78 protein-coding genes and 1 pseudogene (1 of these 79 running past the window's edge) are annotated in these 84,718 nt (G+C 74.1%); 20 read left to right on the top strand and 59 right to left on the bottom strand.

Going from position 1 to position 84,718, the window contains the following annotated elements; translation table 11 throughout:
* Positions 1-149, top strand: the 3' end of a protein-coding gene (locus NHG27_RS05140; protein WP_227748238.1) for a lysylphosphatidylglycerol synthase transmembrane domain-containing protein. It extends 2,728 nt beyond the left edge of the window; only the last 149 of its 2,877 coding nucleotides appear in the window; its start codon lies beyond the left edge, outside the window; it ends in the stop codon at positions 147-149.
* Between the two features lie 91 nt (positions 150-240).
* Here the strand turns inward: NHG27_RS05140 and NHG27_RS05145 are convergent, their stop codons facing one another.
* From NHG27_RS05145 to pdhA, 11 genes and pseudogenes are all read right to left on the bottom strand, one after another.
* Positions 241-1,401, bottom strand: coding sequence for an acetyl-CoA C-acyltransferase (locus NHG27_RS05145; RefSeq protein ID WP_497014977.1), 1,161 nt, complete (start codon positions 1,399-1,401; stop codon positions 241-243).
* Positions 1,398-2,102 carry a 3-oxoacid CoA-transferase subunit B gene (locus NHG27_RS05150; RefSeq protein ID WP_497014978.1) on the bottom strand — a complete coding sequence of 235 codons (705 nt, stop codon included), beginning with the start codon at positions 2,100-2,102 and terminating at the stop codon, positions 1,398-1,400. Before NHG27_RS05150 ends, NHG27_RS05145 begins: the two co-directional genes overlap by 4 nt.
* Before the next feature lies 1 nt (position 2,103).
* On the bottom strand, positions 2,104-2,781 hold the full coding sequence (locus NHG27_RS05155; protein WP_497015028.1) for a CoA transferase subunit A: 678 nt from the start codon (positions 2,779-2,781) through the stop codon (positions 2,104-2,106).
* A 119-nt stretch (positions 2,782-2,900) separates the two neighbouring features.
* Positions 2,901-3,773 carry an HpcH/HpaI aldolase/citrate lyase family protein gene (locus NHG27_RS05160; protein ID WP_497014979.1) on the bottom strand — a complete coding sequence of 291 codons (873 nt, stop codon included), beginning with the start codon at positions 3,771-3,773 and terminating at the stop codon, positions 2,901-2,903.
* 260 nt (positions 3,774-4,033) lie between these two features.
* A pseudogene (locus tag NHG27_RS05165) lies at positions 4,034-4,516 on the bottom strand (MaoC family dehydratase); the annotation flags it as partial.
* 120 nt (positions 4,517-4,636) lie between these two features.
* Positions 4,637-5,818, bottom strand: coding sequence for an acyl-CoA dehydrogenase family protein (locus NHG27_RS05170; RefSeq protein WP_193719112.1), 1,182 nt, complete (start codon positions 5,816-5,818; stop codon positions 4,637-4,639).
* Positions 5,815-8,121 (bottom strand): acetyl/propionyl/methylcrotonyl-CoA carboxylase subunit alpha, encoded by a 2,307-nt coding sequence (locus NHG27_RS05175; protein ID WP_497014980.1) that lies wholly within the window; start codon positions 8,119-8,121, stop codon positions 5,815-5,817. The genes NHG27_RS05170 and NHG27_RS05175 overlap by 4 nt, the downstream gene beginning before the upstream one ends.
* A 5-nt stretch (positions 8,122-8,126) precedes the next feature.
* Complete coding sequence (locus NHG27_RS05180) at positions 8,127-9,755, bottom strand: carboxyl transferase domain-containing protein (protein ID WP_497015029.1); 1,629 nt, start codon at positions 9,753-9,755, stop codon at positions 8,127-8,129.
* Between the two features lie 44 nt (positions 9,756-9,799).
* Entirely contained in the window at positions 9,800-11,608 is a 1,809-nt protein-coding gene (locus NHG27_RS05185) for a dihydrolipoamide acetyltransferase family protein (RefSeq protein WP_497014981.1), read from the bottom strand.
* Entirely contained in the window at positions 11,608-12,639 is a 1,032-nt protein-coding gene (locus NHG27_RS05190; protein WP_193719115.1) for an alpha-ketoacid dehydrogenase subunit beta, read from the bottom strand. Before NHG27_RS05190 ends, NHG27_RS05185 begins: the two co-directional genes overlap by 1 nt.
* On the bottom strand, positions 12,636-13,844 hold the full coding sequence (gene pdhA / locus NHG27_RS05195) for a pyruvate dehydrogenase (acetyl-transferring) E1 component subunit alpha (RefSeq protein WP_497014982.1): 1,209 nt from the start codon (positions 13,842-13,844) through the stop codon (positions 12,636-12,638). The genes NHG27_RS05190 and pdhA overlap by 4 nt, the downstream gene beginning before the upstream one ends.
* Positions 13,845-14,003: 159 nt before the next feature.
* Here pdhA and NHG27_RS05200 point away from each other — a divergent pair, with 159 nt between their 5' ends.
* Positions 14,004-14,477: an Lrp/AsnC family transcriptional regulator gene (locus NHG27_RS05200; RefSeq protein ID WP_205307478.1), complete on the top strand. Its 474-nt coding sequence runs from the start codon at positions 14,004-14,006 to the stop codon at positions 14,475-14,477.
* 142 nt (positions 14,478-14,619) lie between these two features.
* Here NHG27_RS05200 and NHG27_RS05205 read toward each other — a convergent pair whose 3' ends face one another.
* The 10 genes from NHG27_RS05205 to NHG27_RS05250 form a co-directional block, all read right to left on the bottom strand.
* Complete coding sequence (locus tag NHG27_RS05205) at positions 14,620-18,612, bottom strand: SCO7613 C-terminal domain-containing membrane protein (protein WP_497014983.1); 3,993 nt, start codon at positions 18,610-18,612, stop codon at positions 14,620-14,622.
* 63 nt (positions 18,613-18,675) lie between these two features.
* A complete protein-coding gene (locus tag NHG27_RS05210) occupies positions 18,676-20,139 on the bottom strand; it encodes a YibE/F family protein (RefSeq protein WP_497014984.1) in 1,464 nt (487 codons plus the stop codon).
* 206 nt (positions 20,140-20,345) lie between these two features.
* Positions 20,346-20,627 (bottom strand): HU family DNA-binding protein, encoded by a 282-nt coding sequence (locus NHG27_RS05215; RefSeq protein ID WP_030150363.1) that lies wholly within the window; start codon positions 20,625-20,627, stop codon positions 20,346-20,348.
* Between the two features lie 320 nt (positions 20,628-20,947).
* On the bottom strand, positions 20,948-21,247 hold the full coding sequence (locus NHG27_RS05220) for a type B 50S ribosomal protein L31 (RefSeq protein WP_193719120.1): 300 nt from the start codon (positions 21,245-21,247) through the stop codon (positions 20,948-20,950).
* A 23-nt stretch (positions 21,248-21,270) separates the two neighbouring features.
* A complete protein-coding gene (gene rpsN, locus NHG27_RS05225; RefSeq protein WP_497014985.1) occupies positions 21,271-21,576 on the bottom strand; it encodes a 30S ribosomal protein S14 in 306 nt (101 codons plus the stop codon).
* A 9-nt stretch (positions 21,577-21,585) separates the two neighbouring features.
* Positions 21,586-21,753: a 50S ribosomal protein L33 gene (rpmG, locus tag NHG27_RS05230; RefSeq protein ID WP_056761099.1), complete on the bottom strand. Its 168-nt coding sequence runs from the start codon at positions 21,751-21,753 to the stop codon at positions 21,586-21,588.
* A 385-nt stretch (positions 21,754-22,138) separates the two neighbouring features.
* Positions 22,139-23,959: a glycoside hydrolase family 35 protein gene (locus NHG27_RS05235; RefSeq protein ID WP_497014986.1), complete on the bottom strand. Its 1,821-nt coding sequence runs from the start codon at positions 23,957-23,959 to the stop codon at positions 22,139-22,141.
* Between the two features lie 56 nt (positions 23,960-24,015).
* Complete coding sequence (locus NHG27_RS05240) at positions 24,016-25,020, bottom strand: carbohydrate ABC transporter permease (RefSeq protein WP_497014987.1); 1,005 nt, start codon at positions 25,018-25,020, stop codon at positions 24,016-24,018.
* Positions 25,017-25,970 carry a carbohydrate ABC transporter permease gene (locus NHG27_RS05245; RefSeq protein WP_193719122.1) on the bottom strand — a complete coding sequence of 318 codons (954 nt, stop codon included), beginning with the start codon at positions 25,968-25,970 and terminating at the stop codon, positions 25,017-25,019. The genes NHG27_RS05240 and NHG27_RS05245 overlap by 4 nt, the downstream gene beginning before the upstream one ends.
* Before the next feature lie 226 nt (positions 25,971-26,196).
* Positions 26,197-27,507: an ABC transporter substrate-binding protein gene (locus tag NHG27_RS05250; RefSeq protein ID WP_497014988.1), complete on the bottom strand. Its 1,311-nt coding sequence runs from the start codon at positions 27,505-27,507 to the stop codon at positions 26,197-26,199.
* Positions 27,508-27,823: 316 nt separating this feature from the next.
* Between NHG27_RS05250 and NHG27_RS05255 the strand changes: the two genes are divergently transcribed.
* Positions 27,824-28,897: a LacI family DNA-binding transcriptional regulator gene (locus tag NHG27_RS05255; RefSeq protein WP_321575301.1), complete on the top strand. Its 1,074-nt coding sequence runs from the start codon at positions 27,824-27,826 to the stop codon at positions 28,895-28,897.
* 355 nt (positions 28,898-29,252) lie between these two features.
* Here the strand turns inward: NHG27_RS05255 and NHG27_RS05260 are convergent, their stop codons facing one another.
* The 3 genes from NHG27_RS05260 to NHG27_RS05270 all read right to left on the bottom strand — a co-directional run bounded on the left by NHG27_RS05260 (position 29,253) and on the right by NHG27_RS05270 (position 31,355).
* Positions 29,253-29,993: a copper resistance CopC family protein gene (locus NHG27_RS05260; RefSeq protein WP_497014989.1), complete on the bottom strand. Its 741-nt coding sequence runs from the start codon at positions 29,991-29,993 to the stop codon at positions 29,253-29,255.
* 95 nt (positions 29,994-30,088) lie between these two features.
* Positions 30,089-30,730, bottom strand: coding sequence for a hypothetical protein (locus tag NHG27_RS05265; RefSeq protein WP_497014990.1), 642 nt, complete (start codon positions 30,728-30,730; stop codon positions 30,089-30,091).
* Between the two features lie 10 nt (positions 30,731-30,740).
* Positions 30,741-31,355 carry a hypothetical protein gene (locus NHG27_RS05270; RefSeq protein ID WP_497014991.1) on the bottom strand — a complete coding sequence of 205 codons (615 nt, stop codon included), beginning with the start codon at positions 31,353-31,355 and terminating at the stop codon, positions 30,741-30,743.
* A 48-nt stretch (positions 31,356-31,403) separates the two neighbouring features.
* On the opposite strand from NHG27_RS05270, the gene NHG27_RS05275 reads away from it, so the two are divergent.
* The gene (locus NHG27_RS05275) at positions 31,404-32,642 is read left to right on the top strand and encodes an amidohydrolase (protein WP_497014992.1); all 1,239 of its coding nucleotides are present in this window, start codon (positions 31,404-31,406) and stop codon (positions 32,640-32,642) included.
* 112 nt (positions 32,643-32,754) lie between these two features.
* Here NHG27_RS05275 and gad read toward each other — a convergent pair whose 3' ends face one another.
* Positions 32,755-34,155 (bottom strand): glutamate decarboxylase, encoded by a 1,401-nt coding sequence (gene gad / locus NHG27_RS05280; protein ID WP_497014993.1) that lies wholly within the window; start codon positions 34,153-34,155, stop codon positions 32,755-32,757.
* Positions 34,156-34,407: 252 nt separating this feature from the next.
* Between gad and NHG27_RS05285 the strand changes: the two genes are divergently transcribed.
* Entirely contained in the window at positions 34,408-35,043 is a 636-nt protein-coding gene (locus tag NHG27_RS05285; protein ID WP_193719127.1) for a TetR/AcrR family transcriptional regulator, read from the top strand.
* 108 nt (positions 35,044-35,151) lie between these two features.
* On the top strand, positions 35,152-35,886 hold the full coding sequence (locus tag NHG27_RS05290; RefSeq protein WP_193719128.1) for a glucose 1-dehydrogenase: 735 nt from the start codon (positions 35,152-35,154) through the stop codon (positions 35,884-35,886).
* 51 nt (positions 35,887-35,937) lie between these two features.
* On the opposite strand, the gene NHG27_RS05295 is transcribed toward NHG27_RS05290, so the two are convergent.
* The 3 genes from NHG27_RS05295 to NHG27_RS05305 form a co-directional block, all read right to left on the bottom strand.
* Positions 35,938-36,306: a TraR/DksA family transcriptional regulator gene (locus NHG27_RS05295; protein WP_497014994.1), complete on the bottom strand. Its 369-nt coding sequence runs from the start codon at positions 36,304-36,306 to the stop codon at positions 35,938-35,940.
* Positions 36,303-37,160 (bottom strand): DUF3626 domain-containing protein, encoded by an 858-nt coding sequence (locus tag NHG27_RS05300; protein WP_497014995.1) that lies wholly within the window; start codon positions 37,158-37,160, stop codon positions 36,303-36,305. The genes NHG27_RS05295 and NHG27_RS05300 overlap by 4 nt, the downstream gene beginning before the upstream one ends.
* A gap of 82 nt (positions 37,161-37,242) precedes the next feature.
* On the bottom strand, positions 37,243-37,887 hold the full coding sequence (locus NHG27_RS05305) for a dihydrofolate reductase family protein (RefSeq protein ID WP_193719130.1): 645 nt from the start codon (positions 37,885-37,887) through the stop codon (positions 37,243-37,245).
* Between the two features lie 503 nt (positions 37,888-38,390).
* On the opposite strand from NHG27_RS05305, the gene NHG27_RS05310 reads away from it, so the two are divergent.
* Positions 38,391-39,317 carry a quinone oxidoreductase family protein gene (locus NHG27_RS05310; RefSeq protein WP_193719131.1) on the top strand — a complete coding sequence of 309 codons (927 nt, stop codon included), beginning with the start codon at positions 38,391-38,393 and terminating at the stop codon, positions 39,315-39,317.
* 47 nt (positions 39,318-39,364) lie between these two features.
* Positions 39,365-39,796, top strand: a complete 432-nt coding sequence (locus tag NHG27_RS05315) for an MmcQ/YjbR family DNA-binding protein (RefSeq protein ID WP_497014996.1) — start codon at positions 39,365-39,367, stop codon at positions 39,794-39,796.
* A gap of 73 nt (positions 39,797-39,869) precedes the next feature.
* Here the strand turns inward: NHG27_RS05315 and NHG27_RS05320 are convergent, their stop codons facing one another.
* The 3 genes from NHG27_RS05320 to NHG27_RS05330 form a co-directional block, all read right to left on the bottom strand.
* Positions 39,870-41,357, bottom strand: coding sequence for a dicarboxylate/amino acid:cation symporter (locus NHG27_RS05320; protein ID WP_497014997.1), 1,488 nt, complete (start codon positions 41,355-41,357; stop codon positions 39,870-39,872).
* Between the two features lie 482 nt (positions 41,358-41,839).
* Positions 41,840-42,226 (bottom strand): hypothetical protein, encoded by a 387-nt coding sequence (locus NHG27_RS05325; RefSeq protein ID WP_497014998.1) that lies wholly within the window; start codon positions 42,224-42,226, stop codon positions 41,840-41,842.
* 65 nt (positions 42,227-42,291) lie between these two features.
* Positions 42,292-44,340 carry a penicillin-binding transpeptidase domain-containing protein gene (locus NHG27_RS05330; RefSeq protein WP_497014999.1) on the bottom strand — a complete coding sequence of 683 codons (2,049 nt, stop codon included), beginning with the start codon at positions 44,338-44,340 and terminating at the stop codon, positions 42,292-42,294.
* Positions 44,341-44,589: 249 nt separating this feature from the next.
* Here NHG27_RS05330 and NHG27_RS05335 point away from each other — a divergent pair, with 249 nt between their 5' ends.
* Positions 44,590-45,174 carry a TMEM175 family protein gene (locus NHG27_RS05335; protein WP_497015000.1) on the top strand — a complete coding sequence of 195 codons (585 nt, stop codon included), beginning with the start codon at positions 44,590-44,592 and terminating at the stop codon, positions 45,172-45,174.
* 110 nt (positions 45,175-45,284) lie between these two features.
* Here NHG27_RS05335 and NHG27_RS05340 read toward each other — a convergent pair whose 3' ends face one another.
* Positions 45,285-46,496 carry a MalY/PatB family protein gene (locus tag NHG27_RS05340; protein WP_497015001.1) on the bottom strand — a complete coding sequence of 404 codons (1,212 nt, stop codon included), beginning with the start codon at positions 46,494-46,496 and terminating at the stop codon, positions 45,285-45,287.
* 113 nt (positions 46,497-46,609) lie between these two features.
* Here NHG27_RS05340 and NHG27_RS05345 point away from each other — a divergent pair, with 113 nt between their 5' ends.
* Positions 46,610-46,804, top strand: coding sequence for a hypothetical protein (locus NHG27_RS05345; RefSeq protein WP_497015002.1), 195 nt, complete (start codon positions 46,610-46,612; stop codon positions 46,802-46,804).
* Between the two features lie 13 nt (positions 46,805-46,817).
* Here the strand turns inward: NHG27_RS05345 and NHG27_RS05350 are convergent, their stop codons facing one another.
* From NHG27_RS05350 to NHG27_RS05375, 6 genes are all read right to left on the bottom strand, one after another.
* Positions 46,818-47,654 (bottom strand): DedA family protein, encoded by an 837-nt coding sequence (locus NHG27_RS05350; protein WP_193719138.1) that lies wholly within the window; start codon positions 47,652-47,654, stop codon positions 46,818-46,820.
* Between the two features lie 130 nt (positions 47,655-47,784).
* Entirely contained in the window at positions 47,785-49,440 is a 1,656-nt protein-coding gene (locus NHG27_RS05355) for a polyamine aminopropyltransferase (RefSeq protein WP_497015003.1), read from the bottom strand.
* A gap of 8 nt (positions 49,441-49,448) precedes the next feature.
* Positions 49,449-49,670, bottom strand: coding sequence for a DUF350 domain-containing protein (locus NHG27_RS05360; protein ID WP_191790103.1), 222 nt, complete (start codon positions 49,668-49,670; stop codon positions 49,449-49,451).
* A 56-nt stretch (positions 49,671-49,726) separates the two neighbouring features.
* Positions 49,727-50,464, bottom strand: a complete 738-nt coding sequence (locus tag NHG27_RS05365) for a hypothetical protein (protein WP_497015004.1) — start codon at positions 50,462-50,464, stop codon at positions 49,727-49,729.
* Positions 50,464-50,820, bottom strand: coding sequence for an S-adenosylmethionine decarboxylase family protein (locus NHG27_RS05370; protein WP_193719140.1), 357 nt, complete (start codon positions 50,818-50,820; stop codon positions 50,464-50,466). Before NHG27_RS05370 ends, NHG27_RS05365 begins: the two co-directional genes overlap by 1 nt.
* A 114-nt stretch (positions 50,821-50,934) precedes the next feature.
* Entirely contained in the window at positions 50,935-52,095 is a 1,161-nt protein-coding gene (locus tag NHG27_RS05375) for a serine hydrolase domain-containing protein (protein ID WP_497015005.1), read from the bottom strand.
* A gap of 95 nt (positions 52,096-52,190) precedes the next feature.
* On the opposite strand from NHG27_RS05375, the gene NHG27_RS05380 reads away from it, so the two are divergent.
* Positions 52,191-52,598, top strand: coding sequence for a hypothetical protein (locus NHG27_RS05380; RefSeq protein WP_497015006.1), 408 nt, complete (start codon positions 52,191-52,193; stop codon positions 52,596-52,598).
* Between the two features lie 37 nt (positions 52,599-52,635).
* The gene (locus tag NHG27_RS05385) at positions 52,636-53,646 is read left to right on the top strand and encodes an LLM class flavin-dependent oxidoreductase (RefSeq protein ID WP_497015007.1); all 1,011 of its coding nucleotides are present in this window, start codon (positions 52,636-52,638) and stop codon (positions 53,644-53,646) included.
* 75 nt (positions 53,647-53,721) lie between these two features.
* On the opposite strand, the gene NHG27_RS05390 is transcribed toward NHG27_RS05385, so the two are convergent.
* Genes NHG27_RS05390 through NHG27_RS05400 form a run of 3 tightly spaced genes read right to left on the bottom strand, consistent with a single transcriptional unit; the run spans position 53,722 to position 55,507 of the window.
* Positions 53,722-54,096 (bottom strand): UBP-type zinc finger domain-containing protein, encoded by a 375-nt coding sequence (locus NHG27_RS05390; protein WP_497015008.1) that lies wholly within the window; start codon positions 54,094-54,096, stop codon positions 53,722-53,724.
* Complete coding sequence (locus tag NHG27_RS05395; RefSeq protein WP_193719200.1) at positions 54,093-54,755, bottom strand: hypothetical protein; 663 nt, start codon at positions 54,753-54,755, stop codon at positions 54,093-54,095. The genes NHG27_RS05390 and NHG27_RS05395 overlap by 4 nt, the downstream gene beginning before the upstream one ends.
* A gap of 23 nt (positions 54,756-54,778) precedes the next feature.
* Entirely contained in the window at positions 54,779-55,507 is a 729-nt protein-coding gene (locus NHG27_RS05400; protein WP_497015009.1) for a GDSL-type esterase/lipase family protein, read from the bottom strand.
* Between the two features lie 250 nt (positions 55,508-55,757).
* On the opposite strand from NHG27_RS05400, the gene NHG27_RS05405 reads away from it, so the two are divergent.
* Positions 55,758-55,928: a hypothetical protein gene (locus NHG27_RS05405; RefSeq protein WP_193719144.1), complete on the top strand. Its 171-nt coding sequence runs from the start codon at positions 55,758-55,760 to the stop codon at positions 55,926-55,928.
* A 161-nt stretch (positions 55,929-56,089) separates the two neighbouring features.
* Positions 56,090-59,056, top strand: a complete 2,967-nt coding sequence (locus NHG27_RS05410) for a helix-turn-helix transcriptional regulator (RefSeq protein ID WP_497015010.1) — start codon at positions 56,090-56,092, stop codon at positions 59,054-59,056.
* Positions 59,057-59,180: 124 nt separating this feature from the next.
* On the opposite strand, the gene NHG27_RS05415 is transcribed toward NHG27_RS05410, so the two are convergent.
* The 3 genes from NHG27_RS05415 to NHG27_RS05425 are packed head-to-tail and all read right to left on the bottom strand — an operon-like array spanning position 59,181 to position 61,674.
* The gene (locus NHG27_RS05415; RefSeq protein WP_497015011.1) at positions 59,181-60,341 is read right to left on the bottom strand and encodes a hypothetical protein; all 1,161 of its coding nucleotides are present in this window, start codon (positions 60,339-60,341) and stop codon (positions 59,181-59,183) included.
* Positions 60,338-61,027 carry a SigE family RNA polymerase sigma factor gene (locus NHG27_RS05420; protein WP_497015012.1) on the bottom strand — a complete coding sequence of 230 codons (690 nt, stop codon included), beginning with the start codon at positions 61,025-61,027 and terminating at the stop codon, positions 60,338-60,340. Before NHG27_RS05420 ends, NHG27_RS05415 begins: the two co-directional genes overlap by 4 nt.
* A complete protein-coding gene (locus NHG27_RS05425; protein ID WP_497015013.1) occupies positions 61,027-61,674 on the bottom strand; it encodes a hypothetical protein in 648 nt (215 codons plus the stop codon). Before NHG27_RS05425 ends, NHG27_RS05420 begins: the two co-directional genes overlap by 1 nt.
* Positions 61,675-61,811: 137 nt before the next feature.
* On the opposite strand from NHG27_RS05425, the gene NHG27_RS05430 reads away from it, so the two are divergent.
* Positions 61,812-63,599 (top strand): AMP-binding protein, encoded by a 1,788-nt coding sequence (locus NHG27_RS05430; RefSeq protein WP_193719148.1) that lies wholly within the window; start codon positions 61,812-61,814, stop codon positions 63,597-63,599.
* Positions 63,600-63,720: 121 nt separating this feature from the next.
* Here the strand turns inward: NHG27_RS05430 and NHG27_RS05435 are convergent, their stop codons facing one another.
* Together NHG27_RS05435 and NHG27_RS05440 are read right to left on the bottom strand one after the other, a co-directional pair.
* Positions 63,721-64,119 (bottom strand): arsenate-mycothiol transferase ArsC, encoded by a 399-nt coding sequence (locus NHG27_RS05435; RefSeq protein WP_193719149.1) that lies wholly within the window; start codon positions 64,117-64,119, stop codon positions 63,721-63,723.
* Positions 64,116-65,546: an NAD(P)-binding protein gene (locus NHG27_RS05440; RefSeq protein ID WP_497015014.1), complete on the bottom strand. Its 1,431-nt coding sequence runs from the start codon at positions 65,544-65,546 to the stop codon at positions 64,116-64,118. The genes NHG27_RS05435 and NHG27_RS05440 overlap by 4 nt, the downstream gene beginning before the upstream one ends.
* A 101-nt stretch (positions 65,547-65,647) precedes the next feature.
* Between NHG27_RS05440 and NHG27_RS05445 the strand changes: the two genes are divergently transcribed.
* Complete coding sequence (locus NHG27_RS05445; protein ID WP_497015015.1) at positions 65,648-66,055, top strand: ArsR/SmtB family transcription factor; 408 nt, start codon at positions 65,648-65,650, stop codon at positions 66,053-66,055.
* 36 nt (positions 66,056-66,091) lie between these two features.
* Here the strand turns inward: NHG27_RS05445 and NHG27_RS05450 are convergent, their stop codons facing one another.
* The 8 genes from NHG27_RS05450 to NHG27_RS05485 form a co-directional block, all read right to left on the bottom strand.
* Positions 66,092-67,423 carry a hemolysin family protein gene (locus tag NHG27_RS05450; protein WP_497015016.1) on the bottom strand — a complete coding sequence of 444 codons (1,332 nt, stop codon included), beginning with the start codon at positions 67,421-67,423 and terminating at the stop codon, positions 66,092-66,094.
* 87 nt (positions 67,424-67,510) lie between these two features.
* Positions 67,511-68,395 (bottom strand): universal stress protein, encoded by an 885-nt coding sequence (locus NHG27_RS05455; protein ID WP_497015017.1) that lies wholly within the window; start codon positions 68,393-68,395, stop codon positions 67,511-67,513.
* Between the two features lie 77 nt (positions 68,396-68,472).
* A complete protein-coding gene (locus tag NHG27_RS05460; RefSeq protein ID WP_497015018.1) occupies positions 68,473-69,750 on the bottom strand; it encodes a glycosyltransferase family 2 protein in 1,278 nt (425 codons plus the stop codon).
* Positions 69,747-69,908 carry a hypothetical protein gene (locus tag NHG27_RS05465; RefSeq protein WP_193719155.1) on the bottom strand — a complete coding sequence of 54 codons (162 nt, stop codon included), beginning with the start codon at positions 69,906-69,908 and terminating at the stop codon, positions 69,747-69,749. Before NHG27_RS05465 ends, NHG27_RS05460 begins: the two co-directional genes overlap by 4 nt.
* Positions 69,909-70,069: 161 nt before the next feature.
* On the bottom strand, positions 70,070-72,718 hold the full coding sequence (locus NHG27_RS05470) for a helix-turn-helix transcriptional regulator (protein WP_321575306.1): 2,649 nt from the start codon (positions 72,716-72,718) through the stop codon (positions 70,070-70,072).
* 61 nt (positions 72,719-72,779) lie between these two features.
* A complete protein-coding gene (locus tag NHG27_RS05475; protein WP_193719156.1) occupies positions 72,780-73,364 on the bottom strand; it encodes a dienelactone hydrolase family protein in 585 nt (194 codons plus the stop codon).
* 93 nt (positions 73,365-73,457) lie between these two features.
* Complete coding sequence (zapE, locus tag NHG27_RS05480) at positions 73,458-74,597, bottom strand: cell division protein ZapE (RefSeq protein ID WP_321575307.1); 1,140 nt, start codon at positions 74,595-74,597, stop codon at positions 73,458-73,460.
* A gap of 132 nt (positions 74,598-74,729) precedes the next feature.
* Positions 74,730-75,110, bottom strand: coding sequence for an SHOCT domain-containing protein (locus tag NHG27_RS05485; RefSeq protein WP_193719157.1), 381 nt, complete (start codon positions 75,108-75,110; stop codon positions 74,730-74,732).
* 202 nt (positions 75,111-75,312) lie between these two features.
* On the opposite strand from NHG27_RS05485, the gene NHG27_RS05490 reads away from it, so the two are divergent.
* Both NHG27_RS05490 and NHG27_RS05495 read left to right on the top strand, forming a co-directional pair.
* Positions 75,313-77,478, top strand: coding sequence for a SpoIIE family protein phosphatase (locus NHG27_RS05490; protein ID WP_497015019.1), 2,166 nt, complete (start codon positions 75,313-75,315; stop codon positions 77,476-77,478).
* A gap of 66 nt (positions 77,479-77,544) precedes the next feature.
* Entirely contained in the window at positions 77,545-78,558 is a 1,014-nt protein-coding gene (locus tag NHG27_RS05495) for a sigma-70 family RNA polymerase sigma factor (RefSeq protein ID WP_497015020.1), read from the top strand.
* A 72-nt stretch (positions 78,559-78,630) separates the two neighbouring features.
* Here the strand turns inward: NHG27_RS05495 and NHG27_RS05500 are convergent, their stop codons facing one another.
* The 4 genes from NHG27_RS05500 to NHG27_RS05515 are packed head-to-tail and all read right to left on the bottom strand — an operon-like array spanning position 78,631 to position 80,414.
* Entirely contained in the window at positions 78,631-79,113 is a 483-nt protein-coding gene (locus NHG27_RS05500; protein ID WP_193719160.1) for a DUF1269 domain-containing protein, read from the bottom strand.
* A gap of 36 nt (positions 79,114-79,149) precedes the next feature.
* The gene (locus tag NHG27_RS05505) at positions 79,150-79,461 is read right to left on the bottom strand and encodes an SHOCT domain-containing protein (protein ID WP_497015021.1); all 312 of its coding nucleotides are present in this window, start codon (positions 79,459-79,461) and stop codon (positions 79,150-79,152) included.
* A gap of 39 nt (positions 79,462-79,500) precedes the next feature.
* Positions 79,501-79,929, bottom strand: a complete 429-nt coding sequence (locus NHG27_RS05510) for a DUF6325 family protein (RefSeq protein ID WP_193719162.1) — start codon at positions 79,927-79,929, stop codon at positions 79,501-79,503.
* Between the two features lie 59 nt (positions 79,930-79,988).
* Complete coding sequence (locus tag NHG27_RS05515) at positions 79,989-80,414, bottom strand: DUF7144 family membrane protein (RefSeq protein WP_193719163.1); 426 nt, start codon at positions 80,412-80,414, stop codon at positions 79,989-79,991.
* A gap of 172 nt (positions 80,415-80,586) precedes the next feature.
* On the opposite strand from NHG27_RS05515, the gene NHG27_RS05520 reads away from it, so the two are divergent.
* Together NHG27_RS05520 and NHG27_RS05525 are read left to right on the top strand one after the other, a co-directional pair.
* The gene (locus tag NHG27_RS05520; protein WP_193719164.1) at positions 80,587-81,813 is read left to right on the top strand and encodes a cation:proton antiporter; all 1,227 of its coding nucleotides are present in this window, start codon (positions 80,587-80,589) and stop codon (positions 81,811-81,813) included.
* 102 nt (positions 81,814-81,915) lie between these two features.
* Entirely contained in the window at positions 81,916-83,232 is a 1,317-nt protein-coding gene (locus tag NHG27_RS05525; RefSeq protein ID WP_497015022.1) for an AI-2E family transporter, read from the top strand.
* Positions 83,233-83,292: 60 nt separating this feature from the next.
* Here the strand turns inward: NHG27_RS05525 and NHG27_RS05530 are convergent.
* Positions 83,293-84,718, bottom strand: a 1,426-nt coding sequence (locus NHG27_RS05530; protein WP_497015023.1) for a DUF7927 domain-containing protein, incomplete at its 5' end; no start/stop codon positions are given.

The raw sequence follows: 84,718 nt of genomic DNA on the forward strand, positions 1-84,718 counted from the left end.
CCGCCCTCATCCTGGGGCTCACGACCGCCGGCGTCTCGAGCCCGCTCGCCACCTCGGCCACGATCCTCTTCCGCGTCGCGACGTACTGGGCGCGCATCCCGATCGGCTGGGCCGCGATGCGGTACCTGCAGCGCAAGGGCGACCTGTAGCGCGCCCTCCCCTCAGCCGGCCCCCGGCCAGGCACGCCTGAGCGTCGGGCCCCCCGGTCCCGGAGGCCCGCACCCGCCGCAGTCGTCGGCCCTACGCGCGCAGCACCACGGCCGAGCCCTGCCCGCCGCCGCCGCACAGCGCCGCCGCCCCCACGGCCTCGTCGCCGAGGGCCGCGAGCCGCCGAGCCAGGTGCCCGACGATCCGCGCCCCGGACGCCCCGATGGGGTGGCCGAGCGCGATGGCGCCCCCGTGGGCGTCGACGATCGCGGGGTCGACGCCCAGCGCGTCCACGGACGCGAGGGCCACCGCGGCGAACGCCTCGTTGATCTCGATCGCGGACAGCTCGTCGACGCCGAGCCCGGCCCGCGCGCAGGCCGCGAGGATCGCGTTGGCGGGCTGCGCGTGCAGCGAGACGTCCGGTCCTGCGACGAGGGCGTGCCCCAGGATGCGGGCACCCGCCAGTCCGCGCCGTGCGGCCTCCTCGTCGCTCACGAGCACCAGTGCTGCGGCGCCGTCGGAGATCTGCGAGGCGTTCCCGGCCGTGATGGTGCCGTCCTCGCGGAAGGCGGGGCGCAACCGTGCCAGGCCCTCGACCGTGGTGTCGGGGCGCACGCCGTCGTCGGCCTCGACGAGCCTCCCACCCCGCCCGGGCACCTGGAACGGCGCGATCTCGCCCCGGAGGAAGTCGGCCGCGGCGGCGGCGCGGGCGTGCGACGACGCGGCGAACGCGTCCTGCGCCTCACGGCTGATCGCGAGCCCCTCGCCGTGCCGCTCGGTGCTGAGGCCCATCGAGTCCTGCTCGAACGCGTCACGCAGCCCGTCGTGCGCGAGCGTGTCGACGAGGGTCACGTCGCCGAGCTTCCGGCCCGCACGGGACCCGACCCACGCGTGCGGCGCGAGGCTCATGGACTCCTGCCCCACGGCCACCACGACCTGCGCCTCGCCCGCGGTGACGAGCCGGTGCGCCTGCACCACGGCCTCCATGCCGGACAGGCACACGGCGTTGAGCGTCATCGCGGGCACCGTGTACGGCACGCCCGCCCCGACGGCGGCCTGCCGTGCGGGGTTCTGGCCCGCCCCGGCCTGGAGCACCTGGCCGGCGAGGACCATCTGCACGTCGTCGGGCCCGATCCCCGCGTCCGCGAGCGCCGCACTCAGCGCGTGGGCCCCGAGGACCGCGGCGGGGACGGTCGCGAAGGCGCCGTCGAACCGCACGAAGGGCGTGCGCGCGTATCCGGCGATGACGGTCATGACTCCTCCTGTCCTGCCGGGGCGGCGGCCCCGGCGTCCTCCAGCCCGACGGCGTAGCCCGCCTCGGTCGCGGCGCGCACCTCGTCGAGGGTCACGCCGGGGGCGACCGCGCGGAGCACGAGGTGGCGGCGCGGGGTGCCGGTCCCGGCGAGGCCGGGGACGACGTCGAAAACCGCACGGTCGGTGATGATCCGGTCCACGACGGCCTCGCCCGTGAGCGGCAGCCCGCACGTGCGCCGGAGCTTGGGCGACCCGTCGCGTGCCACGTGGTCCATGAGCACCACGATCCGGGGCGTTCCCGCGACGAGGTCCATGGCCCCGCCCATGCCCTTGACGAGCTTCCCCGGCACGGTCCAGTTGGCCAGGTCGCCCGTCTCGGAGACCTCCAGGGCTCCGAGGATCGCGATGTCGACGTGCCCGCCCCGGATCATGGCGAACGACGTCGCGGAGTCGAAGTAGCTCGCGCCCGGCAGGGCCGTGACGGTCTGCTTGCCCGCGTTGATCAGGTCGGCGTCCTCCTCGCCCTCGACCGGGAACGGGCCGATCCCCAGCATCCCGTTCTCGCTCTGCAGCGTGATCGAGACGCCGGGCGGCAGGTGGTTCGCGACGAGCGTCGGGATACCGATCCCGAGGTTGACGTAGTCGCCGTCGCGCAGCTCGGCCGCGGCGATCGCGGCCATCTGGTCCCGGTCCCAGGGCATCTCAGGCCTCCTGTCCTGCGGTCGCCGCGGCGGTGGCCGCGCCACGCGGGCGTACCGTGCGCTGCTCGACGTCCTTGACGCGTGGCCGCGCGGGCACGACCCGGTCGACGAAGATCCCGGGCGTGACGACGACGTCGGGGTCGAGGGGGGCGGCGGTCAGGATCTCGGCCTCGACGACCGTGACGCGACCGGCCGTCGCGACGAGGGGGTTGAAGTTCCGGGCGGTGAACCGGTACGTGAGGTTGCCGTAGGCGTCGGCCCGGTGCGCGTGCACCAGGGCGAGGTCGGCGACGATGCCGCGCTCCAGGACGTAGCGCCGCCCGTCGAACTCCTCGACGGGCTTGCCCTCCGCGACCGGGGTCCCGACGCCCGTGGCGGTGTAGAACGCGGGGATGCCCGCGCCGCCCGCGCGCAGCCGTTCGGCGAGCGTGCCCTGCGGCACGAACTCGACCTCGAGGTCGCCGTCGAGGTACCGCTGCGCGAACAGCTTGTTCTCGCCCACGTACGACGACAGGACCTTGTCGACCTGGTCGCTCTCGAGCAGCAGCCCGAGCCCCTTGCCGTCGACGCCCATGTTGTTGGACACCACGGTCAGCCCGCGCACGCCCGAGTCGCGCACGGCCTCGATGAGGTCCGACGGGATGCCGCACAGCCCGAACCCGCCGACCGCGATCGTCATGCCGTCGCGGAGCAGGCCGTCGAGCGCGCTCGCGGCGTCGTGGTGGTGCTGGACCCCGGGCGGGCGCGGGGTCGCCGCGGCGGCCGGTCCCCCGCCGTCCTGTCCGAACCGGTCGGTCGTCATGTCTGCCTGCTTCCTGTGCGGAGGGACTCGGGGGCGGGCTCGCCCGCGTGGCCTGCGTCGTCGGCTGCGCGGGCACGCCGCAGCACGGCCTCGGCGTGCCGGAGCGAGGGGCCGTCGATCATGACGCCGTCGTGCGTGAACACGCCCTCGTGCGCCCTGGCGGCGGCGAGCAGCGCGCGCGCCGCCGCGACGGCCTCAGCGGGCGGCGCGTACGCGGACCGGATCACGGGCACGTGCGAGGGGTGGATGCACGCGGTCGCGGCGAACCCGACGGCCGCGGCGTCGAGGGCCTCGGCGCGCAGCCCGTCGAGGTCCTCGATCGCGAGGTGCACGGCGTCGATCGCGGCGACCCCTGCGGCTCCCGCGGCGAGCAGCACCGCGGACCGTGCGGCGCGGGCGACGTCCCGGTACGTCCCGTCGGGGAAGCGGCTCGACGTCCCTCCGAGGGACGCGACCAGGTCGTCGGCCCCCCACATGAGGGCGGCGACGCCGGGGCGTCGGGCCAGCTCGGGCGCGGCCAGCACGCCCGCCGCGGTCTCGCACAGCGCGACCACGCGCAGCCCGCCCAGGTCGAGCGGCAGCCGCTCGTCGGCCTTGGGCACCATGACGGTCCGGTAGGCGGTGCGCGCGAGCGCGACCAGGTCGGCGGCGTGCTCCGGGGTCCCGACCGCGTTGACCCGCACGATCGTCCGCCCGGGGTCGAGGGGTTCGGCGAGCAGAGCGTCGCGCGCAGCGGCCTTGCGGTCGGGCGCGACGGCGTCCTCGAGGTCGAGGATCACGGCGTCGGCGCGATCGAGGGCCTTGCGGTAGCGGTCGGGCCGGTCGGCGGGGCAGAAGAGGAGCGCGGGCCCCAGGTCGAACGACGTCACGGGGCACCGCCCCCCGGCCCGACGCCGGAGCGCCCCTCCGCGCCCGGCCCGCCCGTGGCGGTGGTCGCGGCGGTCGCGGCGGTCGAGGCGGTCGCGCCCGGCGCGGTCGCCTCGCCCGACGCGTGCGGTGCGGTGGCGGGGGCCTCGTGCGCGAACGCTCCCCGCGGGTGCCCGCCCGACGAGCACACGGGGTGGGCGTCGTCGTCGGGCACCGCGGGAGGCAGGGGCTCCGGGCCCGCCGCGGCCCCGGGGGGCGCCGACCGGGCGGCCGCCTCGTGCGCCGCCCGCGCCCACACGAGCGTCGACCGGACGGCCCGCGCCACGAGCACGCCGTCCTGGTTGTGCCCCCGGTGCTCGAACGTCACGACCCCCTGCCCGGGCCGCGAGCCGGACAGCCGCTTCTCCAGGACCACGGTCGAGGAGTACAGGGTGTCGCCGTGGAACACCGGGTGGGGGAACGCGACCTCGGCGAACCCGAGGTTGGCGACGATCGTGCCCTGCGTGAGCTGCGCGACCGAGGCCCCGACGAGCGTCGAGAGCGTGAGCATCGAGTTGACCAGCCGCTGCCCGAACGGCTGGCCCGCGGCCCAGGCCGCGTCGAGGTGGAGCGACTGCGTGTTCATGGTGAGCGTCGTGAACAGCACGTTGTCCGCCTCGGTGAGCGTGCGACCCGGGCTGTGGACGTAGCGCACCCCGGTCTCGAGCTCGTCGTAGTAGAGCCCGCGCTGCGTGATCTCCCGCATCCTGCTCTCCTTCCCTCTGTCGGTTCCCCCGTACCGTCGGTTCCCCCGTGCCGAGAACGGGGTTGCGGTCGTTCTGGGCGGTATGCCGACCTCAACCTCGTTCTCGGCACCGCGAAGAGCTCACGCCTCGAGGCCCAGCCCGCGCGCGATGATCATGAGCTGCACCTCCGTGGTCCCCTCCCCGATCTCGAGCACCTTGGAGTCCCGGTAGTGGCGGGCCACCGGGTTCTCGTTGAGGAAGCCGTAGCCGCCGAAGATCTGCGCGGCGTCGCGTGCGTTCGCCATGGCGGCCTCACTGCTCACGAGCTTGGCGATCGACGCCTCGACCTTGAACGGCACGTCGTTCGCGAGCCTCGACGCCGCGTCGTAGTAGCAGAGCCGCGCCTGGTGGACGCGGGCCGCCATGCGCGAGAGCGTGAACGCGATGTGCTGGTGGGACCCGATGTCGCGGCCGAACACGTTGCGCGTGCGCGCGTACCGCAGCGCCTCCTCCAAGCACCCCTGAGCGGCTCCCGTGGCGAGCGCCGCGAACGCGATGCGTCCCTCGTCGAGGGCGTGCAGGAAGTTCGCGTACCCGCGGCCCAGCTCGCCCAGGAGGTTCTCCGCGGGGACCCGGACGTCGTCGAACGTCAGCGGGTGCGTGTCCGACGTGTGCCACCCGACCTTGTCGTAGGACGGCCCGACCGTGAACCCCTTGGTGCCCGCCGGGACCAGGATCGACGAGAGCTCCTTCTTCACCGTCCCGTCGGCCCGCGTCTCCTGCCCCGTGACCGCGGTGACCGTGACCACGCTCGTGATGGGCGTCCCGGAGTTGGTGATGAACTGCTTGCTGCCGTCGATGACCCACACGCTGCCGCCGTCCGGTCCGGGCTCGTGCCGGGCAGTGGTGCGCGTCGCGCCCGCGTCGGAGCCGGCCTCGGCCTCGGTCAGCCCGAACGCCGCGAGCGCCCGTCCCGTGACCAGGTCCGGCAGCCACCGCTCGCGCTGCTCGGCGGTCCCGTGCCGCACGATCGGCATGATCCCGAGCCCCACGCCCGCCTCCAGCGTGACCGCGATGCTCTGGTCGACGCGCGCGAGGGCCTCGACCGCGAGGCACAGCGACAGGTAGTCCTTGCCCTGGCCGCCGTGCTCGACCGGGAAGGGGAGCCCGAACAGACCCAGGTCCCCCATCTCGCGGATGATGTCGAGCGGCAGGCGGCGCTCGGTGTCGTACTGGTACGCGGCGGGCGCGACGACGGTGTCCGCGAACTCGCGCACGGTGTCGCTGAGCTTGCGCTGCTCGTCGGTGAGCTCGGTGTTCATGGCGCTCCTGGGGTGTGGGAGGTGACGTGGACGGCCGGGGTGCCGGCCTGGGAGTGCTCGTCCGGGGACTGTTCGGGCGGGGACTGTCCGGGCGGACCGACCACCGCGGCCGCGGACGCGTCCCCGGTGACGGGCGCGGCGCCGTCGGGCGAGGGGTCGACGGGCGTCGCGCCGTCGGGCGAGGGGTCGACGCGCGCGACGACCTCGTCGCGGCGCACCAGGTCGCCCGGGCGGGTCGTGAGCCGCACGACGCCCGCGTGCGGGGCGGTCAGGGCGTGCTCCATCTTCATGGCCTCGACGACCACGAGGACGGCGCCCGCGGCGACGGTCTCGCCGTCCTCGACGGCGACCGTCACGACCGTGCCGGGCATGCCTGCGCGGACGTCGGGGCTCGTGGGGCCGGCGGTGCGGTCGGAGCCTTCGAGACGGGCCCGGGCTGCGACGTCGAGGTGCTCGGCGCGCGTGGGGACGGCGACCTGGACCACCCGGCCGCCGCGCGCGAGCCAGACGCTCCCGCCGGGGTCGGCCGCGAGGTGCACGGTCTCGCCCGTCCCGTCCACGACGAACCGCCACGCGTGGCCCACGGCGGGGGTCAGCGCGGCCCGCCGGGCCGCCCCCGGCCGCGGTCCCCGGTCCACGTGCACGACGGCGGCGCTCGCGTCGCCGGTCACGGTCACCTCGTGGGGTTCGTCGGCCGCGGTGCGCAGCACGAACCGGTGCGGTCGCGGCGAGGCGTTGAGCCGCCAGCCGTCGTCGGCCCACGGGCCGGACCCGCGTGCGGGGCGTCGCGCGAGCGAGAACAGCGCGACCGCCACGAGGTCCTCCTCGGTCGCCGCGTCGGACGGCACCCGCCCGCTCGCGACGAACCGCTCGATCAGCCCGGTGTCGAGGTCCCCGGCCTGGACGTCGGGGTCCGCGAGGAGCGCGCGCAGGAAGCCGACGTTGGTGTCGACGCCCAGGACGAGCGTCTCGGCGAGCAGCCGGTCGAGCCGGTCGAGCGCCTGGGCCCGGTCGGCGCCGTGCGCGACGGCCTTCGCGAGCAGCGGGTCGTACTCTCCCCCGACGTGCAGGCCCTCGGTGAGGCTGCTGTCGAGGCGCCACCCGGCGCCGTCGGGCTCGGTGAGCGCAAGGACGTCGCCCGTCGCGGGCAGGAACCCGCGGGCCGGGGACTCGGCGTAGACCCGCGCCTCGATCGCGTGGCCGCGCAGGACCACGTCCTCCTGCGCGAACCCCAGCGGCTCCCCCGCGGCGACGCGGAGCTGCGCCTCGACCAGGTCCAGGCCCGTGACCATCTCCGTCACGGGGTGCTCGACCTGCAGGCGCGTGTTCATCTCGATGAAGTAGAACGTGCTCGGCTCGGCGGCCGGGACGAGGAACTCGACGGTCCCGGCGCCCTCGTAGTCGACGCTGCGCGCGACCTCGCACGCGGCCTCCCCGATGCGGGCGCGCGTCGCGGCGTCGAGCAGCGGCGACGGCGCCTCCTCGACCACCTTCTGGTGACGGCGCTGGAGCGAGCACTCCCGCTCCCCCAGGTGCACGACGGCGCCGCGCGAGTCCGCGAGCACCTGCACCTCGATGTGGCGCGGCCGGGCGACCAGGCGCTCGACGAGCAGCGTGCCGTCGCCGAACGACCGGGTCGCGACGCGTCGGGCGCTCGCGAGCGCGGCCGGGAGGGCCTCGGCAGAGGTCACGACCTGCATGCCCTTGCCGCCGCCGCCTGCGGAGGGCTTGACCAGCAGGGGGAAACCGACGTCGAGGGCCGCCCGGGCGAGGGCGTCGTCGTCGAGCGCCGAGCCGGTCGCGGGGTCGCGCCCCGTGCTGCCGGGCACGACCGGGACCCCGCGCGCCGCGACGATCTCCTTGGCCGTGATCTTGTCGGCCATGGCCTCGAGCGCAGCGACGCCCGGCCCGACGAACACGATGCCTGCGTCCGCGCAGGCCCGTGCGAGCCCGGGGTTCTCCGACAGGAAGCCGTAGCCGGGGTGGATCGCGTCGGCGCCCGTCGCGCGGGCCGCGTCGATGATCGCGGGCACGCTCAGGTACGACTCGGCCGCGGGGGCCGGGCCGATCCGCACCGCGACGTCGGCGAGGGACACGTGGCGCGCGCCGGCGTCGGCGTCGCTGTGGACCGCGACCGAGCGGATGCCGAGACGGCGCAGCGTGCCGATGATGCGGCACGCGATCTCGCCGCGGTTGGCGACGAGCACGGTCCCGAACGGACGACGCCGCGGGCCGTCAGGACGATCGTGACCGTGAGGGGCACGCGCCGGTGCCGACACGTCGGGGGTGCGCAGCGGGAGCATGGCCCTCACATCCTGAAGAGCCCGAACCGCGGGCCCTCGGTCGGGGCCAGCGGCGTGCGGGCGCACACGTCGAGCGCGAGCCCGAGCACGCGGCGCGTGTCGGCGGGGTCGATGACGCCGTCGTCCCAGAGCCGGGCCGTGGCGTAGTACGGGTCGCCCTGCTCCTCGTAGCGCGAGCGGATGTCCTCGCGGAAGGCGGCCTCGTCGTCGGGCGCCCACCGCTCGCCGCGCGCCGCGAGCTGGTCGGCCTTGACCGTCGCGAGCACCGACGCGGCCTGCGGGCCGCCCATGACCGAGATGCGGCTCGCGGGCCAGGACCACAGGAAGCGCGGCGAGTACGCGCGCCCGCACATCGAGTAGTTGCCCGCCCCGAACGACCCGCCGACCACGACGGTCAGCCTGGGCACGCGCGTCGTCGCGACGGCCGTGACCATCTTGGCGCCGTCCTTGGCGATGCCCCCGGCCTCGGCGTCGGTGCCGACCATGAACCCCGAGATGTTCTGCAGGAACACGAGCGGGATGCCGCGCTGGTCGCACAGCTCGACGAAGTGCGCACCCTTGAGGGCCGACGGGCTGAACAGCACCCCGTTGTTCGCGACGATCCCCACGGGGTGCCCGTGCAGGTGCGCGAACCCCGTGACCAGGGTGTCGCCGTACTCGCGCTTGAACTCGTGGAACACGCTGCCGTCGACGAGCCGCGCGACGATCTCGCGCGCGTCGTAGGGCGCCTGGACGTCGACCGGGACGGCGCCGTACAGGCTCTCGCCCGGTCCGCCGGGCTCGTCCTGCCCGACCGCGGGCGGCGCGCTCGCCTGCACGGCCCACGCGGGCGCGGGGTCGGGCGGGAGCGTCGAGACGATGCGGCGCACGATCGCGAGCGCGTGCTCGTCGTCGTCGGCGAGGTGGTCCGTGACGCCCGAGCGCCGCGCGTGCATGTCGCCGCCGCCCAGCTCCTCGGCCGTGACGACCTCGCCGATCGCGGCCTTCACGAGCGGCGGGCCACCCAGGAAGATCGTGCCCTGGTTGCGGACGATCACGGTCTCGTCGCTCATCGCGGGCACGTACGCGCCGCCCGCGGTGCACGATCCCAGGACGGCCGCGATCTGCGGGATGCCTGCGGCCGAGAGCCGGGCCTGGTGGTAGAAGATCCGGCCGAAGTGGTCGCGGTCGGGGAAGACCTCGGCCTGGAGCGGCAGGAACGCGCCGCCCGAGTCGACCAGGTAGATGCACGGCAGCCGGTTCTCGAGCGCGATCTCCTGGGCGCGCAGGTGCTTCTTGACCGTGAGCGGGTGGTAGGTGCCGCCCTTGACGGTCGCGTCGTTGCACACGACCAGGACCTGCCGCCCTTCGACCAGGCCGATCCCCGCGATCACCCCCGCGCCGGGCCACTCGCCTCCTCCCAGCCCCTCGGCCGCGAGCGGCGCGACCTCCAGGAACGGGCTGCCCTCGTCGAGCAGGTGCTCGACGCGCTCGCGCGGCAGCAGCTTGCCGCGCGCGACGTGCCGGGCGCGCGACTGCTCGGGACCGCCGAGCGCGGCCCGTGCCGTGCGTTCGCGCAGCCCGGCGACCAGCGCGCGCTGCGCCGCGTCGTTGGCCCGGGCGGTCGGCGAGGCCGGGTCGACCGTCGTCCCCAGGACGTCGCCCACGCCCGGCGGGCGCGTGGTCGGCAGCGTCGCGGTCACGAGTCGCCCCCCGTCGAGGGCGCGCCCCGGTCGTCGGGGTCGGCGGCGTCGGCGGGGTCGCCCACGAGCAGCAGCGCGAGCGCCGGGTCGGCGAGCAGCGCCCCGAGCTCGGCGAGGAAGCGGGCCCCCTGCTCGCCGTCGACCACGCGGTGGTCGAACGACAGGCTCAGCGTCACGACGTCGCGCAGCGCGACCTGCCCCTCGTGCTCCCACGGGCGGCGGCGCACGGCCCCGACGCCCAGGATCGCGGCCTCGCCCGGGACCAGGATCGGCGTCCCGGCGTCGACGCCGAACACCCCGACGTTGGTGATCGTGAGGGTCCCGCCCGTGAGCCGCTCGGGCGCGGTGCGTCCGCTGCGGGCCGTCGCGGTGAGGTCCGCGAGCGCCTCGGCGAGGCCCGTGAGCCCGAGCCTGTGCGCGTCGGGCACGTGCGGCACCACGAGGCCGCGGTCGGTCGCGACCGCTATCCCCAGGTGCACGCGCGGGCTGTGGACGATCTCCGCGCTCCCGTCCGGCAGGTCCTCCCACCGGCTCGCGAGCGACGGGTGCCGGGGCAGCACCACGCACAGCGCCCGCGCCACGAGCGCCAGGACCGTGATGCGCGTCCCGCGGGCGAGGGGGTGGGTGCGGAGCCGTTCGAGGAGCTCGGTGCCGGGCGTGACGTCGACCGTGAGGAACACGGTCGCGTGGGGCGCGGTGAACGCGCTCGCGACCATCGCGGCGGCCGTGTGCTTGCGCACGCCGCGCACGGGGGTGCGCGTCTCGCGGGCAGCGGGATCCCCCGGCCCGCGGCCGGCACCGGTGCCCGCCCGGCCCGACGACGTCGCGCCCGTCCCGCGCGCCGGTGCGTCGTGCGCGGTGCGCGGCTCGGGCGGCGGGAACCCGCCGGTGCGACGCGCGGCGGCCCGGGCCAGCCCGGACTGGCCGAGGAGGTCGCGCAGGGCCGTCGGCCCGGAGCGGCGCGAGGAGCTCGGCGGGTACTCGTCGTCGCCGGGGGCGCCGGGGGCGCCGTGGGCACCGTGGCCGCCGCCCTGCTCGTCGACCGGACCGGTCGAGGCGGTGCCCGGGAGCCCGTGGGCACCGTCGCGCTCGCGCCCCGTCCCGTCACGCGCCACGCCCTGCGCACAGCTCACGGCGGCGAGGACGTCCTCGCGGGTCACGAGGCCACGAGCCCCGGTCCCGACGATCCGTTCGAGGTGGACGCCGAGCTGCTTGGCGAGGCGGCGCACGGGCGGCGTCGAGCGGGGGCGCTCGGCCGGGGCGGCCGCGCCTCCGTCCTGGGCGGTGACCGCCGGGACCTCCTGGCCGCTCCCGGGTCCACCGTCGCCGGCCGGGACGGGGCTCGTCGTCGCCTGCGGGTCGTCCCCGGCGTCGGCGAGCCCGATCTCGGCGGGAGCCCCCGCAGGACCTCGACGCGCCCGCCGTGCCGGGCGGCCCGCACGCTCGGGTCGCGCGCCGTACCCGACGAGGTTCGGCTGGGGCGCCTCCTCGGCGGCGTCCTCCCCGCCGCCGGCCGGACGCCCGGTCGGCGCGGCGCCGTCGGGCAGGACCGTCCCGGCCTCGTCGGGGACCTCGAACGTGACGAGCGGCTCCCCGACGTTGACCGTCTGCCCCGGCTCGGCGTGCAGGACCGTGACGACGCCCGCGTACGGCGACGGGAGGTCGACGAGCGCCTTGGCGGTCTCGACCTCCGCGATGACCTGGTTGAGCTCGACCCGGTCACCCGCAGCGACGTGCCAGCTCACGAGGTCGGACTCGGTGAGGCCCTCGCCGAGGTCGGGGAGACGGAACTCGCGCGTGCTCATCACCGTGCCACCCCCTCGAACGCCGCATACCCCGCCGCCGTGTACGCCCCGCGCCCCAGGACGCGGTCCACGCCGTCGAGGATCCGGTCGAGGTCGGGGACCTGGTGCTGCTCGAGCTTCGCGGGCGGGTACGGGACGTCGTGCCCCGTGACCCGGAAGGGCGCGGCCTCGAGGTGGTCGAAGCAACGCTCGGTCGCGGCCGCCGCGACCTCCGCACCCAGGCCCGCCTGGTGCGGGGCCTCGTGCGCGACGACCAGGTGCCCGGTCTTGCGGACCGACGCCGCCACGGTCGCGTGGTCGATCGGCGACAGCGAGCGCAGGTCCACGACCTCGACCGACACGCCCTCGTCGGCGGCCGCGACCGCCGCGTCGCGCGCCGTCGTCACGAGCGACCCGAACGTCACGAGCGTGACGTCCGTCCCGGGCACGACGACGCGCGCCGCGTCCATGGGCGGTGCCGTGCGGAGGTCGGCCGCTTCGTTGACCTCGCCCTTGAGGTGGTAGCGACGCTTGGGCTCGAAGAACACGACCGGGTCGTCGCACGCGATGGCCTGCTGGAGCACGGTGTACGCGTCCTGCGGGTCGGCGACCGTCACGACGCGCAGGCCTGCGGTGTGCGCGAAGTACGCCTCGGGCGACTCCGAGTGGTGCTCGGCCGCGCCGAGCCCCCCGCCCACGGGGATGCGGATCGTGATCGGCAGGCGCACGGCACCGCCCGTGCGGGCGTGCATCTTGGCGAGCTGCGACACGATCTGGTCGAACGCGACGTACACGAACCCGTCGAACTGGATCTCGCACACGGGCCGGTAGCCGCGGTACGCGAGGCCCACGGCCGTGCCGAGGATGCCCGACTCGGCGAGCGGCGTGTCGAGCACGCGACGCGGGCCGAACTCCTTCTGCAGCCCGTCGGTCACGCGGTACACACCGCCGAGGCGGCCCACGTCCTCGCCCATGACGACGACCTTGTCGTCGTTCGCGAGCGACCTGCGCAGCCCCGCGTTGAGGGCCTTGGCGAGGGTGAGGGTGGTCATCGGGAGCCTTCCTTCTCGTCGACCGTGCCGGTCGTGCTCGCGGCACCGTCGTCGGGGCCGGCATCCCTGTCCGCGTCGGCGTCGGCGAACCCCTCCAGGTACTGCGCGTACGCGGCGCGCTCCTCGGCGAGGGCCGCGTGCGGCTCGGCGTACACGTGGTCGAAGATCGTGAGCGGGGGCGGGTCCTGGAGCCCCGTGCACCCGGCGCGCAGCTCGGCCGCAGCCCGGTCGGCGACGCCCTGGACCCGCTCCTCCTCGGCGTCGTCCAGCAGCCCACGGTCGGTGAGGTAGGCCCGGTAGCGCGAGATCGGGTCGCGCCCGGCCCAGGTCTCGAGCTCGGCGGGGTCCCGGTAGCGCGTGGGGTCGTCGGCCGTGGTGTGCGGGCCCATGCGGTACGTCACGGCCTCGACGAACGTGGGACCGCCGCCCGTGCGGGCGCGGTCGAGGGCCTCGCGCGTCACCGCGTGCACCGCGAGGACGTCGTTGCCGTCGACGCGAACGCCGGGGATCCCGAAGCCCCCGGCCCGGTCCACGAGCGGGACGGGCGACTGGAGCGTCACGGGCTCCGAGATCGCCCACTGGTTGTTCTGGCAGAGGAACACCACGGGCGCCCGGTAGGTCGCGGCGAACACGAACGCCTCGTTGACGTCGCCCTGGCTCATGGCGCCGTCCCCCAGGTAGGCGACCGCGACGGAGTCGGCGCCGTCGTTCTGGACGCCCATGGCGTAGCCCGTCGCGTGCAGGGTCTGGGCGCCGATGATGACCTGCGGCGTCGCCATGTTGACCGCGTACGGGTCCCACCCCGACGCCGTCACGCCGCGCCAGACCCGCACGAGGTCGACGAGCGCGACACCTCGCGTGTACGCCACGGCGTGCTCGCGATAGCTCGAGAACACGAAGTCGTCGGGACGCAGCGCCCGGCCCGAGCCGACCTGCGCGGCCTCCTGCCCCAGCAGCGGGGGCCAGAGCGCGAGCTCTCCCTGCCGTTGGAGGGCCGTGGCCTCGGCGTCGATCCGACGCACCACCACCATGTCCTCGTAGAGGCGGACGGCCGACGCGGGGTCTGCGTCGAGTCCTTCCAACCACCGGTCCTGCGCGGCCGATCCGTGGCGTGCACCGGCCTCGTCGAGCACCTGGACGACGTCCTGCGTCGTCCGCGTCCCGGCGCGGCCGTCCACACGGCTGTCGACTGTGCTGGGCGTCATCGCGTCACCTCGCGTCTGCTCCCGTGCTCGTCGTCGAGCACCCCGGGGCTCACCGTCGAGCACCGGATACCGCGAACGTAACCCCGCCCCGCACATGGCTCCAGTCATCGCGGAAACCTTGCGCGCTCTGCTCCCGGATGTCGGGCTAGGCTGAACAATGTGCGCAGCTACGATGCCGTCGACCTCGATCTCCTCGTCGCGCTCGCGAAGGACCCGCGCGGCACGATCGTCGCGCTGGCCGAGCGCCTGCGGCTCTCACGCAACACGGTGCACGCGCGCATGGCCCACCTCGAGGAGGCCGGGGCGTTCCTGGACTTCGACCGGCGCATCAGCCCGGAGTTCCTGGGCCACCCCCTGACGGCGTTCATCGAGGTCGAGGTCAAGCAGAAGGAGCTGGGCCGCATCGTGGCGACGCTCGCGGAGATCCCCGAGGTGCTCCAGGCGCACGGCCGCTCGGGCACCTCGGACCTGCGGGTCCTGGTCGCGTGCCGCACGACCGACCACCTGTTCCGCATCGACGCGGCGATCCTCGCGATCGACGGGGTCGAGCGCACCGAGACGTCGCTCTCGATGGGCGAGCTCATCCCCTACCGGGTGCGGCCCTTGATCGAGCGGGCGCGCAAGGCGCTCTAGGGCGGGCCGCCGGGAGCACCGCGGTCACGAGACGGGTGGTCCGGCACGAGTCGGGCGCTCCCGCCGTCGTCGCAGGCACCCGTCTGGGACCGAACCACCCGTCTCGCGCAGCGGCTTCCCTGCGGCCCCCGACGCAGGCCCCCTACCTCAGGTCCCGCAGGTACGCCGCCGCCCCGTCGTACGACGACATCTTGCGCTCGTAGTACACCGCGATGATGAGCAGCAACCCGCCCGCGGCGGTCAGCGTGAGCATCCACGGCCCCGCGGAGATGGCGGTGCCGAGCTGGCTCACGAACACCACGAGGATCTCGACCGGGAGCACCACGACGCCCAGCACGAAGGGCGCGGCGAGGTGGAACCGGGTCCCGACCAGCACGGCCGCGAGCGCCAGCCCGATCACGAGCACGGCCCGCCACGTCCGCGCGTCGGTGTACGTCGCGAGGACCGAGGGCCCGAGCACCGCCAGGATCCCCGCCGCGAGCGTGCGCCACGAGCCGACGAACCCGACGGGCCAGTCGGCGAGCCGCGGCGCGCTCACGCCCCGGTCCCCGGCCACGCCCCCGGTCCCCGTCGCTCCGGCGCCGACGTCCCCGGACCGGGCGGCCGCCCGCGACGTCGCCGCGAACGCCAGGTACCCGGCGACCAGCAGGCCGGCACCGAGGGGCAGCGAGAAGACCTCGACGCGCAGCTCGCGCGGGCTCCACGCCCCGATCGCGGCGGTGAGCGCGAGCAGCCACACGAACCAGGTGGGTGGCCAGCGGAGCTCGCCGGGCCCGGACGACGCCACGGCCCGGCGCACGGTGTGCACCACGAGCAGGACGAGCGCGACCTCCACGAGCCACGCGAGTGCGATCACGGTCCAGCTCTCGCCCACGGCCCCGACCGGCCCGACGACGCCGAGCACCATCGCGGGCGCGGCCCACCACCTGCGCAGGGGCGGCGCGAACGGGCGGGGAGCGGCGCCGTCGGGCCGTGCCGTCACGCCCCACGGTGCGACCGCCGCGACGAGCCGGTCCCCCGCGAGCGCCGCGAGCGCAGCCCCCGCGACGGACCAGGCGAGCGCGACGAGGTAGACCTGCGTGGGGTCGGCCCCCGCCGCGTCCTGGGTCGACCGGAGGGCCGCGACCAGCCCCGCGACCGAGGACAGGATCGCGGCGAGCGCGAGGTGCGCCGCGGCGTCGGCCGCCCAGACCGGGTCGACGCGACCGCCGCGGGCCGCGAGCCGACGGGCCGCCTCGCCGCCCGCGACGAGGACCAGGCCCAGCAGCAGGAGCCCAGGGTCGCGCCACGGGTCCCCGCCCGGGACGAGGATCGACACGAGCAGCGAGGGCAGCACGAGCAGCCCGAGGCCGCACAGCACGAGGCGCCAGCCCGCGGGCGTGCGCCGCGCCAGGAGACCACCGACGACCACGGCCGCGAGCGCGGGCGGCGCCGTGTAGGCCTCGACGAGCCCGACGTCGAGCAGCACCAGCAGCGACCAGAGCGCGCAGACCCACATCCCGCCCGCGACCCACCAGGCCCAGCGACGGGCCGGGCGCCCCGCGACGACCGCGGCCCCCGCCCCGAGGACGAGGAACACGATCGCCGCGGTCTCGGGGCCGGCAGCGACGCGCACCAGGGCGAGCAGGACCGTGAGCGAAGCCGTGACGAGCACGCCGACCTCGACCGCGGTGCCGGCGTCCTGCACGTGCCGCCCGGGGAGCCCGCGCGCCCGCAGGTACGCCTGCGCGGCCGGGACCCCGACGACCGTCGCCGCGGTCAGGATCGCGACGAGCGGCAGCACCACGGGCGACGCGCTGCCGGGCACGACCTCGGCGCCGAGGCAGACCAGCACGACCGACGCCGTCGGGAGCAGGAGCCCCGCCGCGACCACGCGCACCTGGCGGGCCATCTCGGCCCGCCGGGTCAGGACGAGCACGGCCTCGAGCGCGAGCATCGTGGCGGCCGCCGCGGCGGACCACCAGCTGCGCTCCTCGAGGACCGTCGCGACCCCCAGGAGGAACGGCACCGAGGTCGTGACGAGGACGGCCCACCACGACGGCTGGCCCACGGCACGGACCCGCGTCACGACGATCGCGACGACCGAGGCCGTGACCGACACGACGGCGACGGCCTCGATCCCGGTGAGCCGCGCACCGTCGAGCGTCGTCCCGAGCACGAGCAGCGCGTAGGCGTACCCCGCGGCCACGAGGAACGGGCGCGCGGGGGCGGGGACCGCGCGCCGGGCGTACAGCGCCAGCGCGAGCACGACGGCGCCGCCCAGGACCACGGTCGGGCGCGCCGCCCAGGACACGAGGGCCGTGAGCGCGGTCGCGGCGAGACCGCCCGTGAGCGCGGCCGCACCCCACGTCGCCGGCGACCGGAGGGTCCGCGGGGCCGACGGCTCCGGGGACCCCGCGCCCCTGCGCACCCGCGCGAGGCGGCCCGCGGCGAGCAGCAGGGCGAGCGCCAGGCCGCCGAGCGCGACGAAGGTCGTGACCGCTGCCCAGGCCGGGTGCAGGGCGACCGCCAGCAGCAGGAGGAGGACGACCCAGGGGGCGGTGCCCGCCGCGGTCCCGGGCACGACGGGTGCGGGGGTGCCGCCGAGGCGCAGGCTCGCGACCCCGAGGAGCGCGAGCACCGCCGCCACCACGCCGACGAGCCCAGCCGTGTACGTGGCGTCGGTGAACGTCGGGCTCTCGGTCAGGCGGTCGGTCGTGAACGACCACGCAGGGTTCGTCGGGCGGATCGTCGAGACCGCCACGAACAGGCCCGCGAACGCGAACGACACGGCGGGCAGCGCGGCCGCGGCGAGCACGGCCGCGCCCCCGGCCACGAGTGCGGGAAGGGTCCGGCCGGAGGCCCTGGCGAGCGTCGCGACGCCCACCAGCACCACGCCGGCCAGCAGCGCGGCCACGGGCACCGTCCCCAGCCACGCGGGATGGGACCCGATGCCGAGGAGCGCCCCCGCGAGGACCGTCGCCCCTCCCGTGGCCCACCACCATCCGCGCTGCGACGTGAACCAGGCGAGCAGCGCGGCCGTGCCGGCGGCCGCCAGGACGAGCAGCGCGGCACCGCTCCACCCCGGGATGCCCGGGACCGGTGGCACGAGGAGCGCCAGGACGACCGCGGTGGGGAACGCGAGGAAGCGTGCGACCTCGAGCAGTGCCTGCTCCACGCCCAGACCCGACCCGAGCCGCTCGCGCGAGACCCGCAGGACGGGCAGGTCGAGGAGCGTCACGAGCGACGAGGCCAGCAGGGCGACCACGTACGCCGCGAGGGTCGCCCCGGTCAGCCCGTCGAACGCCCCGGCGAGGACCAGGGGCACGACGGGGGCGACGACGAGCCCCGCGCCGACCCAGCTCCGCATCCGGACGCGGAGGCCCGCCGCGAGGAGACCGCCCGCGACCAGGAGCAGCAGGACACCGCGCACGACGGCGGGGTCGGCTGCCCCGAGCAGCCTCGCGCTCAGGACGAGCTCGACGTCGACGAGCAGCAGCACGACGCCGAGCGCGCCGATCGACTCGGCCGACGCACCCATCCCTCGTCGCCGCAGGAATCCCGCGGTCGCGAGCGCGAGGAGCGTGACGACGCCCGTGACGAGCGCGCGGAGCGCGAGGTCGTCGGCGAGCGTGAAGAAGACGAAGACGATGGTCGCGACCGCGAGCAGCCCCGCCCCCGCGCTCGCGAGGATGGGCTGGAGGCCCAGCCCGGACCGCACCGGGGCGGGTGCCACGGGGGCCCCGCCCGGCCCCGGCCGACGCGTGTGCGCGGTCGGCGCCGGGCGCGGTGCGGTGGGGCGAGGTGCGGTGGGGCGCGACGCCCCGGGGTCGACCGGCGGGGCCGGGCGCTCGGGTCGGGGTGCTGGGAGCGCGCCGGGCCCGGTGGCCGCACCGGGCGCGGACCGCGGGCGGGGCGCCGGGTCGGGGCCTGCGGCCTCCGCCTCGACCGCACGCAGCGACCGCAGGGCGGACGACCGCCGTTCGAGCGCGAACGCCGCCTCGCGCGACGCACGCAGCACCTCGACGGCCCACGGGCCCGACAGGAGCAGCCCGCAGTCCGAGCAGCGGACCGACGTCAGGTGTGCTCCGCACGCCGGGCACGCGTGCTGGTCGCGCAGCCGCGTCGTCGCGACCTCGACCCACTGTTCACTCATGCGCACATCATGGCGAACTCCACGCACGGGCACCGGGCCCGTCCGGTGGGGTGTCCGTGCTGATCAGGTGAAGGGCCCGCTCCGGGCCAGGTCGCCGTCCTCGTCGCGGTGCACGCTCCCGCGTCGCGCCTCGGGGGCGTCCGATCCGACGTCGCGGGACGGTCCAACGGCCGGGCCGTGGACCGTCGGCCCGTCGAGGGGTGCCCGCCGGTCGGGTCCGGGCTCGCCGGTCCCGGTCTGGTCGACGGGCAGCGCCCGGCCGGAGGGCACCGCCGCGACCGCGACGGCCGTCGTCAGCGGGATCGCGAGCACCAGACCGATCGAGCCGACGAGGGTCCGGACGACCTCCTCGGCGATCTCCCCCGACGTGAGGCTCGTGCCGAGCGCCTGGTCGGACAGCCAGACGGCCATGAGCAGGGGCAGGGCGGCTCCCACGTACGCGAACGCGATGGTGTAGACGGTCGAGGCGATGTGGTCGCGACCGATCCGCATGGCCCGCGCGAAGAGCTCGCGCCGCGACGCCCAGGGCGCGAGGGCGCGCAGCTCCCACACGGTCGAGGCCTGGGTGATCGTCACGTCGTTGAGCACCCCCATGCCCGCGAGCACGATCCCGCAGATCGCGATGCCCTGCAGGTCGATCCCGGGCGCGTAGGACGGGAGCCAGAGCGCCTCCTCGGACGTGAGGCCGGTGATGCGCGCCGTCGAGGCCCCCCAGGAGGCGAGGACGGCCGTGAGGACGAGGCCCACGAGGGTGCCGACCATCGCGGTCGAGGTCCGGGCCGTGAACCCGTGCGCGACGTAGAGCACCACGAACATGACGGCCGACGACGTCACGAGCGCCACGGGCAGGACGTCCTGCCCCGCGAGGAGCGCAGGCAGCGTGAACTGGGCGATCGTCACGAGGGCGACCGCGAGCCCGGCGAGCGCGGCGAGCCCTCGCAGCCGGGCGACGGCGAGCACGAGCAGCGCGAACGCGACCGCGAGCGCGGCGATCGGCACGGAGCGCTCGAAGTCGAGGAACGCGTACGGTGAGCCGCCGTCCCCCTCTACCTGGGAGATGTAGAGCATCCGCAGGCGGTCGCCGGCCTCGAAGCCGTGCTGGACGTACTCGGGCGGGGCGACGACCTCGGTCTCGGTGCCGTCGTCGAGGCGGACGGGCACGAGCCCGGTCTCGACCTCGGCCGCGCCCGTCACGACGCCGTGCACCACGTGGGTGCCCTGGGCCGTGAACGGGATCTGGTCGGGCAGGTCGGCCGCGCGCGGCCAGAGCGCGACGAGCCCGACGACCGTCAGCAGCAGCGCCGGGACGAGGATCGCGGCCAGGGCGAGCCGGACCCTGCGCGTCGCGGGCAGCGCCGGACCGCCTCCGTGGGGGTCCGCGTCCCGTCGGCCCACGGGTGGCCCGGGACGCGCCCCGTGCTCGGGCGGGCCGGCCGTGCGGGAGGTGCGGGCACCGTGGCGTGCGGTCCCCGTGCGGGACCCACGCTCTCCGGGCGCGCTGCTGGTCGGGTGCTGCGGGAGGCTCATGACGCCCTTCGGGTCGCGGTGGGCGCACGCCCAGGACCCGCCCACTCTAGAGAATGAGAACGGTTATCGGTGGGTGCGACGCGCTGCGACCGCCACCTCCGGAGACGACAGAGGCCCGGGCGACCGACGTCGTCGGGCACCCGGGCCTCTGCGCGAGATGCGGGGCCTGGCCCCGCGGTGCGGCACGCCTCAGCGTGCCGCGAAGATCACTTGGTGACGGCCTTCTTGAGGAGGCTGCCGGCGCTGATCTTGACACCGAAGCCAGCGGGGATCTGGATCTCCTCGCCGGTGCGGGGGTTGCGGCCCGTGCGAGCGGCACGCTCGACGCGCTCGACGGAGAGGAGGCCGGTGACCTTGACGGCCTCGCCCTTGCCGAGCGACTCGACGAGGACTTCCTGGAACGCGTTGAGGGCGTTCTCGGCCTGAGCCTTGGTGAGGTCGGACTTTGCGGCGATGGCCGAGACGAGCTCAGACTTGTTGAGCGACATGCGGATCCCTTCATCGGTTCACGCCCCGCAGTGGGCACCACGGGACGTTGAGGTCTCAGTTTGCCAGCCCTGAGGCGGGACTTCGTGGACAACACTAAGGAATCTACGGGGTTCCGCGCGCGTTTCCGCGCCGAAGTCGTTCCTCTGAGCGCGGAATCTTGTCCGATCCGCCCCGAATGTGACCTACTGGGCGGCTCCGGACCCCGCCGACGGGCCACGGTCGGCACGCGACCGCGGGCCGAGCACGACGCGGACGAGCCGCCCACCCCGAGGGGTGAGCGGCTCGTGGCATGCTGCGCCGTCCTCGCGGCGCCCGCGTCTCAGCGGCCGTCGCTCGCGGCGGAACCGCCCTTGCTCCCGTACCGCTGACGGAACTTCTCCACGCGTCCCGCGGTGTCCACGACGCGCGCGGTGCCCGTGTAGAACGGGTGGCTCGCGCTCGAGATGTCGACGTCGACCACCGGGTAGGTGTTGCCGTCCGTCCACACGATCGTCTTGTCCGGGCGGCCCGGGCCGCCGGGGTTGTTCCCGGCGAGCGTGGACCGCGTCAGGAACGCGAAGTCGGCCGAGACGTCGCGGAACACGACCGGCCCGTACTCGGGGTGGATGTCCTTCTTCATGGGTGCTCCTCTGCGTGTCTCGACTACCAGCTGGACTTGGTGACGCCCGGCAGCTCCCCGCGGTGCGCCATGTCGCGCAACCGGATGCGGGAGAGGCCGAAGCGGCGGTTGTAGGCGCGCGGACGACCGTCGACCACGTCCCGGTTGCGCAGGCGGGTCGCGCTCGCGTCGCGGGGCTGCGCCCGCAGCTCGGCTGCGGCGGCGTCCTTCTCGGTGTCCGTGGCGCGGGGCGACGCGATGATCTTCTTGAGCTCGGCACGGCGCTGGGCGTACCGGGCGACGATCACCTCGCGCTGCTCGTTGCGCGCGATCTTGGACTTCTTGGCCATGCGGCTCCCCTACCGTTCCTCGCGGAACGCGACGTGCGCCCGGGCGACCGGGTCGTACTTGAGCAGGGTCAGCCGGTCCGGGTCGTTGCGCCGGTTCTTGCGCGTGACGTAGGTGTAGCCGGTCCCGGCGGTCGAGCGCAGCCTGACCACGGGACGCAGCTCGGTGCGTGCTGCCATCTGATGTGTCTCCCTCGATGTCTCCGACGACCCCGCCCGGGGCGGACGGTCGCGGCGTGGGCACTCCTTCCCACCCTGACATGCCTGCCCACCGACGGCACCCAGAGGCGTGGCTCCTCGCGGTCGGCGCCCGGGGCACCGGTCGAGCGGGTCACTGATGAGAATCGTTCTCTTGGGGGTGGAGCGCTCGCGGGGCCTCGGATATTCCCGGAACCCCTTCGACGCCCTCCAGATCCTTCGGACGACGCGATCCCCCCGCGACTCCCCGGCCCTGAGTGCCGTCACCCACGACCGTGAACGGCACCGCGCCCTTGGTACCTGGACGTCGTCGACGCCCGCGCAGCGTGAGCGGCTTCGCCCTGGCCGTCCCCCCGATCGACGGGCGTCACAGCTCTTCGACGTACTCCTCGGGCTCACCGAGGACGGCCGAGGCCGTCAGCTCGAGGTCGTGACCGACCGCGTGGAGCTCGAGGACCGTGACGGTGTTGCTCCCTGCGTGCAGCAGCGGCGCGGGGACGTAGAGGGTGTGCTGGGGGCCGCGCTCCCAGTAGCGGCCGAGCAGCACGTCGTTGACCCAGACGAACCCCTTGCGCCAGCCCGGCAGGGCGAGGAAGGCGTCGGCCGGGACGTCGACGTCGAGCGTCACCCGTGCGACCACGCCCTGCGGCCCGACGGCGGCGGGCGCCGCGGCAGGGGCGGCGGGCGCCGCGGCAGGGGCGGCTGCCCACAGCCCGTCGACGGGCAGCAGGTCGAGCGGCAGCGAGCGCGAGGTCCAGCCGTGCACGATGCGCCGCTCGACCAGGACGTCGCCCAGGATCCCCTTGTGCTCGCCGAGCCGAGGCCCGTAGTTGATGCGCCCGAGGTTCTCCACGAGGATCTCGACCCGCACCGGCACGCCGTGCCCGCGGACCGTGAGGCCCAGGTGGGAGGTCTCGCGCTCCAGGACGCCGACCTCGTGCCCGTCGACGTAGACCGTCGCCCGGTCGTGCAGACCGAGGATCGAGAGCGTGCTGTCCCCGGGCGGGAGGACCGGGGTGGCCGTGTGGAGCACGAGCCCGGCGTTCTGGCCGAGCTGCTCGAAGGTCAGCGGCGACGGAGCGACCGTCGCGGCGCCCGATGCGCGCAGCGCGGGCAGGAGCGGGCGCGTGGTCACGGGCGGCAGGGTGCGCGCTTCGAGCTTGGGCGACGGCGCGATCCACCGGTCGTCCTGGGCGTCCTCGGGGATCCGGGTCCCGTGCGACGCGTGCTCGGACAGCACCTTGCGCAGCGCGAAGAACTTGGGGGTCACGCTGCCGTCCTCGGCCACCGCGGCGTCGGAGTCGTAGCTCGTGACCGTGGGCTGCAGGCGGGTCCCGTCGTGGTTGGCGCCTGCGGTGAGCCCGAAGCTCGTCCCGCCGTGCGCCATGTAGAGGCTCACGGAGCCGCCGAGGTCGAGGAGCTCGCGCACGTCGGCCGCCGCGCTGTCGGCGCCGCGCACGTGGTGCGGGTCGCCCCAGTGGTCGAACCACCCGTTCCAGAACTCGGCGCACACGAAGGGCTGCTCGCCGCGACGCGCGGTGAGCTTGTCGAGCGCCTGCCCGGGGCGGCTGCCGAACGTGGCCGCCGCCAGCACGCCGGGAAGCGTCCCGCCGTCGAGCATGAGGTCCGTGGGGCCGTCGGCCGTGAAGAGGAGCTCGTCGATGCCCCGGTCGACGAGCGCGTCACGTACCCACGCCACGTAGGCGTGGTCGTCCCCGAAGCTGCCGTACTCGTTCTCGACCTGCACGGCCACGACGGGGCCGCCTCGGCCCGCCTGGAGCGCGGCGAGGCGTGGCACCAGCTCGTCGAACCAGGCGGCGACCGCGGCGAGGTACGTCTCGTCGCTGCAGCGCAGCCGGATGCCCGGGAGCGCCGTGAGCCACGCCGGCAGGCCACCGTTGTCCCACTCGGCGCAGATGTACGGCCCGGGGCGCACCACGACGTCGAGCCCGAGGTCGCCCGCGAGGCGCACGAACCGCTCGACGTCGCGCCACCCCGTGAAGTCGAACGTGCCGCGCTCGGCCTCGTGCCAGTTCCACGGGACGTAGGTGTCGACCGTGTTGAGGCCCATGGCGCGCAGGCGCAGCAGGCGGTCCTCCCACTGGTCGGGGTGCACGCGGAAGTAGTGGATCGAGCCCGAGAGCATGCGGTGGGGGGCGCCGTCCCGCAGGAGGGTCGTGCCGTCCACGTGCAGGGTCCGGCCGCCGGCCGGGCGCGGGGCCCGGTCGGCTGGGTGCTGCTGGTTCACTTGATGGCCCCCGCTGCGAGTCCGGAGCGCCAGAAGCGCTGGAGGGAGAGGAACGCGACGATGAGCGGGACGACCGCCACGAACGCGCCGATGATGACCATGTGCCGCTCGATCTGGCCGGCCTGGACCAGGGCGTTCCAGCTCACCAGCCCGACCGTGACGGGGCGTAGGTTCTCGGAGATGAGGACCTGCGAGGGGAGCAGGAAGTTGTTCCAGATCTCGACGAACTGGAACAGGAAGATGGTGACGAGCGCGGGGGCCATCATCTTGAGGCTGACCCCGAAGAAGATCCGGCCCTCGTTCGCGCCGTCGAGGCGGGCGGCCTCGATGACCTCGTCGGGCACCGAGCTCGCGGCGAAGACGCGCCCGAGGTAGACGCCGAACGGGCTGACGATGCTGGGCAGGAGCACCGCGAGGTACGTGTTGACGATGCCGGTCTCGGAGAACATGAGGAACAGCGGCAGCGTGAACAGGACCTTGGGGATGAGGACCGCGCCCAGGACCACGCCGAACAGCACGCCCTTGCCGCGGAACTCGTACTTGGCCAGGGCGTAGCCCGTCGCGACCGCGATGAGCGTCCCGAGGCCGGCGCCGACGATCGAGTAGAGCGCCGAGTTGGCCATCCAGACGGCGAAGATGCCGTCCTTGTACGCGAAGAGGTCACCGATGTTGCCGAACAGGTCGAAGTTCGAGAACCACAGGGGGCTGCCGGCGAAGGTGTAGCCGGCGTCCTTGGTGGCGGCGACGAACAGCCACCACAGGGGGAACAGGAAGTACACGGCGGTCAGTGCGAGGACCGCGGTGACCGCGATGCGGCTCGTCGCCGTGGTCTCGATCGAGTCGCCGCGCAGGCCGCCCGCCGGCCCCTTCCCGGCGCCCCTCGTCCCGGCGGCCGCCTTCCGGGCGGAGCGCTTCCGGGCGGCCCCCTTCCTGGCGGAGCGGTCATGGCGCGGGCGGTCGCCCGGGGTCTCGGCCACGACGGGCGTTCTGCTCGTGGTCACGAGGACCTCCTGGACGTCAGACGGAAGAAGAGGACGGAGAGGACGGCCACGCCGACGGCGAGGAGCACCGACTGGGCCGCCGCGTACGGGTAGTTGGCGGCCTGGAGCGAGGCCTGCGCGGCCATGATCGGCGTGTAGCTCGCGTCGATCGCCCCGGTGCTCTGCTTGAGCACGAACGGCTCGTTGTAGAGCTGGGCCGAGCCGATGATGGAGAAGATCGTGGTGAGCAGGATCGCGGGCCGCACGAGCGGGACCTTGATGCTCCACGCGGTGCGCCACGGCGAGGCGCCGTCGAGCTTGGCGGCCTCGAGCACGTCCCCCGGGACCCCCTGCAGGGCGGCGTAGATGATGATCATGTTGTAGCCGGTCCAGCCCCAGGTCACGACGTTCGCGACGGCCCACAGGGCGAGGTCCTGGCTGAGGAAGTTGGCCTCGATCCCGAGCCACCCGAGGAGCTGCCCCATCGGGCCGTTGGTGGGCGAGTAGAGGAACGACCACATGAGCGCCGAGACGACGGTCGGCACGGCGTAGGGCGCGAAGCTCGACAGGCGGAAGAAGCCCTTGGCGCGCGCCGAGGCCGAGTCGATGAGGAGCGCGATCCCGAGCGCGAGAGCCAGCATGACGGGCACCTGCACCACGCCGAACAGGAGCACGCGGCCGATCGAGCTGATGAACTTCTCGTCACCCAGCGCGTACGCGTAGTTGAACAGGGGGTCGAAGATCTCCTGCGTCCCGCCCAGGCCGAGCGCGTCGCGCTGGATCCGGAAGAGGCTCTTGTAGACCGCGAAGAGGATCGGCGCGATGTACATGGCCACGAACAGCAGGACGAACGGTCCGACGAACCAGATCGCGTAGCGACCGGTCCGGCTGCGCCGCCTCTGGGGCGGCGTGCTCGCCGCGCGCTTCGTCTCCACCGGCGGCGGTGCCGCCGACGTCAGGCTCGTGGTCATGGGAGTTCCTCAGGGGGATGCGTCGTGGTGCCCGACGACGTCACGCGCCCAGGTGCACCGGTGCTCGGGGGTGCGTGGCGTCGTCGGGCCTTCTGCTGCTGTGCTGCTCGGGTGTTGCTCGGGTGCTGCTCGGGTGCTGCCCGGGTGCTGCCCGGGTGCTGCCCGGTGCGACCCGGCCGTCGAGGCCGGGACGCACCGTTCGTGCGGGTCGTGCGGGGCCGTCAGGTCACTCGTTGACGGCGATGCCCTGCTGCGTGAGCTCGGACTCGGTCGCCTCGCGGGCGCCCGTGAGCGCGGTCGCGACGGTCGCGCCGCCCTCCTTGGCGTTGGCCTGCTTCATGCCCGTGGCGAGCGTGCCGACCAGCGTCGAGACGCCGGGGCCCCAGGCCCAGTCCTCGTTGACCTGTCCCGAGGCGGTCTTGAAGACGTCGGCGACGACCTGGCCGCCGAAGTAGTCGTCACCCGAGGTGAGGAGGTCGGACTCGAGGCCCGCGAGCGAGGCCGGGTAGACACCGCCGCCCTCGATGAGCGCGTCGACCGACTCCGGGTCCGTGCTGAGCCAGTTGGCCACGGTCCACGCGGCCTCGGGGTCGTCGCAGCCCTTGAGGACCGCCGAGAGGCTGCCACCCACGTTGCCGGTCTTGGCGTCCCCGGCCTCCCACTGCGGGAGCTCGGCCACGGCCCAGTCGCCGGCCGAGGCCGCCGCGGAGTCCTTGAGGATGCCGGAGAACCAGGCCGCGCCCACGATCGTGGCGATCGAGCCGTCGCCGAGGCCCGCGGACCACTCGTCGCTCCAGATGCCCGCTCCGATCAGGTCGGCGTCGATCAGGCCCTGCCAGTAGTCGGCCACGTCGAGGTTCTCGGGCGAGTCGGGCGTGATGGACCAGGCACCGTCCTTGATCTCGTACCAGGGGGCGCCGGCCTGCCACGCGAAGCCCGAGTAGTCGTAGTCCTCGTAGGTCCCCGTGAGCTTGACGCCCGCGGCCTTGAGCTGCTCGCCCGCAGCCTGGTACTCGTCCCACGTGGTCGGCACGGCCACGCCGTTCGCCTCGAAGACGGTCTTGTTGTAGAAGAGCACCATGGGGCCCTGGTCCTGCGGGGCTCCGTAGACCTTGTCGCCCACCGTGACGCCGGCCCAGCCCGCGGGGGCGTAGAGGCCCTTGTCGGCCGAGGCGAACTCGGTCACGTCCACGACGTTGCCCTCGGCGACGAAGCTGGGGAGGGTCTCGTAGCCCACCTGGGCGAGGCACGGGGCGTTGCCCGCGGTGATCGAGTTGCGGACCTTGTCGTAGCCGCCCTTGTTGCCCGGCTCGATCTGCGTGTACTTGATCTGGATGTCGTCGTGCGAGGCGTTGAACGCCTTGGCCGCCTCGTCGTACCCGGCGGCCCAGGTCCAGACCTCGACCTCCTTGACCTTGCCGTCTCCCTCGGATGAGCCGCCGCCGGACGTCGAGCCGGACGCGCAGCCGGTCAGGCCGCCCACCGTGAGGGTGAGGATCGACGCGACCCCGGCTGCCTTGATGATCGATGACTTCATGACTCTCCTTCTGACCACACTGTGCTGAGGATGGAGCGGCGACGGCGCCGCGGTCTGCGTGGGGCACACTCTGGCACAGGGTTGATATGGATCACAACCCTTGCAACACGTGGATGCTCGGTCTGCGTGATTCCGTCACTTCTCGCTGCGCGATCTGACTGTTATGGTCAACATATGTAACAGTTGGATGACGGCGACGTGGAGCCCGGAAGGCCCTGCGGTGTTGGCGTCCACTACGCTGCGGTGCACATCCGTGGCAGCGCACACCGAGGTGCCCGACGCTCCGCGACCGGCCCTCACGCCCGAAGGAGAGCACGTGGAACCACCGTCACGGTCCGAGGGGGCCGAGCGGTCCGAGCCGGCGCCGAGCACCACCACGGCCGCTCCCCCGCGAGGCCGCGGACCCGCGATGGCCGACGTCGCGCGCGTCGCCGGAGTCTCCGCCCAGACCGTCTCGCGCGTCCTGTCGGGGCACCCCAACGTCAACGAGACCACCCGCAACCGGGTCCGCGCCGCGGTCGAGCAGACCGGGTACCGCCGCAACAGCCTCGCCCGGGCGCTCGTGACCGGACGCAGCAGGACCATCGGGGTCATCACGCACGAGACGGACTTCTACTCGGGCAGCGCCATGATGCTCGGGATGCAGCGCGCGGCACGCGACGGCGGCTACTTCGTGAGCACCGCCAGCACCGCGTCGCTCTCCCCCGCCTCGATCGCCCAGGCCGTCGACCGGCTCCTGGACCAGGGTGTCGACGGCCTGGTCATCGCCGTGCCCGTGCGTGACGACGACTCGCTGGGCGATCTCATCCACGGCACCCCGACCGTCGTCGTGGACGGCATGCAGTCGTCGGCGACCGAGGTCGTCGCGGTGGACCAGGTCGCCGCGGGGCGCGCCGCGACCGAGCACCTCCTGGAGCTGGGCCACGAGACCGTGTGGCACCTCGCTGGCCCCCCGTCGTGGAACGACGCGAACGGCCGCACGGCCGGGTGGCAGGCGGCGCTGCACGACGCCGGGCGCACCGAGCCGCCCGTGCTCTACGGCGACTGGAGCCCCGAGTCGGGCTACCGCAACGGCCTGGTCCTGGGCCGTCTGCCCGAGGTCACCGCGGTGTTCGTCGCGAGCGACGAGATGGCGTTCGGGCTGATCCGCGGCCTGACCGAGATGGGCCGCCGGGTGCCCGAGGACGTGTCGGTCGTGGGTATGGACGACATCGCGCTCGCGGCGTACTGCTCCCCCCCGCTCACCACGGTCCGCCAGCCGTTCCACCTGACCGGTCGCCTCGCGGTCGAGCACGTGATCGCGCTCATCGCGGACCCGACGACCGTGCACGAGCCCGAGGTCGTGCTGCCCGAGCTCGCGGTGCGCCTCAGCACGGCACCGCCGCGCTGAGTCTCGGGGAGCCGGCGGGGCCGCGGGCTCCCTGCGTCGGCGGAGCGGACGCCCCCGGACGCGCCGAAGGCGACCCGTCGCGTGAGCACCCCCCTGCGGGGCTCGCGCCACGGGCCGCCTCCGACCCTCACGCCCGTCACGACCCCCATCGACGACCGAGCGTTCACCGAAGCAGAGGGGGGTGGTGCAGGACTGATACACCACCAGGACGTGACTCGTGTCACATTCTGCCGTCGGGTCGCCGTCGGTGCACGCGAACGGCCCGTGCGGAGCCCTCGAGAGGCACCGCACGGGCCGTCCCGGCGTCGCGCCGGCAGGCGCTCCGCCGCGTCGTCAGACCGGGTTCGGACCCGGATCAGACCTGGTCGTGGCGGCGACGACGCACGATCAGCACCGCGACGACCACGGCGGCCGCGGCGAGCACGCCGATCCCGACGAGCAGCGGCGCGATCGAGCGCCCCTCGTCGGTGTCCTCGTCGGTCACCACGTCGGTCGCCGTCGTCTCGTCGCCCTCGTCCGTGCTGCCCGACGGCGTCGCGGACACGGTCTCCTCGGTCGCCGGTGTCTCGACGACCTCGGGGGCCGCGGCGACCGCGAACGAGAACGTGCCCTCGATGGGGTGCCCGTCCGAGGACACGACGCGCCACGCGACCGTGTAGGTGTCACCGGTCAGCTCGGCGGGCCACGGGAACGTCGCGGAGGTCCCCTCGATCGTGGGGGCGCCCTGCGCGACGACGGTCCCGGCCGTGTCGGTCACGACGACCTGCGGCTCGACCGCGAGGGGCTCGGTGCTGAACGTCATGGTCAGGGCCGCAGGGGCCGCGTCGAGCTGGGCACCGTCGGCCGGGTCCGAGCTGAGGATGCGGTCGTGCGCCTGGGCCGGGACGGCGCCGACGACGCCGAGCAGCAGGGTCGCCGCGAGCGTGGCCAGGGCCGCGAGCGTGGCGACGAGGAGCCGGACGGGTCCTGCGGGGGCGGACGGGCGGGCGAGGGCCACCGCGCGGGGGCGCGGGGTCGGCTGCGCCTCGGTCCGACGGGCGGGGCCCGTGCGGACGTCCTGGTGGGAGGGGAAGGAGTGGTCGGTCTGCGAAGACATGATCTGGCTCTCGATGAGGCGCGGCGTGGGCTCGCGCAAGGGGTACCCGGTGGCGACCGGCCTCGTCGATGGCCCGCGCGCGAGCGCGGACAGGGTCAGGAAGGGAGGGCGACGGGCCGGGCGGGCACGGGCGGCCCACGCGTCGTCGGGATCCGCAGGTGGACGGTCGCGGCACGGGACGGCGCCGCGAGCGGAGCCGGGAGCCGGTGCACGACCGGCAGCGCAGGAAGAAGGTCGGCCAGGGCGCCACGCGGTGCGAGCCACGCCAGCAGCAGGCCCAGCGCACGCTCGCCGTGCGCGACGACCAGGGCCACGGCCAGGGTCGCGAGCACGTGCGCCAGGACCATCCACACCCCGGTGGTGGCGTCGTGCGGGAGGTGCGCGACGCCGTCGGGCAGGGGCGCGACCGTCACGCACGACGCGACCCGCCCCGGCTCGGCGTGCCCCGCATGACCCCCCGTGACCGGGGAGCACGCGACGCCCGCGGAGAACCCCAGGCCGTGGTGCAGCGCGACCTGCCCCGTGCCGAGCACCGCGACGAGGCGCGGGAACGTGAGGCGGAAGCGGGCCGCGAACGTCGCGCCGGCCATCGTGAACGAGGCCAGGGCGACGAGGATCAGCGGGTGCGGGAGCGTGCCGCCCGCGGCGCGGTGCGCGAGCGACGCCAGGGCGAGCACCAGTGCCGCGACGAGGCCAGCGCGCGCGACACGCAGCGGACCGGCGACCTGGGTGAGCACGGGGACCACCCTAGCGGGACATGACGCGGCGTCGGATCCGGCCTCCGGGACCCGGCGGACGGGCCCGCGAACGCGCTCGGACGACCGCCCCGGCCACGAGTCCCCAGAAGGCCGTCCAGCACACGCCGACGACGAGGACGGTGCGCGCCTCGTCGACGGCGTTCCCCCTCAGGGCCTGCTCGAGGTCCGCCACCTCCATCGCGACCGGCGGCTCCCCCAGGGACGCCACCACCTCGAACTCGCCGTCGTACGCACTGTCCGCGGGCGCGTCGTGCCAGCCGCGCCCGAGGCCCGTGGTGTCGACGTCGACGGACCGCAGCCGGGTGACGACCCCCGCCCCCTCGCCCGGGATCTCGACCACGGCCTCGGCGCGGTCGAGCATCGTCGTGCCCCTGCCGCCCGGTTCGACGCGTATGCGCGCGTCGTGCGCCGTCGCGGAGGACCCGGTGGCCGAGAGCTCACGGGCCAGCCCCAGGTCACGCACGGTCGAGCTCAGCCCCACACCCCCGACCACGCCGACGAGCACCCCGATCCCCAGTGCCGTCCGCAGCCAGGTGTCCAGCCAGCGGGCGCGGCGTCGTCGACGCCGCTCGGGGGGTGACGCACGGTGCGCGGCGCGGCTCATGTCGCCCCCTGATGATCGTCGTGCCCGGTCGGGGAGAGGATAGAGCGCATGACCACACGCAACAGCATCGCCATCACGAACGGCTACGTCGTCCCCGTCGCCTCCGCACCCCTGGAGAACGCGACCGTCCTCGTCGAGGACGGTGTCATCACGGCCGTCGGCCAGGACGTCGTCGTGCCCGACGGCGTCCGCACGATCGACGCCGGGGGGCGCTGGGTCCTGCCCGGGTTCGTCGAGTCGCACGGCCACATGGGCGTCATGGAGGAGGCCGAGGGCTGGGCCGGCAACGACACCAACGAGATGACCGACCCCAACGGCGCCGCGCTGCGCGCCCTGGACGCCATCAACATCGAGGACGAGGGCTTCCGTGACGCGCTCGTGGGCGGCGTGACGTCGGCCGTCATCAAGCCCGGCTCGGGCAACCCGATCGGCGGCCAGACCGTCGCGATCAAGACCTGGGGCGGGCGGACCGTCGACGAGCAGGTCATCCGCGAGGCCGTGTCGGTGAAGTCGGCGCTGGGCGAGAACCCCAAGCGCGTCTACGGCGACCAGAAGAAGCTCCCCTCGACGCGCCTGGGCGTCGCGAACGTCATCCGCACGGCGTTCGTCGACGCCCAGAACTACGTCGCCAAGCGCGACGCGGCGCAGGCCAAGGGCGAGCCGTTCGAGCGCGACCTCGCCAAGGAGACGCTGGGCCGCGTGCTCGCGGGCGAGCTCTACTGGGACCAGCACACGCACCGCGCCGACGACATCGCGACCGCGCTGCGTCTCGCCGACGAGTTCGGCTACCGGCTCGTCATCAACCACGGGACCGACGGCGCCGCGGTCGCCGACGTCCTCGCCGAGCGTGACGTGCCCGTCATCTTCGGCCCGCTGTTCACGTCGCGCTCCAAGATCGAGCTCCGCAACCGCGACATCGCGAGCCTGGGCGCTCTCGCGCGGGCCGGGGTGCGCGTCGCGATCACGACCGACCACCCCGTGGTGCCCATCAACTTCCTGGTGCACCAGGCGTCGCTCGCCGTGAAGGAGGGGCTGGACCGCGACGTCGCGATCCAGGCGCTCACGACCAACCCTGCCGCGTTCCTGGGGCTCGACGACCGCGTCGGCTCGCTGCGCCCCGGGCTCGACGGCGACGTCGTGATCTGGTCCGGTGACCCGCTCGACGTGACGTCGCGCGCCGAGAACGTGTTCGTGACCGGGACCGAGGTCTACACGTGGGACCGTGCGGCGGCCGGTGGGCGCGGAGCGGGCCGGGTCGTCGAGCGCGGGGAGCGCTTCGCGGGCTGACCTCCCGGACGTCGGGCGGGCCGGTACCCGGTCGCCGAGCGTGCAGTCCGGGTCGTTCCCCGTGCCTGGGGGACGACCCGGACTGCACGCTCGGCGTCGAGCCGGAGAGCCGTCAGTGGTGGAAGCCCTTGCTCACGGCCTCGACCGGCATGGGTGACTCGAGCGCGTCGAGGAACGCGACCTCGGTCCGGATGTCGCCGAGCAGGCTGGCCGCGAGATCCCGGCTCAGACCGTTGCGGACGACGATGCGCTGGACCGTCAGGTCCTCGAGGTCCACGGGCATGGGGTAGGACGGCAGGAGCCACCCCTTGGTCCGCAGCCGCTCGGACAGGTGGTAGAGCGTCCACTTGTCGGTGTAGCCCTTCGTGAGGCTCCACGCGAAGACCGGGATGTCGCTCCCGTCGTTCCACAGGTCGAACTGCGGCATCTTCGCGATCTCGCCCGAGAGGTACAGCGCGACGTCCTGCGACGCCTTCTGCACCTTGTAGTAGCCGTCGTGGCCGAGGCGCAGGAACAGGTAGTACTGGAGCAGCACCTGCGAGCCCGGCCGGGAGAAGTTGAGCGCGAACGTCGGCATGTCGCCGCCCAGGTAGCTCACGGAGAACACGAGGTCCTCCGGTAGCACGCCCTCGTCCCGCCAGACGACCCACCCGAGCCCGGGGTACACGAGCCCGTACTTGTGGGCCGAGGTGTTGATCGACGCCACCCGGTCCACCCGGAAGTCCCACACGAGGTCCGGCTGGAGGAAGGGCGCGATCATGGCGCCCGACGCGCCGTCGACGTGGATGGGGATGTCGAGCCCCGTGGCTGCCTGGATGCGGTCGAGCGCCGCTGCGATCTCCGTGACCGGCTCGTAGGCCCCGGTGTACGTGACCCCGAGGATCGCGACCACGCCGATCGTGTTCTCGTCCACGTACTTCTCGAGCTCGAACCCGTCGAGCACCTTGTGCTCGAGCGAGATGGGGACGTAGCGGGCCTCGACGTCCCAGTAGTTGCAGAACTTCTCCCAGCAGACCTGGACGGCGCTCGACAGGACCAGGTTGGGCTTCTCGGTCGGCTTCCCCGCGGCCCGGCGCGCGTGCTGCCAGCGGCGCTTGAGCGCGAGCCCGCCCAGCATGGCGGCCTCGGACGACCCGATGGTCGACGTCCCGATCGTCCTCGCCGGGTCCGGCGCGTTCCACAGGTCGCCGAGGATCTTCCAGCACCGGGTCTCGATCGCCGCCGTGGCCGGGTACTCGTCCTTGTCGATCATGTTCTTGTCGGCGGTCTCCGCGTTGAGACGCTGCGCGTAGGGATCCATCCACGTCCCGACGAACGTCGCGAGGTTGAGCCGTGCGTTGCCGTCGAGCATCGCCTCGTCGTGGACGATCTGGTCGGCCGTCTCGGGGAAGGACTCCCCCGGCGGCAGGACGTTGCGCGGAAGCTCGGTCGCCTCCCCCGGTCGGGAGAACAACGGGTTCATGGCGACGACGTCGCGCTCCTCGGACTCTGCACCACGGTTCGATCCGGACATGTTCGTTCCTCTGGCAGGACGGGGGCGGGTCGGTCGGCACGCCCACCGGGCGGACCGACGCCGTCGTGCCGCCGGACCCAGCCCGCTCCTTCCACGGTAGGTGGGAGGTCCGGCGTGCGCTCGGTGGCCCTCCGAGGAGGATAAGCGACACGTGTTGCCTAACTTCTGGCACGAGCGTACTGTCGAAGTGTCACTTCGTTCCGCCGCCCGGAGAGGCGGCCGCAGCACCCACCACGCACCAGAAAAGGCGACATGGACCCCCGTACCGAGCGCACCAGCTCAGCACTCCGCGCAGCCGTCCTCGAGCTCGCCGCCCAGCAGGACATCGACGAGCTCACGGTCTCGCAGGTCTCCGCCCACGCCGGGATCAACCGTGCGACCTTCTACGACCACGCGAGCAGCCCCGCCGACCTCCTCACGAGCATCCTGCGCACCGAGCTCGACGAGATCCGGGACGACTTCTACACCGCGGCCCAGGGCCTCCCGCCCGGACCCGCGACCGGGCCCGACGCCCCCCCGAGGACCGACCCCCGCCAGCTCGTCGACACCATCACCCAGGCGCTCGTCGGCCACGTCGACGCACACACGGCGATCTACGAGCGCGCACTCCAGGGCGGCCTCAGCGCCCCCCTGTTCCGCCTCCTCGCCGAGCACTTCTCCGAGACCCTGCGCGCCTTCCTCCTGGAGCGCCCGCACCTCATGCCGCTGCCCTGCGACGCCGAGCAGACGGACGTCGAGCAGGCCGCCCGCGCGTACGCCTGCTACGTCGCGCTCGGCTCGGTCGGCGCCCTCGAGGCGTGGCTCGCCACCCCCGCCCCCCGCGACCCGGGGTTCTTCCCCCGGATCACCCGCACGTCGCTCGCCCCCTGGTGGACCGCGCCGAACTGACCCGGCGCACCCACCGCCCAGGCGGGCGGCACCACCCACCGCACGCTCCGCCGTCGGGCACCCCACGAGGGTTCCCCGACCCCGGGCACACCGAAAGGAGGCCCCACCATGGGCCGTGTCTTCAACAAGGTCGCCATCGTCACCGGAGGAACCGGAGGCATGGGTGTGACCCACGCCAAGGCGCTCGTCGCCGAGGGCGGCAAGGTCGTCATCGCCGACCTCGACGACGCCAAGGGCGAGGCGCTCGCCGCCGAGCTCGGCGAGAACGCCGCCTACGTCCACCTCGACGTGACCAAGGAGGAGGACTGGGCCGCGGCCGTCGCCTTCACGCTCGAGACGTTCGGGCGCATCGACGTCCTCGTGAACAACGCGGGCATCGCGAACGCCGCCGGCATCACCGAGTTCACGCCCGAGATGTGGCGCAAGATCATCGACATCAACCTCACGGGCACGTTCCTGGGGATCCACGCCGTCTCGCCGATCATGGCGAAGGCCGGACGCGGGTCGATCATCAACATCTCGTCGGTCGAGGGCATGCGCGGCAGCGCGGGCCTGCACGGCTACGTCGCGTCGAAGTTCGGTGTCCGCGGGCTCACCAAGTCCGTCGCCCTGGACCTCGGACCGTCGGGCGTGCGCGTCAACTCGGTCCACCCGGGCTTCATCAAGACGCCCATGACCGCCACGATCAGCTCGGACGACCTCCACATCCCGCTGGGCCGCGCCGCCGAGCCCGAGGAGGTCTCGCAGCTCGTGCTGTTCCTCGCGAGCGACGAGTCGAGCTACTCGACCGGCTCCGAGTTCATCGTCGACGGTGGGCTCATCGCGGGCGTGCCCCACAAGTAGGGCGTCCGCGACACGGTGCCGAGGCGGACCCACCGGTCCGCCTCGGCCCGTCTACCGCGCGGCCGACGCGCACACGATGCACCGCCGCGCCGTCGGGCGCGCCTCGAGCCGCCCCTCCCCGACGGGCCGCCCGCACGTCTCGCACGTCCCGTACGTCCCGGCGTCGAGCCGCGCGAGCGCGGCGTCGGCCTCTGCCGCCTGCTGCGCCGCGAGCCGTTGCAGCGCCGCGACCTGCGCGCGCTCGAACGCGATCGTCGCGCCGTCGGGGTCGTGCTCGTCGTCGGCGTTCGAGTCCTTGGAGGCCTCGACGATCCCGGCGACCTCGCCGCGCAGCGCCTCCTGGCGGGCCAGGGCCTCGTCCCGCAGTGCCAGCAACCGCGCCCGCACGACGGCGTCGCCCACCCCGGGAGCGCCCGTCACGACGGCCCCGGGGCAGGGTCGGGCACCGCGGCGGCGGCCGCGCGCCCGAACCGGGCCAGGCAGTGCCACACGCGCTTGAGCGCCTGGGGGTCGATGCCCGGTGCGCCTCGCCGACGCCCGAGGACCGCGGGCGTGAGGACCCCGTCCTCCGCGACCCGGGCCGCCAGCCCGACGACGTCGGCACCCCGGTAGTCGGCGTGCCGGGCGATCGTGTCGACGTCGACCACGTACCCCGGGTGCCACTCGACCGCCAGGTCGGTCCCCCGCAGCGCCTCGCCGAGCACCTCCCGGTAGGACGGGTCGAGCACGAGGGCCTCGACGTCACCCGGGACGGCGACCCCTCCGTGCACGTGCGCCTCGACGTAGCGGTCCAGCGGGTCGCTCCCCGGCCTCGCCCGGAGCAGCTCGACGAGTCCCATCCGCTGCGCCACGCCGAACGCCTCGGGCTCGAGGACGCTGTCCGGGTAGGCGAACGTCGCACGGTCCAGGGTCTGGCGGCGCAGGCGGAACCACGCCGACCCGAACCGGGGGGCGGGCCCGTACGGGTCGTCGTCGAGCGTCAGGGCCCCGTAGACGGGACGCTCGCGCACCGGGACGTCGTCGTACAGCCCGCCGAAGATGCGCTGCTCCCAGCGCCACCGGTCGCCGCGGCTCGCCGCGGTGAGACCGCCGTTGCTCGTCCCGGTCGCGAACTGCGAGAGGTACGCGCCGTCGTCGAGGATGCGCCCGAGGGTCGGCTCGCCCCGCAGGTCGGCGTCGGGGTGGAAGTGCAGCGCGATCCGGGCACCCTCGTGGACGGGCGGCCCGTCGAGCGCGCGGGCGGCCACGTGCTCGAGGGCTGCACGGGGGTCCATCCCTCGATTGCACCACGGGGTGGTCGGGCCGCCTCCCGCACGGCGCGCCACGGACCTCACGTCGGGTGGCCCGGGGAGGCGGTCAGCGCCGCCAGAACAGGTGGTGCACCACCCCGCTCGGGCTCGGGACGACGTCCAGGTGGAACCGGTCGAGCAGCTCGTCGGGCGACTCCCACAGACGGACGCCCGAGCCGAGCTCGAGCGGTGAGACCGCGACGTGCAGGGTGTCGATCAGGTCCGCGTCGAGGAACTGTCGGATCGTGGTGGCCCCGCCGCCGATCCGGACGTCGCGGCCCTGCGCGGCGTCCAGGGCGAGGTCCAGGACCGAGGCGGGGTCGCCGTCGACGAAGTGGAACGTGGTGTCCGACAGCGTGAACGACGGGCGGACGTGATGGGTCATGACGAAGACCGGGGTGCGGAACGGCGGCTCGTCTCCCCACCAGCCCTGCCACTCGTGGTCCTGCCACGGCCCGCGCTGCGGGCCGAACTTGTTGCGCCCCATGATCTCCGCACCGATGCCGTGCGGGTAGTCGCGCGTCAGGTAGTCGTCGAGCCCCCGGCTGCCGCCGGGAGCGGTGCGCATGGGCCAGCTCGCGGTGGCCCCCGCCCAGGCGAACAGCCGTTGCGGGTCGACGTGGCCGAACGGTCTGTCGAGGGTCTGGTCCTCGCCCGCTCCGATCCCGTCGCTCGAGACGTTGAAGTTCTGCACCTTCACGAGCTGGGTCATGTCGTCGTCCTCCTGCATCGGCGGCGTCGTCGGTGTCACGCGGTGTCACGCGGTGTCGTCGGGGCTGGGACCTGCGCGGGGACCGAAACTCATCGCTGCGTGACGTCCGACACGCCGGGCGCTGCTCCTCGGGTGGCCTGGCTGCCCGACGGCGCCCCGCACCTCCGCGCCCGGCCCGCCCGCCCGTGGACGGGGGGCGCGCGCGGCGGACCGAGGTCTGACGTCGGGTGACGGACGGGGCGTTTCGCGCGGGGTGGCGCGGCTCGCGGCCGCTGCGCGCCCCGCCCCTCGTCCTCCTGGCCCGGGCCGTCGCGGACCTCGTCCGCGGAGGCGTCCGCGCCCCGCGAGGGTTCCGGGGAGCGGTCCACGGGCGACGACCGGCCCAGGTCACGGTCCGACGACGCGCATGACAGGACTCGCCCGGGATGGAAGAGTGGAAAGCCGGTTTCGCGTGAACCGCACATCTTCCCCCCAGCGCCCCCGCATCTCGAAGAGGTAGACCCATGAGCACCGCGATCTTCTACGACCGTCACGGCGGGGTCGACGTCCTGCGTGCCGGCGACGAGCCCGTCCCGGCCCCCGGCGAGGGCGAGCTCGTCGTCGCGAACCGTGCGGTCGGGGTCAACCCGGCCGACGTGAAGAAGCTGGCCGGTCGGTTCGGCGGAGACGACGAGCTCCCGCAGGTGCTCGGGTTCGAGGCGGCGGGGGTCGTGGAGGCCGTCGGCGAGGGCGTCGACGGGTTCTCGGTGGGCGACGAGGTCGTGTGGAGCGGCACCGGCGCGCAGCGCGAGCGGTCGCTCGTCAAGGCCGCCAAGGCACGGCTCAAGCCCGCGAACGTGCCGTTCGACCAGGCTGCGGTGCTGCCCGTCGCGGCGTCCGCAGCGTTCTCGGCACTGGTCCAGGCCGGGGTCGGCGCCCAGGACGTGGTGCTGGTCCACGGCGCGTCGGGCGGCGTCGGGTCGGCCGCGGTGCAGATCGCGAGGGCGCTCGGTGCGCGCGTCGTCGGGACGGCGTCCGAGCGCAACCTGGACTACGTGCGGGACCTGGGCGCGACGCCCGTGGCCTACGGCCCCGGGCTCGTGGACGCGGTCCGTGCGCTGGCGGACGGGCTCGCGGACGTGACGGCCGTCGTCGACACGGTCGGGTCGGCGGAGACCGTCGGCCAGACGGTCGAGCTGCTGGGCGCCGTCGGGCTCGAGCGCGACGGCACGCCGCGCGCCGTGACCCTGGTCGAGTCCGAGGAGTCGCTCGCGGCCGGGATCGCGAGCAAGGTGTCCCAGAAGGGCGCGCTCGCCGAGGTGCTCGCGCTCGCCGAGGCCGGGCTCCTCACGGCGGAGATCTCGGCGCGCTTCCCGCTGGCCGAGGCCGCGCAGGCGGTCGAGCTGGTCGCGGGCGGGCACGTGCGCGGCAAGGTCGTCCTGGAGGTCTGACCCGCCCGTGCGGGTGCGCGTGGGCGGGGCGTGGTTCGCTGGGTGTCATGCCGCCCCGCCCCGCCCTGCCCGACGCCGCCGCCCACCTCGTCGAGGTGCGTCGCCTCGCGCTCGCGTTCCCGGGGACCGAGGAACGGGTCTCGCACGGCCGCGTGACGTTCCGCGCCCGGCTGCTCTTCGCGGTCTTCAGCGGCATGACCAAGGCGGCGCCCGGGACACCCCTGAGGCAGTACCCCGACTCGGTGCTCGTCAAGGTGGACCCGGCGGAGCTCACGGCGCTGTCCCAGGACCCGCGGTTCTACCTGCCGGCGTACTACGGCCCGGCGGGCTGGCTCGGGCTCGACCTCGCGGCGGCGCCGGTCGACTGGCAGGAGGTGGCCGAGCTGCTCGACATGTCCTACCGCGAGGTGGCCGGTACCCGGCTCGTGGCCAGGCTCGACGCCGAGGGCTCGCCCGCGGAACGTCTCCCCGGACGCTGAGCGCGGAGCACGTGTCGTCGAGGCGATCGACGACACGTGCTCCGCACTCGGCGGGAGGGGCGGGGACGGTGGGTCAGCGCGCCCCGACCAGCTCCTCGTCCGCGCTCGGGGCCGACGGCTCGTCCGCCCCGGTCTCGTCGGCCGACTCGTCCTCGTCGTCCGTGAACAGGTCCTCGACGTTGACGCCCTCGTACTGCTCGAGGTCGAGCAGACCCTCGCGCTTGGCCACGACGGTCGGCACGAGCACCTGGCCCGCGACGTTGACCGCCGTGCGGCCCATGTCGAGGATCGGGTCGATCGCGAGCAGCAGGCCCACGCCCGCGAGGGGCAGGCCCAGCGTCGAGAGCGTGAGCGTCAGCATCACGATCGCGCCGGTCAGGCCCGCGGTCGCCGCGGATCCCACGACGGACACGAACGCGATGAGCAGGTAGTCCGTGAAGGACAGGTCGATCCCGAAGAGCTGGGCGATGAAGATCGCGGAGATCGCCGGGTAGATCGAGGCGCAACCGTCCATCTTGGTCGTCGCGGCGAGCGGCACCGCGAACGACGCGTACTCGCGCGGGACGCCCAGGTTCCGCTCGGTCACGCGCTGCGTGACGGGCAGGGTGCCGATCGAGGAGCGGGAGACGAACGCGAGCTGGATCGCGGGCCAGGCGCCCTTGAAGTAGCTCGTGATCTTCAGGCCGTTGGTCCGCAGGATCACGGGGTAGACGACGAACAGCACGAGCGCGAGGCCGATGTAGATCGCGGCGGCGAACGTCGCGAGCGGCGACAGGAGGTCCCAGCCGTAGGTCGCGACCGCGTACCCGATGAGGCCCAGGGTGCCCAGCGGCGCGAGGCGGATGATCCACCACAGGACGGTCTGGATGATCGAGAGCGCCGAGCGGTTGAACGCGAGGAACGGGTCGGCCTTCTTGCCCGACCTGAGCGCCGCGATGCCGACGACCAGCGCGACGACGACGATCTGCAGCACGTTGAACGAGATCGAGGTCGTGGCGCCCGTGACCGCGCCCTCTGCCGACTCGAGGCGGGTGCCCGCGCCGATGCCCAGGAAGTTGCTCGGGATGAACCCGTTGAGGAAGTCGAGCCACGAGCCCGACCGGCCGGGCTCGCTGCCGTCCGCGGTGGACAGCGTCGTGTTGGCGCCCGGCTGGAGCACGAGGCCCAGGCCGATCCCGATCACGACGGAGATCAGTGCCGTGATGGCGAACCACAGGATCGTCTGGCCCGCGAGACGCGCCGCGTTGGTGACGTTCCGCAGGTTCGCGATCGACGCGACGATCGCGGTGAACACGAGCGGCGGCACGATCGCCTTGAGCAGCGTCACGAACGACGAGCCGATCGTGTCGAGCGTCGTGGTCAGCCAGTTCGGGACCTCGTCGGGGGTGCCCGCGCCGGACGCGGGGCCCATCGACAGGGCGACCCAGCCGAGCAGGACGCCCAGGCCGAGGGCGACGAGGATCTGGACGGTGAAGGACGGGGCCTTGAGCCGGCGCCTGGTCTTCGGGGTCGGGGTCTCCGGCGCGGTGGTGGCCGCGGACTGCGAGGAGGAGGTGGGCACGGTTCTGCTTTCTCGTCGTGGGCACGTGGGGTGCCCAGGGATCGCGAGGGTCGCGAGGGGGAGGGAGCGCAGTCGTCCCGGCCCGGAGGGAGGGGCCCGACGCCGGAGCGCGCCGCCCGCGGGCGGCGCACCTGGGTCACGGCGCACGATGGCACGCCCCGCGGTGCGGGGGCGCGGCGGTGTGCCGACGTCAGGGGGTGGGGAGGACTGCTGGTGCGGGCCCGGGGGCCCGGCGTCTCAGTGGGTCAACAACAGAGCGCGCTGGCGACTCGTCGCAGATCGACGTCACGGCGCGCGGTGAAGGACCACCGGTTCAGCAAGGATTCGACTCCCGTTCGGGCCGGCCCGAGGACCGGCGGTGCAGGCGATCGTCGCCCACGGCTACCGATGGTAGCCGAGGAAGGAACGTCGTCGGGCACGCGGTCTATTCCCCGGCGCCCTGCCCGACGGCTCTTCTGCCGGGGCCCGCGCCGCGCCTCCTGTCAGGGAGCGTCGATGCGCAGCCGTGCGAGGTCCTCGGGGACCGGGGACCGGCCGGGGCCTCCGGCCCGGACCCAGCGGTGGAGCGAGGCGCTCGGCGCGTCGCCGGCCAACCGCTCGAACCAGACGGGTGCGTGCTCGGTACGGGCGGCCGGGGCGGGTCGAACGACGACCACGTCACCACGTTCGCACGCGTCGAGGCAGTCGACGAGTGTCAGTGCGGCGTCGCCGGTCGCGGCGACGGCCTCCACGCGGGCGAGCTGTCCGCCGGGGCGGGGGTCGGACGCGCCGAGGGTCTCGCCCGCGCACAGCCGGCACACCGTCAGGCCGGGGACGGTCCGCCGGGTGCGTCGGGTCGCCCGCTCCTCGCGGGCCGTCACGTCGCTCATGTCCTGGTTCCTCCACCTCGGCACGGATACCCCCACGAGGTATCCAGTGCGTCAGCCTAGCGCCCTCACCCGTCCACCCCGGCGTCGGGGGCGTCGAGGAACGCCTTCATGAGCGGCCCGGCCGTGCCGGACCCGCTGTCGCCCGTCTCGACGAACACCGCGACCGCCAGGTCTCCCTGGATCGCGATCATCCACGCGTGCGCCAGGCTGCCGTCGCCGTACTGGGCGGTGCCGGTCTTCGCCCCCACCTCGCCGGGCAGGTCGAGGAGCAGCCGGGCGCTGCCGTCCGTGACGACCGAGCGCATGAGGCTGCGCAGCGTCCCGGCCTCCTCGGGCGTGAGCCCCGACGGCGCCGGGGCCTCGGCCGCGGCGGGCGTGACCTCGGGGCGGACCAGGACGGGCGAGACCCGCGAGCCCTGGGCCACGCTCGCCGCGAGCGTGGCCATGCCGAGCGGCGAGGCCTCGACCTTGCCCTGGCCGATCATCGACGCGGCGTGCTCGGTGCCCTCGGCCGAGGCCGGGACGGACCCGAAGTAGCCGGGCGCCCCGAGGGCCGACTCGACGCCCAGCCCGAGGTCCGCCGCGGCGTCGTGCAGCGCCTGCTGCGAGACGGCCTCGCGCTGCGCGATCATCGCGGTGTTGCACGAGTTGGCGAAGGCGGTCCGGAACGGCACCTCGCCGATCGCGGCCTGCGGGAACCCGGGGACGTTCTGGAACTCACGGCCGTCGACCGTGATGGTCGGCGTGCAGGACACGACCGTCTCCGGGGTCACGCCGGCGCGGAGCATCGCGAGCGTCGACGCGACCTTGAACGTGGACCCCGGGGCGTACTTCCCGGTCGTGGCGGTCGACGTCCCGTCGCCCCCGGGGCCGCTCGCGGCGGCGAGCACGTCCCCGGTGGAGGGCTGGACCGCGACGATCGCGCTCGCCGACGGGACGCCGGCCAGCACGGCCTCGGCGGCGACCTGCATGTCGGTGCGCAGGGCCGTGGCGAGCGGTACGCCCGCGACGGGCTCGACCGCGAAGACGTCGGTCACGTCCTCGACCGGGTCGGGAGCACCGTCGAGGTCCAGGTCCTGCCCGGTGTCCTCCCCCGCGCTGCCGTCGGCGACGACGCTGATCGTGATCCCGGGCGTCCCGCGGAGCTGGACGTCGTACTGGCGCTGGAGCCCCGAGAGGCCGATCGTGTCCCCTGCGACGACCTGACCGCCGGACTCCTCGACGGCCTCGGCCGTCGCGTCGCCCACGCGCCCGAGGATGGGCCGGGCGAACGTGCGCGTCGGGGCGAGGTCGAGCTCGCCGTCGACGACCGACACGCCGTCGATCGCCCGGACGGCCGCGAGGTCGATGCCCGCGGTGTCGTCGGCGCGGACCACGATCGCCTCGACGAACGCCTTGTCCCCCGCTCCCGCGACCTTCTGCGCGTACGCCTCGACGTCGATCCCGACGGCGGTCCCCACGGCCCGCGCGACGGCGTCCTGCCGTGCGGGGTCGAGGTTCATCTTGTCGACGCCGATCCGGTGCACGGGGCGCGGCTCGACGATGGGGGCGCCGTCCGCACCGAGGATCTGCGCGCGCTCGGCGCGGACGCGCGTGACGGCCAGCCGGTCGCCGTCCCGGAGGTCCGGCAGGAGCACGTCCGGCTCCCACACGACGGCCCACTCCTGGGGTCCGTCGCCGTCCTGCGGGTCCTGGAGCACCAGGTCGACGGACGTCTCGTATTCCCACGGCGTGGTGTCGGTGACGTCCCAGGTGTAGGCGAGGGTCGCCGTCGCACGCCTGCCCTCGTCGTCGCCCTCGGTCGCGACCTCGACCCCTTCGAGCGTGACGGTGTGGTCGATCGCGGCGAGGGGCTCGAGCACCGCGTCCCGGTGGGCGGGGACGTCGATGTTCGCCTGCGAGAAGGCGACCCCGCCGAAGTCGCCGTCGGCGATCGCGGCCGCGAGCTCCTTGGCGGCCGCCTCGGGGCCGGGAGCCTCCTCGGTGCACGCCGTCAGGGTGAGGGCGAGCACCACCAGCGAGGTCGGTGCGGCCGCGAGCGCCCGCCGTGAACGCGTCGGGCGTCCGGGACGTCGCGCCCCGACGCGCCTGCCGACCTGTTGCGTGCGACCCACGTGCTTCCCCCTCGGTGCCCTGCGGCAGACGGTCCGCCGACGGCCGGCGGAAGAGTTGACCCGGGCATCCTCGCCCGCCTGCGAGGCTAGCCCACGCCCGTGCGGGAGCGCGGCCACGGCTCGCGCATCTCCTCCGGACCGGCACACGTTCTCCGCCGGCGCGACCGACGGCGCGACCGGCGGCCGGACCTCCGCCGCGCCGGAACGTGTCGGCCTTCCTAGAGTGGAGGGGCACCGCAGGAGGCGCCCATGCCGACCATCCGCACGGACCGAGGGCTCGACCGCCTCGTCAACTTCACCGACGCCGCGGTCGCGATCGCGATCGCGATCACGCTGCTCGTGCTGCCGTTGGTCGACCTCGTCACGGACGGGGAGGACCGCTCGGTCGCGTCCTTGTTCACGGACAGCGCCGGGACGTTCCTCGCGTTCGCGATCAGCTTCGTCGTGATCGCGAACTTCTGGGTGGGGCACCACCGGGTCTTCGAGCACCTGCGGGACTACTCGACCGCGATCCTCTGGGCCAACTTCCTGTGGCTCGCGAGCATCGTCCTCATCCCGTTCACGACCCAGCTCCTGGCCGACGAGGGCACCGACGACCCCGCGGTCAACGCCCTGTACATCGCCGTGATGATCGTGACGACCGGCAGCCTGGCGCTCGTCGAGTGGCTCGCGGTCCGCGACCCCGAGCTCCAGCGGGCCGAGGTCCGCGGCACGCTCGAGGTCCGGGGGGCGCTCGTCGCGATGCTCCTGCTGCTCCTGATCCTGGTGCTCGCGGTGGTCACGCCGGGGGTCGGGATGTTCTGGCTCTTCCTGCTCTTCCTGTCCGGCCCCTGACCCGGCTCGCCGGGCGCCGCCGACGCCCGCACGAGCCGGACGGCGACGGCGGCGCCGACGAGGGCGGGTGAGGGGCGAGGGGTACGTGGGGGTGCGGGCGCGAGGCGCCGTCAGCCGTCCTGGGCCGCGGGGGCCGACCGTGCGGCCTCGCCCATGCGACGGACGGCCTCCGTCAGGATCTCCTGGCTGGTCGCCAGGTTCAGGCGCACGTGCCCGTCGCCGCCGGGCCCGAAGTGCCGGCCGTCGTTGAGGGCGACCTTGGCCCGGTCGAGGAAGAACCGGTAGGGGTCGTCCGCGACGGAGGACGCGTCGAGCCAGGCGAGGTAGGTGCCCGGCGCGGGCTGGTAGCGGACCTGCGGCAGGTGCTCCTCGAGGAGGTCTGCCAGCAGCAGCTTGTTGCGACGGACACCGCGCAGGACCGCGTCGAGCCAGGTCACCCCCTGCGTGAACGCGGCGGCGTGGGCGATCACGGAGACGTGACCGACGCCGTGGACCACTTCCTCGGGGATGCGTCGCAGGTCGTCGGCCGCCTCGGGACCGCCCACGGCGACGGCGGCCTTGAGGCCCGCGAGGTTCCACGCCTTGGAGGCGGAGAGGACCGCGATGGCGTCCTCGGCCCCTGCCACGGTCACGATGGGCGTGTACGCGACGCCGGGCGCCGTGAGGGGCGCGTGGATCTCGTCGGACACGATGCGCACGCCGTGGCGGCGCGCGAGCGCCGCGAGCCCCTCGAGCTCCTCGCGCGTGTGGACCGTGCCGGTCGGGTTGTGCGGGTTGCACAGCAGGTACACCGCGCGGCGACCGCTGCCCGGGCCGCTCCCGTTGAGCCGGGCGCCGGTCGCGTCGGCGAACGCCGCGTCGAGCGCGTCGAGGTCGAGGCGGAGGTCGGCCGTGAGCGGCGCGGTGACGATGCGACGCCCCTCGTTCTGCGTGAACCCGAAGAAGGGCGGGTAGACGGGAGTGCTGACCACGACCGCGTCGCCCGGCCCCGTGAGCACCTTGAGGATCTCCATGAGCCCGAGCATCACGTCGGGCACCATGCGCGTGGCGGCCGGGTCGAACGCCCAGTCCCAGCGTCGCTTCGCGAACGCGGCGAGCGCCTCGGCGTAGGTGTCGCCGTAGTCGTACCCGGTGTCCCCCGACCGCATCGCCTCGGTCACGGCCTCGACCACGGGCGGCGCGAGCTCGACGTCCATCTCGGCCACCCACAGGGGGAGCACGTCGGGCGCGTAGGCGCGCCACTTGAGGCTGGTCCGACGGCGGAGCGCGTCCGGGGTGAGGGCGTCGAGGGGGTTGTCGGTCGCGAAGGGGGAGGTCGTCACGGGATCGAGCCTACGACGCGAGCGTCGTGGCGGCCGGTGCCGGGCGGTCCCGCCGTGCTGACCGCCCGCCCGAGGGCCTCGCCGGTGACCGGTCGGACCGCTAGGTTGTCCGGATGGAACTCGTGTCGGGTCTGATCTTCTTGTACTACACCGTGGTCGCCGCCGTGGCCGTCCTCGTGATCTGGGCGCTGGTGCTCACGATCCGGCTCCTGCGGAGCGTGCTCGCCGAGCGTGGTGCCCGCGAGGTGGCGGCCCGCGCGTCGGCGCCGGCCCGCGGCCCGCTCGACGAGCAGCCGCTCGACCGGTAGGGCTCCGGACCCGTCAGTCGACCGAGGGCCTGGCCGACACCCCGGACCGCTCGAACACTCCCTTGGGCAGCGCGAGCGTCGTCGTGGGGGTCTTGGTCCGCTCGGTGGCACCCTCGCCGGGGGCCGGCTCGCCGTCGTCGGGCAGGGCGGGGCGGGCGCGACGACCGTGCGCCGGGGGTGCGCCCGCGAGCACCGTCCGGGCGACCCGATGGACCACGAACGCGACCACGGCGAGCGCCACGGCCCCGATCACGAACTTCTGCAGCACGCCCGCGTACTCCTCGACCAGGTGCCAGCTCTCGCCCAGCACGTACCCCGCGGCCACGAAGATGCTGTTCCAGATGAGGCTGCCCGCGGTCGTCAGGAGCACGAACTTGGGCAGCGGCATCCGGTCCACCCCGGCGGGCAGCGAGATGAGGCTGCGGAAGATCGGGATCATGCGGCCGAAGAACACCGCCATGCTGCCGTGCTTGTGGAACCAGGCCTCGGTGCGGTCGACGTCCTCGAGCTTGACGAGCGGCAGCCAGCCGATGATCCGGCGCGTGCGCTCGCGCCCGACCATCGCCCCCACGTAGTACAGCGCGATCGCGCCCACGAGCGACCCGATGGTCGTCGCGAGGATCGCGGCGAAGACGTTGAAGCTGCCACGGCTCGCCGTGAAGCCCGCGAGCGGCAGGATGACCTCGCTCGGCAGCGGGGGGAACAGGTTCTCGAGCGCGATCGCGAGGCCCGCGCCGAACACGCCGAGCGTCTCCATGAGCGACACGGCCCAGCCCGCGACTCCCCCCAGGTCGGGATCGCTCGAGGCGGCCACGTTCACGAGGTCGACAGGGAGGTTCACGAAGGGCATGGAGCAGACACTATGCGCCCGAGGCCGGACATTTCGACCTCAGGTGGGTCTCCCCCGGGCACCTTCACGTGCTGTTCACGCGCCGCGCGACCGGTCTCCCGGAGCGCACCCGTCCGACGGGCTCCGGGCGTCAGTACCGCCAGCGGGACATGTCCTGCTGGTAGGTCCGGTAGACCACGGGCGACAGCAGCGTCGAGGGCTTCATGTCGACCTCGGGGCCGGGGTGGTCGCCCGCGAGCGTCGCGGTCGCCCGCAGGGAGTCGAGCGTGTGGAAGCGCAGCCCCACCGGGAGGGGCGTGGCGCCGAAGAGGCGCGCTCCGCCGTCGGGCAGGCCCACCGCACCGTCCTCCCCCGGGGCCGGGGGGAGCGACAGCACGAAGCCCCACTCCCCGAACGAGGGGACGTTGACCGACAGCGGCACCACGGTCCGGCCCGGCGAGCCCGCGCGCACCGTCGCCGCGACCTGCCAGAACGCGTTCGGGGTGAAGTACGACGACGTCGCCTGCGTCGCGTACACGCCCCCGGGCCGCAGGTGGTTCGCGACCATGGCGTAGAACTCGGTCGAGTAGAGCTTGGCGATGCGCTCGTTCGACGGGTCGACGAGGTCGATCAGGACCGCGTCGAACGTCTCGTCCGTGCTGTCCACGAAGCGGAACGCGTCGGTGTTGACGACCCGTACGCGCGGGTCGTCGAACGCGTGCTCGTTGAGGCCGCTCACGAGACGGTTGGTCCGCGCGAGCTCGGTCACCGCCGGGTCGAGGTCCACGACCGTGACCTCCCGGACGCCCGGGTAGCGCAGGACCTCGCGCGCGAGCAGCCCGTCGCCTCCCCCGAGGATCGCGACCGACGCGGGCGCCGCGACCGACGTGAGCGCCGCGTGCGCGAGGGTCTCGTGGTACCTCGCCTCGTCGAGCGAGGAGAACTGGAGCTGGTCGCTCAGGTAGAGCCGGACGTCGTCACCGAAGCTCGTGAGCACGAGCTTCTGGTAGGCCGTCGACTCGTAGTGGAGCACCGGGTCCTGGTAGAGGCGCGTGTTGATCGCGCCCTCGATCGCGCTCGACGCCGCGAAGCACACGACCAGGAACGTGACCGTCGCCCAGCTGAACCACGTCCAGCGCGTGCGACGGCCCATGCGCCGCAGCATGAACACCGCGACCAGCACGTTGAGCAGCGCGACCGCGTACGCGGTCCGCATGAGCCCCAGGTACGGCAGCATGACGAACGGGAACAGCAGCGAGGCCGCGAGCGCCCCGAAGTAGTCGACGGCGAGGACCTTCGACAGCAGCCCGACCGACTCGTCGCGCCCGTGCTCCTTGAGCAGCGCCACGAGCAGCGGGATCTCGACACCGATCCCCACGCCCAGCGCGAGCGAGAGCAGCACGAAGACGAGCCAGTACACCTCGGTCAGGCTGAACGCCGCGTACAGGATGAGGACCGAGCTGCCGCCCAGCAGGGCGAGCGCGACCTCGTTGCGCACGAAGTTCAGGCCCGGGTTCGTGGCCAGGCGCGTCGCGAGCAGCGACCCGATCCCCATGCCGAACAGCGTGAGGCCCGTCGCGACGGAGAACGCGACGACCGAGTCGCCGAACAGGTAGGACGCGGCCGTGCCGAGGATCAGCTCGTAGATGATCCCGCCGACCGCGACGAGCAGCGCGGCCGCGAACACGGTCGGCCGGTCCATGGCGCGGCCGGGGTGCGGCTCGTCGGACGTCCCGGGCGACGCCGACGACGACGGGCCCGACGGCGTCGCGCCCGCGGCGGCGGCCGCGCTCACGTCCTGGCTCACGTCCTGGCTCAGGAGAGGATCGTCCCCGCGATGATGATACCGATCGCGACGGCGAGCCCGGCGATCATGATCCCGAACGCGGTGTTGTGCTCGTCGACCAGCTCGCGGTGCAGGTTGAGCTTGAAGAGGTAGTTGACGACGACGATCGTCAGGACCAGCAGGACGATGCCCAGCACCGAGTAGACGATCGTGGACAGGAAGGCGTCGAGGCGCAGCTCGGCGAGGCTCATGATGGCTCCAGGGTGTGGTGGGGGCGGACTCGGTGGGGTCGTGCGCGGGGCGCCGGCTACTTGCCGAGGCCTCCGCCACCGCCGCCGTAGACCGAACGGCGGTAGCAGGTGTCGTTCTCGGTCTGGACGGGGGCGCCGCTCGCGTCGTACCGCTGCTCGACCGTGCGGGGCGTGCAGTCGTCGTCACGGTCGTCGTCGCACGCGGAGAAGAGGCCGATGCCCGCGACCATGACGAGCACGAACGCGACGACGGGGTTGGCCTTGACCCGTCGCGGTGCGATCCGCCTGCCGAAGTGGGCCTTCTGGCCCGCGACGTCCAGGACCGTGCCCTGGTACAGGTCGATGACGCGGTCGTCGAACTTCTCGAGCGAGAGCACCGTGTCCTGGGTGCGCAGCTCGGCGTAGGCGACGCGCTGCCCCACGGTCAGGTCGTAGGTGAACGACCCGTCGAGCGACGCGATGGTCCCGACGCCGACCTCCGAGACCTTGGTGCGGTGCTTCTTCCCGGCGACCGTGACGGTCACGATCTGCCCTGCGCGCATCCTCGCGGGGTCGAGAGCCTCCTCGGACTCGACGGGGCGGTAGAGCGTGACGTCCCGGGTGTGGTGGTCGTACTCGACCCAGAGGTCGAGGTTCTCGTACCCCAGGACCTCCCACTCCTCCCAGTGGTAGGTCACGCCGTCGGCGGGGTCCTTCTCGCCGTAGACGACGACGCCCTGCGGCAGCGAGCGCCACGGTGGCGATCCGATCAGGTGCTTGCCGAGCGTCATGCGGGCCTTGGGCCGTGGCGCCATCAGAGGAGCGTCCGGACGCTCACGCCCGCGGCGGCGAAGGTCTCGCGCAGCAGGGCGCGCGTGTCCTCCTCGAACGTGCCCGACGAGGGCGCCCGGCACGTCGTCAGGGTCAGGTAGGCGGTGCCGTCCTCGGGCCACGTGTGGACCGCGAGGTGGGACTCGGCCAGGAGGGTCGCCATGCTGAAGCCCTGGGGGGCGAAGCGGTGCGACGTCTCGCCCAGCGGGGTCAGGCCCGCGCGGTCGACGACCCGGGAGATGCAGGTACGGACGGTCTTCTCGTCGTCGAGGAGCGCGGGGTCGCCGCCGGAGACGTCGAAGACGTAGACGAGGTTGCGGTTGACCGGGTCGGTCGGCACGTGTTCTCCCTGGGCAGCGGCTGGCGGCGTCACCGTAGCGGATGCCCGATGTTCCGGAAAAATGGCGACCTTCCGGTGGACGCCGAGCGAGCCGGGACCTGGACGCCGTGCGCGCTAGGCCCCGGTGATCAGCGCGTCGAGGCGCTTGATCGGGTCCCAGGCGCCGTCCTCGCTGTTGCACACGACCGCGACCGTGGTCCCCGGTCCGCCGTCCCGCCCCGGGTAGTGCCGCACGATCGCGCTCGACCCGGTGTTGATCCCGTCCTTGGACAGGGACCGGACGCTCCCGTCCGCGGTCACCTCGATCTCGAGGCCGAATGCGAAGTGCACGGCCGCGGCCTCTCCCGGCCCCGCGCCCTCGATCTCGTGGTGCAGGGCCTGCGGGGTCAGGAACGCGGACGTGAGGTCGGGCGGCAGCAGCTCGCCCGCGCGCACGGCGTCGAGGAACCGGACGAGGTCCGCCGCGGTCGTGTGCGCGCCGCCGTCGGGCGACCCGATGGGCGGGTAGCTGTAGATGTTCTGCCGCCAGCCCACGATCCCGGGTGCACCGCGCTCGCCCGGGCGAGCGGCGCCGTCGGGCGTGGCCTCCGCCGGGACGGCGGACGCGTCCGCGCGGACGGGCTCCCAGCCCTCCGCGACGTCCGGCACGGCCTCACGCATGTCGAAGAAGCCCGACGACGTCATGCCCGCGCGCGCGAAGACGTGCTCGCGGACGTAGTCGCGGTAGGTGAGGCCCGTGGCGTGCTCGAGGGCCAGTCCTGCCAGGACGTAGCCCACGTTGCAGTAGCGGCACCCCTCGCCCACAGGGAACGTCGGGGTCTTGTGGACGAACTGCGGCAGGAAGTCCGCGGTCTGCGTGACCGCGTAGCTCGGCTTGTCGACCCACAGGGCCTCGTAGGACTCCCCCGCCTCCTCGTCGGCGTCGTCCGCGATGCCCGAGGTGTGCGAGAGCAGGTGCCGCAACGTGACCTCGCGCGGGATCCGGGTGCCGTCGAGGTCGACGTGGTCGTGGATCGAGGCATCCAGGTCGAGAGTCCCCGCGGCGACCTGCTGGAGGACCGCGACCGACGTGAAGAGCTTGGTCACCGAGGCGACGTCGAAGCGCGTCGAGGCCTTGACGGGGACACCCCAGCGCCGCGAGGCCACGCCGTAGGCCCCCTCGAAGAGCGTCCCGCCGTCCTGGGACACGAGCACGACGCCCGAGAGCTCGTCCCGCGCGGCGGCCTGCCGCAGGTGGTCGTCGAGCGCGGCGAAGGCGTCTGCTGCAGGGGTCATGCCCTCGACGGTAGGCCCGCCGGGTCGGGGCAGTCCAGGGAAAAGCCGTCGCGTCGCCCGGGCGCGGCGGCCGTCCGCACGCCTAGGGTGGGGCCGTGCGCCCACGCCTCGTCGCCGCCCTCGTCACCGCCGTCGGTGGGCTCGGCGCCGCCTGCGCGGCCCCGGGTCCCGACGACGCCCCCACCCCCACCGCCCCCCTGGGGCCGGCCGCGGTCTACCGCACCGTCGGGACGGGCGGCGACGCCGCGCTGCTCGAGGGCGTCGTGAGGATCGTCGACGGCTGTCTCTACGTCGACGGGCAGGAAGGGACGGGGCGGTACTTCCCCTACTTCCCCGTGACCGACACCGCGTGGGAGGACGACACCCTGGTCTGGGACGGCGGGCGGTACGTCGACGGCGACCCGATCTCGCTCGGTGGCGGGGAGATCGGTCCGGGTGGCCTGACCGACGCCGTCGCCCCGGACAGCTGCGACGACTCCCCCGCTTGGCTCGTCGCCCCCTGACATCCCCAGAAGCCCGACCGTTCGAAGGAGAACCACCGTGCCCCGTCCCCGCCTCGGCGTGATCGTCCCGCGCGACCTGCCGATCGCCGACCTGCTGCCGTTCGCGCTGCGTGCCGAGGAGATCGGCCTCGACGAGATCTGGGTGGTCGAGGACTGCTTCTTCCGGGGCGGGATCGCGCAGGCCGCGACGATCCTGGCCCGGACGCAGGCGATCCGCGTGGGTATCGGGATCCTGCCGGCCGCTGTCCGCAGCCCGGCCATGACCGCGCTCGAGGCAGGGACGCTCGCGGAGCTCCACCCCGGGAGGCTGCTGCTGGGGATCGGTCACGGGATGCCCGAGTGGATGCGGCAGATCGGCGTGTGGCCCAAGAGCCCGCTGGCCCTGCTCGAGGAGACCACGGGCGCGGTCCGCGCCCTCCTGCACGGCGAGCGTCTCAGCGTCGACGGACGCTACGTACAACTCGATGATGTTGCGTTGTACAGCCCTCCGGCGGTGGCGCCGCCCGTCCTCAACGGGGTGCGCGGGCCCAGGTCCTTGGAGGTCGCGGGCCGCGTCGCCGACGGCACGATCCTCGACATGCCCGTGACCCCCGAGTACCTGGCGACGGTCCGCGAGGCCGTCGGACGAGGCCGGGGCGCGGCGGGCACGAGCGCCCCGCCCGAGCACACGCTCGTCGCGTTCAGCCTCGCCGTGGTGCACGACGACGTCGCGGCAGCCCGCGAGATCGTCCGGCCCGCACTGGCCACGTTCGGCGCCGCGGACTGGACCGCGCAGATCGACCCGCTCCCGTTCGCGGCCGCGTTCCGGGAGCTGCGCGACGCGAGCGCGACCCCTGAGGCCTTCGCCCGCGCGATGCCCGACGAGTGGGTCGACCAGCTCGCGATCGTCGGGCCCCCCGACGTCGTCCGGGCACGGCTGTCCGCGCTCGAGGCCAACGGCGTCAGCAGCGTGGTGGTCGTCCCCACGAGCCCCGACCCGGAGCGCCCGGACGACCCGTTCGCGGCGCTCGACGCGCTCGCCCGCGTCGTGCTCCCCGCTGCGCGATGAGCCGATGCCCCGTCCCGCGGAGGACGGGGCCGGGCCGGTCGCGATGACGTCAGGCCGGTCTCGCCCGCGCCGTCCTCAGTGGATGAGCTCTCGCCAGTTCTCGGGGACCCGCTGTGCGGGACCGGGCGTCGTCTGGTCCTCGGGGTGCGCGATCGGCGGCGCGAGGTCCGGCCCCTCGAACGACTGCTCCGAGACGTAGTCCCAGTACCAGTCCTCGCCCGGCTCGTAGGTGCGCATGAGCCGGTGGCCGGTCTCCCGGAAGTGCGCCGTGGCGTGCTGGGAGGGCGACGTGTCGCAGCACCCCACGTGCCCGCACTGCGCGCACCTGCGCAGATGTACCCACCAGCCCTCGGACACCTCGCACTCGGCGCAGCCGGGACCGCTCGGCGGCACCGCCAGGTCGAGGGACTCCTCGAGGCCGGGGGCGCCGCCGTCGTCGGCCGCCGTCAAACCTGTGCCCCGACGCTCCGCACGACCGGCTCCCAGTCCGCCGGGTCGAGCGGCTCGGCCGGCTCGGCAGCGGCCCAGCCGCGGGCTGCCTCGATCGTCGACGAGAGCAGCTCGTGGAGCGCGTCGTCGGCGTCCCGGGAACCGGCCTCCGAGATCCCCTGGACCGCGGCGGCGACGATGCTCGGGGCAGCGTCACGGGCGAACCGGGCCGGGCGCAGGCGCGAGCCCTTGCAGAACGACTCGGCCCAGGCCGCGGTCCTCGGCACCTTGTCCAGTGCCTCCTGCGACGCCGGGGTGCGGGTGCCGGGCTCGCGCCCCTCGAGCTGGTCGAGCATGCGCTCGCCCGCGATGATCGCGACCGCGAGGACGTCCTGACGGTCGCTCGGCGACACGGGCAGCGCCGTCTGCGCGGCGCGCAGCGAGATCCACACGCTCCAGCGCGGGTCGTCGGACCGCAGCCCGATCACGGACGGGATGAGGATCGCCAGGCGCGGCCGGGCTGCATCGCTCGTGAGGTCGTTGACCGCCCGCGCGAGCATCGCGACGAGCGGGTGCGTGCACTGGGGATGATCGCTCCAGCGCTCGCCGGCCAGGTACGACGCGAGCTCCATGAAGCACGCGCCCTTCTTCGGGTTGCGGTGCTTGCCGCGTCCTAGCATGGGTAGCACGTCGTACGTCGATGTCACGAGGGCACCTCCATCAAGGGGTCCGGTCCATTCCAGTCTGCGACCGGCACCCCAGGTTGGCAACGGGTGGGACGCCGACCGTCCGCAGGCCCGGGCCGGGCCGGTGGCGGGGCGTCGCGGAACCGCTCGTCCAGCCACGCGAGGAAGGGCTCGACGACGACCGCCGCCAGCACCTCGTAGCCCGCCGCACCGGGGTGGTACCCGTCGCCGTCCCGCACCTCGTGGCGCCAGACCTGGCTCCGCACGGTGGCCGAGAACGTGTCGACGAACGGGACGCCCCGTCGCTCCGCCGCCTCCCGCAACGCCTCGCTCGTGCCGAGCAGGCGCAGGTTCTGCGCGTCGTCGTCGACCGCGGGCGGGCCGACGAGCAGGACCGACGCCGCGCCGGCCGCCTCGCACGACCTGTCGAACACACCGACGGTCCCGGAGGGCGTCACGCGCACCCGTCCCTCCACCAGGACCGTGTCGTTGACCCCGAACGACAGCACCACCCCGGAGCGCACCCCGGACGGCAACCGTGGCGCCAGCTCGCGCGCCAGCCGGTCGCCGACGTCCACGGACGTGTCCCCCCGGACGCCCAGGTTGTACGCCGTCAGGCGATGCCCACGCGCGACCGCGGCCGCCGTGACGCGCCCGACCCACCCCAGGGCCGTCGGGTCACCGGTCCCCGCGACGAACGAGTCCCCCACGAAGCACGTCCGGACGTCCGGCCCTGGCATCGACATGTCGCCGATCGTAGGGCTGTCCCGCACCGCACGCAGGGCCCGCCCGTCGTCCCTCCCCGGGGCCCGTCGCCGGGCGGCTTCACCCCTAAGGCGCCTCAGACCACCTCAGGCGGGATACGCCGTCGGGCCTGAGGTGGTGGAGACCCAGAAACTACCCGCTCGACCGATGCACGACCGGCCCGCTCAGCACGAGAGTGAGGATCACAGCGGGCACCAGGTCCGCGACGACGACGCGACAGCGAGGACGACCATGAACGAGACGTACGTGCTGGGGTTCGAGGCCGAGATGGCCTACCGCCAGCAGCAGCTCAGCAGCGAGTTCGACCACCACGAGGGCGTCCTGATGCACTGGATCCGGAGCCACCGCATGGGGCACAGGACCCGCAGTCCCCACGCGCGCAGCACCGGTCAGAGCGGATGACCGGACCCTCCTCCGGTCGGGTGAGCCGAGGACGCACACCGCCCTCGGCACCACCTGGACCCCGGTTCCCGGCCGGACCGGAGGAGGGGTTCGTCACACCGGGCGGCGAGTATCAGGAAACTTCGTGGCAGGCGTCACACCCCGCTGCGAGGATGGGCAGCATGCCGCGCCCCTCCCAGGCCCACTTCGTCGCACGACAGCACCAGCTCGACGTGATCGCCGCGGCGGTGGGCCGCGCCGCGGCCGGGCAGCCCGGCGCGATCCTCCTCGGCGCCGACGCCGGGGTCGGCAAGTCACGCCTCCTGGTCCGGGCCGGCGAGCTCGCGCGCGACATGGGCGCGACCGTCGTCGTGAGCCACTGCGTGGACCTCGGCGACGTCGGCCTGCCCTACCTCCCCTTCACCGAGGCCCTCTCCGAGCTCCGCTCCACGCACGAGGTCGTCGACCAGACCGTCGACGCCCGGCCCGCCCTGGGGCGGCTCCTCGACGCCGGGCCCTCGGCCCTCGACGGCAACGGCGAGGACCAGGCCGGCCGGCTCCAGCTCTTCGAGAGCATCACCGCCGCGCTCACGGCCCCCGGGCGTCCCGGCGCCCCGCTCGTCCTCGTCATCGAGGACCTCCACTGGGCCGACGCGTCCACCCGCGACGTCCTGCGCTTCCTCGTCGCCCGTCTGCGCGCCGACCACCTGCTCGTCGTCGCGAGCTACCGCACCGACGACCTCCACCGCCGGCACCCGTTGCGCCCCGTGCTCGCCGAGCTCCGGCGGCACCCGCGCGTCGACCACCTCGCCCTGGACCCGTTCACCCCGGCCGAGCTCAAGCAGTTCACCGCCGCGGTCGCGGGGCGGTCGCTGCCCAAGAACGACTTCGAGCGGGTCATGAAGCGCTCGGAGGGCAACGCGTACTTCGCGGAGGAGCTCGTCGAGGCCGGGCCGCAGGCCGACGCGCTGCCCTGGTCGCTCGCCGACGTCCTGCACGCGCGACTCGAACAGCTCGAGCCCGACGTCCAGCAGCTCGCCCGCATCGCCTCGCTCGCCGGGCGGGTCGTCGCCGAGCCGCTGCTGCGAGCCGTCGTCGGGCAGGACCTCGGCGTCTTCTCCCTCGGTGGGCTGCGGGCGCCGGGCGCACCACTGATCCGCGCGGCCTCCGACCAGATGTTCGACGCGACGCTCCGGGAGGCCGTGGCCCACCACGTGCTCACGGTCGAGGGCGGCAAGATCGCGTTCCGCCACGCCCTGCTGGCCGAGGCCATCGCGGCCGACCTCCTGCCCGGAGAGCAGGTCGCGCTGCACCGCGCGTACCTGGCCGCCCTCACCGAGGACCCGTCTCTGGGCTCCCCCGCGCAACGCGCCCACCACGCGCTGTCCGCGCACGAGACGACGACGGCGCTCGTCGCCTCCCGCGAGGCCGCGCGCCGGGCAGGCAGGGTGCTCGCACCCGCCGAGGAGCTCCGGCACCTCGAACAGGTCCTCCGGCTGTGGGACGCCGTCCCGCAGGCGGCCGAGCTGCTGGGCGAGGACCGCGTCGACGTCGCCGTCGCGGCGGCCGCCGCCGCGAGCCGCGCGGGCGAGCCGGACCGCGCGGTCGCGATCGCGCGCAAGCTCGTCGAGCTCACGGCGGACGACCCGTTGCGCCAGGCGTCGCTGCGCCACGTGCTGTCCCTGCACCTCCTGGGCACCGAGCAGGTCGAGGAGGTCATCGAGCACACGGCCGCGGCGCTCGCGGTGCTGCCCGCCGAGCCTCCGTCGCGCGACCGCGCCTGGACCCTCGCGACCCGTGCCCGCGCCGCGATGAACCTCGACCGTGCGGAGATGGACGTCGTCGCGCGGGAGACCGCGGAAGAGGCCATCACGGTCGCCCGGGCGATCGACGCCCCCGACGTCGAGGCCGACGCCCTCACGACGCTCGCGGGGCTGGAGGTCGACGACGCGGACCGCGCGGCCGGCCTCCTCGCGAACGCGCGCGAGCGCGCCCAGGCCGCGGGCGACCTCCTCACGGAGATGCGCTGCTGGTACAACATCGCGGCCAACCGCTACTACTCGGGCGACCTGGCCCAGGCCCTCGTCGAGGCGCACACGGGGCTCGAGCACGCGGTCGCGGCCGGGCTCGGCTGGAACGGCTACGGGGTCGAGCTCCGCCTCTTCAGCGAGCTCGTCCGCTATGCCACGGGCGACCTCCGCCCGCCCCCCGCGTCGCCCGACCAGATGCCCCCCAGCGCGGTCGCCGCGCTCTCGGCCGCGCAGCTCTACGCGGCCGTCGCGCGCGGGGACCAGGACGTGGTCGAGCGCGCTCGCGCCCTGCGGCCGGAATGGCGGCGCGACGGGCAGATCGCCCTCATCGCGGGCGGCTGCATGGTCGACGCCCTGGTCTGGTCGGCACACCGCGACGAGGCGCTGACCTACGCGCAGGAGCTCATCGTCTACCTGGGCCGCACCTGGAGCGACTACTTCCTGGGCCGGATCTGGATCTCGGCGCTCGCACTGACCGCCCTGGCCGACGCAACGGAGGAGCGACGCCTCGTCGGCGCGGACGTCGGGGACCTGGTCGCCCAGGGCGACGCGCTGCTCGCCGAGGCCGAGACCACCGCGCTGCGGGGGCGACCGCGGGGCGGACGGCTCGGCCCGGAGGGCGTCGCGTGGCTCGTGCGCGCCCGTGCCGAGCACAGCCGCCTCACGGGCACCAACGACCCGTCGCTCTGGGAAGAGGCCACGAACGCCTTCGACTACGGGTACCGCTACGAGGTCGCCCGCTCCCGGTGGCGCTGGGCGCAGTCGCTGCTCGCCGTCGGCGACCGCGACGGGGCGGCGGCCCAGGCGGGCGAGGCGCTCGAGGAGGCCGACGACATGGGGGCCGCGCCGCTCATGGCCGCCCTGCGGGACCTCGCGCGCCGCGGACGCCTCGACCTGCCAGGCCTGCGCCGCGGTGCGACGACGGTCCTGACCGACCGCGAGGAGGAGGTCCTGGTGCTCGTCGCGCAGGGCCTGACGAACCGGCAGGTCGGCGAACGCCTGTTCATCAGCGGCAAGACCGTGAGCGTCCACGTCTCGAACGTCCTGGCCAAGCTGCACGCGTCGGGACGCACCGAGGCCGTCTCGATCGCGCACCAGCGAGGGCTCATCGAGATCTGACGGCGAGGCGGCCCGCCGAGGGGCTGCCACACCCAGGAGGCCGCGACCCAGGAGGCCCGACCCGGGAGGTCGGGGCCCACCTGGTGCGCCAGGGTCGCCCGGACGCGCCCCGGTTCACCGACGGTCAGGCGCGCGAGAACGAGACGTCGAGCAGGCAGCGCCGCCAGGCGTCGGGATCGACGCCGAGGTCCTCAGGGAGGGCGTTCCCGTTCGCCCCCCGGGGCACGGCCTCGCCTCGGAGGCCGAGGCAGAACGCCATGACGTCCGGCTCCGCCGCCGTCGGGAGCCGGCTCAGCTCGAGCATCACGCTGTCCTCGGGCGACACGAACCGGCGGTCGGTCGTGCCGGTCGAGCGGACGACGTCGCCCGTCTGCGGGTCGTAGGTCGATGCGCAACCGGGGTCCTCTGCGCTGCACGCCGCGACGTTCCAGGTGGAGCTCGAGACCTGCAGCGCGGCCCGGAAGGGCGGTCTGTCGCCGGGGACGTCGGAGCGCACGACGTACATCTCGACGTCCTCCCCCACGAACGGCAGGGTCGGCACGGCCACGGAGGTGACCTGGCCGCCGTCGGGTCCGGGGATCGGCTCCCAGGTCGAGAGGTAGGTGACCCGCTCGGACCACCCGCCGCTCGGCTCGACGAGTCCCAGCAGGAGCTGCGTCCCCGTCGCGAGCGTGATCGTCGACATGCCCGCCACGTCGTCGAGGACGACCGTGGTCGGCGTCCCCCCGCCGCGCAGGCGCTCGAGCTCCGCCTCGTCCCCCACGACGACCTGGACGTGCGGATCCTCCATCGGGGCGTACCCGAGGGCGGCCATCTCCTGGATGTAGTCGGGGTCCGAGCGGTCCAGGGTCGGGTCGACGGGCATCTGCAAGGGTGCCCCGGCCGTGAGCTCGACCGACGCGACGACCATGAACCGATCGCCGTCCGCACCGGTCCCGATCCCCGTGTCCAGGACGATCGTCCCGTCCGGGCGCTCGTAGGTCGCGGCCTCGGAGACCGCCGTGACCTCCGGGGCGACCTTCTCGTGCACGATCTCGGTGCTCAGGGCCCGGTAGGAGGCCGCGGGGACGAGGTTCCGGGCGAGGTCGCCGGGGACCCCGCTCGTGACCGCGACGCCGAGGACGGCCACGGCCGTGACCGCGGCGGCGCCCGCGACGGCGCGTCGCACGGTCGACTTGCGTCTGCTGGTCAGCAGGACCACCGGAAGGTCGAGCGTCGAGGGCGGTACCGCGTCCGCCGCGGCGTGCAGCCGGTCGAACAGGTCGTCGTCCTGAGGACCGGTCATGAGGTTTCGCCCTTCGTGGAGGGGTCGTCGAGGATGGCGCGGAGCCGGGCGAGCGCCCGGGACGTGGTCGACTTGACGGTGCCGACGGGCATGCCGAGCTCTGCCGACACCTCGGCCTCCGACAGGTCCAGCAGGTGCCGCATGACCACGACGCGGCGCTGCTTGAGGGGGAGCTGGAGGAGGGCCCGGACGACCAGGTCGCGGTCGTCGACGGCGCTGGGAGCCGGCCCGCCGCGGCGGCCGGCCGGGACCCTGACGAGCTCCTCGGCGTGCTGCTGGAGGTCCTCGGGTCCTGCCAGCACCTCGCGCCGCGTCCGTCGCCACGAGTCGATGCGCAGGTTGGCGAGGATGCGCCGTGCGTAGACCAGCGGGTCGCCGTCACGGGCTCGGGACCAGGCCCGGTAGGTCCGTTCGAACGTCTGCTGCGTGAGCTCCTCGGCGCGGTGCTGGTCGCCGCTCAGGAGGTAGGCCATGCGGTGGAGGGGGTCGACGGCCCGCGCCATGAAGGCCGTGAACTCGGCGTTCCTCGTCGCGTGCAGCATCCCGGGGTGCTCGGCGGCCCGGTGGTCGTCGAACTCCGCGTCGAAGCGGTCCGACGCGGCGTCGTCGGGAGGGACGGTGCCGAGCGTGGTGCTGCCGGGTCCCGGGAAGGAGTCTGCGCCGACGAGCGGCAGGACGAGGGCCATCAGGGCTCCCGTCGTGCGGCGACGCAGCGGAGCGGCGGGACGACGGCGCGCGGGCGCGGTGAGCGCCGGGTCTCGACGAGCTCGACGTCGCGGACCAGGGCGTCGTGGGCGTGCCGGACCAGGAGGGCCTGCCGCTCGGGCGTGAGGCCGTCCCGCCGGTGGGCGCCGAGGGAGCGGCTGTCCGAGAGCCGCTCGACCGCGACGAGCCGGTCGAGCAGCGCGAGCGACTCGACCCGGCCTGCCGCGCCGGTGACGTGGGCCCGGACCACCCTCTCGGCGAGAGCGCGCCGCTGCCCGCCGGCCGGGAGGCACGAGCCGTCCAGGAGGAGCATCCCCAGCGGCCTGCGGGTCACGAGCCATCCCCTGTCGTCGTCGGTCAGGACGATGTGCGCCCCGCTCACCGCCGCCCGCCGGGGCGCGAGGTGCCACCACGCCATGATGGCGCAGACGCCTCCTGCGGCGAGGCCGACGACCACGGCCGGCCCGGGGCGCGGCAGGAGCCAGGCCAGGGCGAGGACCAGGAGCGACGTGCCCAGGATCCCGGCGGCGGCGACCTCACCGGTCGACGCCCTGCGCAGGGCGTCCCGCAGCCCGCCCCTGGCTGCCGGGGGAGCTGCCCGGGGGTCGGTCGGTCGCGGCCGGTGCATCGTCGTCACGATCGGAACACGCAGCGGGCGGCGCAGAGGTTCCCTCCGGGTGGCGACCAGTTCTCTCCCAGGTTTCGTCGAGCCTCTCCGCACGCACCACACACATAACCTACGCATCCGTAGGTTACGGTGTAGTAGTGAACACCTTGGCAAAGCAGCCCTGGCTGAGTCGGTACTCCCCAGGGGTTCCCGCGACCGTCGACGTCCCCGACGAGCCCGTCACCGCGGCGCTCGCCCGAGCAGCTGCCCGCTGGCCCGACCGGGTCGCGGTCGACTTCTTCGGCGCCACGACCACGTACGCGCGGCTCGCCGAGCAGGTGGACCGCGCCGCGAGCGCCCTGTCCGCCCTCGGCGTGCGCAGCGGCGACCGGGTCGCGCTCGTCATGCCCAACAGCTCGTCGCACGTCGTCGCGTTCAACGCCGTGCTGCGGCTGGGTGCCGTGGTCGTCGAGCACAACCCCACCTACTCGGCCGACGAGCTGGCCCACCAGCTCGCGGACTCGGGCGCGACGGTCGCGCTCGTGTGGCAGAAGGCCGTCCCCACGGTCCTCGCCGCGAAGGCCGGGACCGAGCTGCGCACGGTCGTGTCGGTCGACGTCGTCCGTGACCTGCCGCTCGTCAAGCGCGTCGCGCTGCACCTGCCCGTCAAGACGGCCCGCACCCTCAAGTCCGCGCTGCGCGGCCCGGCGTCCGCGGGCGTCCCGGACTGGCACCGGCTCGTCGCGAGCGCCGGACCGCTCGACCCGTCGACCCCCCAGCCCACGGCCGACGACGTCGCGCTCCTCCAGTACACGGGCGGCACCACGGGCACGCCCAAGGGCGCGGTCCTGACGCACCGCAACCTCGTCGCGAACACCGTGCAGGGCCAGGCGTGGGCGTCGTTCCGCGAGGGCGAGGAGACCATCTACGGCGTCCTGCCGTTCTTCCACGCGTTCGGGCTCACGTTCTGCCTGACCCTGGGCGTGCGGATCGGCGCGACACTCGTCGCGTTCCCCAAGTTCGACGCCGACTCGGTCCTGGCCGCGCAGAAGCGTCGCCCCGCGACGTTCCTGCCGGGCGTCGCGCCCATGTTCGACCGCATCTCGGCCGCCGCCGCCACGGCCCGCAAGGCGGGCAAGCCGGTGGACCTGCACTCGATCCGCCTCGCCTTCGCGGGCGCCATGCCCATCAGCCCGACGACGGCGCGCACCTGGGAGGAGACGACCGGCGGCCTGCTCATCGAGGGCTACGGCATGACGGAGACGTCGCCCGTCGCGCTCGGCAACCCCGTGTCGGCCGACCGGCGCCCCGGCACGCTGGGCCTGCCCTTCCCGAGCACCGACATCCGCGTCGTCGACCAGGACGACCCGACGCAGGACGCCGTCCCGGACGAGGACGGCACGGTCCGCGGCGAGCTCCTCATCAGCGGCCCGCAGGTCTTCCAGGGGTACTGGAACCGCCCTGAGGAGACGGCCCACCAGCTCCTCGACGGCGGCTGGCTGCGCACCGGCGACGTCGTGACAGTGGACGCGGACGGCGTGGTCACGCTCGTCGACCGCATCAAGGAGATGATCATCACCGGTGGGTTCAAGATCTACCCGTCGCAGGTCGAGGACCACCTGCGTCTCATGCCCGGCATCCGGGACGTGGCCGTCGTGGGTCTGCCGGGCGAGGGCTCGGACGAGCGCGTGGCCGCGGCCGTCGTGCTCGACGAGGAGCACGACCCGGCGGGCGGTCTGCCGATCGACCTCGCGGCCGTGCGCGCCTGGGGCGAGCAGAAGCTCGCACGCTACGCCCTGCCCAAGCACCTGTTCGTGGTGCCCGACCTGCCGCGCTCGCAGATCGGCAAGGTGCTGCGCCGCGTCGTCCGCGACAGCGTGCTGCACAAGCCGACCGACGGCGACGGCCCGGGGCACCCGACCGGGGGCGCGGCACCGACCGCCTGACCCGTCCCGTCCCAGCACGTCGCGAGGCCCCTCCCGGAACCCGGGAGGGGCCTCGTGCCCTGTCACGGGTCCGACGGGCACAGGTCCTGTCACGGGTCCGACGGGGCGCAGGTCGCCGGGGTCAGGGGGCGAGCAGCTCCCGCACGTGCGCCGCGATGTCGTCGCGCACCAGCCGCATGCGCTCCATGCCCTCGATGCCGCGCAGCGACGGCTCGTCGGTGTCCCAGACCACGACGGGCGTCCCGTCGTCGGTCGCCACCTGCGCGTCCCGGCCCAGGACGACCACCACGTCGGCGCGCGCCACGAGCTCCGGGGTGAGCGGCTTGGGCTGCTCGCCGGAGAGGTCGACGCCGACCTCGGCGAGGGCCTCGACCGAGAGCGCGTTGAGGCTCGAGCCCGGGGCGGTCCCGGCGGAGTCGACGTGGACGTCGGGCGCGACCTGCCGCGCCAGGCCCGCGGCCATCTGGGACTTGCCGCCGTTCTTCACGCACACGAACAGGACGGATCGGGGCGCGCTCATCGGGGGTCCTCCTGCTCGTCGGCCGACCGGCCGTGGGCGGTCCCGGTCGCGAGTCCCAGGCTGGCGGCGGGGGCGCCGAACGCGACGAGCACGGGCTCCGGTGCCGCCGGGGACGTGCCGCAGCACGAGACCTCGGCCGCCTCGCCGGACCCGGGGTCGAGCACGAGGTCGGTCGAGCAGACCCCGGTCGCGGGCAGGTCGAGCTGGACCAGGTCCGCCGACTCGCGGTCACCGGCCAGGGCCGCGGCGATCGAGCGCACCTGTTCGTAGCCCGTCGCGAGCAGGAACGTCGGGGCGCGGCCGTAGCTCTTCATGCCCACGACGTAGAAGCCCGTGTCGGGGTGCGCGAGCAGGGCCTCGCCGTGCGGCGGGACGGTCCCGCACGAGTGGTGGTTCGGGTCGATCAGGTCCGCGAGCGCCCGCGGGGACTCGACCACCGGGTCCAGGTCGAGCCGGACCTCGCGCAGCACGTCCAGGTCGGGGCGGAACCCGGTCGCCCCGACGATCGTGTCGACCTCGAGGTCGAGCACCCCGTCCCGCGTGGCTCCCTGCACCCGGACGGGCTCCGCGCCGGGCGCGACGGGGTCGATCCGCTCGATCGAGGTGCGGGTCAGGAGCGTGACGAGCCCTGACTCGACCGCCTCGCGCAGGCGGGTCCCCAGGAGTCCTCGGGCGGGCAGCTGGTCGTCGGCTCCGCCGCCGTAGAGGCGCCGTGGCGATCCGCCGCGGACGGCCCAGGCGATGCGGGTGCCGGGCTCGTCGCGGGCGAGCTCGACCAGGCTCAGCAGCGTGTTCGCGGCCGAGTGCCCCATGCCGACGACGAGCGTCCGCCGGCCCGCGAACCGCTCGCGGTCGGCGCCCAGGACGTCGGGCAGCGGTCCGGTCACGGCCGCGGCCTCGGGCTCACCGATCGCGGGCAGCCCGCCCGTCCCGACCGGGTTCGGCTGCCCCCACGTGCCGGACGCGTCGAGGACCGCGCGGGCGCGCACGTGGTGCGTGGCGCCGTCGGGCCCCTGGACGCGGACCGAGTACGGGAGGCGTTCGCGACCGAGCGAGCGCGTCTTGTCCGCGCCCTCTCGCGAGATCCCGACGACGCGCGACGACGTCCGCAGGCGGGACGCGATCTGCGGGGTCGCGGCGAGCGGTGCCAGGTAGTGTTCGACGAGCTCGGCGCCTGTGGGGAGCCCGTCGGGGTCCGGGGCGGTCCACCCCGAGGCGTCGAGCAGGCGGCGCGCGGCGGCGTCGACGTCGTAGCGCCACGGGGAGAACAGGCGCACGTGCCCCCATGCTGCGACGGCCGCGCCCGCCCGGTCCCCCGCCTCCAGGACGAGCGGTTCGATGCCGCGCTCGAGCAGGTGGGCGGCGGCGGCGAGTCCGACGGGCCCTGCCCCCACGACGACGACGGGCAGCTCCTCGTGACCTGGCATGGCGTTCCTTCCTCGGGTGACCCGCCGCGCGGCTCGCAGGGATCGACAGCCTTCGATGTCTGAATGTATCGAAGATTGTCGATGCGTGTCACGATGGGGCCATGACGACCGTCCTGCCCGCGCCCCGCGCCACCACGTGCTGCGCCCCGAGCGACGCCGCGGCCGCAGGGATCCCCCCGAGCACGACGCCCGACGCCGAGGCCCTCGCCCGGAGCTTCAAGGCGCTCGCCGACCCGACCCGCCTCAGGCTGCTCACGATCGTCGCCGCCTCACCGAGCGGCGAGGCCTGCGTCTGCGACCTCGTCGACCCCGTGGGCCTGAGCCAGCCGACCGTGAGCCACCACCTCAAGATCCTCGTCGACGCCGGCCTGCTGCACCGCGAGAAGCGAGGGGTCTGGGCCTACTACGGGCTGGTCCCGGGAGCCGCCCAGGACGTCGCCCGCGGCCTCGTGGATCTCGCGTCCGACCGGTCCGCCTCCACCGCCCCGGCGGCCGGCACCCCGCGCTGACCGGTCGCGACCCGCGCGGCGAGCCGCCCGTCCGGGTCAGCGCCCGCCGTCGGGCCCCTGGCCGTCCGCAGGGACGTCGGCCAGGCGCGAGACCGCGACACGCCGGATCCGGCGGTCCTCGACGGCCGTCACGGTCAGGCGGTGCCCGGCGACGTCGACGACGTCGCCCACGGCACCGAGACGCCCCAGCCGCGCGATGACGTACCCCGCCACGGTCTCGTAGGGGCCGTCGTCGAGCCGGATGCCGCTCGCCTCCGCGAAGGCCTCGATCGTGAGACCTGCGTCGTACGCCCCCTCCGCGAGCGGGGTGCGCGCCGGGTCGTACTCGTCCCGGATGTCTCCCACGAGCTCCTCGACCAGGTCCTCGAGCGTGACGATGCCGTCCGTCCCCCCGTACTCGTCCACGACGATCGCGAGGTGCACGCCCGTGCGGCGCATGAGCGCGAGCGAGGGCAGCAGCTCGTTCGTCCCCGGCAGCTCGAGCACGGTCCTGGCCACGTCGCGCACCGTGGCCCGCCGGGCCGGGCCGGTCGTCGGCTCGTCCGTGCTGCCGCCCGGCACCCCCAGCAGGTCACGGACGTGCAGGAACCCCACGACGTCGTCGAAGTCCTCGTCCGTCACCGGGTACCGCGAGTACGGCTGCGAGCGCACGATCGCGGCCGCCTCCGGCAAGGTCAGGTCCGCCGGCAGGAACACCACCTCGCCCCGCGGCCGCATGACCTCCACGACCGATCGCTTCGCCGCGGAGAAGACGTCCGTCAGGATGCGGCGCTCGTCCTCCGGAAGCGCCTCGTGCGCGATCACCAGGTCCCGCAGCTCCTCCTCCGTCATCGCCTCGCTGCGCGCCGTCGGGTTCCCGCCGAGCAGGCGCACCACCAGGTCGGTGGAGCGCGAGAGCAGCCAGATCACCGGGCGCATCGCCGTCGCGAAGCGGTCGAGCGGAGGCCCGACGACGAGCGCGAACCGCGCGGACCGCTGCAGGGCGATGCGCTTGGGCACGAGCTCGCCCAGGACGAGCGACAGGTACGAGATGACGAGCGTCAGCGCCACGAGCGAGACCGTCTCCGCGAGGCCGGTCGGCAGCCCCAGCGACTCGAGCGCCGGCACGAAGTCCGGTGCCAGCGTCGAGGCACCGTACGCCGCCGACAGGAAGCCGGCCACCGTCACACCGATCTGCACCGCGGCCAGGAAGCGGTTCGGGTCGCGGGCCACCCCCGCGACGCGCGCGCCCCTCGGTCCGCGCTGCTCGAGCTGGTCGATCTGCGAGTCGCGCAACGAGACCAGGGCGAACTCGGTCCCGGCGAAGACGCCGCCGACCAGCACGAACACCAGGACGAGCCCGATGTTGAGCCAGGTTCCAGAGTCCATCGGCCTTCTCCCCAGGTCGCGGGTCCGTCGTACCGGTCAACGAGAGGCGCTGACCGACGGTTCCCGCAGCCCCCGGCCGGGCGCGGCTCAGCGCCCGGCGCGTGCGACCAGGACGGGCCACCGTGCGTGGTGCAGGACCGACTGGCTGACCGACCCGAGGACGGGGCCCAGCACCCGCCCGTGCCCCCTGGCGCCGACCGCGACGAGCGAGGCCGCGGTGCCCGCCACCTGGGCGACGGCCTGTGCGGCGGGGCCCTCGACGACGTGTGTCCGCACGTCGACCTCCGCCCCGGCCGCGCGGGCCGCCCGTGCCGCCTCCTCGGCGACGCGGCGGGCGTGCTCCTGGCTCGCCGAGCGCAGGTCCGAGGGCGGCGAGAGCGGGTTCACCAGGGTGTCGGTCGGCACGGTGTGCGCCACGACGAGGTCGAGCGGAACCTCGCGGGCCGCCGCCTCACGAGCCCCTTCGCGGACGGCCGCCGCGGAGTGCGCCGCGCCGTCGACCCCGACGACGACCGGCCCGTCCACCGAGAACGGCGTCCGCGGTGGGACCACGACCACCGGGGCCGGGGACCGGGCGGCCAGGTGCGTGCTGACGGACCCGAGGAAGAGCGAGTCGAACGCCCCCAGCCCGCGCGAGCCCACCACGAGGAGACCGGCCCCCGCCTCGGCCTCGTCCAGCAGGACCGACGCCGCCGCTCCCAGGCAGACGCTGCCTTCGACGGGCAGCTCGGGATCGAGGTCCTGCACCAGGTCGACGGCCGTCCCGAGCGCGACGTCGGCGCCCTCCTCGACGAGCGGGACCGGGGAGAGGCAGCTCGCTCCCGCGAGGATCGGGTCGTAGTCCGGTCTCGGACGTGCGTGGACCGCGCGCAGGGGCGCGCCCCGCAGGCGTGCCTCGTGCGCGGCCCACACGAGAGCCTCGCGGCTCGTGCTCGATCCGTCGATCCCGACGACGACCGGGCTGGCGGTCATCTCTTCTCTCCTCCTCCGGCAGCAGCGCTGCCCTGTCGTGCGGTGCTCGAGGGCGTGCTCCCGGTGCTCCCACCGGCTCACGCGCCCCGGTCTGCGCGGGACGACCCCACGAGGGCCGCCGGCACGCGCCCCGACCCCTCGTGCGGTGCGCGGCGGAGGGTGACCGTGCGCAGGGGGGCCGACCGGAGGGCCCTGACCTGCTCCAGACGGGCCAGGGCGACCGCCCGGTCCAGCTCGCGGTCCCAGTCCGGTGCGAGACCGCCGCCGGGCTCGGGCCGGTCGTCGTCGGGCGAGGGGTCCGGCCGCACGTGGTTCCACCGGACGTCGCGGCCGGTGAGCGTCAGGAGGCAGGCCCGCACGTAGGCGGCCTGCAGGAACAGGTCGTAGGCGAGCTCGGGCAGCACGAGGGCGGCGAGGAACCGCGCCCTCGGCCCGTTGCGCCACACCGTCACCAGGCGTTCGGCGACGAGCACGGCCCCCACCCCGAGCCAGAAGGGCACGACCCCGAACGTCCCCGTCGCGACCGTGACCGCCGTGAGGACGACGAGGCTCGCGAGCATGAGCGCTCCGACCAGCAGCATGACCTGCTGCCCGACGTACCGCGCCGTGACCCGCGTGAACCCGTAGCCGCGCAGGTTGTCCAGCATCCCCTTGTACCAGCGCACCCGCTGGCGGTGCAGGTCCCGGGCGGTCGGCATGAGCTCGGTCGTGCACGACATGCTCAGCGGCGACGCGAGCCCGTACCCGAGCGTGCGCAGCGCGAGCGTCAGCTCGGAGTCCTCGGTGATCGCGCCCGGGTCGTACACCGCTCCCGGCGGCCCCGGGAGCCGCCCCCCGCGGTGGCGGGCGACGTCCGCGAGCGCCTCGGTCCGGATCAGGGCCGCAGTCCCGGTCAGGACCGCGGTCCGCCCGGTGGTGTCGATCTGCACCGCGTACCTCTCGTACTCGTTCGACTGGAGCTGCTCCAGCAACGAGCGGGGCGGGGTGCCCCGGAAGACTCCCCCGACGGCCCCCAGCGCGGGGTCCTGGTCGAGCAGCGCGAGGCCCTCCTCGACGAAGGTCGGGGCGATCGACGTGTCGGCGTCGAGGACCAGGACGTTCTCGGCGTCCACGACCTCGAGCGCCTGGTTGAGCGCCCCCGCCTTGCGGCCCGTGTTGCCCAGCGTCTCCAGGACGTCCGCGCCGAGCGAGCGCGCGACCTCGACCGTCCGGTCGGTGCTGTTGTCGGACACGACCAGCACCCGGTCGACCGGGCGCGTCTGCGCCCGCAACGACGCCAGCGTCCCGGGCAGCGCCTCGGCCTCGTCGTGCGCGGGGACCACGGCGACGACCCGGCGCACGGCCGCGGCCGTCATCGCTGGGCGGCGTGCCGCCTGCGCAGCACGCGCGCGGTCGTGACGAGCGCCAGGCCTGCCACGAGCAGCGTCCAGGCCCCCACCACCGAGAATCCGGTCGCCACGGCACCCGTCGTGGCCAGTGCGGCGCCCGCCTGGGTCGTACCGAGCTGGTACATGGTTCCACCTCTCTCTTTCGTCGGTGGAACCACCGTGCCGGGGCACCGGCAGCACTCAGCCGGGGTCCGGCAGGACCTGAGCATCCGCACGGGAGGACCTGAGCACCGCGGTCCCGCCCGCGCGGCCCGAGGGCGGACCTGCTGGGTACCCCGCGACGGGTCTAGAGCCAGCGCCCGATCTCGTCGCGCGAGCTGACGCCGAGCTTGCGGAAGATCCGGTAGACGTGGTTGTCGACCGTCCGCTCGCTCACCACGAGGCGCTCGGCCACCTCCCGGTTGCTCATCCCGCCGGCGACGAGCCGAGCCACCTCGGCCTCGCGGGGCGTGAGGCCCGACGTGACGGTCGTCGCGACCAGCAGGCCCAGCTCGTCCCCCACCTGCTCGGCCGTGGCGCGCAGCCGGGCGGACTCGGCCGTGGCCCGGGCGCTCTGCCCGCGCTCGCGCAGCAGCCTGATGGCCGACGTGTGGGCGCGCGTGGCGTAGAAGACGAGCCGCTGGTCGTCCAGGTCGTCGACCGACCGCAGGAGCGCGTCGGGCGACCGCTCGGCCGAGGCCAGGAGATAGCGGCCGAGGGCAGGGAGCACGGTCCCCTGCGCGGCGAGCGCGAGGTCGGCGAGCCGTGCGGCCCGGACCTGGTCGGGCCAGATGTCGACGAGCAGCGCGCCGTCGAAGACGGCCGGCAGGACGTACCCCTCGTCCATGAAGGAGGAGACCTCGTCCCACGCCGCCCGCGTGGCCTCGCGCGGTCCGGTGCCCGCGACGAGGTCGAGCACCGCCTGCGGTGCTGCCGCGCGGGCGAGCGGGGTGAAGGCTCCCCGGAGGCGCATCGACCCGAGCTGCGAGACGAGCGACCTCGCGCTCGGGACGTTGCCCTCCAGGAAGGACAGCCCGGCCGCCAGCGTCAGCAGTCCCGCCCTCGTGGTCGGTCGCAGGGGGGCCGGCGCGCTGATCGCGAACACGCTCGTCAGGTGGTCGCGCAGGCTCGTGAACCGCCCCTGGAGGAACAGGCCCAGGGCGACCACGTAGCCGTGCGGTTCGATCATGCTCTGCTCGAGCGTCCCGCGGGCCTCGTCGAAGAGGCGCATGGCCCGGTCGGTCGCCGCGACGACCTCCCCGGAGAGCAGCTGCGCCTGGGGGACGAGCGACGCGGCGTCCTGGCGCGGCGACGTCTCGGGCAGCGACACCCCGGCGAGCTCGTGCCAGGCGTCGACCACCCGACCCTGCGCGAGGAGCGACTCGCCGCGCACGAGCCGCGCGACGTCGTCGGCCTGGACCAGGATCCCGCCCTGGGTGGGGACGAGGCCGTCGTCCACCGGTCGCGGGACGTCCGGGTCCGTCCGCGGGAGACCCCGGACCCCGGAGGCCGCGCCGGGGGCGCGGTCCGGCTCGTCGGCCGGGCCGCCCGTGCCCACGACGAGGCGGACGTGCTGGGCGATCGCGTCGAAGAGCAGCGCCTCGCGCCCCTCGTCGGTGCCCGCGAGCTCCGCCAGCAGGGCCAGGGCGCGCGCCGGTTCGTGGAGCACGAGCGCCAGGTACCCGGCCTCCCAGGCCCGCACGAACACGACGTACGCGGCCGGCTCGGACGCCTCGTGGCGACGCACCTCGTCGAGGACCTCGCGGATCTGCTCCGCAGGGGCCCCGTCGACCAGCAGGGCGTCCAGGTACAGCACGGTGTTGCGGCTCGTCGGGTCGCGGCGCCATGCCTCCCGGGTGACCAGGAGGTGCGTCGCGGCCCGCTCCCGCAGGATGCGACCCAGGATCGCAGCGGACTCGGGCGACGACGACCACCGCATGGGCGACCCGAGAGGTGGCCGCCCGACCATCGCGGCCGCCTCGTCGTCGGCGCCCAGGGCCGCACCGATCGCGTCCAGGGCCTGGAGCCCCCTCGCGCCGTGGCCGGTGTGGCGGAGGTGCTCGGCGAGCAGCGGCGGGAAGAGCACGACGAGCGAGCGGTCCTCCTCCTCGACGAGGCGCACGAGCCCGTGGTCGTCGAGGGCGACGACGACCGGCCACGGCACCAGCCGGCGCACCGTCCCCACCTCGGCCGGTCCGAGCGTCGCGAGGATCCCCAGCCCGTCGCGCTCGTCGTCCCCCAGCCCGTCGAGCAGGCGCCCGACCACCACGGCCAGCGCAGGGGTCCACAGGTCACGCCGCGCGACCCATCGACCCGACTCCTCCGTCAGGTACCCCGAGCGACGCGCCTCGAGCACGACGGACCGGGCGACACCGGGCAGGCCGCCCGACAGCGCGTAGACCCGACCCGCGACGTCCGAGTCCACCTGGCCCCCGAGCGCCTCGGACGCCACCCTGTGGACCTCCTCGAACGGCAGGACGGGAATCCACAGCACGGTCGCGTCGCGCCCCGCGAGCACGCGCTCGACCGAGCGGGCGCCGGGGAACGGGGGCTGCAGGGTCGCCACGACGCTCGCCCCCCGACGCGCGACGACCGTCGCGACGACCGCCGCCGACGCGTCGTCCAGGGCGTCCACGTCGTCGAGCAGGAACAGCGTCCTGCCGCTTCCCGCGGCACGGGTCACGCCGTCGACAGCCGCGGCCAGCGTGCCCAGCGGTCCCGCGGGTGCGGTGACGAGACCGGCGAGGACGAGGGACTCGAGCGGGCGGTCGCCCCGCCCGCCGACCCCGCGCACGGGGACGACGGTCCACCCGTCGTCGTCCGCGGCGTCGCGCACCTGCGCGAGGAGCGTCGAGCGGCCGGACCCCGGCAGCCCGACGACCGTCACGGACGTCCCGGCAGCGATCGCCTCGCCGACGAGGTCGAGGATCGGCACGCGAGGCGTGGGAACGCTCATCGCCCCACCCTAGGGAGCAGGGCCCGGCCCCGCCTCCGCGGGGTCCGCGAGCCGGTGACGCTCAGGCCCGGATCCCGTCGAGGAAACGGATCACCCGTTCGGTGAGCAGGCGCGCCGCGTGCTCGTCGTACGACGGCAGGCTCGCGTCGGCGAACAGGTGCCGGTCGCCCGGGTAGAGGAACAGCTCGGCCTCGCCGGGGGCGGCCTGGACGAGGGCGCGCGCCGCGTCGAGGTCCCCCTCGTCGACGAAGATCGGGTCGGCGTCCATGCCGTGGACCTGCACCGGGACGCCCAGCGGCCACCCGTCACCGAACTCGGACGTGGGCACGCACGAGGAGAACAGCAGCGCGCCCTGCGCCCCCTCACGGGTCTGGGCGAGCATCTGGGCGGGCAGGACCCCGAGCGAGAACCCGGCGAGCACGAGGTCCTCGGGCAGCCCGTCCGCGACCGAGGCGCCGCGGGTCAGGATCGTGTCGAACCCGATCTCCTGGACGTAGGCCATGCCGCTCTCGATGTCGGGGAACGTCCGGCCCTCGTAGAGGTCCGGCAGGTGCACGACGTTCCCGGCCTCGCGCAGGGTCTCCGCGAACGCCTCGACGCCGGGGGTCAGCCCGAGCGAGTGGTGGAAGAGCAGTACCTCAGCCATGGGGGTCCTTCCGGTCGCGGGGCTCCCGGGCGGCGCCGCCTCCTCGATCATCGCGCAGGCCGCGCCGCGGCGCTGCGCACGAGGCCGGGCGCGTCACCGCCCGGTGGCCACCGGCCCCAGGCGACGCAGCAGGGCGAGGCGGCTCGCGGTGCGCTCGACGTCGAGCGCGATCCCTTCCTCCCCGTGCCGGCGCAGGGTCTCCTCCGGGTCCTGGTGGGCCAGGACGTGCAGCGGCACGTCGCGGTCGCACAGCACGTCGACGAGGTTCGCGAACCGTTGCCCGGTGTCGGGGGCCTCGGCCCCCAGGGCCGCGACGCCGTCGAGCACCACGGTCCCGAAGCGCTCGGCGAGGTGCAGGACGTCGGAGACCGCGGTGCGTCCAGCGCACCAGTGCTCGAACCCGAGCCACACGGTGCCCTCCCCCTCCTCCCGCACGGCGAGCACCGGGTGCTCGCGCGAGCCGATGCGCACGGTCGTCGTCTCGGCGGACGACGGTCGGTCGAGCCCCGCCGCCGCGAGCCGGGCGTCGCTCGCGGGCCACACGAAGGCCCCGGCGCGGAAGCCCGCCACGTCCTCGCCGGCCGCCGAGCGGCGGTGGTCCCGGTCCCCACCGATCTCGACGACGTCGAGCCGGTCCGTGAGCAGGTCGATCGTCGGGACGAACAGGTGGTGGTAGGCCGGGCCCGGCAGGAGGCCCGACGGCGGGTAGTTCGACGTCAGCACGACCCGCACGCCGCGCTCGTCGAGGGCGCGGACGGCCCGTGCGACGAGCATCGCGTCGCCCGCGTCGTGCACGTGGAACTCGTCGAAGCACACGAGCCGGGCCCCGCCGACGATCGCGTCGAGCGCGGCGTCGACCGACCCGCGGTGGAAGCGTTCGCCGTGCAGGCGCCGCAGGAAGTCGTGGAAGTGGACACGGACCGACGAGCCGTCCCGGTCACCGGGCCGGGCGACCGCCGCGTGGAACACGTCCATGAGCCAGGTCTTCCCGCGCCCCACCGGGCCCCACAGGTACAGGCCCGTCAGCCCGTCCGGGGTGGGTCCGTCGAGCCGTGCGGCGAGCGCGTCGAGCGCTCCCACGGCTGGTTCCTGCCCGGGGTCGAGGGAGAACCCTCGCCGTGCGGCGTCCTGCCCGACGGCGTCGCGCACCGTGCCGGCCGAGCGGCGGCCGACGACCGGGGTCACCTGGCCGGACGGGTCGACGCCGTCCTCGATCGTCCGTGCCGCGTCCACCCGACCGAGGGTACGCGAGGCCCGCGCGGGCCGGCCGCACGCCCCGAGGTGCGGCGCCGGGACCGGTGGTCGCCGCCGTCGGACCTGCCGCCCCGGCCCCGCTCGAGCAGGGTCCGGGGCGACAGGGCGACGTCAGGCGAGCGCCTTGGCCTTGAGCGTCGCGAACTCCTCGGGCGTGATCGTGCCCGCGTCCAGGAGAGCCTTGGCCGTCGCGATCTGGTCGGTCGGCGACTGCCCGCCCGTCGCGACCTCACGGATGTAGGAGTCGGCCTGCGCCTTGGCGGCGTTGGCGGCCGCGATGTGCCGCTCCGTCATGCCCTTGCCGCGGGCGATGATGTAGATCAGCGCCGTGAGGAACGGGACGAAGACCAACCCGACGATCCACAGCGCCTTCCACCAGCCGCTGAGCTTGTGGTCGCGGAACAGGTCGGTGAGGATCTGGAAGAGCAGCATCAGGTACGCGATGAAGACGAACCACCAGATCAGAAGCCAGAAGAAGTCCCAGAAGTCCATGGTGAAGCCCCGTTCGACGAGCTGTCCGGCGCTCGCGAGCGCGAGACGCTGATGTCAGGCTAGTGACGCACGTCACGAAGCGCGCGCCGAAACGGGCGGGTTCCTGCGGAAGCGTCCGGGATGCGAGGACCTCACCCCCTCCCTCCCGATTCACCCCGGCCTTCCCCATGACGGACCGCGGTCCGCAGGCCATACTGGGGCGGTGACCGAGGCCCAGGCGATCTTCGAGCTGGTCGAGGCAGGTCTCGGGACCCCGACAGCCGACGAGTCCTTCGACCGCTTCGCCCGGCTGGCCATGCGCCAGCTCGGCGTGCCCACCGCAGCCGTCTCCCTCGTCCTGTCGGACGAACAGGTGTACCCCGGCGCCCATGGCATGCCCGAGGACATCCAGCTCAGCCGGCGCATGCCCCTGACGCACTCGTTCTGCCAGCACGTGACGAACGACCGCGAGCCGCTCGTCGTGCCGGACACCCGCAAGGACTCCAGGGTCTGGGACAACCCGTCGATCCCCGAGTTCGGCGTGCTCGCGTACGCGGGCTTCCCCATCTTCGACCAGCGCGGGCGCGTCGTCGGGACCCTGTGCGCCATGGACGACGCCCCCCACGACTGGACCGAGACCGACCTCGCGACGCTCGCCGACCTGACCGCCGCGTGCACGTCCGAGCTCCAGCTCCGCATCGCGCACGAGCGCGCGACGAGGATGCAGAACCTCGCGATCCAGGCGACACGACGCAACCGCCTGCTCCTCATGCTCAGCGAGGCGTTCGCCGACGCGACCTCCGTCCAGGACGTGGGCGAGACCCTCGCCTACGTCGCGTCCTCCGCGATCGGGGCCCGGTACGCCGGGCTCGCGGTCGTCGACCCGTCGCGCAAGAGCCTGACCTACACGAGCATGGACCACCTGGAGCCGGGCCTGTCCCCCGCGTACCGCTACGCACGCCTCGACGACCAGGACCGCGTCCTGTCGTTCGTGGCACGCACCCAGGAGGCGCTGTTCTTCCGGGACCAGGCCGAGATCCTCGCGGCCTTCCCGAACGTCACGGACACGATCGACAGCACGGTCGGCGCACGGGCCCTGCTGCCCGTGCTCTCGGGCACGACGCTGCTCGCGGTCATCTTCCTCGGGTGGGAGCAGGGCAAGGCCGCGGACGACGAGTCGCTGTCCCGGGCCGGTCTCGCGGGCTTCGTGGCGCACGCCCTCGAACGCGTCAAGCTGCTCGAGGAGCGCCGCGACGCGGCCACGACCCTCCAGGCGGCGATGCTGACGGCGTTGCCCGACATCCCGCACCTCGAGCTCGCCTCGACCTACTCGCCCGCGACCCTCACCGACCAGGTCGGGGGCGACTGGTACGACGCCGTGGTGCACGACGAGGACGCCTCGGTCCTCATGATCGGCGACGTGACGGGGCACGACATGCGGGCCGCCGCGGAGATGGGGCAGCTGCGCTCGATGCTCCGCACGTTCGCCTGGAGCCACGACGAGTCGCCGTCGGCCCTGCTCCGCCAGCTCGACCGCGCGAACACCGGGCTCTCGCTCCACGCGAGCGGGACCGCCGTCGTCGTCCGCCTCGACCGCCGGGGCGACTTCTACGACCTGTCGTGGTCCAACGCGGGCCACCCGCCCCCGCTGGTCCTGCGCGCCGACGGCAAGGTCGAGATCCTCGACACCCGGCCGGACATGATGCTCGGCTTCGTCCCCAACGCCCCCCGCAGCGACCACGTGACCCACCTCGGGCCGGGCGACACCCTCCTGCTGTACACCGACGGGCTCATCGAACGCCGCGGCGTCGCCCAGAGCGCGCGCCTGGCCGGGCTGTCGCAGGCCCTCGCGGCGCTGCGTCACGGCTCGACCCTCGCCCTCCCGAACGCCCTGGTCCAGCGCCTGGTCGGCAGCGACCAGCGCGACGACATCGCGGTCCTCGCGGTCCGGGTCCGGGCCGCCGTCGACTCGCACCCGACGCCCGCGACCCCCACCCGCACGTCCCGCGGCGTCGAGCACTCGACCGCGGCGATCTCGCCCGCGCGGCGCTGGGTCGACGACATCCTGGAGAGCTGCGGGATCAACCGCGACCAGCGCCGCACCATCATGCTCCTCGCGAGCGAGACCCTGACCAACGCGGTCCAGCACGCGCAGGGGCCGCTCGAGGCGGTCGTGGAGGTGTGGCCGACGCTCGTCCGGGTCGGCGTCCGGGACGCGTCCTCCGACGAGCCGACCCTCCACGAGCCGGAACCGCACGAGACAGGTGGCCGAGGCATCCAGTTCCTGGACCGGTTCGCCGACCGCTGGTTCGTCGAGCACAGGACGACGGGTGGGCCGGGCAAGACCGTCTGGTTCGAGCTCGCGAGGGCCGACGCCGCCCCCCGGTGACGGTGTCGGCGGTGCGCGATAGCGTGTGAGGTGGCGCACATCGCCGCGCGCCCACGAGAGGACACCATGAGCGAACGCACAGCGACCGTCGCGGACGAGGACCTCGGGGAGCTGCTGGACCAGTACCGGTCCCAGCTCACGGGTTACTGCTACCGCCTGCTCGGCTCCTCCCACGAGGCCGACGACGCGGTCCAGGACACCATGGTCCGGGCCTGGCGGTCGTACGACCGCTTCGAGGGGCGGTCCGCGCTGCGCTCCTGGCTGTACCGGATCGCGACGAACGTCTGCTTCGACCACATCGCGCAGCGCAAGCGCCGCGAGCGCCCCATGGGGCTCGGAGCCTCCCAGTCGGCCGAGGAGCGCAACCTGGGCGAGCAGCTCTCGGAGGAGACGTGGGTCGAGCCCGTGCCCGACGACCGCGTGCTGCCCCGCGACGGCGACCCCGCGGACGTCGCGGTCGGGCGCGAGTCCATCCGCCTCGCGTTCGTCGCGGCCCTGCAGTACCTGCCGCCCAAGCAGCGCGCGGTCCTCATCCTGCGGGAGGTCCTGCGCTGGCAGGCGAGCGAGGTGGCCGAGCTGCTGGAGACGACGGTGCCGTCCGTGAACTCCGCCCTCCAGCGCGCGCGGGCCACGCTGTCCGCGCAGGCCCACTACGGTTCCGCCCCCGGGGCGGACGGCGCCAACCTGCCCACGACCGCCGTGGACGAGGACAAGAACGAGCTCCTCGAGAAGTACCTCGACGCGTTCGAGCGCTACGACATGCCCGCACTCGTGGCCCTGCTCCACGACGAGGCCACGCTCTCCATGCCGCCGTACGCGCTGTGGATGCAAGGCCCGGTACAGATCGAGCGGTGGATGGTGGGGCCGGGCGCCGAGTGCCGCGGCTCACGCATGGTGCCCGTGCGCGCCAACGGCACGTTCGGGTTCGGCCAGTACCGCATCTCGCCCGACGGCGGGTACGACGCCTGGGCCCTGCAGGTGATCGACACCGCGGACGGCAAGGTCGTGGGCATCAACGCGTTCCTCGACGTCGAGGCCTGGTACCCGCTCTTCGGCCTGCCGCTGCACCTGGACGCGTAGCCGAGCGCACAGCGCGCGAGGGGCGGACCGGGACCTCTGGCCCGTCCTTCTCGCGCCGCCGTGCCGGTCCCGTCAGTCGAAGGTCTCGAGCAGCAGGCGACGCTCCTCGTCGGTGAGGTTCGTCGCGACGAGCTCGCCGTGCAGACCGTGGAACCGCTCACCCACCCGATCCAGGTTGCCGTCCTCGGTCACGGCGAACAGGGCCGACGTCCCCTCGGTGACCTGGGCACGGATGCGGTCGAGCTGGTCCTTGTTCAGCCCCACGGCCTCCATGGACTTGTGGATCGCACCGAGGGCGGCGCCGGCCGCGACCCCGATCACGGGCACGAAGAACAGCGCACCGAAGAGCAGCCCCCAGAAGGCGCCCCACCCGGTCCCGCGCCACTCGTCCTCGTGGGTGTGGCGCGTCGTGGGCTTGGCCGCCCCCTCGGGCCAGCTCACGATCGCACGATCGACGATCTTGATGAGGCCCTCCGACGCGGCGTCCCGCAGGACGCCGGACGCGACCTCGGCCCCTCCGGGGGTATCGAACGACCAGACGGTGAAGGTAGCCATCGTTGTCCTCTCGGGTGGTGGGGTCGGCTCGCCCGGTCAGGCGAGCAGCCTGGCCTTGGCCTGGGCGAACTCGGCGTCGTCGAGCACCCCGCTCGCGCGGAGCTGACCGAGCCGTTCGAGCTGGTCCAGGAGATCCGCCCCGCCCGACGTCGTCGCGGCCTGCTGCTGCGGAGCGCCCTGCGCGGCCTGGGCCTGCGCGGCCTGCTGCTGCGCCTCGTACTGATGCTCGGCCCTGCCCTGCTGGTGGCGTTGCACGGCGCCGGCCGTCGCCGAGGCGGTCCCCGCGATCACGGCCGTGCGGGCCACGGTGCCCAGCAGTCCTGGGCGTCCGACGCGTCGTAGCGGCATGGTGTGCTCCGTTCCTCGTGCGGTCTGCGGTGCGCCTGCTCAGCCGACGTCGGCGAGCTGCACGATCTCGTTGACGACGTCGGCGGGGATGCGCTCCTGCGCGATCACGGCCGCCCCGGCGTCGCGCACGGCGCCGACGAACTGCCGGGCCCAGGTGTGCTCGACCACCAGGACCAGGGCGGAGGTGCCCGGTGCGAGGTGCCCTGCGACGTCGTCGATGTCCTCCTGCCCGGCGAGGCCCGACGTCCCCAGCTGGGTCTCGGTGATGTCGAGCTCGTCCCCGAGGTCCTCGACCTCGACCACGTCGATCTCGCCCCCCGGCCCCTTGCGGATCACGGTCAGGTCGAGCAACGTCACGACGTCGGACCCGAGGAGGTCCGCGATCGCGACCTTCACCCCGTCGGGCACCCGTCCGGTGGGGAACGCGATCGCGACGAACTCGACCGGTCCGAGCGGGGTCGTGGCCATGGTGGTGCTCCGTTCTGGGTGTGGACGTGCGGGGCGGACGGGAAGCGTCACGACAGCGGTCACGGGAGGGGCGACGGGGAGGACGACGCCCGCGCCGCCTCGTCGCCGTGGACGACCAGGGCCCACAGCACGAAGATCCCCAGGACGATCGTGACGACCGACCACCACGGGCTCGCCGGCAGGGCGACGAACTGGGTCAGGACGTTGAGCACGACGAGCACGATCGCGACGAGCCGCGCCCAGCCGCGCCCGGCGAGGAGCGCGAAGCCCACGATCACGAGCAGCACCCCGACGACGAGGTGCACCCATCCCCAGGTCGACACGTCGAGGACCACGATCCCCTGCTCCCCCAGCCCGACGAGCTTCTCGGGGGAGAACGCGGCGACCATGCCGCTGATCGCGTTGAACAGCCCGAGCGTGACCAGGACGATGCCAGCGAACCACACCCACCCGACCCATCCGGTGACCTGCGACGACCGCGCCATGGTGCCTCCTTGCCCACGTAGCCGGGGGACGTCACCGGTGGTCGCGCTCCCCCCGGGTCCGGGTCTGCCGGTCCCGGCGCGACCTCGGACGCCCCGCTCCCCCTGATCGTGGCACCGGTTGCCCGTCACGGCATCCGCTGCGCGAGAGGCCCCCCGGCGCCACTATGGGTCCATGGAACTCGGGTTCACGGGCGGGATCGCGCTGGTCGTCGTGCTCGGGGTGGTCGGGCAGGTCGCCGCGAAGGCGCTCAAGGTGCCCTCGATCCTGCTGCTCCTCGTGCTGGGGCTGGTGTTCGGCCCGGTGACGGGGCTCGTCGACCCGGACGCCCTGCTGGGCGACGAGCTGTTCCCGCTCGTGTCGATGGCGGTCGGTCTCCTGCTGTTCGAGGAGTCCCTCAAGCTCGACATGGCGCGGCTCCGGGGCGGCGCGCGCCGACCGGTCGCGCTGCTCGTGACGCTCGGGGCGGTCCTCACCGGGGCGGGGGCGACCCTGATCTGCTGGTGGGTCCTCGACCTGCCGCTGTCCCGGGCGGCGGTGATCGGGGCCATCCTCATCGTGTCCGGGCCGACGGTCGTCGGGCCGTTGCTCGCGGTCATCCGGCCCAAGCAGCCGCTCGAGTCGGTGCTCGCGTTCGAGGGGATCTTCATCGACCCGATCGGCGCGACGGTCGCGCTCGCGATGGCGAACGTCGCGCTGCACGCGGCCCCGGTGAACCTGGGCATGACGGCGGTCTCGGGTGCGCTGACCGGCGTCGTGGCCGCTGCGGCCTACGTCGCTGCGGTCCGGTGGGGCAGGGTCCCGGCGGCGACCGAGGTGTCGCTCGCGTTCGCGACGGCGCTCGCGACGTACGCGGTCGCCGAGGCGTTCCACGACGAGGCGGGGCTGTTCGCGACGACCACCCTCGGCATCGCCCTCGCCAACCAGCGGTGGGCTCGCATCGAGCCGCTGCACGAGTTCGGCAGCCACGTGGGCCTGCTCCTCATCGGCACGCTCTTCATCCTGCTGTCGGCGCGCGTCGACCTCGACGCCCTCGCGGCCTACGCGGTGCCGACGCTCGCGATCGTCGCGCTGCTCGTCCTGGTCCTGCGCCCGCTCGTCGCGTCGGTCGCGACGACGGGCAGCGTCCTGTCGAGCCGAGAACGCGTCATGGTGGGGTGGATGGCGCCGCGCGGGATCGTCGCGGCGTCGACCGCGTCGGTGTTCGCGCTGCGGTTCGAGCAGGACGGTCAACCGTTCGAGCAGCTCGTCCCCGTGGTGTTCGGCGTGATCCTGCTGACGGCGGTCGTGTACGGGCTCACGGGGCCCTGGGTCGCAGGGCGCCTGGGCGTGCGCTCGCCCGGCCCGGAGAACCTGGACGAGGACGGGGTCCCGGTCGCGCAGGACCGGGCGTTCGGCTGAGCACCCGGCAGGGCTCCGTCCGGCCGGGTGCTGCGCGGCGGACCTCCCTGCCCGACGGCGTGTGCCCACCGCGCGCCCCCGGGCGTTCGCTAGTTTCACCCCATGACGAGCGACGCGAGCAGCATCCCGGAGCCGGCCGCCCCCGCGGGGCAGCCCTCCCCGGGCGCCGACCCCGACCGCCCCCGGGACTTCCTGGCGCTGTCTCCCGACGACCCGCGCAAGCCGCCGCGGTGGCTGCCCCGCGCGCTCTTCATGACGGGCGTCGCCGTCTTCGTCGGGATCTTCGTCTGGTACGCGATCGGCACGCTCGAGGGCCTCGGGGTCAACATCCTCATCGCGTTCTTCATCGCGCTGGCGCTCGAGCCGATCGTGGTCTGGCTGGTCCGGCACGGGTGGAGGCGTGGCGCGGCCGCCGCGACGGCGCTGCTCGGGGGCCTGGTGCTCGTCGTGGGCGTCTTCGCCCTGTTCGGCAACCTGTTCGTGCAGCAGCTCGTCCAGCTCGTCCAGTCGATCCCCGACCTCTACGCGACCGTGCGCACCTTCGTCACGGAGCGCTTCGACGTCGACATGCCGACCTCCGACGAGCTCCTCAGCTCGGACGGCCTGCTCGAGCAGGGCCTGAGCCAGTTCGGCGGGGACGTCGCGTCGGGCGCGCTCGTCGTCGGCTCGACGATCATCGGCGTGATCTTCGCGTTCCTGACGATCATGCTCGTGACCTACTACCTGCTCGCCGCGGGGCCCCGCTTCCGGGTCGCGATCTGCCGCTGGCTGACCCCGAACCGTCAGCAGGAGGTCCTGCGGCTCTGGGAGATCACTCAGGTCAAGGTTTCCGACTTCATCAATTCGCGCATCGTCCTCGCCGCACTGTCGAGCGTCTTCACGTTCGTCTTCCTGCTGATCCTCGGCACCGACTACGCCCTGCCGCTCTCGGTGTTCGTGGGCGTCGTGTCCCAGTTCGTCCCGACGATCGGGACGTACATCGGCGGCGCGCTGCCCGTGATCGTCGCGCTGACCTCGCAGGGGCTGCCTCAGGCCCTTGCCGTCCTGATCTTCATCGTGGCCTACCAGCAGCTCGAGAACCTCTACTTCTCGCCCAAGGTCTCGGCCCGTGCGCTCGAGATGAACCCCGCGGTGTCGTTCGTGGTGGTCCTCGCGTTCGGGGCCGTGTTCGGTCCGCTCGGGGCCTTCCTGTCGCTCCCGATCGCCGCGACCATCCAGGCCGTCGCCAACACCTACATCCAGCGGCACGAGCTCGTCGACTCGCACATGCTGCACGACCCCGGCCAGCCGCCCGCGGACGGGCCGGACGACGAGGGCGACGGCGACGACGCACGCGCGCGACGCCGTCGGGCCAACCGCAAGGCCGACCGCGACGCCGCGAGGACCGTCGACGAACGTCACGCCGACGGCATCGAGTAGCGCACGGTTCGGCCCGCCCTCCCGGTCGGGAGGGCGGGCCGTACCGGTCCTGCGCCCTTCCTAGTCCTGCGTCCGACGACGGGCCCTCACCAGGACCGTCCCGAGGAGCACCAGGAGCGCGGCCCCCGCGACGAGCGCGGCGACGTTCGCCCCCGTGAACGCGAGCCCGCCCGAGCTCGGCGGGCCGGGGACCAGCGGCACCTCGTGCGTCGTCGTGCAGACGACGCAGCCGCCGCCCGGTCCCGGGGTCGCGAGGTTGGTGACGGTGACCCCGCGGGCGTTCGCCGCGAGCCGCACCTGGTACGTCAGCGTCGCGGTCTGCCCTGCCGCGGTGAGGTCGGGGACCGCCCACGTGAGCGTCGACCCGGAGATCGTCGCCCCCTCGGGCGTCGCGACGAGCGCACCGTACGCGAGGACCTTGGACAGGTCGTCCGTGACGACGGCCCCCGTGACGACCGCGTCGGTCGTGCTCGTCACGCTCAAGGTGTAGGTGATGGTGCTGCCCGGTGCCACCTTGGTCCCCGAGGCGGGGTCGCTCGACTTGGTGAGCGTCCACGCCGGGGTCGGGTGCGACGTCGTCCGGCAGGCCTCCGCCGGGTCGACCGCCGCGAGGGCCACGGCTGCGGCGGCGGGATCAAGGGCGGCTGCGGCGGGATCGGTGGCTGCCGGCGTCGCGAGCGCGACCGCTGCGGCCTCGGTCTCGACGCCGGGCGTCGGCGACGCCTCGTCGGTGGCCGTGGGCTCCACGGGCTCGACGCACGGCTCGGCCCCGGGGGCCGTGACGACGTTGGTCAGGGTGACCCCGTAGGCGCCGTCGTCGACGCGCACCTGGTAGGTGATCGTCTCGGTGTCGGCCAGGTCCCCGATGTTCCAGGTCAACGTCGTGCCGGCGAGCGACGCCGCCCCGGACGACGCGTCGATGCTTCCCTCGACGAAGGTCGCGTTGTTCAGCACCTGGGACAGGTCGTCCGTGACGACGACCTGCTGGTCGAAGCCCTCGCCCAGCTTGGTCGCGGTCACCGTGTAGGTGATGACGTCGCCCGGCAGGACGGTCGCGCCGCTGCCCGGGTCGCTCGACTTGACGACCGTGAAGGGTGCCGGGACGTCGTCGTTGACGACCGTGCAGACGACCGTCTGCCCGACGCCGACCTGGACCGTCCCGTCCGCCACGGGCACGGGCGTGGCGGCTCCGCCGTCGATACCGGGGATCTCGCACGTCCAGTCCGACGCCTCGTACCCGGCCGGGCCGCCCGTCTCGGAGAGCGCATAGTCGCCGACCTCGACGTCCGCGCCCGTGACCGCGGGGTCACCGCTCACGCCGCTGAGCGGCGTCGGTCCGTCGGCCTCGAGCGTCCAGTCGGTGGGTTCCGCCGAGCCCCCGTCGTCGTTGACGACCTCCTTGACGAGGGTCAGCGTGGGCTGCTGGGCGGTGTTGAGGATCGTGCAGGTGACGTCGTCGCCCAGTGCGACGCTCACCGTCGAGCCG

It is taken from the genome of Oerskovia sp. 140933 (genome assembly GCF_059651515.1).

Coding starts and splice junctions, on each gene's coding strand:
- rpsN (WP_497014985.1), bottom strand. CDS start 21,576: ATGGCCAAGAAGTCCAAGATCGCGCGCAACGAGCAGCGCGAGGTGATC.
- NHG27_RS05515 (WP_193719163.1), bottom strand. CDS start 80,414: ATGGCGCGGTCGTCGCAGGTCACCGGATGGGTCGGGTGGGTGTGGTTC.
- NHG27_RS05310 (WP_193719131.1), top strand. CDS start 38,391: ATGAGCACCGCGATCTTCTACGACCGTCACGGCGGGGTCGACGTCCTG.
- NHG27_RS05150 (WP_497014978.1), bottom strand. CDS start 2,102: ATGCCCTGGGACCGGGACCAGATGGCCGCGATCGCCGCGGCCGAGCTG.
- NHG27_RS05335 (WP_497015000.1), top strand. CDS start 44,590: ATGCCGACCATCCGCACGGACCGAGGGCTCGACCGCCTCGTCAACTTC.
- NHG27_RS05440 (WP_497015014.1), bottom strand. CDS start 65,546: ATGCCAGGTCACGAGGAGCTGCCCGTCGTCGTCGTGGGGGCAGGGCCC.
- NHG27_RS05350 (WP_193719138.1), bottom strand. CDS start 47,654: ATGCCCTTCGTGAACCTCCCTGTCGACCTCGTGAACGTGGCCGCCTCG.
- NHG27_RS05405 (WP_193719144.1), top strand. CDS start 55,758: ATGAACGAGACGTACGTGCTGGGGTTCGAGGCCGAGATGGCCTACCGC.
- NHG27_RS05365 (WP_497015004.1), bottom strand. CDS start 50,464: ATGGCGCCACGGCCCAAGGCCCGCATGACGCTCGGCAAGCACCTGATC.
- NHG27_RS05205 (WP_497014983.1), bottom strand. CDS start 18,612: ATGAGTGAACAGTGGGTCGAGGTCGCGACGACGCGGCTGCGCGACCAG.
- NHG27_RS05250 (WP_497014988.1), bottom strand. CDS start 27,507: ATGAAGTCATCGATCATCAAGGCAGCCGGGGTCGCGTCGATCCTCACC.
- NHG27_RS05520 (WP_193719164.1), top strand. CDS start 80,587: ATGGAACTCGGGTTCACGGGCGGGATCGCGCTGGTCGTCGTGCTCGGG.
- NHG27_RS05445 (WP_497015015.1), top strand. CDS start 65,648: ATGACGACCGTCCTGCCCGCGCCCCGCGCCACCACGTGCTGCGCCCCG.
- NHG27_RS05425 (WP_497015013.1), bottom strand. CDS start 61,674: ATGCACCGGCCGCGACCGACCGACCCCCGGGCAGCTCCCCCGGCAGCC.
- NHG27_RS05210 (WP_497014984.1), bottom strand. CDS start 20,139: ATGAGCCTCCCGCAGCACCCGACCAGCAGCGCGCCCGGAGAGCGTGGG.
- NHG27_RS05470 (WP_321575306.1), bottom strand. CDS start 72,718: ATGAGCGTTCCCACGCCTCGCGTGCCGATCCTCGACCTCGTCGGCGAG.
- NHG27_RS05435 (WP_193719149.1), bottom strand. CDS start 64,119: ATGAGCGCGCCCCGATCCGTCCTGTTCGTGTGCGTGAAGAACGGCGGC.
- NHG27_RS05420 (WP_497015012.1), bottom strand. CDS start 61,027: ATGGCCCTCGTCCTGCCGCTCGTCGGCGCAGACTCCTTCCCGGGACCC.
- NHG27_RS05345 (WP_497015002.1), top strand. CDS start 46,610: ATGGAACTCGTGTCGGGTCTGATCTTCTTGTACTACACCGTGGTCGCC.
- gad (WP_497014993.1), bottom strand. CDS start 34,155: ATGTCCGGATCGAACCGTGGTGCAGAGTCCGAGGAGCGCGACGTCGTC.
- NHG27_RS05395 (WP_193719200.1), bottom strand. CDS start 54,755: ATGCTAGGACGCGGCAAGCACCGCAACCCGAAGAAGGGCGCGTGCTTC.
- NHG27_RS05500 (WP_193719160.1), bottom strand. CDS start 79,113: ATGGCTACCTTCACCGTCTGGTCGTTCGATACCCCCGGAGGGGCCGAG.
- pdhA (WP_497014982.1), bottom strand. CDS start 13,844: ATGACGCCCAGCACAGTCGACAGCCGTGTGGACGGCCGCGCCGGGACG.
- NHG27_RS05505 (WP_497015021.1), bottom strand. CDS start 79,461: ATGCCGCTACGACGCGTCGGACGCCCAGGACTGCTGGGCACCGTGGCC.
- NHG27_RS05145 (WP_497014977.1), bottom strand. CDS start 1,401: ATGACCGTCATCGCCGGATACGCGCGCACGCCCTTCGTGCGGTTCGAC.
- NHG27_RS05155 (WP_497015028.1), bottom strand. CDS start 2,781: ATGACGATCGCGGTCGGCGGGTTCGGGCTGTGCGGCATCCCGTCGGAC.
- NHG27_RS05220 (WP_193719120.1), bottom strand. CDS start 21,247: ATGAAGAAGGACATCCACCCCGAGTACGGGCCGGTCGTGTTCCGCGAC.
- NHG27_RS05305 (WP_193719130.1), bottom strand. CDS start 37,887: ATGACCCAGCTCGTGAAGGTGCAGAACTTCAACGTCTCGAGCGACGGG.
- NHG27_RS05315 (WP_497014996.1), top strand. CDS start 39,365: ATGCCGCCCCGCCCCGCCCTGCCCGACGCCGCCGCCCACCTCGTCGAG.
- NHG27_RS05190 (WP_193719115.1), bottom strand. CDS start 12,639: ATGACCACCCTCACCCTCGCCAAGGCCCTCAACGCGGGGCTGCGCAGG.
- NHG27_RS05360 (WP_191790103.1), bottom strand. CDS start 49,670: ATGAGCCTCGCCGAGCTGCGCCTCGACGCCTTCCTGTCCACGATCGTC.
- NHG27_RS05525 (WP_497015022.1), top strand. CDS start 81,916: ATGACGAGCGACGCGAGCAGCATCCCGGAGCCGGCCGCCCCCGCGGGG.
- NHG27_RS05325 (WP_497014998.1), bottom strand. CDS start 42,226: ATGAGCGACGTGACGGCCCGCGAGGAGCGGGCGACCCGACGCACCCGG.
- NHG27_RS05300 (WP_497014995.1), bottom strand. CDS start 37,160: ATGGACCCCCGTGCAGCCCTCGAGCACGTGGCCGCCCGCGCGCTCGAC.
- NHG27_RS05290 (WP_193719128.1), top strand. CDS start 35,152: ATGGGCCGTGTCTTCAACAAGGTCGCCATCGTCACCGGAGGAACCGGA.
- NHG27_RS05485 (WP_193719157.1), bottom strand. CDS start 75,110: ATGGACTTCTGGGACTTCTTCTGGCTTCTGATCTGGTGGTTCGTCTTC.
- NHG27_RS05175 (WP_497014980.1), bottom strand. CDS start 8,121: ATGCTCCCGCTGCGCACCCCCGACGTGTCGGCACCGGCGCGTGCCCCT.
- NHG27_RS05475 (WP_193719156.1), bottom strand. CDS start 73,364: ATGGCTGAGGTACTGCTCTTCCACCACTCGCTCGGGCTGACCCCCGGC.
- rpmG (WP_056761099.1), bottom strand. CDS start 21,753: ATGGCAGCACGCACCGAGCTGCGTCCCGTGGTCAGGCTGCGCTCGACC.
- NHG27_RS05270 (WP_497014991.1), bottom strand. CDS start 31,355: ATGAGCCGCGCCGCGCACCGTGCGTCACCCCCCGAGCGGCGTCGACGA.
- NHG27_RS05185 (WP_497014981.1), bottom strand. CDS start 11,608: ATGAGCACGCGCGAGTTCCGTCTCCCCGACCTCGGCGAGGGCCTCACC.
- NHG27_RS05215 (WP_030150363.1), bottom strand. CDS start 20,627: ATGTCGCTCAACAAGTCTGAGCTCGTCTCGGCCATCGCCGCAAAGTCC.
- NHG27_RS05455 (WP_497015017.1), bottom strand. CDS start 68,395: ATGACCGCCAGCCCGGTCGTCGTCGGGATCGACGGATCGAGCACGAGC.
- NHG27_RS05245 (WP_193719122.1), bottom strand. CDS start 25,970: ATGACCACGAGCCTGACGTCGGCGGCACCGCCGCCGGTGGAGACGAAG.
- NHG27_RS05400 (WP_497015009.1), bottom strand. CDS start 55,507: ATGTCGATGCCAGGGCCGGACGTCCGGACGTGCTTCGTGGGGGACTCG.
- NHG27_RS05460 (WP_497015018.1), bottom strand. CDS start 69,750: ATGACGGCCGCGGCCGTGCGCCGGGTCGTCGCCGTGGTCCCCGCGCAC.
- NHG27_RS05275 (WP_497014992.1), top strand. CDS start 31,404: ATGACCACACGCAACAGCATCGCCATCACGAACGGCTACGTCGTCCCC.
- NHG27_RS05170 (WP_193719112.1), bottom strand. CDS start 5,818: ATGAACACCGAGCTCACCGACGAGCAGCGCAAGCTCAGCGACACCGTG.
- NHG27_RS05410 (WP_497015010.1), top strand. CDS start 56,090: ATGCCGCGCCCCTCCCAGGCCCACTTCGTCGCACGACAGCACCAGCTC.
- NHG27_RS05285 (WP_193719127.1), top strand. CDS start 34,408: ATGGACCCCCGTACCGAGCGCACCAGCTCAGCACTCCGCGCAGCCGTC.
- NHG27_RS05415 (WP_497015011.1), bottom strand. CDS start 60,341: ATGACCGGTCCTCAGGACGACGACCTGTTCGACCGGCTGCACGCCGCG.
- NHG27_RS05450 (WP_497015016.1), bottom strand. CDS start 67,423: ATGGACTCTGGAACCTGGCTCAACATCGGGCTCGTCCTGGTGTTCGTG.
- NHG27_RS05465 (WP_193719155.1), bottom strand. CDS start 69,908: ATGTACCAGCTCGGTACGACCCAGGCGGGCGCCGCACTGGCCACGACG.
- NHG27_RS05260 (WP_497014989.1), bottom strand. CDS start 29,993: ATGTCTTCGCAGACCGACCACTCCTTCCCCTCCCACCAGGACGTCCGC.
- NHG27_RS05495 (WP_497015020.1), top strand. CDS start 77,545: ATGAGCGAACGCACAGCGACCGTCGCGGACGAGGACCTCGGGGAGCTG.
- NHG27_RS05375 (WP_497015005.1), bottom strand. CDS start 52,095: ATGACCCCTGCAGCAGACGCCTTCGCCGCGCTCGACGACCACCTGCGG.
- NHG27_RS05510 (WP_193719162.1), bottom strand. CDS start 79,929: ATGGCCACGACCCCGCTCGGACCGGTCGAGTTCGTCGCGATCGCGTTC.